The sequence below is a fragment of the Acinetobacter sp. GG23 genome (genome assembly GCF_057766365.1).
In genome coordinates, this window is sequence record NZ_JBYMDJ010000012.1 from 1 (window position 1) to 91,017 (window position 91,017).

At 41.8% G+C, this 91,017-nt stretch carries 80 protein-coding genes, 3 tRNA genes, 2 pseudogenes and 1 riboswitch; of the genes and pseudogenes, 46 read left to right on the top strand and 39 right to left on the bottom strand.

Translation table 11 applies throughout. The features are described 5' to 3' along the window. Positions 1-212: 212 nt before the first annotated feature. From AC3CAU_RS15625 to AC3CAU_RS15635, 3 genes and pseudogenes are all read left to right on the top strand, one after another. Positions 213-425: pseudogene (locus tag AC3CAU_RS15625) on the top strand (MFS transporter); the annotation flags it as partial. A gap of 812 nt (positions 426-1,237) precedes the next feature. Then, positions 1,238-3,658 (top strand): YgiQ family radical SAM protein, encoded by a 2,421-nt coding sequence (locus AC3CAU_RS15630; protein WP_131216110.1) that lies wholly within the window; start codon positions 1,238-1,240, stop codon positions 3,656-3,658. Between the two features lie 344 nt (positions 3,659-4,002). After that, on the top strand, positions 4,003-4,548 hold the full coding sequence (locus AC3CAU_RS15635) for a DUF2726 domain-containing protein (RefSeq protein ID WP_131216109.1): 546 nt from the start codon (positions 4,003-4,005) through the stop codon (positions 4,546-4,548). Positions 4,549-4,597: 49 nt separating this feature from the next. On the opposite strand, the gene AC3CAU_RS15640 is transcribed toward AC3CAU_RS15635, so the two are convergent. From AC3CAU_RS15640 to mdtD, 5 genes and pseudogenes are all read right to left on the bottom strand, one after another. After that, positions 4,598-4,957 (bottom strand): RidA family protein, encoded by a 360-nt coding sequence (locus tag AC3CAU_RS15640; protein WP_131216108.1) that lies wholly within the window; start codon positions 4,955-4,957, stop codon positions 4,598-4,600. Positions 4,958-5,389: 432 nt separating this feature from the next. Further along, positions 5,390-6,445: a DNA polymerase IV gene (gene dinB / locus AC3CAU_RS15645; RefSeq protein ID WP_131216107.1), complete on the bottom strand. Its 1,056-nt coding sequence runs from the start codon at positions 6,443-6,445 to the stop codon at positions 5,390-5,392. A gap of 60 nt (positions 6,446-6,505) precedes the next feature. After that, positions 6,506-7,513 (bottom strand): annotated as a pseudogene (locus AC3CAU_RS15650) (MBL fold metallo-hydrolase). 54 nt (positions 7,514-7,567) lie between these two features. Continuing rightward, positions 7,568-8,362 (bottom strand): glycoside hydrolase family 25 protein, encoded by a 795-nt coding sequence (locus AC3CAU_RS15655; RefSeq protein WP_131216106.1) that lies wholly within the window; start codon positions 8,360-8,362, stop codon positions 7,568-7,570. A 77-nt stretch (positions 8,363-8,439) separates the two neighbouring features. Continuing rightward, positions 8,440-9,831: a multidrug transporter subunit MdtD gene (gene mdtD, locus AC3CAU_RS15660; protein WP_447053895.1), complete on the bottom strand. Its 1,392-nt coding sequence runs from the start codon at positions 9,829-9,831 to the stop codon at positions 8,440-8,442. Between the two features lie 177 nt (positions 9,832-10,008). Here mdtD and AC3CAU_RS15665 point away from each other — a divergent pair, with 177 nt between their 5' ends. After that, complete coding sequence (locus tag AC3CAU_RS15665) at positions 10,009-11,910, top strand: choice-of-anchor I family protein (protein ID WP_131216104.1); 1,902 nt, start codon at positions 10,009-10,011, stop codon at positions 11,908-11,910. A 162-nt stretch (positions 11,911-12,072) separates the two neighbouring features. Continuing rightward, complete coding sequence (locus tag AC3CAU_RS15670) at positions 12,073-13,041, top strand: hypothetical protein (protein ID WP_131216103.1); 969 nt, start codon at positions 12,073-12,075, stop codon at positions 13,039-13,041. Between the two features lie 61 nt (positions 13,042-13,102). Here AC3CAU_RS15670 and AC3CAU_RS15675 read toward each other — a convergent pair whose 3' ends face one another. After that, the gene (locus AC3CAU_RS15675) at positions 13,103-13,723 is read right to left on the bottom strand and encodes an LOG family protein (RefSeq protein WP_131216115.1); all 621 of its coding nucleotides are present in this window, start codon (positions 13,721-13,723) and stop codon (positions 13,103-13,105) included. 339 nt (positions 13,724-14,062) lie between these two features. On the opposite strand from AC3CAU_RS15675, the gene AC3CAU_RS15680 reads away from it, so the two are divergent. From AC3CAU_RS15680 to niaP, 4 genes are all read left to right on the top strand, one after another. After that, on the top strand, positions 14,063-15,640 hold the full coding sequence (locus tag AC3CAU_RS15680) for a TerC family protein (RefSeq protein WP_447053896.1): 1,578 nt from the start codon (positions 14,063-14,065) through the stop codon (positions 15,638-15,640). 85 nt (positions 15,641-15,725) lie between these two features. Beyond that, positions 15,726-16,193 carry a YchJ family protein gene (locus AC3CAU_RS15685; protein ID WP_447053897.1) on the top strand — a complete coding sequence of 156 codons (468 nt, stop codon included), beginning with the start codon at positions 15,726-15,728 and terminating at the stop codon, positions 16,191-16,193. A gap of 60 nt (positions 16,194-16,253) precedes the next feature. After that, positions 16,254-16,898 carry a trimeric intracellular cation channel family protein gene (locus tag AC3CAU_RS15690; protein WP_131216100.1) on the top strand — a complete coding sequence of 215 codons (645 nt, stop codon included), beginning with the start codon at positions 16,254-16,256 and terminating at the stop codon, positions 16,896-16,898. Positions 16,899-17,033: 135 nt separating this feature from the next. Next, positions 17,034-18,353, top strand: a complete 1,320-nt coding sequence (gene niaP, locus AC3CAU_RS15695) for a niacin transporter NiaP (RefSeq protein WP_131216099.1) — start codon at positions 17,034-17,036, stop codon at positions 18,351-18,353. 43 nt (positions 18,354-18,396) lie between these two features. Here the strand turns inward: niaP and AC3CAU_RS15700 are convergent, their stop codons facing one another. Continuing rightward, on the bottom strand, positions 18,397-20,136 hold the full coding sequence (locus tag AC3CAU_RS15700) for a hypothetical protein (protein WP_424622039.1): 1,740 nt from the start codon (positions 20,134-20,136) through the stop codon (positions 18,397-18,399). A gap of 302 nt (positions 20,137-20,438) precedes the next feature. On the opposite strand from AC3CAU_RS15700, the gene parC reads away from it, so the two are divergent. Both parC and AC3CAU_RS15710 read left to right on the top strand, forming a co-directional pair. Then, complete coding sequence (parC, locus tag AC3CAU_RS15705) at positions 20,439-22,658, top strand: DNA topoisomerase IV subunit A (RefSeq protein ID WP_447053898.1); 2,220 nt, start codon at positions 20,439-20,441, stop codon at positions 22,656-22,658. A 146-nt stretch (positions 22,659-22,804) separates the two neighbouring features. After that, positions 22,805-24,481: an AMP-binding protein gene (locus AC3CAU_RS15710; protein WP_131216096.1), complete on the top strand. Its 1,677-nt coding sequence runs from the start codon at positions 22,805-22,807 to the stop codon at positions 24,479-24,481. A gap of 42 nt (positions 24,482-24,523) precedes the next feature. Here AC3CAU_RS15710 and AC3CAU_RS15715 read toward each other — a convergent pair whose 3' ends face one another. Further along, positions 24,524-24,904, bottom strand: a complete 381-nt coding sequence (locus tag AC3CAU_RS15715) for a hypothetical protein (protein WP_131216095.1) — start codon at positions 24,902-24,904, stop codon at positions 24,524-24,526. A gap of 106 nt (positions 24,905-25,010) precedes the next feature. Here AC3CAU_RS15715 and AC3CAU_RS15720 point away from each other — a divergent pair, with 106 nt between their 5' ends. Next, positions 25,011-25,409 (top strand): MAPEG family protein, encoded by a 399-nt coding sequence (locus AC3CAU_RS15720; protein WP_131216094.1) that lies wholly within the window; start codon positions 25,011-25,013, stop codon positions 25,407-25,409. A 129-nt stretch (positions 25,410-25,538) separates the two neighbouring features. Next, positions 25,539-26,075, top strand: a complete 537-nt coding sequence (gene ppa / locus AC3CAU_RS15725; protein WP_131216093.1) for an inorganic diphosphatase — start codon at positions 25,539-25,541, stop codon at positions 26,073-26,075. A gap of 97 nt (positions 26,076-26,172) precedes the next feature. Here the strand turns inward: ppa and AC3CAU_RS15730 are convergent, their stop codons facing one another. Then, entirely contained in the window at positions 26,173-27,498 is a 1,326-nt protein-coding gene (locus AC3CAU_RS15730) for an OprD family outer membrane porin (protein WP_131216092.1), read from the bottom strand. Between the two features lie 579 nt (positions 27,499-28,077). On the opposite strand from AC3CAU_RS15730, the gene AC3CAU_RS15735 reads away from it, so the two are divergent. Then, positions 28,078-28,854, top strand: a complete 777-nt coding sequence (locus AC3CAU_RS15735; protein ID WP_131216091.1) for a TorF family putative porin — start codon at positions 28,078-28,080, stop codon at positions 28,852-28,854. Between the two features lie 379 nt (positions 28,855-29,233). After that, positions 29,234-29,992 (top strand): TorF family putative porin, encoded by a 759-nt coding sequence (locus AC3CAU_RS15740; protein ID WP_131216090.1) that lies wholly within the window; start codon positions 29,234-29,236, stop codon positions 29,990-29,992. A 245-nt stretch (positions 29,993-30,237) separates the two neighbouring features. On the opposite strand, the gene AC3CAU_RS15745 is transcribed toward AC3CAU_RS15740, so the two are convergent. The 3 genes from AC3CAU_RS15745 to AC3CAU_RS15755 all read right to left on the bottom strand — a co-directional run bounded on the left by AC3CAU_RS15745 (position 30,238) and on the right by AC3CAU_RS15755 (position 32,408). After that, a complete protein-coding gene (locus AC3CAU_RS15745; protein ID WP_131216114.1) occupies positions 30,238-30,387 on the bottom strand; it encodes a GNAT family N-acetyltransferase in 150 nt (49 codons plus the stop codon). 238 nt (positions 30,388-30,625) lie between these two features. After that, entirely contained in the window at positions 30,626-32,113 is a 1,488-nt protein-coding gene (locus AC3CAU_RS15750; protein ID WP_447053899.1) for a YifB family Mg chelatase-like AAA ATPase, read from the bottom strand. 67 nt (positions 32,114-32,180) lie between these two features. Continuing rightward, complete coding sequence (locus AC3CAU_RS15755) at positions 32,181-32,408, bottom strand: accessory factor UbiK family protein (RefSeq protein ID WP_131216088.1); 228 nt, start codon at positions 32,406-32,408, stop codon at positions 32,181-32,183. A gap of 278 nt (positions 32,409-32,686) precedes the next feature. Here AC3CAU_RS15755 and glnK point away from each other — a divergent pair, with 278 nt between their 5' ends. The 7 genes from glnK to AC3CAU_RS15790 all read left to right on the top strand — a co-directional run bounded on the left by glnK (position 32,687) and on the right by AC3CAU_RS15790 (position 38,835). Continuing rightward, complete coding sequence (gene glnK, locus AC3CAU_RS15760) at positions 32,687-33,025, top strand: P-II family nitrogen regulator (protein WP_005094485.1); 339 nt, start codon at positions 32,687-32,689, stop codon at positions 33,023-33,025. 60 nt (positions 33,026-33,085) lie between these two features. Then, complete coding sequence (locus AC3CAU_RS15765; protein ID WP_131216087.1) at positions 33,086-34,489, top strand: ammonium transporter; 1,404 nt, start codon at positions 33,086-33,088, stop codon at positions 34,487-34,489. A 138-nt stretch (positions 34,490-34,627) separates the two neighbouring features. Beyond that, entirely contained in the window at positions 34,628-35,086 is a 459-nt protein-coding gene (gene nrdR / locus AC3CAU_RS15770; protein WP_067722460.1) for a transcriptional regulator NrdR, read from the top strand. 12 nt (positions 35,087-35,098) lie between these two features. Beyond that, positions 35,099-36,202 (top strand): bifunctional diaminohydroxyphosphoribosylaminopyrimidine deaminase/5-amino-6-(5-phosphoribosylamino)uracil reductase RibD, encoded by a 1,104-nt coding sequence (gene ribD, locus AC3CAU_RS15775; RefSeq protein ID WP_447053900.1) that lies wholly within the window; start codon positions 35,099-35,101, stop codon positions 36,200-36,202. Then, the gene (locus AC3CAU_RS15780; protein WP_447053901.1) at positions 36,199-37,491 is read left to right on the top strand and encodes a DNA adenine methylase; all 1,293 of its coding nucleotides are present in this window, start codon (positions 36,199-36,201) and stop codon (positions 37,489-37,491) included. Before ribD ends, AC3CAU_RS15780 begins: the two co-directional genes overlap by 4 nt. Positions 37,492-37,518: 27 nt before the next feature. Next, the gene (locus AC3CAU_RS15785) at positions 37,519-38,178 is read left to right on the top strand and encodes a riboflavin synthase (RefSeq protein WP_447053902.1); all 660 of its coding nucleotides are present in this window, start codon (positions 37,519-37,521) and stop codon (positions 38,176-38,178) included. A 111-nt stretch (positions 38,179-38,289) separates the two neighbouring features. Beyond that, positions 38,290-38,835, top strand: a complete 546-nt coding sequence (locus tag AC3CAU_RS15790; RefSeq protein ID WP_447053903.1) for a VTT domain-containing protein — start codon at positions 38,290-38,292, stop codon at positions 38,833-38,835. A gap of 110 nt (positions 38,836-38,945) precedes the next feature. Here AC3CAU_RS15790 and AC3CAU_RS15795 read toward each other — a convergent pair whose 3' ends face one another. From AC3CAU_RS15795 to AC3CAU_RS15810, 4 genes are all read right to left on the bottom strand, one after another. After that, positions 38,946-39,197 (bottom strand): hypothetical protein, encoded by a 252-nt coding sequence (locus AC3CAU_RS15795; protein WP_447053904.1) that lies wholly within the window; start codon positions 39,195-39,197, stop codon positions 38,946-38,948. 107 nt (positions 39,198-39,304) lie between these two features. Next, complete coding sequence (gene blhA / locus AC3CAU_RS15800; RefSeq protein WP_131216081.1) at positions 39,305-39,937, bottom strand: cell division protein BlhA; 633 nt, start codon at positions 39,935-39,937, stop codon at positions 39,305-39,307. A 28-nt stretch (positions 39,938-39,965) separates the two neighbouring features. Beyond that, the gene (locus AC3CAU_RS15805; protein ID WP_131216080.1) at positions 39,966-40,373 is read right to left on the bottom strand and encodes a DNA polymerase III subunit chi; all 408 of its coding nucleotides are present in this window, start codon (positions 40,371-40,373) and stop codon (positions 39,966-39,968) included. Then, on the bottom strand, positions 40,366-41,814 hold the full coding sequence (locus tag AC3CAU_RS15810; protein ID WP_447053905.1) for a leucyl aminopeptidase: 1,449 nt from the start codon (positions 41,812-41,814) through the stop codon (positions 40,366-40,368). The genes AC3CAU_RS15805 and AC3CAU_RS15810 overlap by 8 nt, the downstream gene beginning before the upstream one ends. 159 nt (positions 41,815-41,973) lie before the next feature. On the opposite strand from AC3CAU_RS15810, the gene lptF reads away from it, so the two are divergent. The 4 genes from lptF (at position 41,974) to AC3CAU_RS15830 (ending at position 47,020) form a co-directional block, all read left to right on the top strand. Further along, entirely contained in the window at positions 41,974-43,074 is a 1,101-nt protein-coding gene (lptF, locus tag AC3CAU_RS15815) for an LPS export ABC transporter permease LptF (RefSeq protein ID WP_131216078.1), read from the top strand. Positions 43,075-43,076: 2 nt separating this feature from the next. Further along, a complete protein-coding gene (gene lptG / locus AC3CAU_RS15820) occupies positions 43,077-44,147 on the top strand; it encodes an LPS export ABC transporter permease LptG (protein WP_131216077.1) in 1,071 nt (356 codons plus the stop codon). 123 nt (positions 44,148-44,270) lie between these two features. After that, positions 44,271-45,818, top strand: a complete 1,548-nt coding sequence (gene gpmI / locus AC3CAU_RS15825) for a 2,3-bisphosphoglycerate-independent phosphoglycerate mutase (protein ID WP_131216076.1) — start codon at positions 44,271-44,273, stop codon at positions 45,816-45,818. A gap of 26 nt (positions 45,819-45,844) precedes the next feature. After that, complete coding sequence (locus tag AC3CAU_RS15830) at positions 45,845-47,020, top strand: S41 family peptidase (protein ID WP_447053906.1); 1,176 nt, start codon at positions 45,845-45,847, stop codon at positions 47,018-47,020. Positions 47,021-47,024: 4 nt separating this feature from the next. On the opposite strand, the gene AC3CAU_RS15835 is transcribed toward AC3CAU_RS15830, so the two are convergent. Genes AC3CAU_RS15835 through gacA form a run of 3 tightly spaced genes read right to left on the bottom strand, consistent with a single transcriptional unit; the run spans position 47,025 to position 50,690 of the window. Further along, positions 47,025-48,440 carry a sigma-54-dependent transcriptional regulator gene (locus tag AC3CAU_RS15835; protein WP_447054357.1) on the bottom strand — a complete coding sequence of 472 codons (1,416 nt, stop codon included), beginning with the start codon at positions 48,438-48,440 and terminating at the stop codon, positions 47,025-47,027. 15 nt (positions 48,441-48,455) lie between these two features. Then, complete coding sequence (locus AC3CAU_RS15840) at positions 48,456-50,024, bottom strand: sensor histidine kinase (RefSeq protein WP_447053907.1); 1,569 nt, start codon at positions 50,022-50,024, stop codon at positions 48,456-48,458. A gap of 30 nt (positions 50,025-50,054) precedes the next feature. Continuing rightward, positions 50,055-50,690, bottom strand: coding sequence for a response regulator transcription factor GacA (gacA, locus tag AC3CAU_RS15845; RefSeq protein WP_067722434.1), 636 nt, complete (start codon positions 50,688-50,690; stop codon positions 50,055-50,057). A gap of 220 nt (positions 50,691-50,910) precedes the next feature. Here gacA and pbpG point away from each other — a divergent pair, with 220 nt between their 5' ends. Beyond that, the gene (pbpG, locus tag AC3CAU_RS15850; protein WP_131216072.1) at positions 50,911-51,963 is read left to right on the top strand and encodes a D-alanyl-D-alanine endopeptidase PBP7/8; all 1,053 of its coding nucleotides are present in this window, start codon (positions 50,911-50,913) and stop codon (positions 51,961-51,963) included. A 98-nt stretch (positions 51,964-52,061) separates the two neighbouring features. Here pbpG and thrC read toward each other — a convergent pair whose 3' ends face one another. The 4 genes from thrC to xerD all read right to left on the bottom strand — a co-directional run bounded on the left by thrC (position 52,062) and on the right by xerD (position 56,528). Beyond that, positions 52,062-53,201 (bottom strand): threonine synthase, encoded by a 1,140-nt coding sequence (thrC, locus tag AC3CAU_RS15855; protein ID WP_447053908.1) that lies wholly within the window; start codon positions 53,199-53,201, stop codon positions 52,062-52,064. Positions 53,202-53,258: 57 nt separating this feature from the next. Next, positions 53,259-54,563: a homoserine dehydrogenase gene (locus AC3CAU_RS15860; RefSeq protein ID WP_131216070.1), complete on the bottom strand. Its 1,305-nt coding sequence runs from the start codon at positions 54,561-54,563 to the stop codon at positions 53,259-53,261. Positions 54,564-54,686: 123 nt separating this feature from the next. Beyond that, the gene (locus AC3CAU_RS15865) at positions 54,687-55,502 is read right to left on the bottom strand and encodes a DsbC family protein (RefSeq protein ID WP_131216069.1); all 816 of its coding nucleotides are present in this window, start codon (positions 55,500-55,502) and stop codon (positions 54,687-54,689) included. A 108-nt stretch (positions 55,503-55,610) separates the two neighbouring features. Further along, complete coding sequence (xerD, locus tag AC3CAU_RS15870) at positions 55,611-56,528, bottom strand: site-specific tyrosine recombinase XerD (protein WP_447053909.1); 918 nt, start codon at positions 56,526-56,528, stop codon at positions 55,611-55,613. Between the two features lie 171 nt (positions 56,529-56,699). Between xerD and AC3CAU_RS15875 the strand changes: the two genes are divergently transcribed. The 5 genes from AC3CAU_RS15875 (at position 56,700) to ftsW (ending at position 61,839) form a co-directional block, all read left to right on the top strand. Beyond that, positions 56,700-56,963, top strand: coding sequence for a FeoA family protein (locus AC3CAU_RS15875; protein ID WP_131216113.1), 264 nt, complete (start codon positions 56,700-56,702; stop codon positions 56,961-56,963). Then, positions 56,960-58,816 (top strand): ferrous iron transporter B, encoded by a 1,857-nt coding sequence (gene feoB, locus AC3CAU_RS15880; protein ID WP_447053910.1) that lies wholly within the window; start codon positions 56,960-56,962, stop codon positions 58,814-58,816. Before AC3CAU_RS15875 ends, feoB begins: the two co-directional genes overlap by 4 nt. A gap of 48 nt (positions 58,817-58,864) precedes the next feature. Beyond that, positions 58,865-59,113: a DUF6587 family protein gene (locus AC3CAU_RS15885; RefSeq protein WP_131216066.1), complete on the top strand. Its 249-nt coding sequence runs from the start codon at positions 58,865-58,867 to the stop codon at positions 59,111-59,113. Positions 59,114-59,274: 161 nt separating this feature from the next. After that, positions 59,275-60,621 (top strand): UDP-N-acetylmuramoyl-L-alanine--D-glutamate ligase, encoded by a 1,347-nt coding sequence (gene murD, locus AC3CAU_RS15890; protein WP_447053911.1) that lies wholly within the window; start codon positions 59,275-59,277, stop codon positions 60,619-60,621. 21 nt (positions 60,622-60,642) lie between these two features. Continuing rightward, complete coding sequence (gene ftsW, locus AC3CAU_RS15895) at positions 60,643-61,839, top strand: putative lipid II flippase FtsW (protein WP_131216064.1); 1,197 nt, start codon at positions 60,643-60,645, stop codon at positions 61,837-61,839. A 14-nt stretch (positions 61,840-61,853) separates the two neighbouring features. On the opposite strand, the gene AC3CAU_RS15900 is transcribed toward ftsW, so the two are convergent. From AC3CAU_RS15900 to AC3CAU_RS15930, 7 genes are all read right to left on the bottom strand, one after another. Beyond that, positions 61,854-62,087 carry a zinc-ribbon domain-containing protein gene (locus AC3CAU_RS15900; RefSeq protein ID WP_131216063.1) on the bottom strand — a complete coding sequence of 78 codons (234 nt, stop codon included), beginning with the start codon at positions 62,085-62,087 and terminating at the stop codon, positions 61,854-61,856. Between the two features lie 50 nt (positions 62,088-62,137). Further along, complete coding sequence (gene gluQRS, locus AC3CAU_RS15905; RefSeq protein ID WP_447053912.1) at positions 62,138-63,070, bottom strand: tRNA glutamyl-Q(34) synthetase GluQRS; 933 nt, start codon at positions 63,068-63,070, stop codon at positions 62,138-62,140. A 2-nt stretch (positions 63,071-63,072) separates the two neighbouring features. After that, positions 63,073-63,600, bottom strand: coding sequence for an RNA polymerase-binding protein DksA (gene dksA / locus AC3CAU_RS15910; protein WP_067722416.1), 528 nt, complete (start codon positions 63,598-63,600; stop codon positions 63,073-63,075). Positions 63,601-63,809: 209 nt separating this feature from the next. After that, positions 63,810-64,619: a 3',5'-cyclic-AMP phosphodiesterase gene (gene cpdA / locus AC3CAU_RS15915; protein ID WP_447053913.1), complete on the bottom strand. Its 810-nt coding sequence runs from the start codon at positions 64,617-64,619 to the stop codon at positions 63,810-63,812. A 10-nt stretch (positions 64,620-64,629) separates the two neighbouring features. After that, positions 64,630-65,250, bottom strand: coding sequence for an NUDIX domain-containing protein (locus AC3CAU_RS15920; protein WP_447053914.1), 621 nt, complete (start codon positions 65,248-65,250; stop codon positions 64,630-64,632). 77 nt (positions 65,251-65,327) lie between these two features. Beyond that, a complete protein-coding gene (thiC, locus tag AC3CAU_RS15925; protein ID WP_131216059.1) occupies positions 65,328-67,223 on the bottom strand; it encodes a phosphomethylpyrimidine synthase ThiC in 1,896 nt (631 codons plus the stop codon). Positions 67,224-67,333: 110 nt separating this feature from the next. After that, a riboswitch (TPP riboswitch) is annotated at positions 67,334-67,462 on the bottom strand. Between the two features lie 90 nt (positions 67,463-67,552). Next, positions 67,553-68,560: a hypothetical protein gene (locus AC3CAU_RS15930; protein ID WP_424622070.1), complete on the bottom strand. Its 1,008-nt coding sequence runs from the start codon at positions 68,558-68,560 to the stop codon at positions 67,553-67,555. A gap of 335 nt (positions 68,561-68,895) precedes the next feature. On the opposite strand from AC3CAU_RS15930, the gene abuO reads away from it, so the two are divergent. Next, positions 68,896-70,248 (top strand): multidrug efflux outer membrane protein AbuO, encoded by a 1,353-nt coding sequence (gene abuO / locus AC3CAU_RS15935; protein ID WP_447053915.1) that lies wholly within the window; start codon positions 68,896-68,898, stop codon positions 70,246-70,248. A gap of 96 nt (positions 70,249-70,344) precedes the next feature. After that, on the top strand, positions 70,345-71,064 hold the full coding sequence (gene phoU, locus AC3CAU_RS15940) for a phosphate signaling complex protein PhoU (RefSeq protein ID WP_131216112.1): 720 nt from the start codon (positions 70,345-70,347) through the stop codon (positions 71,062-71,064). Between the two features lie 106 nt (positions 71,065-71,170). Here the strand turns inward: phoU and AC3CAU_RS15945 are convergent, their stop codons facing one another. Further along, on the bottom strand, positions 71,171-72,973 hold the full coding sequence (locus tag AC3CAU_RS15945) for an ABC transporter ATP-binding protein (protein WP_447053916.1): 1,803 nt from the start codon (positions 72,971-72,973) through the stop codon (positions 71,171-71,173). 147 nt (positions 72,974-73,120) lie between these two features. Between AC3CAU_RS15945 and AC3CAU_RS15950 the strand changes: the two genes are divergently transcribed. Next, positions 73,121-73,738: an alpha-ketoglutarate-dependent dioxygenase AlkB family protein gene (locus AC3CAU_RS15950; protein ID WP_447053917.1), complete on the top strand. Its 618-nt coding sequence runs from the start codon at positions 73,121-73,123 to the stop codon at positions 73,736-73,738. A 218-nt stretch (positions 73,739-73,956) separates the two neighbouring features. Here the strand turns inward: AC3CAU_RS15950 and AC3CAU_RS15955 are convergent, their stop codons facing one another. Continuing rightward, a complete protein-coding gene (locus tag AC3CAU_RS15955) occupies positions 73,957-74,730 on the bottom strand; it encodes an IclR family transcriptional regulator (RefSeq protein WP_131216054.1) in 774 nt (257 codons plus the stop codon). 480 nt (positions 74,731-75,210) lie between these two features. Here AC3CAU_RS15955 and AC3CAU_RS15960 point away from each other — a divergent pair, with 480 nt between their 5' ends. From AC3CAU_RS15960 to AC3CAU_RS15970, 3 genes are read left to right on the top strand one after another with little or no spacing between them, the layout of a single operon-like run. Further along, complete coding sequence (locus tag AC3CAU_RS15960) at positions 75,211-77,298, top strand: FUSC family protein (protein ID WP_447053918.1); 2,088 nt, start codon at positions 75,211-75,213, stop codon at positions 77,296-77,298. 2 nt (positions 77,299-77,300) lie between these two features. After that, positions 77,301-77,507: a DUF1656 domain-containing protein gene (locus AC3CAU_RS15965; RefSeq protein ID WP_131216052.1), complete on the top strand. Its 207-nt coding sequence runs from the start codon at positions 77,301-77,303 to the stop codon at positions 77,505-77,507. Positions 77,508-77,553: 46 nt separating this feature from the next. Then, positions 77,554-78,561, top strand: a complete 1,008-nt coding sequence (locus AC3CAU_RS15970; protein ID WP_447053919.1) for an HlyD family secretion protein — start codon at positions 77,554-77,556, stop codon at positions 78,559-78,561. A gap of 363 nt (positions 78,562-78,924) precedes the next feature. On the opposite strand, the gene ruvX is transcribed toward AC3CAU_RS15970, so the two are convergent. From ruvX to recN, 3 genes are all read right to left on the bottom strand, one after another. Next, the gene (gene ruvX, locus AC3CAU_RS15975) at positions 78,925-79,368 is read right to left on the bottom strand and encodes a Holliday junction resolvase RuvX (protein WP_131216050.1); all 444 of its coding nucleotides are present in this window, start codon (positions 79,366-79,368) and stop codon (positions 78,925-78,927) included. Beyond that, on the bottom strand, positions 79,361-79,915 hold the full coding sequence (locus AC3CAU_RS15980; protein ID WP_131216049.1) for a YqgE/AlgH family protein: 555 nt from the start codon (positions 79,913-79,915) through the stop codon (positions 79,361-79,363). The genes ruvX and AC3CAU_RS15980 overlap by 8 nt, the downstream gene beginning before the upstream one ends. Positions 79,916-80,032: 117 nt before the next feature. Further along, entirely contained in the window at positions 80,033-81,694 is a 1,662-nt protein-coding gene (recN, locus tag AC3CAU_RS15985) for a DNA repair protein RecN (protein WP_447053920.1), read from the bottom strand. Between the two features lie 748 nt (positions 81,695-82,442). Between recN and ppnP the strand changes: the two genes are divergently transcribed. The 3 genes from ppnP to AC3CAU_RS16000 all read left to right on the top strand — a co-directional run bounded on the left by ppnP (position 82,443) and on the right by AC3CAU_RS16000 (position 84,595). Beyond that, positions 82,443-82,766 (top strand): pyrimidine/purine nucleoside phosphorylase, encoded by a 324-nt coding sequence (gene ppnP / locus AC3CAU_RS15990; protein WP_067866108.1) that lies wholly within the window; start codon positions 82,443-82,445, stop codon positions 82,764-82,766. Between the two features lie 130 nt (positions 82,767-82,896). Further along, the gene (rlmB, locus tag AC3CAU_RS15995; RefSeq protein ID WP_131216047.1) at positions 82,897-83,646 is read left to right on the top strand and encodes a 23S rRNA (guanosine(2251)-2'-O)-methyltransferase RlmB; all 750 of its coding nucleotides are present in this window, start codon (positions 82,897-82,899) and stop codon (positions 83,644-83,646) included. A gap of 31 nt (positions 83,647-83,677) precedes the next feature. After that, positions 83,678-84,595 (top strand): DMT family transporter, encoded by a 918-nt coding sequence (locus AC3CAU_RS16000; RefSeq protein WP_424622088.1) that lies wholly within the window; start codon positions 83,678-83,680, stop codon positions 84,593-84,595. On the opposite strand, the gene coaE is transcribed toward AC3CAU_RS16000, so the two are convergent. Genes coaE through pilB form a run of 4 tightly spaced genes read right to left on the bottom strand, consistent with a single transcriptional unit; the run spans position 84,592 to position 89,050 of the window. Next, a complete protein-coding gene (gene coaE, locus AC3CAU_RS16005; protein WP_131216045.1) occupies positions 84,592-85,206 on the bottom strand; it encodes a dephospho-CoA kinase in 615 nt (204 codons plus the stop codon). The genes AC3CAU_RS16000 and coaE overlap by 4 nt on opposite strands. Positions 85,207-85,221: 15 nt before the next feature. Continuing rightward, complete coding sequence (locus AC3CAU_RS16010; protein ID WP_131216044.1) at positions 85,222-86,082, bottom strand: prepilin peptidase; 861 nt, start codon at positions 86,080-86,082, stop codon at positions 85,222-85,224. Beyond that, entirely contained in the window at positions 86,082-87,308 is a 1,227-nt protein-coding gene (locus AC3CAU_RS16015) for a type II secretion system F family protein (RefSeq protein WP_131216043.1), read from the bottom strand. The genes AC3CAU_RS16010 and AC3CAU_RS16015 overlap by 1 nt, the downstream gene beginning before the upstream one ends. A 29-nt stretch (positions 87,309-87,337) precedes the next feature. Further along, entirely contained in the window at positions 87,338-89,050 is a 1,713-nt protein-coding gene (gene pilB, locus AC3CAU_RS16020; protein ID WP_131216042.1) for a type IV-A pilus assembly ATPase PilB, read from the bottom strand. A gap of 280 nt (positions 89,051-89,330) precedes the next feature. Here pilB and tpiA point away from each other — a divergent pair, with 280 nt between their 5' ends. The 5 genes from tpiA to AC3CAU_RS16045 all read left to right on the top strand — a co-directional run bounded on the left by tpiA (position 89,331) and on the right by AC3CAU_RS16045 (position 90,875). Beyond that, positions 89,331-90,122, top strand: a complete 792-nt coding sequence (gene tpiA / locus AC3CAU_RS16025) for a triose-phosphate isomerase (RefSeq protein WP_131216041.1) — start codon at positions 89,331-89,333, stop codon at positions 90,120-90,122. Between the two features lie 13 nt (positions 90,123-90,135). Then, positions 90,136-90,465, top strand: a complete 330-nt coding sequence (gene secG, locus AC3CAU_RS16030) for a preprotein translocase subunit SecG (protein WP_131216040.1) — start codon at positions 90,136-90,138, stop codon at positions 90,463-90,465. 53 nt (positions 90,466-90,518) lie between these two features. After that, positions 90,519-90,603, top strand: a tRNA-Leu gene (locus AC3CAU_RS16035). Between the two features lie 47 nt (positions 90,604-90,650). Beyond that, positions 90,651-90,727: transfer RNA gene (locus AC3CAU_RS16040), tRNA-Met, on the top strand. A 71-nt stretch (positions 90,728-90,798) separates the two neighbouring features. Beyond that, a tRNA-Met gene (locus AC3CAU_RS16045) sits at positions 90,799-90,875 on the top strand. Positions 90,876-91,017: the final 142 nt, after the last annotated feature.

A 91,017-nucleotide genomic window follows, 5' to 3' on the forward strand; every position in this document is an offset into this window, starting at 1 on the left:
GGGTTACCCATGTGAGAGTAAGTCATCGCCAGCTCATTATTCCAAAAGCCCCGCTCAATAGCGGGGCTTTTTTTATGCTTAAAATAAATACTACAAGCATTGTTTTATTTCAGCTATAGACATTGAACATAGAAATATGCCCATTCGGCATACAGAGTTCTTATATTTGATTCAAATTTTGAGCTCACTTGTATTGAATATGATTCCAAGCCATTTCTCTCTCATTATTTTCAGCAGCATTTTACTCTTTTTCATTGTTGGATTTTATGCAACCGATGATGCCGATATTTGCAAAATTCTTTGCTGTCTCTCCGACACATAACAGTTTCTCTTTATCCTTTTCTACTGTGACCCTTGCAATAGGATTATTGTTTAAAGGCTTAATTTCAGATCGATTTGGTTATAAACCAATGATGGTTTGGGCACTGTTTTGGATGCAAGCCTATTGATTCGCAGCTGCTTACTTCTTGTTATAGGTTGCCATGCCATTATATTTTAGGTGTTGCTCTTGGCAGTATTGATGGTCGTGTTATTGCTAGGATTTTAGTAGATTTTATTTTTTGGCAAACGGTAATTTTGATTATTGGCTTACTTGATTTAATTATTACTGTTACTTTTAGTTGTCACAGTATTTAACTATATGAGTTATCCCGTATTGCAGAGGCTCTTTGAACTAGAAAAAAATAAGTTTATTTTATTTCAATTGCTTACATTAATAAATTTTATGGTTCATCTCTTGCAGCAGGTTGGTGCATGAAGTTTGGGCAAAATAAAGTATTTTCTGTAATGTTAATGACTAAGCTGCTCAGTTTATGGCTGATGCTGATCCTTTCGATTGGACTGACTTTATTTACCTTCTCCTTTTTTGCTGCATATTCCACCTCAAGTTGGATCTCCACGCAATCCTTACAAATATCGTGCAGCGGTTTCTTCGCTTTATCTGTTTAGTTACTCTATGGGATTTAGTGCTTTGGGGCATATTAGTGGGGCTGATGTGAAGAAACTAGGGCGGCAACGGTTTAATGTGGTTTATTGTTGTGTGCTGATGTCAGGTTTATTTTTCGGTCTGGCTTCATCGTCGACCATTTTTATAAACGGCAAATTATTAAAAATTTAAACTACTGTTTTTGTATATTTTTTAATCAGGAATGTGAGCGGAATTCATGGTAAAATGATCGGCTTTCATCTTTGATCTCATTTTAAGATCTTTCATCTGCCAGCCGAGAATTTGCTAGCCATGTCTACAGCTTATACCGCACAGACAGCGCCGACCGCGTTGTTTGATTACGACAAATATTGGGCGTCTTGTTTTGAACCCGCACCATTTTTGCCGATGTCACGCGAGGAAATGGATCTACTCGGCTGGGATGCCTGTGACTTTATTTTAGTTTGTGGCGATGCCTATATTGACCACCCATCTTTCTGTTCAGGCATTATTGGACGTACTCTTGAAGCACAAGGCTTTCGTGTGGGAATTATTGCTCAGCCCGATTGGACTGATCCTGAGGCATTTCGTGTATTAGGTAAACCGACCATTGCTTGGGGCGTGACCGCAGGCAATATGGATTCCATGATCAACCGTTATACGGCGGACCGTAAAATCCGTTCCGATGATGCTTATTCACCAGACAATCAGCCAAACAAACGCCCAGACCGTGCAGCAACTGTGTATTGTCAGCGTTGCCGTGAAGCATTTCCTGACGTACCCGTACTCTTGGGGGGGATTGAAGCATCCTTACGTCGTATTGCCCATTATGATTACTGGTCAGATAAAGTCCGTCGCTCGGTATTGATGGATTCAAAAGCCGATTTATTGATGTACGGTAATGGCGAACGCTCGATTACTGAAGTTATGCACCGTTTGGCCAAAGGTGAAAAAATTCACGAAATTACCGATGTTCGTGGTACAGCATTTATTGTCAACAAACATAATCGTGCCTCTAAAGCCAAGTTTGTCGAAATTGCATCTAATGATGTGGATAGCATTGGACGTGTCGATCCGATCATCAATCCGTATGTGATGACTGAAGATTTAGACGGCTGTGAAATAGAAAAAGATAAAGGTAATTCTTTAACTCAATATCAAAATTTCCAAAAAGAACTGGTTGCCAATCCAATTATCCGCGAAGGGGATAATCTGGATGCCGATACGCAAATTGTTCAGCTTCAAGCGGCACCATCAAAAGCCATTAAACATAAATTACCGCCACGTGAACTGGCTGTGATTCGTTTGCCTGCATTTGAAGAAGTCGCCAGTGATCCGGTTCTGTATGCACATGCCAACCGTATTTTGCATTTGGAAACCAATCCCGGTAATGCCCGTGCCATGGTACAAAAGCATGGTGAGCGTGATGTTTGGTTAAATGCGCCCCCAATTCCATTAACCACCGAAGAAATGGATTATGTGTTTGACTTGCCGTATGCACGTTTGCCTCATCCAGTTTATGGTGAGGCACGTTTCCCCGCATTTGACATGATCAAGTTCTCTGTGAACATTATGCGTGGCTGTTTTGGCGGGTGTACTTTCTGTTCAATTACTGAACATGAAGGTCGTATTATCCAAAACCGTTCTGAAGAATCGATTCTGCGTGAAGTTGAAAAAATTCGTGATACAGCACCTGGCTTTACTGGAATTATCTCTGATTTAGGTGGGCCGACTGCGAATATGTATCGTTTGCAGTGTAAAGATCCTGAAATTGAGAAAAACTGTCGTAAACCATCGTGTGTATTTCCGGGTGTTTGTCAAAACTTACATACCGATCATGCACCGTTGACGCAGTTATATCGTAAGGCACGTGAACTAAAAGGCATTAAAAAGATTCTGATTAGTTCAGGTTTGCGTTATGACCTGGCTGTATTGAACCCTGAATATGTGAAAGAACTGGTTCAGCATCATGTCGGTGGTTATCTGAAAATTGCACCGGAACATACTGAAAAAGGTCCATTGTCGAAGATGATGAAACCAGGTATAGGTACTTATGATCGCTTCAAGCAAATGTTTGACCGTTTCAGCAAGGAAGCAGGTAAAGAACAATACTTAATTCCTTATTTCATCGCGGCACATCCGGGTACTACCGATTATGACATGATGAACTTAGCGATTTGGTTGAAGAAAAACGGTTTCCGTGCCGATCAGGTACAGAATTTCTATCCTTCACCAATGGCAACAGCAACCACAATGTACCACACGGGTAAAAACCCGTTGGCGAAAGTGGCGCGTTATACTGAAAATGTGGACATTGTGAAAGGGGATAAGCGTCGTCGTTTGCATAAAGCATTCTTGCGTTACCATGATTCGAATAACTGGCCCTTGCTGCGTGAAGCATTAAAAGAAATGGGTCGTTCTGACCTGATTGGTAACTCGAAACAGCATTTGATTCCGACCTATCAGCCTGTAGGCACTGAAGGTCAGTATCAATCGGCACGTAAGAAAAATTCGACTGTTGCCGGTGATTCGCAAAAACGTAGCGGTGATAATGCTGCTCGTAATCATTCAGCAGCGAATCCATCACGTCCGTCAAACACCAAAAAACGTCCTGAAAAAGGTCAGATTTTGACTCAGCATACCGGTTTGCCTCCACGAGAAACAGGTGATGCTAAAAAACCGTTTGGTGGGCCTAAAGTAAAAGGTAAGTCTAAGCCGAAATCGAAAGCTTGATTTAAAAAATAAAAAAGAACGCTTAAGCGTTCTTTTTTATAATCCATTAAAAAATAACAGTAATTAAGTTGCTCGTCGGAATTGTAGGACAATAGCTAAAAGTATAGTTGCATCTGTGATAAACCTTGATATACCCTATTTCAGTGTCTAATGAAGGATTTATTTAGGCAGTTACGAGGCAAATAAAAGAACTGCAATTTTTTGTCAGTTTTTATAATGATTTTGTCATCATTAAATGAAGTTTGTTTGCTTAGAATATTTATAAAAATACTAGCTGTATACTAACTTTCATAACAATCGGTGTGACACCGGAAAGATTATAAAAAATTTAAAGGACTAAGAGGATGATGGTTTATATTTTGATTGGGAGTTTACTCCTATTGTGTGTGCTGATAATGGCTTGGAAAAGTCTGGAAAGCGGCACCAAACAGCAAGATAGTGCTTTAAAGCAAAGGGCTATTTTTAATATTAATGAACAACTCACCTATACCCGACTCAAGGGGATATTGCCACAGAGTACGGTGTTGGCCCATGTTTCATTTGATGCGTTATTGACCACCAAATACTCTCGTACCCGTCATAAATATCGTAATATGGTGGCAGATTTTGTTGTGCTTGATGAACATCATCAAGTGACTGCCATTATTGCACTAGATGATCCCATGATATTAAAACGTCAGCAGAATTCCCAATATCAGGATGCGTTATTGGCTATGGCGGGATATCGTGTGATTCGTTATGAAGATGTACCTGAATATTATCAGTTGAGACAAGATTTCCTGCTTGAAAAATCCACTCATAATTTATTAGATATACAGGCTGAAATTACCCCAAAAAAGTATAGTTTTTATCCTGAGTTGGAACGGAAAAAAATTCGCATCTTGGGTTAATAACAACAAGCATGAATGCCTATACTTTCATGCTTGTTTATTTTTTGCTTTAATTCGCCGCACGAACAGCAGTGACAGTCAGCTCAACCAGAACACGTGGATCATACAACTTCGCTTCAACGCAGGTGCGGGGGAGAGCTTCAATATCGGCAACCCACATATCCCAGATCTCATTAAAAGCAGCATAATCTTTTTCAATATCTTTCAAATAAATGGTGACTGACAGAATCTGGCTTTTGTCCGTACCGGCATCTTCAAGAAATTGATCAATAATATCCAGAGTCTGTTGAGTTTGTCCCTTAATATCTAAATTAAAGTCCGAAGCTAGTTGACCTGCAAGATGCACCAGATTGCCTGAAATCGCAATTTCAGAGAAGCGTTTAGAAACATGTAAACGTTGAACAGTCATGAGATTAATCCTAGATTTTTGGTGTAAAAGGACGATAAACAACATACTTGTATTGCAATCAATACGGGGATAAATGGTTTTTAAAAATGAGTAGAGTAAAAATGCCAGACAGTAAAAATTTTACCCCATCAATAACAGTACCAATGAAATTATTTAGAGTGGCTTAACCGAGTTATTATACTTGAAGATTTACTGGAATATTCGCATAAGACATGCAGGAGAGGATTCCATGGTTTACAAGAGTTGCCCTGTAATATTCGGATTTGATCGTCACGCCAATCACAGGACAGCATGCTAAAAGTAAAGGTGATTTCTAGCATCTCAGCGGCTACATGGATAAATGCATCGCGCCAATAGAGTACCGCAAAAATACAATTCGTGTGTAATCAATTGACCTAATTTTATTCTTTTGATTAAAAAGCACTCAAATACTTACCAGAGTGAAAGCTGAGGCTGATCCAGTTGGTCGGAAAGCTGGTAAACCCCCACGCCAATTAAGCGGAATTGAAAATGTTCAGGAATCTGCATTTCGTTGAGCAATTGCTGAAGTACATCTTCAAGTTGCTCTTGATTTTCCAAGGGTTGTTTAAAGCTTTTGCTGTGTTGTAGAACCTGAAAATTTTTAAGTTTGAGTTTGGCAGAAACACCACGTGCACAGAGTTGTTTTTTCTCTAAATTCATCCAAACTTGCTTCATCAGTTCGAACCAATAATTCTGGCATTGGGTTAAAGTCAGATCATTATCAAAGGTAGTTTCTTTAGAGATTTGCTGGCGTTCCCGTTCAGCTTGCACCGGTCGCTCATCAATCCCTTGGGCATACAGGAAAAGTTGTCTACCGTATTTTCCAAAATGCTGAATTAGCACCCCTTCTTCAATGTGCTGTAAATCGCCCAAGGTTTCCAATTGCAGATTTTTGAGTTTTTCTTGGGTGACTTTACCGACACCGGGAATTTTTTTCAGCGGCAAATGTTGAATAAAGGTTTGCACCTGTGAGGGTTTAATCACACAGATGCCATTCGGTTTATGCCAGTCCGAAGCAATTTTAGCTAAAAACTTATTTGGAGCGACACCAGCCGATGCTGTTAAACCAGTGACTTGAAAAATATCTTCTCTTATCCGCATGGCAACTTCTGTGGCACTAGGAATGTTCTGTAAATTATCGGTAACATCCAAATAGGCTTCATCTAAAGACAGCGGTTCAATAAGCGATGTATAACGCTGAAAAATCTGATGAATCTGATTTGAAATCGCACGATATTTTTCAAAATTCGGCTCAATGACGATCACTTGAGGACAGTGTTTTTTGGCTTGTGACATCGGCATGGCAGAGCGGAGGCCAAACTCACGTGCAGGATAGGAGGCAGCATAAACCACAGCGCGTGGATGGTGTGAGGAAACCACCACAGGTAAGTGCTTTAGATCGGGTCGTTCTTTGAGTTCCACGGATGCATAAAAGGCATCCATGTCGATGTGAATGATTTTTCTCATGCAGCCTTAAACTCTGCCTCTAATGCCCATGCTCTCAGTATCTCATCTTCTTTGAGGAGATTATAGCGTGTGATCAAGCGGATACGACACAGGCTGACTGAGTAAAATGATTTGTGTTTTTTGCTGTTCAGCCGCCTGAATTAGAATCTTTAAGCTTTGCTCGGTGTTATCGGCCAGATAAGGCAAAAACTCCAGAGGCTGATTCCCGGCTTGGAAAAAGTTGTCCCAATGAATTGGTATCACCACTTTAGGTTTTAAGGTTCTGAGGGTTTGATCGAGATAGTTTTGCTGAAATTCTTTCGATTGGCGTGATAACTGGGCAATGCCTAGAAATAAAGTATCGACCTTTAAATTTTTCAGTTGATCGGGAACAGCCCCGGTACTGGCTTTGACTAAAATTTTATGACCTTGATGTTCAATTAAATAATCAAAGCTATGTCCTTCCTTAAATTGAGAAAAACGCGCAGGAAGTTGCAGCGGTTGAGAAATCTCCTCACCTAAGTCATTGTTCACGGCAGTGGGCGAGGTATGTTGTGAAGCAATTGCAGTAGCTTTGAATTCACCAAAGCTTAGGGCATGCAAGGGTTGAACCTGAATGAGTTGCTGTTCTGTAACATGTCCGCCACGGGCAATATTAAGACTGCTGTTTGAACCAATAATTTTAGTATGCGGAAGCTGTCTTGCAAGTTCGCCAATATCCAGCGCATGATCATAATGTGAATGAGTGACGAAAATGGCTTGAGTCCGCTGTAAATGCTGTTGCTGAATCATCTGCCGGATGAGTTCAGGCTGACTTTGAATTTTCTGAAACAGGACTTGAGACAGGGAAGGACGGCTAAAGAATCCATCAATCAAAATCTGAGTTTTGCCATCATCAAAAAGCAGCGTCGAAACACCAAAGAATTTAACCTTAAGCGTTGAAGATGCAGAAGACTTTTCAGGTGGCTGATATTGTTATTTTTGAAAATTAGACATTTGACCGGAAGGTTGCAATAAAAAAACGATGCCAGCCACCAAACACAGAATGACCAGTCCCAATGAAACCCACAGTCTTTTTTTAATCGATATAATTTTCCTGGTTGGTAGTGGGTTATTATTTTTATTCTGATGAATGATGTGGAATTATTTTGTTATTTTTTTCGGTAAGTTTTCAACATTTTTTAATGGGTTGATGCCATTGCGTTGTAAAAAGTTGATCCAGTCTGACTCATTACCATTAAACACATTTAAGTCGACAACTCTGGGAATGCCCTTAATGGTGCCCTGATTGGTATGCTGCCAGAACAGCCATTTGGGGTTGCCTTTTAAATCCGGTTTGCCCTGATATTCACGTACCCACAACGGCGTTTTAGAAAATTCCCCCGCCAAAATAATATTGTAAAACGACTTGGAAATATAGAAAATAGGTTGCTTGCCATAATGCTGATACAAGCGATCATGCATGACCTGAATTTCTTTCAGTAATTGTTCTTTGGTGTAGGTGTTGATGCAGTTACTGTCATATTCCAGATCAATCACCGGTGGTAAGGCATCAATTTTATTGGGCACGGTTTCAATAAAATTTTGCGCCTGAACTTCCCCATCCCGGCATAAACGATAAAAATGATAGGCACCGACCCTCAAACCATGTTCACGTGCTTGCAGCCAATAGTCCTGAAATTTCCGATCTTTAAAATCTCCCCCTTCAGTGGCTTTTAGATAGACAAATTGATAGCTTTTCGGGGAAATCTGTTTCCATTGAATATCGCCTTGATGATGTGACACATCAAAACCTTTGACCGGATATTCTTGTGCCGAAGCAGGATTATGATGCAACACAAAAATATACAGTACGATTGCGAGACAAATCAGCACTAAACCTGCGCAAGAAGCGTAAAGTTTTTTATGGCTGTTTGGAGCTACTGGTTTTTTAGGCATACATAATTTAGGGATGACTGATCGAGCACATGATAACGCGATCTAAAGCTTCAGATCACGTTGTTTCTTCAATTCATTTAAACAGGCGTGTTACGCGGAATTCGTGAGAAAATACAGGCAGTAATGATATTAATACAGCCCAGTAAAATTAAGGTGCTATGGAATGCGGTAGTGATATGGTCGGTGCCATAATAGGCTGTGAAAACATTAACCAAGGTTCCTGCCAAAGCCACGCCAATACTCATCGATACCATCATGATCATCGACAAGAAGCTATTGCCACTACTGGCATCCTGTTGCGGTAAATCTTTCAAAGTCAGGGTATTCATGGATACAAATTGCAGAGAATTTAGCATGCCAAAGATAAAAAAGTGCAAAGTGCGCAACCAGAGAGGTGTGTCCGCCGTAGTGAGGGCAAAGCTGGCAATACACGCGCCGACCAATACGGTATTGACCAGCAACACTTTACGGTAGCCGAAGCGCTGAATGATTTGACGGATAATTGGCTTGGAGGCCAGAGAACCCAGCACGGTCGGAATCATTAACAGACCCGTTATAAATGGCTCAAAACCAAATGCGACTTGCAACATCAAGGGGATTAAAAAAGGCATGGCATTGCCACCTAAGCGGGCAAAGAAATTACCCACAATCCCAATGGCATAAATTTGATTACTAAACAATTTACTGCGGAATAGTGCATTTTGATGACTATGGGCATGATAAGCGTAAATGGCCGCTGCCATTAAACCCGCAGTGATTAATCCACCACTCCACCATAAAGACAGGTGTGGACTGGCAAAGTTTTCAATCCCCATTGAAACACCGACCATGGCGATCACCAACAATATAAACCCGGAAAAATCGAATGATTTAACAGTCGGTTCTGTTACATTTGGCATGGCTTTAACTGTGATCAAACAACCTAAAAGACCCATTGGGATATTAATTAAAAAGATCCAGTGCCAGGTAGCCACTTCTACCATCCATCCACCCAGTGTTGGGCCGATGAGTGGACCCATTAGTCCGGCAAGGCTCATTAAGCTCATGGCCGATAAAAATTGGGTGCGCGGAATGACCTTGAGCATGGCCAAACGACCGACAGGTAGCAATAATGCCCCGCCAATCCCTTGAATAACCCGATATGCCAGCAGTTCATTTAAGCTGTTGGCCAGTCCACACCCTAATGATGCCAAGGTAAAGATAATAATTGCGCTAAAGTAGGTATTGCGTACACCAAATCGGTCTGCAAGCCAGCCACTGAGTGGAATACAGGCAGCCACGGAAAGTACATAAGCCACCACGACACTATGCATCTGGAGGGGATCTTCACCTAAACTTACCGCCATTGCGGGAAGAGCAGTATTGACGATGGTGGTGTCCAAACCTTGCATAAAAAAACCAATAGACACTAAAAAGACCAACAGTCTAAACTCAGGTTGTAAGGCTTGATGCGATGGCGTGGCGTTCATAATTTTTGTAAGGCTGAGATTTTTATACAGTTTAAAGGAATAATTCAATGCTGATGTAGTAAAAGCTTTTCACAATTAGGAAGGGTGGGATTGCAATCAAACTGCAATCAAAGATTCATGCCACTGCAACAGCATGTTTATAAATTGGTCACATTCTTATAAATGATGAAGTAAAACATGAAAATACAGTTTTCAGCATTGGTGTTGGCCATGCTTTCAGTGGGGTTGGTGGCGTGTAACGATAGTCAGGACGAAACGCAGGTGACTATACCGCCAGGAGTGGAAGAAACTACACCCGAAAGTATTGAATTAGTCAAAATTGGTCGTTATGAATCAGGCATCTTTGGGGCAAGTGCGGCAGAAATTCCAGCTTTTGATGCTGCGAGCAAACGTCTATTTGTAGTGAATGCCAAAAAGGGTATGGTTGATGTGCTAGATATGACACAGCCTGAAAACCCTGTATATCTTGGGGAATTATCTGCACGCGCATATTTGGCAGAATCAGAAGTGAATAGCGTTGCAGTGCATCAGGGCATTGTCGCTTTAGCCGTTCAAGCCAAGAATAAAACGGACAATGGTATCGTCGCTTTCTTTAATGCCAAAGATTTAACTTTTATTAGCCAGGTTGAGGTTGGGGCATTGCCGGATATGTTGGTGTTTACACCAGACAGCAAGAAGGTTTTGGTGGCAAATGAAGGTGAACCGAATGAAGGCTATGCAGTAGATCCTGAAGGTTCTGTGAGTATTATTAATATCAAAGACATCATCAAGCCAACAGTAAAATCAGCCAATTTCCAAGCGTGGAATACCCGGAAACAAAGTCTGCTTGATGCAGGCGTAAGGATTTTTGGTCCTGCAACCGAGCATTATGCAGAAGTCGCAAGCAAAGGTCTGCAAACCACAAGCGTAGCACAGGACTTAGAGCCAGAATATATTGCGGTGAGTCAAGACGGCAAAACAGCATGGGTTAGCTTGCAGGAAAATAATGCCATTGCGGTTTTAGATTTGGTCAAAGATAAATTTGTTAATATTTTTCCAATGGGTAGTAAAGATTATGGCTTGCCTGAAAATGCTTTAGATGGCAGCGACCGGGACTGCGTAGTGGGTGTAACAGATAGCCAAGGGCAATTAATAGCGAGCTGTGCCAAAGATGCCGGTATGATCAACATCAAATCATGGCCTGGGTTGTATGGCATGTATATGCCAGATGCGATTGCGCATTATCAGGTGAAGGGTAAAAGCTATTTGGTGACCGCCAATGAAGGCGATGCCCGTGAATGGCTCAAAGATGAATCTCTTTACTTCACTGGCGATGATTTAACCCAAGGGTATGCCGAAGAAATTCGCGTGAAGCATTTATTCAAAAAGGCGGGTTTTGATTTAAAAGGTGATTATGCAGCGCATTTACGCCATTTGGGACCAGGGGTGAGCGGTGCGAAATTAGATCCAACGGTATTTAAGCCGTGTGTCACTGACAATGCGACCGAGGTCTGTGCGGATAACTTAATTAAAGACTCGCAGATTGGGCGCTTGACCATTAGCTGGACACAAGGCTTTAAACGTGATGCTTCTGGACAACCCGTACTTGAAGACGGCAAGTTGGTTTATGACAAACTGTATACCTATGGTGGTCGTTCATTCAGCATTGTCGATCCTGAAAGTCGTCAAATTATCTGGGATTCTGGCAGTGAATTTGAACGTAAAATTGCGGAATTGTTTCCGAACCAATTTAACAGCAATCACGAAGCCTTTAAATTTGATGATCGTAGCGACAATAAAGGACTAGAGCCTGAAGGCATTACAATCGGTCAAATTGGCAAAAAGACTTTTGCATTTATTGGACTGGAGCGTGCCAGCGGTATTATGGTGTATGACATTAGCCAACCGCAGCAAGCCAAATTTGTACAGTATTTTAATGACCGGGATGTTAGTCAAACGGATATGACCAAACAAGGAGATTTAGGTCCTGAAGGTCTAATTTTCATTGCCGCAAAAGACTCGCCGAATGGTCAGCCTTTGTTGGTTGTGGGTAATGAAGTGAGTGGTTCGACTGCAATTTATCAAGTTCATTTAAAATAAAAAATATAATTTGAAAAGAGCACACAGTTGCTCTTTTTTGTGGCATGTAACAAAATCTTGTCACCGTGATGTCATTAAAATGACATAAAAATGTCATAATCTAGCTGCACTTCCAGCTGCGCTGGATATCTACTTCTTATTGGTGATAAAGGTTTTGTTGTTATGACAATCGAAATTTTGATGATTGTTGGCTTCTGTCTGGCCGCGTATTCAATTGTCGGAAATGATGTGCCACAGACTTTAGGTACCTTTATTTCATCCAATGCTCATCGTCCGTGGTGGATATTGTGGCTCTATACCAGCAGTATTTTAAGCGTAGTCTTGCTTTATGGCTGGTGGGCTTCAGGGGTAGGTGATGCCTCTTATGGTCGTCTGGAAACCATTCCTTTTCCTGAGGGTGGAATTACTTGGTTGTATATTGTTCCACCTATATTGCTGATTTTTTTGACCAAATACGGAATTCCGGTCAGTACTACATTTTTAGTCCTGACCATTTTTTCACCGAGCAGTTTGGGATCAATGCTGACTAAATCGATGATGGGTTATGCCGTTGCGTTTGTAGTGGCGATCATTGTCTATCGTTTTGTGATTAAAGGCATTTCGGTTTATTTCAGTAAAACCCGAGATCATAAAGTCTCCCATATCTGGATTGGTTTACAGTGGGTATCCACCGCATTCCTGTGGAGCCAATGGCTGATTCAGGATCTGGCCAATATTTTCGTCTATGTACCACGTCAGGTTCCGCTGGAATTTTTGATTTTCGCAATTTTGGTTTTTGTCATTCTATTGGGCATGATTTTCTACCAACGTGGCGGTGCGATCCAAAAAATTATCGATACCAAAACCGGGGTTGCCGATATTCGTTCCGCGACCATCATTGATTTTATTTACGCCATTATTTTGCTGGTCTTCAAAGAGTGGAGCAATATTCCAATGAGTACCACCTGGGTGTTCCTAGGTCTGCTGGCGGGTCGTGAATTTGCGATGTCGATGCATCTGGCTGAAGTGAATAAATATCGGACTTCACGCAATGTCAGTAAAGATGCGATGAAGCTGATGGTCGGTTTAATCATGAGTGTTGTTTTAGCGACAACACTGCCGTGGTTCTATAACTTTATTTCAAATTTATAATGTAGACAGGGCAATCAAAAAGCGAGCTCTGGGCTCGCTTTTTTATGTTTAGGCTTTGGCTTTAAATGGCAAAATGTTTTGGAGCACCCAGATTTTTAATGGCATTCAAAATCTGGTCTGAATGATTACAAATTATCAGTTTCGCCCGATGCTGTGGCGGTAAAAAGCCTTCACTGACCGCATGATCAAGTTGGGCAATTAAAGCATCATAAAAGCCATTCACGTTATACAGCATCATTGGTTTTTGATGCTGATTCAATTGTCCCCAGGTGGCAATTTCCAGAATTTCTTCAAAGGTGCCCAAGCCACCAGGCAGGGCAACAAAAGCACTGGCACGTTCTGCCATCATGGCTTTGCGTTCATGCATGCTTTCTACAATATGTAATTCAGTCAGCTGGTTGTGCGCAATTTCATAATCCAGCATAAATTCAGGAATCACCCCGACCGTTTGACCGCCCCGTTGTCTGACCGCGTCAGCGACTTGTCCCATCAGGCCAATACTGGCCCCGCCATAGACCAGTCCAAAATCTAGGTCTGCTAGCGCTTGAGCCAGTGCAATGGCTTTTTCTTGATAAATCGGCTTGTTGCCTGAACGCGAACCGCAGTACAGCGCAATAAGTGGTTGAGTGGTTTTAGGAGATGGATTTTTATGTTTTGGAGTCATTTTTAATACACTGTTCATCATTATATTTTTTACCATAGCATTTTATTTTTTCTTGCTCTAGCTTAAGTCGGAAATATGACAAAGCCGCTAAGGTCATGCACAGACTTTGCAAAGATTTGTTAAAACCTGTTGGGTGAAGGTAGACGGAGCGCTGAAAAAAAGATGAATTTCTAGTTCATCTTGTTATACTAAAAATCTGTTTTCCAATAAATGAATCAACATGAGTAGTGGTTGTCCTCGCTCTGAACATCTCAATTCGGCCGCAAAAATTATACAGAATGTGGTTCATGGCATATTCACCGATTTTAATATGCTGCTTCTAAAATCAGTCCTTCATCCCTTGCAGGAGAACATCCAATGATCTTTGAATGGATGTCAGATCCATCTGCATGGATTGGGTTGGCCACTTTAGTGGTTTTAGAAATCGTACTGGGTATCGATAATCTGGTCTTTATTGCAATTTTGGCAGAAAAACTTCCGCCGGAACAGCGTAATACCGGTCGTATTGTCGGGTTGCTGCTTGCCTTGGGGATGCGCTTAATTTTACTCGCATCCATTGCTTGGGTGGTGACCTTAACCCAGCCACTGTTTCATATTCTGGAGCATCCTTTCTCGGGCCGCGATTTGATTCTATTGTTTGGTGGTGTATTCCTTTTATTTAAAGGCACCATGGAACTGCATGAGCGTATTGAAGGAGTTCAACTACAGAAAGAAGAAAATCCGGTGCATGCCGCTTTCTGGATGGTAATTGTTCAAATTGTGGTGCTGGATGCAGTTTTCTCTCTAGACAGTGTGATTACAGCAGTCGGAATGGTAAAAGACCTTTCTGTGATGATGATCGCGGTGGTGATTGCAGTCGGTATTATGCTTTGGGCCTCGAAACCGCTGATGGATTTCGTCAATAAGCATCCAACCGTGGTAATTCTCTGTTTGGGCTTCTTGATGATGATTGGTTTCTCACTCATTGTTGAAGGTTTTGGTTACCATATTCCAAAAGGCTATTTATACGCTGCAATTGGTTTCTCGGTGGTAGTTGAGTTTGTGAACCAAACTATGCGCCGTAATCAGGAAAAAATGGTGACGACGACGGACTTGCGTTACCGTACTGCTTCTGCAGTGATGCGTATGCTCGGTGGTAAGTCGGAATCGCAAAATAATGATAGCGAGGACGTACTGGCAACCCGTGCATTTGCCGATGAAGTCTTTAATGAACAAAATGGGGCCTATCACAGTGTGATGGTGCAAGGCGTACTTGGACTGTCTGAACGACCGGTGAAATCGGTGATGACACCGCGCCCTGAACTGGAATGGATTGATTTAGACGAAGACGAAGCTGCGATTAAAGAACAGCTATTGAGCATGACCCATTCACGTTTAATTGTGGCGCATGGTGAGTTGGACAATATTGCCGGTGTGGTCCTGACCCATAAAGTGATGAATGAATACATCGAAACCGGTGTGCTGAATTTTAAAGGTCACTTACGTGAACCGGTAATTGTGCATGAAAATGCGCAAGTGCTGATGGTGATGGAACAGTTGCGTCAGGCACCGTTACAATTGGCGATTGTTTTGAATGAATACGGTTCAATTGAAGGGGTGGTGACGCCGATTGATGTACTTGAAGCGATTGCAGGTGAATTCCCGGATGAAGACGAATTTGAAACGGCTGCAGAAAGTCTGGAAGATGGCACTTTGATACTTGAAGGTTCCACCGATATTCGTCATGTGTCGCTACTTTTAGGTCGTGATTTGGTCGACGATTCTGAACAGTATTCCACCTTGTCGGGATATATTTTGCATCACTTGGGTCATTTACCGGAAAGTGGCGCAAAACTCGAAGCCGATGGTTATATTTTTGAAGTGGTGACGATGGACGGCCATAAGATTGACAAGGTCCATATTATTCCGCAAATTGAAAATAATGCCGATGATTAACTAAATTACGGTAGATGATCTTTGAACCAAGATAATTGATTAAAATAGCTCGCATTGTCGAGCTATTTTTTATTGGGAAAATTTGATGTCAGAAAATAATTGTCCATGTGGTCTTGGAATTTATGCCAGCTGTTGCCAACCGTTACATTTGGGGCAGGTGAAAGCGCAAACAGCAGAACAGTTAATGCGCTCACGTTATAGTGCATTTGCCAAACACGAGATTGACTATATTGTCAAAACCACAGCCATTGGACAGCAACAGGCCTTGGATGTGGCTGCCATTCGTGACTGGAGTCAGTCCAATCAATGGCTCAAGCTTGAAGTGGTACAAGCCAAAGAAAAAATAGACAAAAATCATGCACAGGTAGAATTTAAGGCGCATTATCACGATGGTAAGCAGGCACAGGTACATCATGAAATTTCACATTTTGTGCTACATGAGGGTGCATGGTATTTCCTCGATCCGACCACAGAGATGCAAACCAGCATGAAGCAACCCTGTATTTGTGGATCAGGGAAAAAATTTAAACAATGTTGTGCTCAATATCTGTAAATTTCATCTGAATTTGCCTTAGAATAACGCGCATCGATTACCCTCAGTGGAAGAAGGGCAATGTTGCTATTAGTGATTTATATTATTGCGATTACGGCCGAAGCCATGACCGGGGCTTTATCGGCTGGTCGGCGTAGTATGGATTGGTTTGGGGTAACGCTGATTGCTTGTGTGACTGCACTTGGTGGTGGTTCAGTTCGGGATGTACTGCTCGGACATTATCCACTGACTTGGGTCAAACATCCTGAATATCTCGTGCTGACCTGTGCTGCCGCTTTTGTCACGATTCTGATTGCCAAATGGATGCGCCATTTGCGCTCAATCTTCCTGATTCTGGATGCCATGGGGCTTATTGGCTTCACCGTAATTGGTTGCCAGATTGCGCTTGAGATGGGGCATGGTTTTGTGGTTTCGGCTGTCGCTGGGGTTTTGACCGGTGTGTCAGGTGGTATTCTGCGTGATATCCTCTGTAACGATGTACCCTTGGTGTTTCGCCGTGAACTGTATGCCAGTATTTCCTTTGTTTCGGTCATTTGTTATTGGGTCTGCCAAGAGATCGGTTTCTCTTTAGAAGTCACCGTGATTTCGACCCTGATTTTTGGTTTTTCTTTACGCTGTATCGCTATCTACTTTGGTCTGGAAATGCCGAAATTCATTTATAAAGATGATGATGAGCAATCGGCATCTTCCAAAGATGCTTCATAAGAATGTGCACAAAAACGATAGATGACTAACGAAGTGAGCGGTCATCATCTTCAAATTAGCGTATAAAAATTAGCACAATTATAAATCCTGTTGGGAAAGCAGTATGCATCCTGTCACCAAATCAGAGCTCTTGTTATGGATTTAGTCTCGCGTGTACAACGCTTACCCATCGGTAAGTTCCACTATACTTTGCTATGGGTAATCGGACTCGGCTGGATGTTCGATGCAATGGATACCGGTCTGATTGCTTTTATTTTGACCACCATGGCCGAAGAATGGAACATGACCCCGACCGAAAAAGGCTGGGTGGTGTCGATTGGTTTTGTCGGGATGGCGATTGGCGCAGTTTTCTCCGGGGGATTGGCCGACCGAATCGGGCGTCGTAGCGTATTTGCGATTACTTTGGTGACTTATAGTATTGCTACCGCTTTATGTGCCTTTGCGCCCAATTTAACTTGGTTATTGGTATTTCGTTTCATTGTCGGTTTGGGACTAGGCGGACAGCTTCCCGTTGCAGTGACTTTGGTCAGTGAATATATTCCTGCGCATGTACGCGGACGTTTTATTGTTTTACTGGAAAGTTTCTGGGGCTTGGGCTGGCTGGTCGCAGCTCTGGTTTCCTACTTTGTGATTCCGAATTATGGCTGGCATATTGCATTTTTAATTGGTGGTTTGCCTGCCATTTATGTGTTTATGATTCTTAAAAAAGTGCCGGAATCCGTTCCTTACCTGATTAACCGGGGACGAATTGAAGAGGCGCATGCTCTGGTTCAAAAACTGGAACGTCAATGTGGCGTAGAAGTGATTCAGCATATTGAAGTGAAGCCGGTTGCAGAAAAGCAGAATATTTCTTTTAAACAGCTTTGGACAGGGCCGTTTGCCCGTCGTACCTTAATGCTGTGGCTGATTTGGTTCGGTATTGTCTATTCGTATTATGGCATTTTCACCTGGTTGCCAAGTTTATTGGTTAAACAGGGCTATACCATTGTGCAGTCGTTTGAATATGTGCTGATCATGATTCTTGCGCAGCTTCCGGGTTATGTCGCGGCAGCATGGCTGGTGGAAAAACTGGGGCGTAAAGCGACACTGGCGGGCTTTATTGGCATGTGCGCCGTTTCGGCTTATTTTTTTGGTCAGGCCGATACCGTGAACATGATTATGTTTTGGGGCTGCCTGATGTCATTCTTTAACTTAGGTGCATGGGGTGTACTGTATACCTATACGCCTGAACAGTATCCGACCAATATTCGTGCCTTTGGTTCGGGTTGGGCCTCTGCGGTGGGACGTATGGGCGGTATTGTGGCGCCAATGGTGGTCACCCATATGATGGTGATGAACAATGGTTTCAGCCACGTCTTCATTATGTTTACCGTAGTATTGCTGGCTGTGGCTTTGGTGATTTTAGTCCTGGGTGAAGAAACCAAAGGCAAGACTTTAGAGTCGATGGGGCTATAACTCTATACCTCAAATCAAAGTACTGAACGTTAAACATTGGCAACTAGTCGATGACCCAATGTTTGGCAGAATGCACCACATCTTGATTTAAAACCAAGGCTATGCTTTGCAAGTTAAAGTTGTCTCGGTTCTCGGGTAATTGCAATAAAAGGGGCAATCGTGTTATGCCATTTTCACCATCTGCAAAGGCATAATGGCGTACTTTGGGATCATCCGCAGAGATTAAGTTTTTCGACTCTAAATAAAGACTGTGCTGAGAGAAGTGTTTTTGAATACGAATGATCTCTGAATAACAGCGATGATGAACTTCAATAAGTGATGTTTTTAATTCATTTATTTTATTAGAATTATTTTGTGATTTACTCATTAGGCGTTTGAGAAAGGTCGTATTTTCCGATTGTTTGGCATCGCGTTCCAACTGGCGCAACTGCTGTTGCAGGAAACGACATTGTTCAATGGCACCATTCACCTGATCTCGCAGCTGTTGCAAGGGAGTCGTCACTAAATTGAGATGGTGCTGATAGTGATCTTGATCTTCAAACTGAACAAAAATATAAGCACGACGCTGCTTTAATAAATTTAGATAAGCAATCAGCCGGTACTTGAACTGACGTGCACGGGGATTAAATTGAATAGCAGGTTCCTGAGAGAATATTTCAAAGCTGTGCAACAATTCGCTCATTAAGCGTCGAATATTTAAAAAGCAAAATTCTAACTCGTCAGGTTGTTGAATACTGTTTTTGAGACCGTTTTGAAAGGGTTCAAGAATGTATACACATAAGTCTTTTTCAATTTCCTTTAAGTGCTCATTGATCAGGTGATCGACTGAAAAACCCGTGATTTCCAGCATTTGCATGATTTTTTGCCGAAGATGATGTTGATTGTAATAGTGTAATGACTCCATCAGATCGACAATATGAGGGTTCATTTGGCGTTGTAAGCCAATCATTTTTCCCATCTGTTGTTTAAAGTTTTCAAAGTAGTCGGCAACCTCGATCTGTTTAGGATCAAGAACCAGGCCACTTATATAAAACTTATTTACCACGCCGAAATTTTCTTCGGTTAAAAAACGTCGAATAGAATAAGAAGATACCCGGCTGTCCCAAGAACTGCCAATGATAAAGTAATAAGCGGAAGTTCGAATAATTTCAAAGTCACGTACATGCTGCTCATGACTAAAATAGTCTTGAAAAATAGGCAGTTCCTGCTGCGCATATTCACTGGGTAAAATATGGGCAAACCAGCTTCCCAAAATTTCACTTTTTATAAAAATTTCAAAGATAAAACAGCGCACTTGATCAGCTGTCAAGCCACGGAAGTTGGGGGTGACTGAAAAATTTATCTGCTTGATACTCAGCGCAGCATCATATAAAAATGCGTTTTTTAATAGCTGTTGAGCCTGAATATTTTTTTGATCTTGTAACTCCAGACTGTTAATTTCATAAGTAATGGTTTCTAAATAATCAGCAATTTGAACATCAGTTTGATATTTTTTTAAATGCTGAAAGGTGGTACGAATTTTTTGGGCGAGCTGTAACAGACCTGAATGTTGAATATAACTATGAAGCTCATGCAGACCAATATGACCTCTAAACTCAAAAATTTGTGATAAATAGTTCCAATGAATATTCTTGGGCTTTAAATATTCATCTTCTATCTTGGGATGCAGATGTTCAGGTGTGGAGGCCAGCAGGAGACTAAGATCTTGTTGCCACTGAGGATCTAAAATAGGATCAATCTGTTGTAATTTTACTCGAAGCTGATAAGGAATATACATTTGCATAGAATGAGCCACACGCTTCCAAAGAATGTTACAGAGTTAAATGAAAATGCATATTAATGTGATATATATCGCACTATTATCTAGTATAGCCAATTAAAATCATATTTATACTTAAGTTTAATAGAATTTTACTTTTATGCGGTTAAGGGTTTTAAGTTGCTTTGTAAATATAAAATGAATATTTTTATCTCATAAGACACAATTTGTCGTGCAGTATCATTGACTGCTCTTGTGTAGTCGGCAATCGCGACTTAGCATAGCCGCATAGATAAAAAACGAATTATTTAGGATTCCACGCTTTTATGACCAGCCTTGTGCATCATGCGACAGAAAATCGTTCCGTAGCAGAATTTACTGAACAAGCTTACCTTAACTATGCCATGTACGTGATTATGGATCGTGCATTGCCACATATCAGTGATGGTTTAAAACCCGTGCAGCGCCGTATTGTTTATGCAATGAGTGAGCTGGGTTTAAAGCATAGTGGCAAGCCGAAAAAATCTGCCCGTACAGTCGGTGATGTACTCGGTAAGTACCATCCGCATGGTGATTCTGCCTGTTATGAAGCGATGGTGCTGATGGCACAGCCGTTTAGTTATCGCTATCCATTTATTGAAGGTCAGGGCAACTGGGGTTCACCTGATGATCCGAAATCTTTCGCAGCAATGCGTTATACCGAAGCCAAACTTTCACTTTATAGTGAAGTGCTGTTGTCTGAGCTTGGTCAAGGCACCTGTGACTGGCAGGACAACTTTGATGGCTCGATGAAAGAACCGGTTAATCTGCCTGCACGCGTACCGAATATCTTGTTGAATGGTACCACCGGTATTGCCGTGGGTATGGCAACCGATATTCCGCCACACAACTTGCGTGAAGTGATTAAAGGCACCATCGCCCTGATTCGTAATCCGAACTTAACTGATGAGAAAGTTGCAGAATATATTCCTGCACCGGATTTGCCGACCAGAGCAGAAATTATTACCTCGGCTGATGATTTATTAAAAATTCAGACCACAGGTCGTGGCAGTTATCGCATGCGTGCGGTGTATAGCATTGAAAAAAATGAAATCGTGATTACCGAGCTGCCGTATCAGGTGTCGGGTTCAAAAATCATCACCCAAATTGCCGATCAAATGCAGGCGAAGAAACTGCCTTTGGTCAGCGATGTTCGAGATGAATCGGATCATAAAAATCCGACCCGTTTGGTGATTGTGCTACGCTCCAATCGTATTGATGCTGAAGCCGTGATGAGCCACTTGTTCGTAACAACTGACTTAGAGTCGAGCTATCGTGTCAATATGAACATGATTGGTGCTGATGGTCGTCCGCAGGTGAAATCGATTCGTCGTATTTTGCTGGAATGGATTGAAATTCGTAAGAGTACGGTCACCCGTCGCCTGCAATACCATTTAAATAAAATTGAAAAACGCCTGCATATTTTGGCTGGTCTTTTGATTGCATATCTGGATCTGGATACAGTCATTCGTATTATTCGCGAAGAAGATCATCCGAAAACTGAACTGATTGCACATTTCGGGATTGATGAAATTCAGGCCGAAGCCATTTTGGAGCTCAAGTTACGTCATTTGGCAAAACTTGAAGAAATGGAAATTCGCCGTGAACAGGAAGAATTGGAAGCACGTGCTGCCATTATTCGTGAACAATTAGCCAACCCAGAATCATTGAAAAATCTGATCATTACCGAACTGAAAGATGACGCCAAAAAATTTGGTGATGACCGACGTTCGCCAATCGTACAGCGCGCAGAAGCCGCCGCAATTAGTGAACAAGACCTGATGCCCGCTGACCCAGTGACTGTGGTATTGTCAGAAGCAGGTTGGGTTCGCTGTGCCAAAGGTCATGAAGTGGATGCAGAAAACCTGAATTTCCGGGCAGGGGATCAATATTTAAGTCATGCAACCGGTAAATCAAATCAGCGCACTTACGTACTGGATGAAACTGGACGTAGTTATGCGTTAGCGATTAACAGTTTGCCATCGGCACGTGGTTTAGGTGAGCCGTTAAGCTCCAAACTTGCTCCTGCAAACGGAATTGGCTTTATTCAAGTGCTGATTGCGGAAGATGAACAGGAAATTATTGCAGTAAGCTCTAAAGGCTATGGCTTTAAATCCAATGCAAAACAGCTTGATACCAATGCCAAAGCCGGTAAAGCATTCCTGACGGTATCTGAGGATGCCAAAGCATTGCCATTACAAATGGTAGAGGCCCATACGCATTTAGCTATTCTAAGTACCGCTGGTCGGTTATTGGTGATTGAATTGTCAGAATTACCAATGCTGAACAAAGGTAAAGGAAACAAGTTGATACAACTTGAAGCGAAAGAACAAATTTTGTCCATGACATTGCTTGGTTTAAATGAAATAATTCAAGTGGTTGCAGGGCAGCAACAATTAAAACTAAAAGGTGATGATCTTCAGAAGTATATTGGTAAAAGAGCGACGAAAGGTCAACTGTTGCCACGGGGATATCAAAAAGCAAATAAACTGTTCATTCAAAGATAAAACTAGCATCCATTGATCAAAATACGTTATATATGATTCGTATTCGTGTAAATGGATGTCATGTTATGCATAAACAAGTTAAATAATCAGCATAACATTGAAAAACAGTTGAAAACTAAGGATTATAGATTGGAGAGAAGGGCGTTATGGAAAAAATTTGGTTCGCTGAATACCAGAAAACAGGAATTCCGGAAACAGTAGAATTACCACCAGAAAATACCTCACTTAATGATGTTTTTGAACGTAATTTTCAAAAATTTGGTTCGCGTGATGCCTTTATCTTTATGGATAAAGTCTTAACATTTAATGAACTAGAAGAAGCAAGCCGTAAATTTGCAACCTATTTACAAAGCTTAGGTTTGGCAAAAGGTTCTCGCGTTGCAGTAATGATGCCAAACGTGCTGCAATATCCAGTGGTGGCACTGGGTGTATTCCGTGCAGGTTTGGTACTTGTGAATGTGAATCCACTCTATACCTCGCGTGAACTTGAACACCAACTGAATGATTCGGGTGCGGAAGCATTGGTGATCATTGAAAACTTTGCAACAGTTTATCAAGCAATTATTGGTAAAACACCTGTGAAGCATGTGGTCGTGGCTTCTGTTGGCGATATGTTAGGTGCATTAAAAGGCACATTAGTGAATTTTGTATTGCGTTCAGTACGCAAGCAAATTCCAGCTTGGGATATTCCAGGACATATCAAATTTAATGCTGCAATGTCTAAAGTCAGCGCAAGCAACTATAAACGTCCAAGTTTGACTTTAAGTGATACTGCTGTACTGCAATACACTGGTGGTACGACTGGTGTTTCTAAAGGTGCAGAGCTGACACATCGTAATCTTGTTGCAAACATGTTGCAGTGTGACGGTATTTTCCAAAGTAAATTTGGTGCACAAGATGGCGCGAAAGATGACCGTATTTTCTGTGCATTACCGCTTTATCATATTTTTGCATTCATGGTGTGTGCCATGTACGGCATGTATAAAGGTCAAGCCAATATTCTGATTCCAAACCCGCGTGACTTGCCCGCGGTAATGAAAGAATTGCGCAAATACCGTCCGTCATTCTTCCCGGCAGTAAACACTTTGTTTAATGCATTGGTGAACAATGAAGAGTTTAAGCAACTTGACCATAGCAACCTTAAAATGGCGATGGGTGGGGGTATGGCTGTTCTGGCTTCTACAGCTGAAGCATGGAAAAAAATTACCGGTACCAACATCATTGAAGGTTATGGTTTATCAGAAACTTCGCCGGTTGCGACTGCAAACCCGCCTTCATCAATGGAATTTAGCGGCACGATTGGTATTCCGTTGCCACTAACTGAAGTTGCGATTCTGGATGATGATGGCAATGAAGTGGCACTGGGCGAGCAGGGTGAAATTTCGATTCGTGGTCCACAAGTCATGAAAGGCTATTGGAACCGTCCAGATGAAACTGAAAAAGTCATGACCAATGGTTTCTTCCGTACCGGTGATATCGGTATTATGGATGCTCGCGGTTATGTGAAGATTGTAGACCGTAAAAAAGACATGATTCTGGTTTCTGGTTTTAATGTTTATCCATCTGAAATTGAAGACGTGGTCTCTAAACATCCAAAAGTATTGGAAGTTGCAGCAATTGGTGTACCTGATGAAAAATCGGGTGAAGTACCTAAGTTGTTTGTGGTGAAAAAAGATCCGTCTTTAACCACTGAAGAAGTACTTGCTTTCGCTAAAGAAAACTTAACCGGTTATAAACGCCCGCGCTATGTTGAGTTTATGGATGAATTGCCAAAATCAAACGTAGGCAAAATCTTACGTAAAGATTTACGTAAAACAGCATAAACCATGCAATAAAAAAGCGCCGTTCTCGGCGCTTTTTTATTTTTAATCTTTCATCAACCAGCGATCAATATAAGGACGCCCTATACCCATAATCCAGATAAAGGTCGTGATGCTACCGAACTGATAAATATATCGCTTTAAATCAAATGAACCAAAGCTATATAAATTATCAAGCACACAATAGAGGGCAACGACTGTAGTCCATATCCACAGGGCTTGACGCTTAATTCCCACCATCCAAAGTGCGACGATTGATATAACAATGGTGAAAATCAGAGAAAGTCTATTGAAGTTGGCACACATGACTGCAAGTAAAAATCCCACAATCGGCAACACAATTTTGAGTACACGATCTACTTTAAGTTGATGCAAACGCTGTTTTTCAAGGACATCCAACATTATTTGCTGATCTGGGTTGACCATAAGAGATCCTTATTCCTCATTAATAAAAACATTATAATTTAACAAAAATTATTACTGAACCGTCATGCTATGATACTGGGCAGAAAATCTTAATGAGAAAAATCAGATGCAAAACATCAGCGGAATAATCTATCTCATCTTAATTGCATGTTTATTGCCTTACGTTTTTACAATGATTGCAAAAAAAACCTCTGGCTTTAAAGGACGAGATAATCAAAATCCGCGCGATTTTTTATCTAAAACCACTGGCTTGGCCGCACGTGCTAATGCAGCACAGCAAAATAGTTTTGAAAGTTTACCTTTATTTATTGCTGCTATTTTAATGGCGGAATATATGGTGGTTCCTCAAACCGTAATCATGACTTTTGGTATTGCCTATATCGTGCTGCGTATTATTTATGGCATTTGCTATTTGGCCAATTGGGCAACGTTGCGTAGCATTATTTGGATCTTGTCTTTACTATGTCCAATTTGCTTATTACTTCTGGTGATTAAATTAACTTAACAGTGACATCAGTCTGTGGAAATACATATTTTGGCTTGGCGGATGTATAATCACAAAGTTATTTAATTCTCAAAAACCGTTATAATCGTGCCGGTTTAAATAAGATTTAACTTGTTAAAGAGTGATGCTATGAGCTACAGCAATATCCCAGCGGGTAAAGATGCACCAAACGACATCTATGTCATTATTGAAATTCCTGCAAATGCAGCACCAATCAAATATGAAATCGACAAAGATTCAGATGCTTTATTCGTAGACCGTTTCATGGGTACAGCAATGTTCTACCCAGCAAACTACGGTTATGTACCAAATACCTTGTCTCTAGATGGCGACCCATTAGACGTATTGGTTGTAACACCATATCCAGTTGAACCAGGTTCAGTGATTCGTTGCCGCCCTGTCGGTAAATTAAACATGGAAGATGACGGTGGTATTGATGCGAAGCTGGTTGCTGTACCGCACGAAAAACTAACACCAATCTACAAAGATGTTCAGGAGTACACTGATCTTCCTCCGTTATTGATCAGTCAAATTGAACACTTCTTCCAGCACTACAAGGACTTAGAACCAGGAAAATGGGTTAAGTTAAGTGGTTGGGAAGGTGCTGATGTTGCGAAACAAGAAGTGCTTAGCTCAATTGAAGCATATAAAGCTGCGAATAAATAATTCCGTTTGCTATGAAGTTGAACTTTTTAGTTAAACTTGAGCAAATAAAAAACCTGCACAATGTGCAGGTTTTTTTAGCTCTTAAACTTACTGTAAATTAAAATAATTTCACAGGAATATCTAGGAAAACACGCCATTCATTGGTATCACCAATGTAGGCATTTTCGTAGACATTATTAGCGCGGTAGATTGAGTTACGTACACGCAGGCTGGCATCCTTGGCAAAACCACTTTGAACCGTATATTTCACCTGGTTAAAGAACTCGTTTTCTTTACCTTCGTTTGTTTGACCTGCAACATTGATGTCCCAACCATAGACATAAGCAGTGGTCCAGTTCAAGCCAGCTAAGCCTTGGTTTTTGAAGTTATAGCTGTATTGAACTTGTGCAGATTTTTCATGGTTGCCGACGAAGTCAGACAAGTAAGAATTTGGCAAGTAAACGCTTTGAAAGCCATCAGCATTTTGACCATAGTCATAACCGACATTGCCAGTATTTTGCTGGTAAGCAAGCATAAGATTATGTGCACCAGTATTATAAGTACCTGAAATAGCCCAAATATTATTGGTCTTTTCTACACCAGCAACACCTGTTGTTGCATAGTCGGGAGCAACTTCACCAGTCGAAGAATATGTAGTCGCGTTTTTATCAAATTTAGTATGATAACCGCTGAAGTCATAAGTTAATGAACTGTCGTTGGCTAAAGCTTGCTTATAGTTGGCGTTGACATAATGACGGTCTAATTTATTTTTGCTGTCTAAGCCAAAGTAAGATGCATTTAAGGCATCACTGAATTTGTATTTAGCTCCCCAAACTACCGCCTGGTCTAAACGGTTACCGTCAGTATTGATCTGTTCAGACATTTGGTTCTTGGTGAATTTACCGGCTGTCAGTTCTAGACCGTTAATTTCGCGGCTGGTGGCAAGTACGCCTTCAAAGTATTCAGGAACCATGCGCCCAGTGTTGCTGGCAAGAACAGGCAAGTCTAAAACTTGAGTACCGTAACGTACTTCGGTGTTAGAAATACGTGCTTTTACATTTGCGCCGCCGCGTGCCCAGTGATCATAGGTATCACCAGCTTGTTTTTTGCCATTTAATGTTTCACGTGGAATCATTTGGTTACCGGCATGCTTGTTGTCACCCAACTTGAAGGATGCATCACCGACAATACCTACACCGAACCCAACAACACCTTTAGTGTATCCAGACTCTAAATCAAAAATTGCAGATTGTGCTGAAGAGCGAGTATCTGTACCTGCTGGAACATTTTTCTTATCGCGGTCAATAAAACCGGTACGGAATAAAACCGAACCTTCAGCATCTTCTATAAAGCCTTTAGCTTCGCTTTGCTCGCTCGCATAGGCCGTTGAGATTAATGCAGCTTGAATTAAAATCGCTAAAGTAAGTTTTTGTGTTTTTTGCATTGGGAGAAGGCCTTATACAAAATTGGACGAAGAAATTGAAGGAATTGTATACGTAATGTAGAGCAAAAAAATCTTTTTTTTATTGATTTTATTTCATTAAAGTTATGCATTCTTTGAATATAATGTTGCACCTTTGACTTAATAAAAATATTTAAATTTTGCTATTTGTTAAAATTATTTTACAAAACAATAATATATTTAAAGTATAACTGACTTGATAAGGAGTTTTGAACAGTTAAATACAGCTGAAATTTACTAATTAAGCTAAATTTTATGAAACTTTGCTGTTTTAGACTTTAGTCTAGTATGGATTAAAAGCCCGGATTTAGGAATGTTCATAAAAAGGCGAGTGAATAATCAGAAATTTTTAAAAAATTGTATCTCTCTGCAAATTTCATCTAAATTTTTAATCTAAAAATTTAATTTACTTCAATATTAAGCTGACTTATTGATTATTAGTTGAATGAAAGTAAGTTAGATTGATCTAAATAATTGACCAAGAAGGATAAAAAAGTTTTAAAATCCGCAGCCAAATTCATCGTTGAACAGAATCTTTAACTGATTCTACACGGGGTAAAAATGCTGCAAAATTCACACAAAGTTGCGTTATCTTTATTGCTTGCCATGAACACAATACCTGCATTTGCTGAAGAACAGTCAACTTTATCGGCAGCGGGAGCATTAACAGGCAGTTTTGCTGTGGTCAATAAATATATTTTCCGTGGTGGAGTTGAAAATGATGATGTCGCTCTGCAAGCTGGCATTGAGTATGCACATCAAAGTGGTGTTAGCGTAGGATATTGGGGTTCAACACTCGGTTATGACCCGTCTGATAATAGTAAAGATAAAGATCATGGTTTTGAACATGATTTTTATGTGGCGTATGCGCAAGACATTAACCCGGATTGGCGCTATAAAGTTCAAGGAACTGCTTATTACTACCAAGATGGCGGTACAGTTTATGCTGAAGATGGCGATGAACGTAAAACTACAGCATTTGATATATTAGGTGAATTGGCTTATAAAAACTTAACTTTGAGTACATCCCTAATGCTTACAGATGCTTCTTTCGCTAACGCAGGAGATGTGTATTTAAGTGCAGCGTACAGTTATGCTTTGCCGCAAAACTTTATGTTGAATACATCAATTGGCGCATCTGTTTATAACAGTAGTCGTGATGACAGCATGATTGAAACTAAAAATGAAGTTGCTTTTAATGAAGCGCGTATAGGTATGAGTAAAGAAATTGCCAATACGGGTGCGACAGCATCTTTTGATTATGTGGTCGGTGGTAAGGATCGCTTCGATACAGATTTTGATGATCAAGTTGTATTCGGTTTGAATTTTAATTTTTAAGCCTAAAAACTGTAAGTTTTTTAAAAGTGCATAAATTGTTTTAAATTTGTGCACTTTTTTTAGGCGTAATAAAATTGTGGGATTAAAAAATAGCTTCAAAAAGAGGCAGGATGTAAGTAAATATGACTCTTGCTTTAAAGCTGAAGTGAATTTCAATACTGAACACATTGGTTATAGTATCGAACAAGCTGTATTTTAATTAAATTTATTTTAATTAATTAAAGTTCAATATAAACAAAACTATATATGCATTTATTTTTTATTCTAGATGGCTTCTAAAGATCGTATTTCGTTTTTGGCATAGCAATTGCTATTACCTCATTGAGTTTATCGAAATAACCAAAAAAACCGTCGTAGTACGATGTGGGGGAATCAAACAATGAAATTAACTTTAAATGCATTATCTCTGGCTGTATTAGGCGCAGCATCTACGTTCACTTTTGCGGATGAAACATCTGCATCACCATTAGGCTTATCCGTAAGTGGAACTGCAGCATTAACCTCAGATTACCGTTTCCGTGGTATGACGCAAACATTCAATGATCCCGCTGTACAAGCCGGTTTTGTATTGTCACATGAGTCAGGTGCATATGCGGGTGTATGGGGTTCAAATGTTGATTTTGGTGGTACAGCCCACATTGAACTTGACCCTTACATCGGTTTTGCAACGACTTTGGATAACTTTGCAAATAAACCGTTATTAGATGTAGGTTTATGGTACTACGCTTATCCAAGTGAAAGTGACTTAAACTGGTTGGAATTATACGGTAAATTGACATTTAAAGATGTTTTTGTACAAGGTGCAAGTCTATTGACAGCAGTTAACTACAGTAATGATTTCTTGGGTTTAGACACTGATGCATGGTACCTAAATGCAACTTATTCTGTACCTTTTGGTGCAACTGGTTTTGGCGGTGTTGCTGCACTGGGTTATACACTGGCAGATGAAAATTATTTTGGGGGTGATGACAGCTATATTGATTGGAAAGCTGGTGTAACTTACTCATTTGCGTCTGTTAGTGGTCTAACTGCTGAATTGGCTGCGATAGGTACAGATATTGATACTGATGGTATGCCACATGTGGCAAGCCGTGGAGTAGAAACTGGGGCGGTATTTACCTTAACCAAAACATTCTAATTGCAAATAATTAAAAACCTTCAAAGTTTGGCTTTGGAGGTTTTTATGCAGGTGATTCATTGGCTACTGACACTTCCTTTCTTTGCGCTAGAAATAAAGAAAGGCTTTATTTTTGCTTATAGGGCAGAAAATACAGAATAATCGCTCACATGACTTTGATGTATATCGCCCGCCTAAAAGAAAGCTTGAAAATATTGAGTCGGTATAGGATCCAGGATTGGTTCCAGAACTGCTTTAAAACCAAATTAAGAATAGAAATTCGGATCGTCTAAAACTACGTAGTCTTTTGTACCCATCACTTTCAATTGATTCACGCTTGATCGAATCAGTGCTGAAGCTATACCTTGTCGTTGCCATTCAGGTAAAACAGCAATACGTGTCCCAAGCCAGCCCAGCCTTTAATACCAGAAGAAATTCTGACACGGCAGAGGAGATGGCTATATGTCCCACAATTTTCCGGTTTTGAACGGCAACTAAAGAAAAAATCAGCACATTTGCCCGTTTTAAGGCATCCACAATGAATTGTTCAGTATGACTTAAATATTGCTGATCTTAAAAAACCTATTCGATGATATCTGAAATAGCAGCCTAATCAGCAAGGCTTTCACTATGGATCAACATTTGCATTTTGGTCTAGCCTTGTTGTGCCCGATAAGACAACGCTTCAGTTAAATGCTGGCTTTGAATCTCGGAATGTTGGGATAAATCCGCAATACTTCGGGCGACACGTAATACCCGATGATAAGCACGCGCAGACAGGTTTAAGCGTTGCTGTGCCATTTCCATGATTTTTTGTGCTTGCGTATCCAAGGGAGCAAATTGCTCTAACTGTTTAGGGCTTAAAGCGTGATTCAGACATTGCTGTCGTTGTATTTGCAAATTATAAGCTTGAATCACACGCTCACGCACAGTCTGTGAATTTTCGACCGGTGCTGTATCTTGCAACTCATGCGCTTGTAATGGTGGGACATCCAGATGCAAATCAATACGATCGAGGAGTGGACCTGAAATACGGCTCTGATAACGCTTAATTGCATCTGCTGAACATTGGCAACGAATATCCTGATTAAAAGCATAGCCACAGGGGCAGGGATTCATTGCGGCAATCAGCTGAAAATTGGCTGGGAAAGTGATTTGTCTCGAAGCGCGAGAAATCACAATTTCTTTAGATTCCAGCGGCTGTCTTAAAACTTCCAATACTTTGCGGTCAAATTCAGGCAGCTCATCTAGAAATAAGACCCCTAAATGGGCCAAAGTGATTTCACCGGGTTTGGGATATGAACCGCCACCGACTAGAGCGATCGCTGAAGCAGTATGATGCGGTGCCCGAAAAGGGCGCTGTCCAAAGGGGTGCGAGGTATTGGAAACCGAATAGATGCTGGCAACTTCCAGATTTTCCTGGCTATCTAAAGGCGGTAAAATACTGGCAAGCCGTGATGCTAACAGGGTTTTACCTGTACCCGGCGGACCTTTGAACAATAAAGAATGCCCACCTGCTGCGGCAATTTCCAGAGCGCGTCGTGGACGCAGTTGACCTTTGACATCGGCTAAATCGAATCTGTACTGATCTGGCGCAGCCGTCTGACTGGCTTGATATTGCTGAAGAGGCTGCTGATTAGAAAGATGATCACAGACATCTTTTAGGTGCTGGGCTGCAAAAACTTCAAAATGAGGCAGTTGAGAGGCTTGCTGGGCATTTTGTTCTGGCAAGATCAGTTGATGTCCTAGCTGCTGGCAGGCAATCGCAATACTCAAAATCCCGGTAATGGGACGAAGTTGCCCATCCAAAGCCAGTTCACCAATAAACTCCAAATTGTCTGTAACATTTTCAGGGATTTGCCCGGATGCGATGAGGATGCCTAAAGCGATGGGTAAATCGAGACGTGAGCCATCTTTGGGCAAGTCTGCCGGAGCTAAATTGATGGTTAAACGCTTAGTTGGAAATTGAAAACCACTATTAATAATGGCTGAGCGTACCCGATCTTTACTTTCACGAACTGCCGCTTCAGGCAGCCCGACAATGGTTAAAGAAGGCAAACCCTGACTGACATGAACTTCGACCTCAATTAAAGGTGCATGAAGTCCAAGCAGACCTCGAGTATAAATTTTAGCAAAAGACATTATTATTGTTCCGTTATAGTGCGTTATTTTTAATCGTTTTGTGTCTTTTAGTGCACCAAAAAAGTGCTTATTTCTTGTTATTGATTTTAATCTCTAATGCTTCAACTTGTTTAAGCAGTTCATTTAAGCGTAAGTTGGCATTATTGAGCGCAGTACGTTGACGTTCAATTTCATCTTTTGAAACCAGATCCATCTTGGAAACAGCTTCATTGAGTAAGGCACGCAAATTGTGTTCAATATCTTTTTTTGGTTGATCTATTTGTTCGAGTATAGCTTGTAATAATGTTTCGATCATTGTTGATTCCCTAAGAGTGCAGAAGTAGCAGCAGTGTAGCATTGCTCAAACCTAGACCATAGCCCCCATCGATCAGATATAGTTTTGTTCGATGAGTAAAATCGTAAATTTTATAATAAAAATATCTGTTTTTTAAAGATCAGACTACGCTTAAAAGTATAAAATAGGTTATAAAGAAAACTCGTGTCGAAACTCTCTATTTTCCCCCAACCTTAGAAATTTTGGCACGAAATTTGAACATAAAACCTTACTGGTGAAAGAAGCCGAAGGAAACAAACATGAAGCTCGTAACTGCAATTGTAAAACCCTTTAAATTAGATGACGTGCGTGAAGCACTCTCTGAAATTGGTGTTCAAGGGATCACCGTAACTGAAGTCAAAGGCTTTGGTCGTCAAAAAGGTCATACTGAACTTTATCGTGGCGCTGAATATGTCGTTGATTTCTTACCTAAAGTGAAAATTGAAATTGCAATTAGCGATGATATGGTTGATTCAGTGATTGAATCGATTACGCGTGTTGCAAGTACAGGAAAAATTGGTGACGGTAAAATTTTCGTGACTAATTTGGAACAAGTCATCCGTATTCGTACCGGTGAAACAGGTGCAGATGCTGTCTAATTTGGCACGAAGTTTGCTGAGTACCTAATAACTCAAAAAATACTAGGTTGGGGGATACGAATGAAAAAGATGCTCATTGCGCTGAGTTTGTCTGGCGCACTCTTAGGTGGTTCTGTTGTATGGGCTGAAGAAGCTGTAACAGCATCCACTGCTTCTGAAGATGTCACAGTGGTTGAAACTGCTGATGCATCGTTAACAAATTCTGAATTGGCTGCAGCACCTGCTCCAGCTGAAGCAACAGCCGCACCTGTCGAAGAAGAAGTAAAATTAGATACAGGTGATACTGCATGGATTTTAGTGTCTACAGCACTGGTTTTGCTAATGACCATTCCAGGTTTGGCACTGTTCTACGGTGGTATGGTTCGCAAGAAAAATGTCCTCGGCACAATGGCACATAGCTTTGTTGCAGCGGCAATTGTGAGTATTACTTGGGTCGTGATTGGTTATAGCTTAGCCTTTGGCGAAGGAAATGCATTCATTGGTGGTCTGGATAAGATCATGTTATCCGGCATTACCACAGATGCCTTAACCGGAACAATTCCAGAAATTCTGTTTGTTATTTTTCAAATGACTTTTGCCATCATTACCGTAGCCATTATTACCGGTTCGATTGCAGAACGTATGAAATTCAGCGCTTTCGTTGCATTCATTACCATTTGGAGTATTGTGGTTTACGCGCCAATTACCCACTGGGTATGGGGTGGCGGCTGGTTAGGTAACGACGGCGCACTGGATTTTGCTGGTGGTACGGTCGTTCACATTAACTCGGGTGTCGCAGGTCTGGTTGCTGCATACATGCTTGGCAAACGTATGGGCTTGGGCCGTGAATCAATGGCGCCACATAACCTGGCTTTAACCGTGATTGGTGCCAGCCTGATCTGGGTGGGCTGGTTCGGTTTCAACGGTGGTTCTGCACTCGGTGCCAACGGTTCTGCAGGTTATGCATTGGTGGTTACTCAAGTTGCAGCGGCGGCCGCAGCAATTGCCTGGTTAATTACTGAAAAAGTGGTTCGTGGTAAAGCCTCGGTATTGGGCGGCGCATCTGGCGCGGTTGCGGGTCTGGTAGTGATTACCCCTGCAGCTGGTTTCGTGACTGTAGGCGGTGCAATGGCGATGGGCTTGATTGGCGGTGTCGTGTGCTTCTGGGGTATTACTGCGCTTAAACGTGCACTGAAAGCTGATGACTCTTTGGATGCTTTTGGTCTGCATGGTGTGGGTGGTATTGTCGGTGCAATCTTAACAGCAGTGTTCGCAAGTGAATTCATCATGGGCGATAAAGTTCCTGCAAATATGATGCATCAATTATGGGTGCAAATTGAAGGTGTACTTGCAACCATCGCTTACTCTGGTGTAGTGACTTTCATTATTCTTAAACTGATTGACCTGGTGATTGGCATTCGTGTTGAAGCGGATGATGAACGTATGGGTCTAGACTTAAGTCAACATGGCGAACGTGTAGAATAATAAAAAAGTCGATAATCAATATATTGTGTAAAATAGCCCGGAAGGGCTGTTTTTTTTCCATATCTTGCGTAAGTCTCTACAAAACGCAGAATTTTTGCTACACTCTAAATCCGATTTGATTTGTTCAATTAAACCGCTATGCATTGTCCATTTTGCAACGCCGCAGATAGTAAAGTTATCGATTCGCGTTTGGCTGCTGAAGGCTGTCAAATTCGTCGACGTCGTGAATGTATCAGCTGCGGAGAACGATTTACCACCTTTGAAACCTATGAAGTGGTGATGCCACGGGTGATTAAATCTGACGGCAAGAGCGAACCTTTTGATGAAGCGAAAATGCGCCGTTCATTGATGCATGCTTTACAAAAAAGACCGGTCACACAAGAGCAGATTGAAACTGTCCTCAGCGATATCCAATTACAAATTCGTCGCCTAGGTGAGCGTGATGTGAAATCACGCATGATTGGTGAAATTGTCATGCAATCCTTGTTTGCCCTTGATCATGTGGCTTATGTGCGTTTTGCCTCGGTATATCAAGATTTTCAGGATGTAGAAGCTTTTCGACGTCAAATTGAACAAATGCAACACCGTGAACATTAAAAGAGTTTGAAGATGTCTAAGTTAAGCCAAGATCCCATTCACCAAGATCAGCTGTGGATGCAACGTGCGATTGAATTAGCGCAACTTGGACAATACTCCACCAAACCCAATCCCAATGTCGGCTGTGTCATCGTTAAAGATGGTCAGTTAGTTGGCGAAGGCTTTCATCCTCAAGCTGGACAACCGCACGCGGAAGTCTTTGCCATGCGTCAGGCCGCAGATCTTGCTCAAGGCGCAACCGCTTATGTGACTTTGGAACCTTGTGCGCATTATGGTCGTACGCCGCCTTGTGCCAAAGGTTTGGTGGAAGCAGGGATTGCTAAAGTCATTGTCGCTTGTCCCGATCCAAACCCGTTGGTGGCAGGCAAGGGTGTACAAATTCTAAAAGATGCCGGCATTGAAGTTGAAGTTGGCATTTGTGAACAACAAGCAGAAAAACTTAATCTTGGCTTTCTTAAAGCCATGGCAACTGGCATGCCTTACGTGCGTTTAAAAATAGCCTCAAGCTTGGATGGTCGTACAGCCATGGCATCCGGGGAATCGAAATGGATTACCGGACCTGAAGCCCGTCAGGATGTGCAGCATTGGCGCGCGATTTCCGGTGTGGTGATTACCGGGATTGAAACGGTACTGGCAGACGACTGTCAGCTTAATGTACGTCAGCTCAATGGCATTGAAGATATCACCCGAATTGTTCAGCCGAAACGTCTGGTACTGGATCGTCAGGGACGTTTACCGCTTCATGCAAAAATACTGCAGCAGCCTGATACGGTGATGGTCATGGGACCTTTCCGTCAGGAATTGGCTGATTTAGGCGTGCTACAATTTGCAGTACAACCTTTAAAAGACTTGCTACACACCCTGTCTAAACAGCATCAAATTTACGATGTGCTGGTGGAAGCGGGGGCAACATTATCGACTGCCTTTTTACAACAACAGTTAGTCGATGAAATGATCAGCTATGTTGCACCGACATTTTTAGGTCAAGCAGCACGCGCAATGTTTAGTGCGGAATTTAGCCGTATGGCAGAGCAACTTCGATTTAAGCTCATGGAAGTCACCCAATTGGGGGATGATGTGCGCTTAAGGTTAATCCCTTCTCAAGAGACAGTATGAATTCAGAGTCTTCGGTTTATCATAAACGTCGTCATTCAGCACGTACCACAGACGAATATCTTTTCAATCAGCTTGTTCCGTATTTAGGTAATAAGCGTCGTTTACTTCATCTGATTTTGGAAGCACTTGAGAGCACGGGAACATTAAATAGCAAAAATGGTCGTGCCCCGATTTTCGCTGACTTTTTTGCAGGCTCCGGTGTAGTTTCACGTCTGGCGCGTCAAAATGGTTATCGCGTGATTGCCAATGACTGGGAACCGTATAGCCATGCTTTAAATAGTGCGATTTTATCCTGCACAGAAGCACCGGCATTTAAAGAGTTGGGTGGTTATCAAAAAGCTATTGATTACCTGAATCGTTTGCCGGAAGTCAAAGGTTGGGTGACGCATAACCTGTGTCCGCGTAATGACGAAATTTATGATCCAGCACGTGATCGTCTATTTTTCAAACGCCGTAATGGCATGCGTATCGACGCGATTCGTCAGCAAATTGCCGCTTGGCAGGCGCAAGGGGCAATTGATGATGTCGAGATGTCGGCATTGCTCGCACCGTTGCTTTATTCCGCAAGTTTTGTCAGCAATACCAGTGGCGTCTTCAAAAGTTTCCATCATGGCTGGGGCGGTAAAACCCAAACGGCTTTGGAACGGATTGAATCGTTACTCTGGCTGACCCCGAGTCGTTTCTGCGAGATTGGCGAACCGAAAAAACCGGCAGCCGAAATGTGGTGTGTCGATGCTCAGCATCTTGCCAATCAAATGAGCAGTTTTGAAGTGGATGTGGCTTATCTTGATCCACCGTATAACCAGCATGCCTATGGCAGTAACTATCATGTACTGAATGCTTTAACCTTGTGGGATCAGGCGGATTTACCAAGTCCAGATACCAAAGGCTATAAGAGCGGGATTGACCGTGCATGGCGTAAAGAGCGTCCAAGTCAGTACAACTCTTCCAAGCATGCCAAAGAAGCCTACGAGAAATTGGTTGCGACAATTAATGCACGTTATATTCTGACCAGTTATTCTACCGATGGTAATATTGAAGCCGGTGATTTGCTGCAAGCGAATTTAAAACGTGGTCGTGTGACTCTGTTAACACAAGATGTGCCACGCTATCGTGTTAGCAAGCAACGTCAGTCAGAACGTGCACGTGTATTAGAATTTATTGTGATTACCGATACCCATGCCAAATCTGGTCCACCGCTGCGCCAATTATTGGGTCAGTTGTATCATTTTGCTGAACTGGGTGGTGTTGATACCACGGGCGTGAGTACACAACTGGCCTTGTGGTAAAACAAATACAGAATTAGAGAATAAGTTATGTTTACAGGCATTATTGAAAGTCTAGGCAAAGTGGAAAGTTTACAAAGCGTGGGCGGTGATGTGCGTTTGCGTATTGGCACCAGTCTCGACATGTCAGATGTTCATTTGGGCGATTCAATTGCCACCAACGGGATTTGCCTCACCGTGATTGAATGGGGCGAAAACTGGTATGCGGCCGATGTGTCGCGTGAAAGTTTAAACCGCACCACCTTGGGCAGCTGGAAAGTGGGTCAGCGTGTGAACGTGGAAAAAGCCATGTTACCAACCACACGTTTTGGCGGTCATATCGTCAGCGGTCATGTCGATGCTGTGGGTGAAATTACCGTTGTGCGTGAAGATGCCCGCTCAATTTATTATGAAGTAACTGCACCTGCTGAGATTGCCAAATATCTTGCTGAAAAAGGTTCGGTGACTGTGGATGGTATTAGTCTGACCATTAACCATTTACGCGGTAATGTGATTAGCCTCAACCTTATTCCGCATACGGCTGAAAGAACCAATATTGGCACATGGAAAACCGGTGCCAAAGTGAATCTGGAAGTCGACGTTTTAGCACGTTATATCGAGCGTTTAATGCTTGGTGATAAGGCGGCTGAAGTGAAAGAGCAATCAAAATTAAGTATGGCATTTCTTGCAGAAAATGGCTTCTTGAAGTAAAAATCCATAGAATAGAAAACAGTCTGGTTGAAAAATCAGACTGTTTTTTTATTTCTATTTATGGTTTTTAGTAATTTATGCAAATAATAAAGTGCAAGTGGGTAGGTGCAAATGCTTGATTTTTTAATGCATATTGAACAATGGTTACCGAATTTGCTGGATCAGTATGGTTTATGGATTTACGCCATTTTATTTCTGATTATTTTGGCGGAAACCGGTTCTGTATTCATGTTCTTCTTGCCTGGGGACAGTCTGTTAATTGCTATTGGCGCACTGTGCTCAACCACCGATGTGATCCATTTAAACTATATGGGGCTATTACTTTTTAGTGCCTCTGTATTGGGCTATATCGTCAATTATTATACTGGTCAGGTGTTGGGATTTAAATTCTTTCATGAACATTCACGGTTTTTGAAACCTACATATATTGTTAAAACCAATCATTATTTTAGCAAGCATGGTGGAAAAACCATTCTGGTTGCACGCTTTGTGCCGTTTGTCCGTTCATTTGCACCTTTTGCTGCAGGGGCGGGGCACATGAATATTTTCAGTTTTATGCTTTATAATGTCGTAGGCGGGCTGATCTGGATTAGCTTGTTATTAGCTATGGGCTATGGTGTAGGCAATATGCTGGGACTTGCTGTAGATTTAATTTAGTTTTTAATGATTTAGGCCGGATTTGAATTTGCTTGAATTGAATAAAAAATTCAATCTATGTATTAAAATAACAATAGCCCACCGAAGTGGACTGTTTTGATTGATCTATTTCAGTGTTTGGTAATCGTGACTGCTGTACTTCCCACCCACGAGCTTAATGCGGCAGGAATAGAAACAGAAAATAGTCCTTTTTCAGCTTCTCGGGAAATATAAATTGAAACTGAGTGGAAGTCGGCATGGCTAATCCATAAATCTTGAGCAGATACACTCCATTTTTCACCCGAATCCAGTGCCGCAATTTGAGTGGAAATTTGGTTCAAGATATCCATTTTTTCTTCCTGAATAAGATGATGTTTAAGCATTTCAAAGTCATGTTTTTAAATAGATTTAAAAACATGACTATCTTGTGACATAAACATGTCATTTATATGACAGTGGAAAAATAGTCTGGATAAATTGCGATGAGAAATTAGTGCTTTGGTTTCTCTGTCGATAAATCAGAGTTTTTCAAAATGTAGTCAATTTCGTCTTGGCTGGCTTGATGTAACTTGGCACGAAATACCGTAACCGCCTGTTCAATCAAGGTTTCAGCTTCTAATTCGAGACGTAAACGCACGCTTTCCAGTTCGGATAGCATTGCAGTGTCAGGAATCGACCGCATGCCTTTAGAAAAATTCAGTGCTGAGCCTTCAGGATTTTTATGATAACGTGCTGTATAAACATGGGTTTCATGCTCTAAAGTTTGCCGGATAAAGGCCAAGGTTTGGGTTTGTTCGGCAAACTGTCGAGCTTCATCTAGCTGCAAGGCTTGAGCATAAGCAACTTGTTCAGCACGTTTATTTTCCAGAGATTTTTCTAGCGCAAGCTGCTTGCGAATGCGTGCTTCTTCAATCAGTTGTGCCTTACGTTCTACATATGCACGCTCAATTCTCTCAAAAGAGTGTTGTTGTGCTTCTTTATCCTTTTCCAACCACTTTTGGATATTGGTTTCAGGTTTCAGCACATTGCAGACACGGTGTAGGTCATCAATAAATACCTGACGAACAGCTTCAGGCACATCTAACCAGCGCTGTTTAAAATCTTGACCGACATTTAATGCCACCTCGTATCTCCTTATTTCAATTGACCGGCTAAAGCTTGAAAGTTCGCGGCTCAATACCTAGACGTCGATATTGTTTAAATTTTTCGCGACCCAGTTGTTTTGCCGATTCATTATTTTCGATGATTTCTATAATGTGACTAAATTTATCAATCTGTTCAAGCGCTTGATTGTTAAAATTAAACACAATCCAGTCAGATTGTTCCGGCAGTCGAGATGAAATACAAATAGGAGCATGTTCCTGATCAATCCCATGCGGAATAAAGCTGCTAGGATCAAAACTCCATAATTGTTCATCAAGCTGTTGCTGCAATTTTGTGTCGGAACAATATAACCAGATATGTTCCGATTGTTTCAGAATTTTGCGGCACAAACGGCAAGTGCTTTCCACTTGCCGCTCATTACTTTTTTCAAATAGATAAAAGCTAACTTTAGCCATTCGACTGCGCACGGTTTGCCAAGAATTGAACCAGTAATGGAACAGGGCGGCCAGTTGCACCCTTGGCTGTACCTGAGTTCCATGCTGTTCCGGCAATATCTAAATGTGCCCAGCGATATTCACGGGTGAAGCGTTGCAAGAAACATGCGGCAGTTACAGCACCGGCTTTAGGCCCACCAATGTTGGCAATGTCAGCAAATGGAGAATCCAGTTGTTCCTGATAATCTTCAATCACCGGCATGCGCCATACGCGGTCAAATGAGGTTTGACCTGCAGCGGTAATTTCAGCTGCAAGTTCATCATCCGATGTAAACATACCGGTTAGAACAGAACCTAAAGCAACCACACATGCACCAGTCAAGGTTGCGATATCAATCACCAGCGCAGGATTAAAACGTTTGATATAGGTCAGCGTATCGCATAACACCAAACGGCCTTCCGCATCGGTATTTAAAATTTCGACGGTTTGACCGCTCATGGTGGTCACGATATCACCCGGGCGTGTCGCATGACCCGACGGCATGTTTTCAGCAGCCGCAATTGTACCCACAACATGAATCGGAAGTTTTGATTCACACAGCGCACGCATCGTACCGAGTACAGAAGCAGCACCACACATATCGAATTTCATTTCATCCATGCCAACGCCTGGTTTGAGTGAAATACCGCCGGTATCAAAAGTTACCCCTTTACCCACCAGCACGATTGGTGCCTGTTCGGCATTGGTCTGGTATTCCATGGTAATGATGCGTCCTGGACGATCTGAACCTTTGCTGACTGCCAGGAACGCGCCCATGCCGAGATCGGCCATTTGCTGTTCATCAAGAACGGTTACTTTTAACAGATCCGGATATTCTGCCGCCAAGGCTTGCGCCTGTTCTGCCAGATATTCAGGGAAACAGATATTGCCCGGACGATTACCCAAATCACGAGCCAGGTTTTGGCCCGATTGCACCGCGTGAATCAGGCTGAGTTGTTGTGCATTTAAATTACTGTTGTTTGCGATAAGATAAATGTCTTCAAGGATGAATTCATTTTTCTTCGATTTATATTCATCAAAAGCATAGCTGGCTTGAGTTAAAGCCAAGGCAAATAAATAATGTTGTTCTGGCGCCAAGGCAGAAATATCAATGCTGATCTGTTTGAATTTTTTTTGTGACGCTTTGATAATAGTTTGTGCGATTTTTGCTAATTTGGCCGGTTGAATTTCAGCTGCCTTATCAATACCAATCAGGGCACTGTTGGTACATGCCGCCACTTTCCCAATCAGGGGCAGCGATTCAGTTAGGCTGGCTTTAAATTGGGCTGCTTCTACTAATGTATTTAAATCATTGATTTCATAAGTAGTCGCTGGCTTTTGAAGCTGTTCAGAATCGACTAATATCAACAAAAATGGACTAGATGCATTCTCTTGGAATGACGTATTAATTGTCAGTTTCATGTTCTGTATTCATGCCTTTAAAAGTTTGCAAACCATTAAACCATTGAAACATTTCTATGAATAGAGTTTCAATGCGCAACAACAGTATAGGTTTTATATTTTCAACATTCGGGTAAACTAGCGCTAGTTTTTATTAGCCTCTTTTTTGGAAGAATTAATTTGATTATTCGGCGTTATCTGGTCAAGCAAGTGGTGTCTACATCCTTGGTTGTGATTGCCTTGCTTACCTTGATCATGATGGGTGGTCGACTGATCAAGTACTTTGGCATTGCGGCACAAGGTCGTTTAGATGTCAGTATTTTGTTCAGTATTATTGGTTATCGGCTACCGGAATTTTTAACCCTGATTCTTCCACTGGGCTTTTTTATCGGTTTGATGCTGGTATTTGGCCGTTTGTATGTCGACCATGAAATGGCGGTAATGAACGGCAGTGGCGTCAGTCGCCATCAGTTGGGAAGGTTACTGATTCCGCTGACCGTGGTATTTCTGGCTGTTCAAACTGTCTTGATGGTCTGGATGTCTCCTTGGGGGCTGCGTCAGTTTGAAGAGTTGACCACCAATCAGGCGGTCAGAACCGGTTTCGATTTGGTGCGTCCCAAAGAGTTTATTTCCTCCGGTCCCTATACCATTTATGCTGGAGATTTGTCAGAAGACCGGCGTAATCTTAAAGATGTGTTTTTCTATCAACGCGCGGAAAAACCAGGTAAACCGGATGTCATGATTCTGGCAAAAGAAGCCACTCGTGTAGAAGTGGCCAATGAAACGGCCAGTATTGTCGATTTATCTGAAGGCCGCCGTTACGAAATTTTTCCGGGAAAACCAAAATATACCCAAGCAGAGTTTCAGTCCTATCGTTTACGTTTAGAAAGTGATGCTGAAGCCAAATTTGAAAGTGCAGAAGTGGAAGCATTGCCGATTGGCAAGCTCTGGAACAACCGTACCGATCCGGTTGTGGCGAGTGAATTGGGCTGGCGGATCTTCGTGCCATTTTCAGTACTTGTGGCTTTGATCCTGGCGATCGCACTTTCAGAAGTGACTCCCCGTCAAGGACGTTATTTAAAACTATTCCCCGCCTTGCTGATTTTCGCCAGTTTGATTGTGGCACTCATGGCATTGAAAACACGTGTCAGTAAAGATGAGTTAGGAATCTGGGCATATCCTTTGGTCTTGGTCGTGTATGGCATTGCTGGAGCATTGTTCTCCAGAAAACAAAAGCTCGCCCCTAAAATCAAGAAACGAATTCAGCAGGCGAGGTCTTAAAAATGTTAGCACGTCGAATAATTGCCAAACATGTGACCAAAACCACGGCATTGGCCATGCTGGGGGCCACAGCAGTGCTTTCTGTTTTACAAGTGCTGTTTACCTATTTGGGTGAATTGGGTTCACTGAATGAAAACTATGGTGCCTGGCAGGCATTTCTCTATGTGTTATGGGGTGCACCCCGCTATTTATATGAAATTTTACCTATTTCTGCCTTAATTGGTGCTGTTCTCGGTTTAGGGGCTTTAGCGTCTAATAGCGAACTGGTGGTGATGCGTTCGGTGGGAGTGAGTCTATGGCGTATTGTAGGCTGGGTGATTCGTTCGGCTCTAATTCTGGTGGTTTTATCCTTTGTCCTGAGTGAATGGGTAATTCCTTATACCAATGAGCAAGCCAAAAGCGTGAAAGATCACCGGAGTGTAAGTTCACTGGGTGAAGTCAGCGGTTATTGGACCCGCGAAGGTCAGCGTTTTATTTATATTGATTATGCCAATGCACAAGGGCAACTGAAACATGTTCAAGTCGTAGACTTTGATGACAGTTATCACTTGAAAGGGGTTCTAAATGCAGAACAAGGTCAGTTCGTTAAAGATGGTGATTGGAATCTAAAGACTGCTTCACAAATGGATATTTTGCCGCAAGGTAATTCAACCTTGGTCAAAACTGATCAGCTTCCTCTGGCTTTAGCCCTACAGCCAAAATACGTGCATATGGTCACTATTGACCCCGAAGATTTATCACCTAGCCAATTAATAAGTTTTATGAGCTACATGCATGAATACAGCCAGGTGCCGAAAACCTATAAGCTGGCATTTTGGCAAAAAGTCGGTTCGCCATTTGCTTTAATTGCCTTGGTACTGATTGCCTGTTCCTTTATTTTTGGTCCCTTACGTCAACAGTCGATGGGTTTCCGTTTGGTGATTGCCTTGTTTATTGGCTTAGGATTCTTCTATCTGCAAGACTTCTTGGGCTATGCAAGTTTGGTGTATTCACCTTCACCGGCATGGTTCGTATTTGTACCAATTGTGCTGATGATGCTGGTGGGCGGTTATTTACTGCGCCGTGCACGTTAACTGTTGAATAGAGAATGATAAAACAAGGTGCATGATCAGCTTTAGTCCTGATCTGCACATAGAGTCTTGACCGAAAATTCGGTAAGATATACTGATGAAATTGTAAACAAAAGAGTGTTCATTATGACGGATGCAACTGCTGGCAAAATCCCTCACGTATTGGTAATTATGGATGGTGTGGGTCATCGCGAAGCGGTCGAAGACAATGCTTTCCTGGCAGCAAAACGACCTAATTTAACTGCTATGCAACAAAAGCATCCCCATGGTTTGATTTCTGGTTCGGGCGAAGATGTCGGTCTGCCGGATGGTCAAATGGGCAACTCTGAAGTGGGTCATATGAACCTGGGTGCAGGTCGTGTGCTGTATCAGGATTTCACCCGCATTACCAAGGACATTCGTACTGGTGCTTTTTTTGAGCATGACGTTTTGATTGATGCGGTAGAGAAAGCCAAAGCTGCAAATGGCGCAGTACATATCTTGGGCTTGCTGTCACAAGGTGGCGTGCATGCGCATGAAGACCATATTGTTGCCATGTGTGAATTGGCATTGAAAGGTGGGGCGAAAGTGTATCTGCATGCTTTCCTGGATGGGCGTGATACGCCACCGAAAAGCGCGCAACCGTCTTTAGAAAAATTAGATGCGGTTTTTGCCCAGTATCCGGGTCAAGGTCGTATTGCGAGCATGATTGGTCGTTACTTTGCCATGGACCGTGACAATCGTTGGGATCGTGTTGAACAAGCCTACCGTCTATTGACTGAAGGGGAAGCCGCACGTACCGCAGCAACAGCAGTTGAAGGTCTGGAACAAGCCTATGCGGCAAATGAGTCGGATGAATTTGTGAAAGCTACGCGTATTGGCGAGCTGGCTAAAATCCAGGATGGCGACAGCGTTGTATTTATGAATTTCCGTGCCGATCGTGCACGTGAAATTACCAAAGCCTTTGTCGAAAAAGAGTTTACCGGTTTTGAACGTAAAGTGGTTCCAAACCTGTCTAAATTTGTGATGCTCACCCGTTATCAAGCGACCATTGATGCACCTGTGGCCTATATGCCGGAAGCGTTGAAAAACTCGATTGGCGAATACTTGTCGAATTTGGGTAAAACCCAACTGCGTATTGCGGAAACTGAAAAATATGCGCACGTGACTTTCTTCTTCAGTGGTGGCCGTGAAGATGAATATCCGGGTGAAAAACGTATCCTGATTCCATCACCAAATATTGCAACTTATGATCTTAAGCCTGAAATGAGTGCTTATGAAGTGACCGATGAACTGGTTGCTGCAATTAACTCGGGTGAATATGACTTGTTGGTGGTGAACTTTGCCAATGGTGATATGGTGGGCCATACCGGTGTCTTTGATGCCGCCGTGAAAGCGGTTGAAGCAGTGGATACCTGTTTAGGTCGGGTATATGAAGCAGTAATGGCACAAAAAGGCCATATGCTGATTACCGCTGACCATGGTAATGTCGAGCAAATGCAGGACTATCACAGTGGTCAGGTACATACTCAACATACCACTGAACTGGTTCCCTTCATTTATGTGGGACCCACTTCAGCGACTATTGCGGAAGGCGGTGTACTTGCAGATGTTGCACCAACCTTGTTGAGCCTCATGCAAATTCCTGTACCTGAAGAAATGAAAGGTCGTAATTTGATTACTTTAAAATCATAAAATTAACCCGATAAACAGGTGGAAGGATGGTTTTACAACGCTGGAAGATGGTTGTCGCTTTAACAACGTTATTCATCTGTGTGAGCCATTCTGCACTTGCTGCAGTGAAAGATCAGCCTGTTTTGGATTTTGATGAGGAAGTAGAACAGAATTATGCTGAAATTCCAGTGGAATCGATTCAGCAATTTGTTCAGATTTATAGCATTGTCAAAGAAAATTATGTTGATGCTAAAAATGATGATGCATTATTTCAGCAGGCGATTAAAGGCCTGGTTAGTGGCCTAGACCGTTATTCCCGCTACTTGAGTCCTGAAGATTATAAGCAGCTACTACAATATACCGAAGGCGATATTGCCTCTGTCGATTTTGAACTGATCTATGATCAGCAGTTACATCAATGGGTCATTCAAGGTTTAAAGGACAATGCCGATTCTACCAAGCAAGGTTTACGCAATGGCGTAACGGTATTTAAGATTGATGATCAAGAACTGAAAAAACTCAACCATGATCAGGTCAATAGTCTGCTGAATGGTTCGATTGGTTCGACCTTAACCTTGCAACTGGCACCGAATAGCGCTCCAATGAGTTTGGTGCGTAATAAGAAAATAGAAACCGATATCCAAGCCAATATCCTGCAAAATCAGGTTTTAGTGATCAAAGTCAAAGTTTTCCAACAAGATACTGCCAATGAAATTAAACGCTTGATTGAAGAGCACTCTTCCTCGCGTCTTAAAGCAGTGTTGCTTGATTTAAGAAATAATCCAGGCGGATTATTGTCTGCTGCGGTTGAATCTGCTGACTTGTTTTTGAATCAAGGGGTGATTGTTTCTACCAAAAGCCGTTCTGAAGGGGATCAGCAATTTCAAGCTTTACCGAGTTTGGAATTTCAAAATTTAAAGCTGGGCATTTTAATCAATAACCGTTCTGCCTCAGCCGCTGAAGTCTTTACTGCCGCAATGAAAGACCATGGCCGTGCCTGGGTCGTCGGTGAGAAGAGCTATGGCAAAGGCGTGGTACAAAAACTTTTTCCACTTTCCAACGGTGCCGCCTTACAGATGACGGTATCGCATTATTACACTCCGAAAGGGCAGATGATTGAAGGTGTCGGGATTCAGCCGAATCAACAATACCTGCTGCAACATGAGATGAAAGAAGAAAATTATCTTGAACATGTTGCAGAAATCATTCTAAACCGTAAATAACCCTTTACTCATCATCGGTATCCAGGCCAAATTTCTTTAAGCGGTAACGTAAAGAGCGGAAAGACATCCCCAGTTTTTTGGCTGCCAGTGTTCTGTTCCAATGGGTTAAGTTTAGCGCATTGAGTAAAATATCTTTCTCAATATTTTCCAGATAAAGTTCTAAACCTTCATCGGGTAACTTTTTAGCAGAGACTAAGATTTCACTACGAAAAGCAGGGCTAGCTTCTTGCTGATGATCTGAAGGTGCGGCTGTTGGATAACGTAGCGGTGCACTTTGTAAATGAGGTAAATCAATTTTATCCTCATCACTGAGGGTAATGGCGCGTTCCATAATATTACGCAGCTCTCGAACATTGCCCGGATAATACTGGCTCAGCAAAAAGTTTTTCGCGCGTTCAGTCAGTTGTTTTGCAGGAATACCCCATTCTTGGCTAATTTTTTGAATAAAATGATGCGCCAATAAAATAATATCATCACCTCGTTCACGTAGTGGCGGAAGCACCAGATCCATCACATGAATACGGAAGAATAAATCTTGTCGAAATCTGCCTTGTTGTACCAATGCTTCCAAATCCTGATGGCTGGCACTAATGACACGGAAATCCACATCAATTTCAGCATCTGAACCGACGGGACGAATCCGTTTTTCCTGTACTGCACGAAGCAGTTTGACCTGCATGGTTAAAGGTAATTCAGCAATTTCATCTAAAAATAGACTACCCCCATGTGCAGATTGAATCAGACCTTGTTTGTCTTGAGTTGCACCGGTAAAGCTGCCTTTCTTATGCCCAAACAGCTCACTTTCCATCAGTTCAGTTGGAATAGCACCACAGTTAATTGCAATAAAAGGGCCTTCATTGCGATTACTAAGTCGATGCACCAGATTGGCAATCACTTCTTTTCCGGTTCCAGATTCACCGGTAATAAATACAGGCGCTTGAGAACGTGCAATTTTATTTAAGGTAACGCGTAATTGCTGAATCGGCAGAGATTGGCCAATTAATAATTTTTGTTCTAACGTATCTTCTTTACCTTGAAAATTTTCGACCGGTTTGTTCAACGCTTTTTGTAAAAGTTGTTCTAGGTGTTTCTGATTAATCGGTTTGCTGACAAAATCAAAAGCACCGGCTTTTAATGCGGCAATTGCAATTTCCATATTGCCATAGGCAGTGAGCACAGCCACAGGAAGTGCTGGAAGATGCTGGCTAATCCATTCTACCAATTGGAGCCCATTACCATCCGGTAAATTCAAATCGGTTAGACAGGCATCATAACTATTGTCAGATAAGAGTTTTTTTGCCTGTTCAAGACGATATGCGATATGGGTCTTGATGCCCATACGTGATAAAGACATTTGCATTAAAGTACACAAATCTTCCTCATCATCTACTAATAAAACAATTGGTTGTCGTTCCAAAATCATACCCCAACACTATTAATTTAAAGCACCATCCAGGCATTCTATTCGAAAGCATGCCCCTTGTTTTTGTTCTACATAGTCTAGTTTTGCTTGGTTCGCCTCACAAAAACTATGTGATAAGTATAATCCTAAACCAGTTCCCGTGATTTCGGTACTAAAAAAAGGTTGAAATAGGTAGGTCAAATCTTGAGAAGCCACACCTGAGCCAAAATCTCGAACTTCAATTCGGACATTGGTTCCATGTGAATAAATATTTAATTCAATATGTGAATGCTCAGGTGAATTATGCCGAATTGCATTACGGATCAGGTTAATCAGAACTTGGCGAAATTGTGCTTCATCAAAAGTAATCGAAATTTTATTTGTTATAGTGCATCGAATCTGGTTGATGATATCAGATAAATCTTCCTGGATCATTTGGGGAATAAATTGATTCAGCTGAATCTGTACAGGATACGTTTCTCTATTTCGCACCATGTTCAAGGTGTCTTGCACAATACGGTCAATACGCTGTGCTTGTTTTGCAATCATCTGACTTAATAGGTTTTGTTGGTCTGGATCACTATCTGGCAACAATTCGTTGGCTTGAACAATAGCAGCTAAAGGGTTGCGAATTTCATGGGCTATACTGGCAGACAATTGTCCTAAAGCTGCCAGTTTTAATTGTTGTACCCTTTGATTAATTTTACCCGCATCTTGCAGCATCAATAGGGTAAGGGTCTGATGGGGAACCATTAATTTCTGCACTTCAATATGCATATGATAGCGGCTCAGCTGTGACTCGAATTGAAATCTTTCACCATCTTGCAGCTGGTCAAACTTAATGAGTTCAAATAAATCAGGTTGTATTTTGTATAAGGGATATTTGTCATAAGCATAGAGTGGAGGAATACCCAAAAGCAGACAAGCCGCAGGATTGCTCAGCACGATATGACAGTTTTCATCTAAAACTAGATAGCCGAGTTCAATCTGTTCCAGAATATAACGGTTCAAATTTTGCAGTCGATTGAGCTCCAAGGATTGCGAAAAATTTAAATTTTCCAGTAATTGGAAACGTCGTACCGCAATTTGAGCACTGCCATAAACCACAAAAAACAGAAAGGCCAACAAAGCGCTATTACTGATATTGTTGAGTGAAGAAAAATCAAAAATACTGCCTAAAAATATTTGATAAATCACACTAATTACGGCGAAAAGAGTTGTGATTAAGGCCTTTTTTGCATCGAGTAACAAAGAAGCTGCAAAGATGGTAATCACAAATAGCAGACTTAAATGAAGATTAGGACCGTCCATTGCTAAAGTAAGTAAGCTTAAAACAATGACATCGACCGCAAATAACAGCGTCAGTTGTTGGGGAATTCTGGCGCGTATTTTTTTTAGGCTCAGCAGTTGCATACAGCCTATCGCCACAAAGCAGATGAGAGCGTATAGATAGAGCTGTGGATAGCGGTATTCTGTATTTAAATACTGATTGGTGAGTGAAAAAATCAGGAGAAGACAAGTCGCAATAATCAGTCTATAAGCGCCATACCAGATGCCTAGATGATACTGGTTAAACTCAAAATTTGAGGTGCTCTGCGTCATGCATGTCTTCTAGAAGCTATATTAAAAGTATTAAGGTTTAATCAACCCATAACGAATGGCCAAATGAGTCAGTTTTACATCACTATCCAAATTCAATTTTTCAAAAATACGATAACGATAGGTATTCACAGTTTTGACACTGACAAAAAGTTTATCGGCAATTTCTTGGGCACTAATACAATTTACCACCATCATCGCGACCTGCATTTCACGTTCAGACAGCGCATCAAATGGCGATTGCTGGGTATCTGAAAGGTAGGAACTGGCCAGTTGCTCGGCAATATCTGCACTAAAATATTTGCCCCCTTGCATGACTTTATTTATGGCACGAACCATTTCGGTCACAGGTGCGCCCTTGGTGATATAACCTTTTGCGCCTGCTTTGAGCAACAGGGATGGATAAGGCTCTTCAGCCAGGCCGCTAACAGCAACGACTTTGGTTTCAGGTGCGGTTTGCAACAAACGACGAGTAGTTTCCACCCCACCAATGCCCGGCATATTGACATCGAGTAAAACCACATTAGGATGATGGTGACGGACTAAGGTAATCGCTTCTTCTCCAGATTCAGCCTGACCAATTACTTGCACATCCGCATGGTCTTCGAGCATTCGGCAAATCCCGGTGCGTACCAATTCATGATCATCTACTACTAAAACTGTGATCACCTATTTCTCCCCTCATATAAAAAAAGCATGTTTTTTGTTACATAAAGCAAAATAAGCTTGCAATGAAATGACAAAATTAGCAATCCTATTATTAATCTTTAAGTGAAATGTTATACACAATGTCGTGAGCTAAAAAAATGTTCACCTTTGTGTCTAAATGTAAGGCATATTTGAGGTAATACACAAATGTATCTTGCCTCCATGAGTTGAGTAAAACATCGTGAAAAATTCGAACAAGTCTTTAATGCATGTGCTAGGTATGTCTATCTTACTGAGCATGAGTTCAACCAGTTTTGCAGAACTGGTCATGAATGCTTCTGGAGGCACAGGTCAAGCTGCTTTAAATTGGTCTTCTGAAGATGCCAAACAATTACTCAATGGCGATGGTTCGGCATTGAGCGAGGAACCAACGCCACAAGGTTCAACTAAAATTACTACTTCGGTGCGTAGTTCTAATGGTGTAGTCAGTTATTCTGCGCCTAAAACTGTACAAATTTTAGATAATTCAGGTTATAGCAATCAACCTTCAGTCAATGCCCGTGCTGCTTTAGTCATGGACGGTCAGACTGGTGAGGTTTTATATAGTAAGAATAGTAATACTGCTTTTCCGATTGCATCGATTACCAAGCTGATGACAGCAGTAGTGATTGCCGATGCACGTTTAAATATGTCGGAAAAAATCACCTTAACTCAAGCGGACTTTTCATGTTCAGGCTGTAAGAGTTCAAGTTCAACTTTACGCGCTGGCGATACTATGAATCGTGCGGAAGCACTTTTATTTGCGTTGATGAAGTCTGAGAATCCTGCTGCTTCTGCATTGGCACGCACTTTCCCGGGTGGTCGTGCAACCTTTATCTCTGCAATGAATGCGAAAGCCAAAGCCTTGGGTATGAATTCAACTCATTATTTAGAGTCAACCGGTTTGCATCCAGGCAATGTGGCTTCTGCGCGTGATTTAGGGATTTTAGTCAATACAGCATCCCAATACGGTCTAATTCGTCAATTCTCAACCACCCCAAGTTATGATTTTAATTTGGGCTACCGAGTGTTGAAATCAAACAATACCAATGCTTTGGTACGTAACGGCGGCTGGAATATCAATATTTCAAAAACCGGTTATATCAATGAAGCAGGACGTTGTGTCGTCATGCATACCACCTTAAACAATCGTCCAGCAGTGGTGGTGCTCTTAGGCGCAGATACTTCTGCTGCACGAACCAATGATGCGACGCGCTTAATGAGCTGGGTCAGTCAGCTTCCAAAACGGATTTAATATTGATTCTGGGAAGTATTCAATTTTACTCAACGTTTGAATGCTTCTAAACTAAAAAAGCCCTGCGATTGCAGGGCTTTTTTAATGACAAGAACGAATTACATATTTGAAAGAATTGAATCTTTTACTTCATTCATGGTTGCATCGATAGATAGCATTACTGCATCAGAACATTGTTTGATGGCAGTATCCGGGTCTTTTAAGCCATTACCTGTAACAGTACAAACAATCACTGAACCTTCTTTAATTTTTCCGGCTTTAATGTCACGGATGGCACCACCGATAGATGCTGCAGAAGCAGGTTCTACGAACACGCCTTCGTACATTGAAAGTAGACGCTGGGCTTCAAGAATCTCGGTATCAGTCAGTTCATCAAACCAGCCATTTGAATCACGTACCACTGCTTTAGCATGATTCCAGCTTTGCGGGTTACCAATACGAATCGCAGTTGCTACAGTTTCAGGGTTAACCACAGGACCGCCACGTAAGAACGGGGCAGCGCCAGCCGCTTGATAACCGGCCATGATTGGAAGGCCAGCAGGTTTAGGGCCGGTGAAAGCATCTGTTTCAGTGTCGTAAATGACTTGCTCAAACTGATCGGCAGGCTGATTCGCAACCGCTTCGGTATAACCCATCCAGTGTGCAGTAATGTTACCCGCGTTACCTACTGGCAAGCAGTGATAATCAGGTGCACGACCTAAAGCTTCAACAATTTCATAAGCAATGGTTTTTTGACCCTGCAAACGGTAAGGGTTGATTGAGTTCACAATGGTAACTGGGGCTTGATCTGCTACTTCTTTCACCAGACGCATACCGTCATCGAAGTTTCCGCGAATTTGCATGGTGATTGCACCGTACATCATTGCCTGTGCCATTTTACCCATGGCAATTTTGCCTTCCGGGATTAAAACAAATGCTTTGATGCCTGCGCGTGCAGCATAAGCGGCAGCGGCAGCTGAGGTGTTACCGGTAGAGGCACAAATAATCGCTTTAGAGCCTTCTTCAACCGCTTTGGTCACCGCCATGGTCATACCACGGTCCTTAAATGAACCCGTCGGGTTTAAGCCTTCGTACTTCACATAGATTTCAACGTCTTTACCAATAATGCGTGGAATATTCTCAAGCTTAATCAGTGGGGTATTACCTTCACCTAAAGAAATTGCACGAGTGGTTGCAGATACTGGTAAACGGTCGCGATAACGGTCAACTAAACCAGTATAACGATTGGCATTCGACATGATGATGTTCCAATTGTGTGTAGAGCTTGGCAAGGGGTAATACTCCCCTCAACCCGATTAATTATCAAGCGATTCTAAACGAATTCGTACAATTTCGCCATGAATGAAAGGCAATGCTTGAATTCGTTGCAACGCTTCATCCATTTTTGATTCAACGATAGGATCGGTTAAAATCACGATCGGAATCAGGTCTTTTAAGCGTGGCTGCTGCATGATGGCATCAATACTGATTCCGGCACGACTTAAAATCGTCGTTACATCTGCAAGGACGCCCATTTGGTCTTCGGCATTGATACGAATGTAGTAACCCGTGGTCATTTGTTCACGCGTTAAAATTGGTAAATCCGTTAAAGCTTCAAAGGCCAATTGCGGAATGGTTCCGGCACCATCTTCGGTATAAATGATATCACGGACAATATCGACTACATCAGCAACGACCGCAGAAGCGGTTGGACCTGCACCTGCGCCAGCACCATAATAAAGGGTTGGACCGACTGCATTGGCTTGGACCAGAACAGCATTTTTCACGCCGTTAACATTGGCAATCAGTTGGTCATCTGGAATTAAAGTCGGATGTACACGTAACTCAATACCTGCATCGGTACGGCGTGCAATACCTAGGTGTTTAATACGGAAACCCAAATCTTCTGCATACTTCACATCTTGTGCCGTGACTTTGCCAATCCCTTCAGTAAAGACTTTATCAAACTGCAAGGGGATACCAAATGCACATGAAGCCAGAATGGTCAGTTTATGCGCAGCATCAATCCCTTCAACGTCAAAGGTAGGATCTGCTTCGGCATAACCCAGTTCCTGCGCTTCTTTCAGCACATCTTCAAAAGCACGGCCTTTCTCACGCATTTCACTTAAAATGAAGTTGCCTGTACCATTAATAATACCTGCCAACCAGTCAATTTTATTGGCTGCCAGACCTTCACGAATCACTTTTATAATTGGAATGCCGCCGGCAACTGCTGCTTCATAGGCAATCTGCACAGCATTGTCTTCGGCCGCTTTAAATAGCTCATTGCCGTGTTCAGCCAATAAGGCTTTGTTAGCAGTCACAATATGCTTGCCATGTTTCATGGCTTCCATAATGACTTCATAGGCAGGGTGGATACCGCCCATGACTTCAACCACGACATCGACATCAGGCTGACGCACGATATCGAGCAGATCAGCACTGTGTTTTACAGATTCTGGAAGATCCAAATCAGGACGCGGACGACGTGTACCGACATGGGTAATTTCAATTTCTCGCCCGGTGCGACGTCTAATCTCAGCAGCGTTTTCTTTTAAAAGTTTAAGGGCACCACCACCTACAGTACCAAGACCGAGGATTGCCAGACGAACTGGTTTCACGTCACACTCCAATATCTAATCAATTTTAAGCGAACCTAGATCATAGCTAAAAAAAGCATGAGACTCTAGGAAAGAAATAATTTTATCTTCAACTATAAAAAACAGTAATTTAACGAATAAAAATTAGTTATTTAAACGTTCTACCAATTCGCTAGGAGAAAGATATCCGCCTAAATAAACTCCATCTTCATTGTAAATTGCCGGCGTACCATTTACGCCCATATTCAGACCCAATTGGTATTGCGCCCGGACTGGGTTTTTACATGTTGCAGGAGCAAGAGGCGCACCGGCAATTGCTTGATTAAAGGCAGCCTGACGATCTTCACTGCACCACACGCTTTCCATGGCTGGCATGAACTGTTCGCCACGTGGCCATGCGATATAACGTACTTCAATGCCTTTGGCATTGATTTCGCTCATGTGTTCATGCAGTTTATGGCAATACGGGCAGCTGGCATCGGTAAACACATACACAATATGTTTAGTTTTACCTTGCGCCTTATAAACTAGAAGATCTTCAGTTTTTAAGCCAGCCAGAAGCTTTTTGTTGGCTGCGGATTGCAGGTTTTCACTGACATTGTGAATTTTGCTGTCGCCCAAACGAAGCACGTCGCCCTGAATAATGTATTTCCCATCTGCGGTTGCATAAACAGATGACATGCCTTCAAGGTTGACCCAATACAGATTCGGTACTTCAGTGGCTTTAATATCCAGCACTTTGGCATTGATATTGGCTTTTTTAAAGTGCTGTTGCAGGGTGTTAATCAAACGCTGCTGTGCATTGCGCTCGGAAATATTCGATGCCTGTCCGGTTGCGGGTGCACTCGCAGTTAAAGTACCTTGCTTTTTTTCATCGTTATTTGAGTTGGAACAAGCAGTGATTGCCAGACTGCTTGCCAAGGTGGATGCAATAAAAAATTTTGAGCGGGTAAATGACATAAATAACCCTTTCTTTTAGCTATAGATAAAAATTGGTGGTCTAGCATAACAAAAAAAAAGCCAGGCTCGTTAACACTTCTTGGTCTTAGATGATCAATGAAGATCAGGCTAAGCACGCGGGTGATGAGTAGCATGGAGTTGCTGCATTCGAACTTGGGCAACATGAGTGTAAATTTGCGTGGTAGATAAATCACTATGCCCCAATAACATCTGAACGACACGTAAGTCTGCGCCATGATTGAGTAAATGGGTGGCAAAGGCATGCCTTAAAGTATGCGGAGAAAGTTCGGCTTGTATGCCTGCTTGTAGCGCATAGCGTTTGATTGCATACCAAAAATTTTGTCGGCTCATAATGCCGCCGTGCTGGGTTAAAAAAACATAGTCGGTGGCAGATTTATATAAACTGGGACGTGCTTCATTCAGATATTTCTCAATCCATTCACAGGCCATTTGTCCTAAAGGCACCAAGCGTTCTTTATTGCCTTTGCCGACAATACGTAAATAGCCCTGTTTTAAATTAATCAGTTCAAGGCGCAAATTAAGTAATTCAGTTACCCGTAACCCACAAGCATAAAGCACTTCAAGCATGGCACGGTCACGTAAACCCAAAGCCGTTTCAATATCCGGAGCATGAATTAAGGCTTCCACTTCTTGTTCGGAAATATCTTTAGGGAGTGAACGGCCAATTTTAGGCGTTTTATGGGTTGCCACAGGATTGTCGGAGCGAAGTTTTTGTTCACGTAAAAACTTATAAAAAGAACGCAATGCAGAAAGTGATCGGGCAATCGAGCGCGGACTTTTGCCTTGTTTGGTTAACGCCAGTAGAACATCAGAAATGTCATCACTGTTCCAATCCGGCATTGAATTCGAATTGCATTCACTACATTGAACTAAATCAGACAGATAGGCATTGCGAGTATGCGGACTGACGGTTTGTGCAATTAAATAATCTCGGAAACCCTGTAAAAAACTTAAATGTTCAGGAATGCTCACCGGAGCAGGAATACGAGGTTTTTTATTAAGCATGACACTTCTACATTGAATGAAAAATCCAAGTTTTTCTTGGCTTCGGTCAATTTAGAACAATTCCTTGCCAATGTCGATCTGAGCAGACAGATGAGAATTGGAATCAAACCTTACTTGGTAATTATTCTCATTTGTTTGTATACTGTTCAAAATATTTTAGGATTAGATGCGGTGCGTTTATCTGATTTAAAAGTGCAACAAACGGCCATCATCAGCAAAGTCAACAGAACTTTAGATGGCAATATTTCTCAAAACGATTTGGTCGCAAGCCGTTTAGAAACTCTAGGTTTTGTTCCGGGCACAAAAGTACAGGTGATTACCAAAGGTATTTTTGGTGGTGATCCGATTTTGATTCAAGTTGGATTTACCCGATTCGCACTGCGTAAAGTTGAAGCTGAAAAAATTGAAATTAATCTTGAGGGAGCACCTGCATGAGTGATGCGCTGCGTATTGCCTTGGTAGGTAACCCGAACTGCGGTAAAACATCATTATTTAACCATTTGACCGGTACCCGGCAAAAGGTTGCCAATTATGCCGGTGTCACAGTTGAACGTAAGGTCGGGCAGTTTACTTTACCATCTGGTAAACCGGTTCGTGTTCTGGATTTACCTGGAACTTATAGCTTGGATGCGACTAGTCCGGATGAAGCAATTACCCGCGATGTGGTACAAGGAAAAATTGCCGAAGAAGGGCAGCAAGATGCATTCTTGTGTGTGGTTGATGCCACCAATCTGAAACTGCATTTAGGTTTAGTTTTGGAAATGATCGCGTTGGGTCGTCCGATTCTGCTTGTACTGAACATGATGGATGAAGCACGTCGCCGTGGCATGCAAATCAATACGCAAAAATTGGCGGAACGTTTAGGTATTCCGGTGGTGGAAACGGTTGCGGTGCGTAATTCAGGTATTGAAAACCTGATGAATGCGCTCGATCAAGGTAAATATTCGATCCCACATACTGAACTCAGTGGCTTAACTGGCGACAATCATCAGAAAATCAGCACGATTTTGCATGATGTGGTGCATTCAGTCGATCAGGAAGATAAACGCTCCGACTTCCTCGATAAAATATTTTTACATCCAGTCTTCGGTTTGGTCAGTCTTGCCCTGATGATGTTTGTGGTTTTCCAGGCGGTATTTGCTTGGGCTGCACCGTTTATGGACGGGATTGAAGCCTTCTTTGGCTGGTTCGGTGAATTCGTTGGACAGCATATTTCACATCCACTACTGAACAGTTTGGTGGTGGATGGTATTATCGCTGGTGCGGGTGGGGTGGTAGTGTTCCTGCCACAAATTTTGATTCTGTTCTTTTTCATTCTAGTCCTAGAAGAATCAGGTTATTTACCGCGTGCTGCGTTTTTGCTGGATAAATTGATGTTTAAAGCCGGCTTAAGTGGTCGTGCCTTTATTCCGCTGTTATCCAGTTTTGCCTGTGCAGTTCCGGGGATTATGGCGACCCGCAGTATTAGCGACCCACGCGATCGTTTAACTACGATCTTTGTTGCACCGCTAATGACCTGTTCCGCTCGTTTACCGGTATATGCGTTACTCATTGCCGCCTTTATTCCGGAATATATGGTTTGGGGTGTGTTCAACCTGCAAGGTCTGGTGTTGTTTGCTTTATACATGGCGGGGATTGTCAGCGCACTGATTGTTTCTTTCATATTAAAGTTTTTTCAAAAAGATAAATCACAACATATGTTGCTGATGGAATTGCCGAGCTATCGTTTTCCTGACGTTAAAAGTATTTGGATTGGTTTGCTGGACCGCGCCAAAATTTTCTTGAAACGTGTTGGTGGCATCATCTTTGCGTTATCTATTTTGCTTTGGTTCTTGTGTACTTTTCCGCAGCCTCCAGCAGGCGCGACTTTACCTGCAATTGATTATTCGCTCGCAGGTATGCTCGGACACGTGATGCAACCGATTTTTGCCCCGCTGGGCTTTAACTGGCAGATCTGTATTGCCTTAATTCCTGCCATGGCGGCACGTGAAGTGGTGGTGGCTGCATTGGGCACAGTTTATGCTTTGTCTGCAGCCAATGATGATGCAATATCGCAAGGTTTGGCATCTATTATTAGCAGTGATGGCAGCCTTGGCTGGTCGCTAGCAACCGGTTTATCGCTTTTGGTCTGGTTTATTTATGCACCGCATTGTCTGGCAACCTTGGCAACGGTGAAACGTGAAACAGGTTCATGGAAAACCGTGAGCTTTATGACCGCTTATTTATTTGGTCTGGCTTATTTGATGTCGTTCCTGACCTATCAAATTGCATCGTACTATTTGGGTTAAGTGAATCGGGCTAAGTTGACTTAAAAATAATCTGTACAGGAGATTGAGATGATTGAAGTTGTGATTGTTGCGGCATTGGTGATTTGGAGTGCAATTGTGGTCTTCAAGAAAGTGTTTCCTCAGACGGCAAACTCAGTCTTCATGAAGTTGTCCAGTTTTTGTGATAAGCAAGGGTGGTCCACTCTGGCCAAGTGGTTAAAACCTGCCATGCTTTTAGGTTGTAGCGGAGGCTGTGGATGTTCTGCAACGGAAGACACTCAGAAAAGACCGGAAGTCCAAGCGGTAAAATGGAAGTAATTTTTTAATTTTCGCCCAATTCAAAAAAACCGTCTTTTATGACGGTTTTTTTACGCGCGGACACAAAAAAAGACGCATAAAGTCAAAACAGAAAAAGCATTCAAAAGAGCAAAGTGCTAACATTTTGTCAGTTTTAAAACATACCAAGATATGGGGTAAAAATGTTAATTCAACGTGGTGGATTAAAAGTCGTTGCAGGGCTCGGAATTTCAGGTGTTGCAGCAGTAAATTTCTTACATGAAAATGGCTACCGCGTTGCAGTAACAGATTCTCGAAAGACGCCTCCGGGACACGATCAAATTCCAGGCGAGGTTCAAACCAGTTTTGGTCAGCTCGATCAGGAGCTGTTATTGCAAGCCGAAGAAATTGTGATTAGTCCGGGGCTTGATCCAAAAACCCCTGAAATTCAGGCAGCGGTTACCAAGGGTATTCCTGTGGTGAGTGAAATCCAGATTTTACGCCGTGCCACAGATAAGCCAATTATGGCAATCACCGGTTCAAACGCAAAAAGTACCGTTACAACATTGATTGGCTTACTGGCGAAAGATGCGGGAATCAAGGTGGCAGTCGGTGGCAACCTGGGACGTCCGGCACTGGATTTAACCAAAGATAATCCTGAACTGTATATCTTGGAACTTTCCAGTTTTCAGTTGGAAACCACATCTAATCTAGATGCAGAAGTCGCAGTCGTCCTTAATTTGAGTGAAGATCACTTAGACCGTCATGGTGACATGATGGGCTATCACACCGCAAAACATCGCATCTTTCAAGGAGTGAAAAAAGTAGTCTATAACCGCGATGACTCACTGACGCGTCCATTGGTTCCAGATGTAACTCCGATGCAAAGCTTTGGTTTAAATGCTCCAGACATGAATCAATATGGCATCTTAAAAGAAGATGACGGCACAATCTGGTTAGCACGTGGTCGCGAGCGTTTACTAAAAAGTTCCGATATGTACATTCAGGGTACTCACAATGTAGCCAATGCTCTGGCATGCTTGGCGTTGGGCGAGGCGATGGGTTTGCCGCTTGAGTCGATGCTGAACACCTTAAAAACCTTTAAAGGTCTGGAGCACCGCTGTGAATTTGTCAAAGAGCTGAATGGGGTGCGTTATTATAATGACTCCAAAGGCACCAATATTGGCGCGACCTTAGCTGCAATTGACGGTCTGGGCGCTGCCATTGAACCTAACCAAGGCAAAGTAGCGATTATTTTAGGCGGCCAAGGTAAAGGGCAGGATTTTACAGCCTTACGCGATGCCTTAACTAAATATGCAAAAGTTGCGGTACTGATTGGTGAAGATCGTGTAGTGATTGAAAAAGCGATTGCAGGAACAACGACATTGCTTCATGCAGAATCGTTAAAAGAAGCGGTGGAATTATGCCAACAAAATACACAAGCCAATGATGTGGTGCTATTGTCACCTGCATGTGCAAGTTTTGATATGTTTAAAGGTTATAGTGAACGTGGACACCAGTTTGTTGAATGTGTGAACACACTTGCTTAAAAGAATGATAAGGAACGTTGTATGGCTGGGTTAGCTCAGACGACCATAGGTAAAATTAATCAGGTCTATAATGAGTGGGGAGCCAAAATCCCCGCTGAAGTTACGTCACGTAATGTACTGATTTTTTGTGTGATTGCTTTACTTTGTATCGGCTCAATCATGGTGGCATCAGCATCGATGCCCTATGCCGACCGTTTACATGAAAATCCGTTTCATTTTGTGATCCGACACGGAATTTCAATTTTAGTGGCAGGCATTGCAGCATTTCTGACTTATAAAGTCTCGCTCAATATCTGGTTCAATAATACCTTTCCATTATGGATTATGACCATTCTATTGCTCGCTGTGGTTTTAGTGGTCGGCACCGAGGTCAATGGTTCAACCCGATGGATTCGTATTGCTGGCTTTACCTTGCAGGCATCCGAAGTCGCCAAGGTCATGATGGCTATCTTTACTGCAGACTATGTAGTACGCAGGGCAGAAGAAGTTCGTAATAATCTGTCCGGTCTGTTCCGCTTAGGTGGAGTCATGGTAATTACCGTCGGTTTAATCCTGGCGGAACCGGACTTGGGCGCAACTGCAGTGATTGTCTTGATGATTTTAGGGGTGTTCTTTTTAGCAGGTGCACCACCGATTCAGTTCATCGGTTTTATGCTGGCAATTATCCTGGGTTTAGGAGCTGCGATTATCTTTGAGCCCTACCGTTTACAACGGGCCTTGTCTTTTACCGATCCTTGGGCTGATCCCTTAGGTACTGGTTATCAGCTTTCCAATGCACTGATGGCCTTTGGCCGGGGTGAATGGGCTGGGGTTGGACTGGGACACAGTATCCAGAAAATGTCCTATCTTCCAGAAGCGCATACCGACTTTATGCTGGCGATTTTAGGTGAAGAGTTTGGTTTCCTTGGCATCAGTACCGTATTGATCTTATCCTTTACGATGCTGGTCTGTTGTATCAAAATCGGTCATCGTGCTTTGCAGCATCAGTATTTGCGTGCAGGCTATTTGGCCTACGGTATTAGTATTATTTTCTTGCTGCAAATTCTGGTCAATGCAGGGATGAATATGGGGATGCTGCCAACCAAAGGTTTGACCCTGCCGTTTATCAGTTATGGCGGTTCATCATTAATTATGTGTGCCGTGATGATCAGTTTAGTGCTGAAAATTGATGCCACTACCCAAAAAGCCAACCCGAGTAAAGAAGAATCCAGCTTCTAGCTTGAATCTGATGATCAATTCTGCTGGGTATGGGTTAATACTGTACTCGGCATCTCGGTGCCACAATTCAGACATTTAACGAATTCTCCTTTCGCCTTTGAAAGGGGAATCAGTGGGATAAAAAATAAAGAAAAATAATTACGCTGTTGTTTTAGTTCATAGGCACTTCTGCTTCTGCAGACCGGACAAACAAACTGACTTTTCTCGACGACTTTAGTTTTCGGACCCATTCCAAAAATAAAAAACATAGCCTGAACTCTTTTTAAGTTTTGTCTTTTAGCTTAGCGCATTTTTGATGTTATAAATAAGTGCCTTGCAGTTGCATTGTGTGGGGAATCTGTTGTATATCCCACTGGGCAATGGCTTGCTTGAGCATACGTTCTGGGGTGTCCAAATCAACTTCAGCTTGATGCAAGGCGCGAATCGCTTGTTGGAGTAATTCAGGTGCACGGTTGAGATCGAGTGGTTGCGCCATGTTCTGTTTAGAGAGCTTTTGTCCCTGATCGTTCATCGCCAAGGGCAGGTGCATATATTCAAGTTTGGGATAACCCAATACTGAACCAAGCCAGATTTGCCGTTCAGTGTTATCCAGCAGGTCTGCACCACGCACGACATGGGTCATGCCTTGCAGATAATCATCCACCACCACAGCCAGTTGATAGTTAATAATGCCATCACGACGCTTGAGCACAAAATCACCGAGCTCGTGTTGCAGATTAGAACAGTGCTTAGCTTGCAGGCGATCACTGAAGCAAATTTCTTGATCGGATACTTTGACACGAATCGCTTGCTGCTCAAAAGGTAGCTTTAAATCACGGCAAGTTCCTGCATAGATATGATTGGAACCCAACATTTTGCGGGTACATTGGCAGGCATAGACCAGATGCTTTTGATGCAGTTGATCAATTACAGCATCGTAGATGTCCAGGCGGTTTTTTTGGAAAATGATTTCTGCATCAGCTTCAAATTGAAAGGCTTCAATTGAACGCAGGATATGCGCTTCACTACCAGGATAAATACGCGGAATATCGGTATCTTCAATCCGAACCAGCCATTTGCCTTTATGCGCACGTGCATCGCAATAACTGGCCACAGCGGTGATGAGTGAACCAAAATGCAAAGGGCCGGTTGGCGATGGCGCAAACCGACCTGAGTAGCGAGACAGCGAAACATCGTTTCGCCGCTGCGCAAGAGCCGAGTTGTGCTCGGCTGAGGGATTCTCAACAGTCACAATTAACCGTTATTTTGCTTCTCTTTGATTTCTGCTAGAGTTTTGCAGTCAATACAAAGGGTTGCAGTTGGACGTGCTTCAAGACGACGCAGACCAATTTCAATACCACACGTTTCACAGAAACCATAGTCGTCGTTTTTAATCGCTTCAATTGATTGCTCAATTTTACGAATTAATTTACGCTCACGGTCACGTGTACGGAGTTCAATTGCAAACTCTTCTTCTTGTGTCGCACGGTCATTGACGTCAGGCAATGCAGTATTTTCATCCTGCATCGTGTTTAAAGTACGATCTACTTCAGACATTAGCTCTTCTTTCCATGCCAAAAGAATTTGGCGGAAATGTTCAAGCTGTCCTTCGGACATGTATTCTTCATTTTTTTTCGGCTGATAAGGTGCAATACCAAATAAGCTAGCAGTAGAACCACTTTCTGACGCTTTTGGCTTGGTTTTTCGCACACGTTTTGTAGATTTTTCGTCTACAACATCAGTTTGTTCGTCCAAGACTTGATTTTGGTTGTCATTCGCCATTTAGGACATTCCTCATCATATACGTATTATCTATACGCAAAAAATATGGTGATATGCAAGTGTTTTTATCCAACTCTCAGGAGATTCTCCTTCGAGGGCCGTCATCATATAGACTTTTTATGCTTTTTGATAGTCTTTGATGCCTGGATTCCATCTATCACGCTTTCTTTTGAAGCCATAAAATAATAGAAAAAAAGCAAAATGAAAAGTTAATAACCTGAAATTTCAACATTAATTTTTTGCTGCACCTTTTTGGTACGATGAATCTCAGTGTGTAACTCGCCATTTGCTTTCAAATGTAATACACGAAACCCCGGTGCCTCCTCATCTAGAGCAAAATCCTCACTTAAAGGTCTGAACTGGACACAGGTTGAAGGTGTCGAAAAAAACTGAATATTTTTCCATTCATTCAAGGAGTCTTGATGAACATGACCACTTACGACCGCTTTCACATTACTGTGTCTGGCTAAAATATCGGTTAAATTTTCAGTGTTTTTCAATTTATGTTGATCAATCCATTTTGATTTCATATCGAAAGGATGATGATGACATGCAACAAGCACAAATTGCTGTTGGAATTGAGATAAAATTTGATCAAGTTGGTGCAGTTGCGCTTCCTCAATCCAGCCATCAGTTTTGTCACGCACAGCGCTATTTAATAATACGATGCTCCACCTGCCAAAATGAATCGCATGAACCCGATTTTGATTATGGTAGAAAGGGAACAGGTCAATATTGTCATGATTCCCAGGGATTTGATAAAACGGGATTCCTAAACTCTGCATAAATTCCAAATAACGAGTATAGGTTTCTTTCACCGGCACTTGGGCCAAATCACCGGTATGAATAATGGCATCTGCATTTGGATATTGCTGCTGAATTTGTTTCATGACGGCATGAAAACTATGTTCAGGATTCATATGCACAAATTCTAAATCTTCCTGATTCATCAAATGTGTATCTGAAATTTGAATAATGGTCCAGTCTTGCTGGGGTTCATGGCTATTGGATACAGTCATGTCTGACTCCTTAGACATTCCTGGTAGCTTGAATATGCTGTTGCAACCATTGCAATGCCATAATAACCGGTGCATTTCTTAAACGACCATTGGTGAGGAGATTGGCAATTTCACTGTAGTCAATCAAATGCAATTGAATATTTTCGCCTTCATCTGGCATCCCAAATACACCGCCTTCTTGAGGAAGAGCGGCTTGTGCACTGTATAAATGGAAAATTTCTGAGCAGGCACCGGCAGATGGATAAAAGCTGAATAGATGATGTAATTCATCAATTTCACAGCCTGATTCTTCTAGACTCTCACGGCGGATACAGCTTTCAGGCGACTCATCACCATCTAGTACCCCGGCAATCACTTCCAGTTGCCAAGATGAATCAGAATCATCCATTGCGCCGACACGAAATTGTTCAATTAAGGCAAATTTTTGCTGGGCATCATCATAAATCAGCACACCAGCAGCTTCAGGTCGGTGAATGAGTTCACGTTGGATGATGGGGGTGTATTCAGTCTGATTAAATAAACGATGTCGGAGACTGACTTTTTCAACCTGAATGAAGCCGCGGAAAAGATATTCGCGTGACTGGATTTTGACTTCGTCGCTGTTATATGTTGCTTGCCTAATAATATTCATATAGCTCAGTCAGGATGAAAAGCAAGCACTCATCCTAACTGAGAATTTCATGAAAATAAAAGACTTTTTTTACCAAATTACAGCTTGTGGTACAATTTCTGACCATGTTTCTGATAAGTGGTTTTCATGGTTTCAAATCCTGCTGCTATCTCCGCATTTTGTTCTTGCCTATGTTCTGCATTACTTTGATTTTTCGCATAATCTCTCACATTTTGGGTGATTTTCATGGAGCAGAACTTTGGTCCGCACATTGAACAAAAGTGCGCTGATTTATGGGCTTCCTTGGGCATGGTTTCATCATGCATGCTGCGTGCGGTATCGGGGTCAAGACTTAAGTTAAACTGGTCTTCCCAGCGGAATTCAAAACGTGCTTTGGACAAGGCATTGTCACGCACCTGTGAACCCGGATGACCTTTGGCTAAGTCGGCAGCATGCGCGGCAATTTTATAAGTGATGATGCCATCTTTGACATCTTTCTTATTTGGTAAACCTAAATGTTCTTTTGGTGTGACATAACACAGCATCGCTGTGCCATACCAGCCAATCATCGCGGCACCAATCGCTGAAGTAATATGGTCATAACCCGGAGCAATATCCGTAGTTAAAGGCCCAAGGGTATAGAAAGGCGCTTCTTGGCAGACTTCAAGTTGCAGATCCATATTTTCCTTAATCATATGCATCGGCACATGTCCCGGGCCTTCAATCATGACTTGCACATCATGTTGCCATGCGCGATGGGTCAGTTCGCCCAAGGTACGCAGTTCACTAAACTGGGCTTCGTCATTGGCATCCTGAATACAGCCCGGACGTAAGCCATCGCCTAAACTGAACGATACGTCATAGGCTTTCATGATTTCGCAGATTTCATCGAAATGGGTATACAGGAAGTTTTCTTGATGATGGGCAAGGCACCACTGCGCCATGATGGATCCACCACGCGAGACAATTCCAGTTAAGCGGTTTGCCGTGAGCGGAACATAACGAAGCAGTACCCCGGCATGAATGGTAAAGTAATCTACACCTTGTTCAGCCTGTTCAATCAACGTGTCTTTAAAGATTTCCCAGGTTAAATCTTCGGCTACACCATCGACTTTTTCCAGTGCTTGATAGATCGGAACTGTACCAATCGGAACAGGCGAGTTACGGATAATCCATTCACGGGTTTCATGGATATTTTTGCCTGTCGACAAATCCATAATGGTGTCTGCGCCCCAACGGGTCGCCCAGGTCATTTTCGCCACTTCTTCATCGATGCTTGAACCCAGTGCCGAGTTGCCGATGTTGGCATTGATTTTCACCAGAAAATTACGTCCGATAATCATCGGTTCAATTTCAGGATGGTTAATATTGGCAGGAATAATTGCACGACCTTCCGCGACTTCCTGACGGACAAATTCAGGCGTAATTTCGGTTAGGTTTTTCGCCCCGAAGTTTTGACCAACATGTTGACGCGCATCTACACCCTCAAGCTGGCGTTGATTTTCACGGATGGCAATATATTCCATTTCAGGAGTAATAATACCTTGACGTGCATAATGCATTTGGGTGACATTTTTCCCCGATTTTGCACGACGCGGCTTTTGAATATGGGCAAAGCGAATCTGTGCCGTGCGAATATCTTTTAGACGTTCTTGTCCAAAGGCAGAGGTTAGCATCTCTAAACGTTCAGTGTCTTGACGTTCTTCAATCCAGGTTTCACGCACATTGGGTAAACCTTTATTCAGGTCAATTGCAATTTCAGGATCGGTATACACCCCTGAAGTGTCATAAACCAGAATATCTGGATTCTGTTCGCCGCCTAAGCCAGTCGGGGTATCGGTCAGTTCAATGGCACGCATCGGGACTTGAATATCCGCACGAGAGCCTTGGAGATAGACTTTTTTTGAAGCGGGTAAAATTCGGGTGAGATCTTTGGCATCTTGCTCATGTTGAGCAGAAATATCTGTTGCAGATAGATTCGTTAACTGGTTCATTGCAATGATCCTTATGAATGACATCAACGAATCAAGCACGACCAAAAACGTGGCAGATTTATCTGGTTTAATTCATTAGAAAATTAATCAACAGATAAATTGAAGGCTTCAGTTTTTAGATGCTTGATTCCTACGCAGGTTCTAACCTGATCAGGTTCAACGGTACTTGTGCTTAAGTTCTTTATAGAAAAGACTGACACAATCTCAGCGAGTAATTACTCGCGCTCCGTCAAGCGATGGACAAATATTAGCATGCCCAAGCACTAAAAAACATTCACATTAAATATCGCTTTTATGTCGTTCTATAAATTTTTAATTTAAAGCAAAAATTAAAGACATACTGAATCACTAAAACAGTCCCGTGTTTTAGACAGGCTTAAATTTTGTAAACCTAAATACTGGTCTAATTGTTTGAGCGTAAGCTGATTTTCAGACATTGACTGTTGTTGTTTTGAACTTAATTGAAGTGGAATTTCTTTTAAACGCTGCTGTTCAGATAATTGTAGAAATTGCAGAAATTTTGTAGCCTGAAGCGCTAAATACGAATTTTTGACCCGAGCTAATTTTTCAATTTCATCTAGCGAACTACTTTGAATTGAATATTGATCGGTATAAGTCTCAGAGACAGGCGAGTCGTTCATCCCTTTAAATAAAAACTGGGTATACATGTGCAACAAGTACTCTGCATCTTTGCGATAGCTACTTTTAGGATATTGATTTAAATATTCTTCCCAAAATAAGGCACGATTTGCAATCTCATGCGGCTCAATCATTAAGGTATTTTCAACAAACACTGGCATCATATTTTGTGTTGCCAAATTTTCGATAAAAACTTGTTCTGCTTGAGGCATATACGGGGCAAATATTTTGGCTAGGTATTCAGGACTACGACGATAATTGACTAAACCTTTACCTGCATCGAACAGCTCAATGTAGGCTTGTCCCTTGTGTTTCAATAAATATTGATCACGTAAATTCAGTTGTTCAAAATGGCTTTGTTGAATGGTAGGATGCTGGGCTAAATCAAAAGCATAGGTTTCAAAAGCCACTTGCTGTGACGGTGTTCTATCTACGGTTAAGAAGTTTTTATACATTTGATTGGATAATACTAGCAAATGCTTTTGTTCGGCAAATGTAGACAGCGGTAAGCATAATTTTAAATCTTGATTGATCTGTTCTAAGGCAAAAGTAGTTCGTTCTGCATTAATTGTGGACATATTATTTTCAATATTTTTACATAGCGAAGATAAATCTACCGTTTCATCTTGCTCAGATTGTTTTTGTACTTGTTCTGGAATAGGCTGTGGCTCAGGCTTTTGACATCCGAGCAAAAGCATCAAAATGACAAAAGGCAGGCATTTCTTTACAGAGAATTTTTTTTTGAGAGACACAGTCATTATATATCTGGATAAATGCGGCAAGGATTTTAACGGATTACAGGTATTCTATAGCTGAAAAGAATTTTGTCTGTGTAGTATTGTGCAGGAGTTTAGTTACCTGCTGTGATCAATGACCAACATTTTACAGATAAATGGATATAACATGGGCTGATTGTAAAAATTAATAAAAATCATACGGAAAAGTAGAAATATCATTCTAATATTGCAGAGTTTTCTTTGAACTATGCGTGTGTGCAGATGGTCTGGTACGGGGCAGGGATTTAGCATAAAAAATGAATATAAATATAGTCATCAGTGCATGTGTTTTGCTTGTAAGTCCGTGCAGTTATGCTTTGGATCTGGTGGAAGCTTATCAACGTGCACAAAGTACTGATCCAAATTGGCAAGCCAATCTTTTACAGTATGAGGCGGACCAATTAAATCTGGGAATTGCGAAAGGAAATTTGCTTCCAACGATTAGTGTTTCTGGAAATGTCACACGAAAAAGCCAAGATACCAATCAGACCAGTATTCCTGGTTTTCCTCAGGACGCATTTAGTACATCTTCTTCAACGACTAAACAAATTGCCATGACTGCACGGCAACCGATCTTTCGTTGGGATGCGTGGGAAGGTTTAAAGCAAGTTAAAACCTCGGTTAGTCTGAGTGAAGTCAATTTACAATTACAACGCCAGGAACATATTTTAAATGTCTCTGAATCTTATTTTAATGTGCTGCGTCAACAGAGTTTAACCACTGCAAATTTACAAGAAGAAAAGGCCTTGTTGGAACAGCTCAATCTCATGAATGCGAAATTGCGCGAAGGTCTGGTTGCAAAAAGTGATGTCAGTGAAGCCAATGCGCAATATCAAAGTGCAAGAGCGAATCGTATTTCTACTCACGTGCAATTGATTTTGGCACAAGAGCAACTGGCACAAATCATTGGACCTTATCGTGAAAATTTGGCAGTACTCAGAGATGACTTTCAGTTTCAAAAACCTTATCCGGCAGACTTGGAAGCATGGACAGCTTTGGCACTGAGTCAAAACCTTTCTATTAAACAAGCCCGGATTCAACAGCGTTATGCAGAGGATCAGAAACGGATAGAAAAAGCCGCTTTATATCCGCAAATTGAAGCGGTAGGCACTTATGGATATGCCAAACAGTCCCCACAAAATGTCATATCCAGTGACGGTCAGTTTGATCAGCTGGGTGTGGAAATGAACTGGAATGTGTATAACGGCGGACGCATGCAAAAATCCATTCAAAAAGCTGCAGTGAATGTGAAAAAAAGTGAAGCCCAGCTTGATGCTGCCATTCGTAAAGCCAGTACCGATGTAAAAAAATCCTATATGCAGGTGGAAACCGATCAGGCCAAACTACAAGCGCGTAAAGCTGCCATGGATTCGGCCACTATTGTTTCTGAAGCCTCTAAAGCCCAGTATCAGGAAGGTTTGAAAACTATGGTGGATGTGCTTTTGGCGCAACGAAATGCGTTTTCTGCCAAACAGGATTACTTAAATGCACAATATGATTATTTGATTAATGTGCTACGTTTGAAAGCTGCTGTTGGCAAATTAACAGAACAGGATGTTGAAGCAATGAATGCTTGGCTGATCGATAAAGCAGTCCAGCCAGCCAGCTAAACATTTAGAGGTTTGTCATCAAAGCTTCATATTAGATATGATTTAATATTGACCAAAATTTTTAATCCTAAAATTGCTGTTGTGGAGTACGCCCCCTTGCCAAATAATCCGGTGTTGAACCACCATATTTCTTCGCAATTTAATGAAGAGTTGCAGGATGTAAATACCAAATTTATGACCATGGGTGGCTTGGTTGAACAGCAAGTTGCCAACGGTATCCGTGCTTTATTAGACACCGATGCCAGTTTGGCGATTGATGTGCAATTTCAGGACAATATCGTCAATCGTTTAGAAACAGAAATTGATGAAGCCTTAACCCTGATTTTGGCGCGTCGTCATCCTGCGGCAATTGACTTGCGTATGGTAATAGCCATGTCTAAAGCCAATACCGATTTAGAGCGTATTGGTGATGAAGCGGCGAAAATTGCCCGTATCGCGCAGAATTTGTGTGAAGAAGGTAATTCACCTCGCGGCTACATGGAAACCCGTCATATTGGTAACCAGGTGCGGGTGATGATCCATGATGCCCTAGATGCTTTTGCGCGTTTAGATATCGATCAAGCTTTGCGTGTATTACTTGCCGATGCCGATATTGACCGTGAATATCAATCTGCAACACGTACCTTAATGACCTATATGATTGAAGATCCGCGTCATATTTCACGGGTGATTAATGTGTTGTGGGTACTGCGCTCTTTAGAACGAATTGGTGATCATGCGCGCAATATTTCTGAACAAGTCATTTATATAGTCAAAGGTTTAGACGTACGCCATACCAGTGTTGCGGAAATTGAAGAAAAAGTTCAAGAACGTTAATTTCTAAATCAATTCTCAAAAAGCCTCAACTTAGATTGAGGCTTTTTTTATCAGTATGATGTTGATTAAAAAAATTAAAGAACAGATATTCAAACAGATGTTGTGTCTAACTATGGGTTTCTTCCTCAGAATCCTCCTCAAAAGTTTTAGCAATTTTTTCAATGTTTAAACTTTTGGCCATAGCATCAAAAATTTCTTTATATACACCTTCTTGATGATAGAGCGCATCATGTTCGCCGTGTTCGACAATGCAACCTTCTTTCATCACATAAGTGTAATCGGCATCAATTATTTGCGACAAACTATGCGAAATCATAATCACGGTTCGTCCTTGTTTAATTTGATCCAGACTTTTTTTAATTTGCTCCGAGGCAATCGCGTCTAAACTGGCAGTCGGCTCATCCAGAAAAATAATCGGTGGGTTCTTTAAGAACATTCGGGCAAGTGCAATCCGTTGTTGTTGTCCGCCTGAAAGCATCAGGGCATCGGCGTCATAAGCATGCGGAAGCTGTAAAATTTGCTCATGAATCGAGGCTTTTTTGGCTGCAGTCATCACATCTTCTATACTGGCATCGGTTTGACCATAGCGAATATTCTCAAAAATAGTCCCTTGAAAAATATGATTTTTTTGCAGTACCAAACCAATATGATCACGTAAATAGTGAGTGTCGATGTCTTCCAAATTTATGCCATCGAGTTGAATCTCCCCAGACGCGGGCTGATAAAACTTATCCAATAAGCTGATTAAGGTCGATTTCCCCGCACCCGATAAACCGACCAAAGCGGTGATTTTATTCGGTTGAATCACCAGGTTGATGTTGTTTAATGCATGAAGGCCATTGGGATAATAAAATTCGACATTTTTAAGTTCAAACTTCCCTGTAATCACAGGTTTTTGTGCACCACTTGGTTCAATTTCATGATCGGCTTCTAAAATTTTAAAGAAGCTTTCTGAGTAAATCATCGCGTCATTCACTTCATCATAAATACGGTGCAAGGAACGAATCGGGGCGGAGACATTATTGAACAGCAGGACATGGTACATAATCATACCAATACTCATTTGCCCATCCAGCACAAAATAAGCGGTTAAAATGATGATCAGCACAATCCCAATCTGTTCGATAAAGGTTTTTAAACCGTCAAATAAAAAACTGGTTTGACGGGTCTGCATCTGATTGTTGGTCAGTTCTTTTTGGAGTTTGAGCTGTTTGTCAGATTCAATCGATTCGCGATTAAAAGATTTGATCACCGTAATCGAGTTGATAATGCTTAAGATGCCTTGGCTCTTTTTTTCACGTCCATCGCGTAGATTACGTCGCCATCCCCCCAGTTTTTGTGCCTGTTTATAGGTCAGCCAAAAATAAATCGGCACAATACTTAAAGCCACCAATCCAACATAGAAGTTGGCATAGAACATCAGCCCCAATGCCACAATCGCACTGGTAAATAACGGTAAAATATCAATAAAGAAGATTTGCACCAAGCGCGTTAGCGAACCAATACCACGGTCGATACGAGTTTGTAATTTACCGGCCTGGTTATTGTCTTCATTAAAAAAAGCCAGCCGATAGGTCAGAAATTTTTCAATGATACCTTGGGCTAAATCCTGCGAAACAAAAATTCGCAGTTTTTCGCCATAAAATTTTTGTCCAAATTGCACGAAGGCATTGATGACTTCTTTACCCAGTAAAATAGCAGAGATGGTGATAAGAATATGCCAGCCTTCTGAAAGTCCTGAACCTGCTTCAATCAGGCGATTAATACTATCAACGGCGTATCTTAAAGTCAGTGCATTGACCTGTGCGGTGAAGGATCCAATCAGGGTTAAAATGAGGGTTGCAATGACCAATAAGCGATAGGGGCGGACAAAAGGTCGAAGTTTTTGAAATAAGTGCCATAAATTCATATGCAGTTTTTTATTGTTCAGCTTGATTTCAGTCTAAGCCTGATTTTCTGATGTCACAAGCGCATACAATGTTTTGAATTGTGAGCAGGAATAATCCGCTAAAATAAAAGTGAATTTTACATTTATTTATGACTGTGTATTTTGACCATGAACTTTGAATTGTTTGCACCTGAAGCTCAAGACAATCTCTTGCCTTGTGACGGGATTGTAGAAGATTATGGCCTGATTTTAACCCCTGAGCAGAGTGAAAAATATTTGCAGTATTTTTTAAGCAATTTAGCCTGGCAACATGACCGGGTATTTTTATTTGGCCAACATCATATCACCAAACGCCAAGTGGCTTGGTATGGCGATGAAAACTATCAATATCACTATTCAGGCACCTTTAAGCAGGCACATCTGTGGAATCCTGCGTTATTTCGTTTAAAGCAGCATATTGAGAAATTGGTTGGACATTCGTTTAATTCCTGTTTGGCTAATCTGTATGAGGAGGGTACGCAGGGCCTAGGTTGGCATAGTGATGATGAAGCGACTTTAATCTCCGATAACGAACAAGAAACTGTAATTGCTTCTTTAAGTTTGGGTGCCACACGAAAATTCAGTTTTAAGCATAAAAATAAAGCTGCAAAAGTCGATATACTTTTACATAGCGGACAACTGATCGTGATGCGAGGCCAAACCCAGCAGTACTGGAAACATGCTTTAATGAAATCGACAAAAATAGTTGAACCACGGATTAATCTGACCTTCCGTTATTTTTTCTAAAGGTAAAGGAATGCATTTGACCGGCTAACAATAAGAAGGCAAAAAAAAGCTCATGCATAGGCACAAGCTTTTCTCTGAGGATGTTGCTCAAATTGTCATGGAATACAATTGGCTGCATGAAGAACAATAATCATATTATGAGAATAAATTAAATAATTCAATTATAAAATATGCTTTATTTTGCGTAAATTGATATTTGTTTGAATTTTAACATAATTTTAAAGCTCATCATCTCCAGATAATTCAGCAAATTTTTTCTCAATCAATGCAGCATTTTCCTGCAAAATTTCGATCAGTTTCTGGAAATTAATAAACTCAAAGCGATTTTTAGAGCCTAATAAGGTCAAAGCTAAAGGAGGTTCTTTGCTGGAAAATTTCACTGGAATAGAAAGGCTGGCCAAATTTGGATCAACTTCTCCATTTGAGAAATAATAGCCCTGCTTTTTAATCTGTTTCATCTGTAACAGGAATTCTTCTTCGCTATGGGCAAATCTGACTTCAGAAAATTCAGTTTTAAAGCGCTGGTAATAATCCAAAATGTGCTTTTTGGACAAATGCGCCAGAATGGCTTTGGCAGACGAACCTTTATAAATAGGGCGAGGGCAACCACGGCCATAAGTCAGTGTAGTCAGGTCTTTATACAGTTCATGATGAATGTCGATACATGAATCGTAATTCAAATGCGTGAGCAGACAGCCGAATTCAGTACGTTCCACAATTTGCTGCATAAACGGAATGCTAATTTGCACCAAAGGATCTGTAGTGCGGGAAATATAGTCCAGTACTGCAATTTTAGTACCTAGCGTGTAGTCACCTGAAGTACCACTTAAGCGTTGTAATAATTCTGAGGATACGAGCTCTTTCAAATATCGGTAACTGGTGGGTTTAGACAGTCCTAATTCTTCACTAATGATATCGACATTAATGATAGGGCGAGACACCGAAAACAGATCCAAAACGGTGAGAATCTTACCAAAACTAGAAATTGCCATAAGTACCTGCTTGGTCAAAGCATATAAAAAGAAAAAATAACACGTAGTACTTTATAACAAAAAATAGCAAGAGCAGAGCTTTTGTTCTGACAATATTGTATTTGTCAGTATTTAAAAAAATTTTATATTTTGTATGAGAAATTTAATGATTACTGCTTAAATATATTTTATTAATTTAATACATATTATCATAATAAGATATTATAATTGACTTATATTGGTTTTTTTGAAAAGATGTCTGATATAAATATCTAATGATGAATATTTAATCATATTTGGTTAAATATTTCTTCTGTTTTATGTCGCATAAAAAACGTAATGTGAAAACTTCTCTATTCATTTTGAATGACGACCATTTCTGATGGCATGTTTACTCATGTCTATTTTTTACCCGATGTATCTTCAATATATCTCGTGCACTTAAGTCGTCGTTCAAAAACCAGTGGAGTAAAGCGTTAAACCTGAATTAGAGATCCATCCATGCTGCTCATCAAACCATTACTCGCATTTCGTCCAAATAAAATGGATTGGATTTTTGCGACTAAAACTTTTGTGGCAGGCATGCTGGCCCTTTATGTCGCATTTTCTTTGAATCTGGCTTATCCGATTTGGGCCATTGGTACAGTGTTCGTGATCGCCAATCCGTACTCGGGCATGACCTCTTCAAAAAGTATTTATCGGATTTTGGGAACCTTGCTGGGTGCCATTGCCTCGGTTGTAGTCACTCCGCTTTTGATGAATACCCCATGGTTATTTACCTGTTTCTTGGCGGCCTGGGTGGGATTTTGCCTGTATATTTCGCTGCTGGATCGAACCCCGCGCAGTTATGTTTCTATGCTGGCGGGTTATACCGCAGTGATTATTTGCTACAACATTATTTATTATGCCGATACGGTGTCTATCTTTGATATGGCAATTGGCCGTTTTCTGGAAATTACAGTGGGAGTGGTCTGCAGTGCTATTGTCAGCACCACCATTTTTCCGCTGCACATCGGGCCGGCTGTGGAAACCCGTGTTTCAAAAACCATTCAGGATACCAACGCATTATTTGACCAGATCTTGCTGGATCAAAAGCAACTGCATCACTACAACCAGTTACTCGGCAATATTACCCGGGATATCTCCGATATCCATACGATGGCGGTACATTTATCGTATGAGAAATCCAGCCTTCAGGGCATGACCAAACCGTTACAGGAAATGCTGCATCAATTAACTGTATTGGTGGCAAATCTGGTGGCGATGTCTGAACGCATGAAACAGCTCGACCAAATTGATTTGACCTATCGTACCAGTTTGAAAGCTATACATACTCATATTGCTGAATTTTTAAAAGATGACCATGAGATCAAACCACAGGAACTGAATCTTTTACCTAACCAGTTTGAATCTGATTTTGATGCTTTAGTGGCATCGGCACGACCTGAACAAGTGATTATTTTAAACGGCTTGAAAATGGATATCCGGCATTTTATTCAGAATGTCCGTGCAGTAAAACTGATTTGGCAGCGCATTCAACAAGGCGATGATTCCTTGCCTGAAAGTATGAGTCCTTTAACTACCACCTATCCGAGTTTGCATCGGGATCATGGGGTAGCGGTGCGTGGGGGCATTTCGGCATTTATTATTATTATGATTTCCACAGCATTCTGGATTCTAAGTGGCTGGAAAGCAGGCTTCATGTTGGCGGAAATGGCGGCAATCAGTGCCTGTATTTTAACTGCCATGGATAATCCGGTACCAGCGTTAAAAATCTTTATCCGTGCCAATATTTATGCGGCTGTAATGGTTTTTATTTATGCTTATGGGGTTTTCCCGCATGTCACTACCTTTTGGGAACTGGTCTTGGTTCTGGCGCCCTTCATTATATGCTGTCTAATGTTATTTCCTCATCCCCCTTTAACCGGATTGGGGCTACCCCTACTGATGGGAACGATAATGGGGTTAAATTTACATAATAATTATTCGCTAGATCAGATTGCGTTTTTTGATGCCTCGATTGGCTCACTGATTGGTCTGATAATTTCGGTTTACGTAATTCACATTGTTCGGGCGATGTCTCCGGATATAACCGTACAACGCATTTTGGCTATGCATTATAAAGCGGTCAGAAAGGCCTTGTATCTGCCTTATGGGACCGAGTTTAAACAGCATTTGCGTAGCATGCTGGATCGGATTGGAGTGCTGAATGGTAAAGCTGCTGTTCAGTCGCAAAGGTTAAACAAAGAAATTCATCTGGCACTGATTGAAACCAGTGCAGTAATTGACCTGACGCGACTGCAGGAGCTGATCGAAAAACTACCCGAGCAAGCATCTATTGTTTCTTCGATTGAAAATTTGCAACAGTCGCTAGATGACTATTTTCGTGCCAAAGAAATGCAGCGACCCCATACCGACATTTTACAGAATTTATTGCATAGCCTTGCCGTGGTTCAATCTGCAACTGATGAAGTCGAGAATCCCGATATTGCACAGCGTCTAAAAATTTCACTCAATAATATCTGCAGCAGTCTGTGTCATCAAAATACGGTCAATGGAGCTAAACAGAAAACTTTGGCAGTGAGCTAAGCATGGGTGAACTTAATCTTTATGGGGTCTACGTCCCGATCCTTCTAATTCAGAGCATTCTTGCGTATGTGCTGCTTAAAATCGTCAGGAGGGCAACAGATCGACTGATTGATCAGGGCTGGATTGCAGGGCCCGGCATATTCAATTTGTGCCTGTATATTGTGCTGCTTTTTCTGGTGCACTGGCTCTTTATCCTGTGTGCCATCTAATGGACATCCGTGCTGTCCAAATTGAAATGAATGAGGTAAACCTGAAATGACATCTTTTGATCTACGCAAAATAATTCGTCCGATTATTTTGCTGGTGGTAGGGCTGATCGCGATTTTTGCCATCATCCATATCTGGAATTATTATAATTCCGAACCGTGGACGCGTGATGGGCGTGTACGTGGTGATGTGATTCAGGTGTCTTCTGATGTTTCGGGGCTGGTAACTGAGGTCTTGGTACAAGATAACCAGAGCGTTAAAAAAGGACAGGTGTTGTTTAAAATTGATGTCGCCCGCCAGGCCATTGATGTCGAACAAGCCAAATCTGATTTGGCCAAGGCCAGCGCGGGTTTAACTGCAGCTCAGGCCGAGCTGGCCCAAGCTCAAGCCAATGTGGTGAAGTCGCAAGCAAATATTAACTGGGCAGATAAAAATGCCAATCGCTATTCCAGCTTGATGGATGGTGCAATTTCAAAACAAGAACAAGAGCATATGTTTGCAATGCGTGATCAGTCCCATGCAGAACATGAACAAATGGTTGCAGCCATTGCACAGGCTAAAGCCAACATCGTGCAGCAAAAAGCGCTCATTGAAGTGGCAACCAGTAATCTGCATCTGAGAGAACTGAATTTGCATCGCTCTGAAGTGGTTGCACCTGCCGATGGCACCTTGTCCAATTTTGAACTGCAGCAAGGCAGTTATGTCAAAGTGGGGCAAGCGGTTGCAGCACTGTTAAACCGCCAGCATTTATATATTGTGGGTTATTTTGAAGAAACCAAACTGAATAAAATTTATGTCGGAGCACCCGCAACCATTCAAATGATGGGTGATTCTGAAAAGTTAACAGGCCACGTTCAAGGGATTGCATCGGGTATTGAAGACCGCGAACGTACTTCGACCTCCGGACTTTTAGCCAATGTGAATCCAACCTTTAGCTGGGTTCGTTTGGCACAGCGCGTGCCGGTAAAAATTATTCTGGATGAAATGCCGAAAAATGAATTGGCTTTTATTGCAGGACGCACCGCAACCATTCATATCGAAAAACCAGTCAAATAATGAATGCCAATCAGTTAACCAACCGAGGAATATTTTAAATTCCTCATGTTGTTTGATAAGAAAATACCTTATTCACAACTTGAACGGGAACAAAGCATTACTTTGTTTCTGTTCAAGATAAAACTAAAGTTAAAAATACAGTATTGCCAATTTTTTTCATCAGAGATACTGTATCTTAAGCACCCAACGAGCAGTACATATTGGATTTAAAAATAAGACTGCGGTGAGTGACTCATAAGATAAGGGGAATGGTGCAACCGCTTAATTGATCAGCATTAGCCAGGTAATCGTATTTGTTTGTTCATTTTAATAAAAAGCCATTCAGTTTTGAATGGCTTTTTTACATTAATGATATTTAGAAAATTAAGGTGTAAGCCCTTCAGGGTTGCGATACCAGCTTTCAATAAAAAGTGCAGCAGCCACACTATCCGCAGACAGTTTTTTAGCGCGACCTTGAGCTTGATAATGACCCAGTTCATCTCGCGCTTCACGAGTGGTTAAACGCTCATCTACCATCAAGGTTTCAATATTGGTTTGATGGCGTAAACGGCGTGCAAACTTGCGTGAGCGTGCCGAAAGTTCAGATTCGCTATCATCCATATTCAACGGCAATCCCACTAAAAATAAAGTCGGTTGATACTGTTTCACAATTTTCAGTAATTCATCCCAGTTGGGAATCCCATCTTTCATTGGAAACAGGCCAAGCGGATTGGCACTTTCAATCAAGGATTGACCGACCGCCATGCCCATTTTCTGTGTACCAAAATCGAATGCCATAATCAGCTGGGGTGGTGATAAATCAGGCATGTCCAATCTCTGATGAAAGCCAATTGCGGTCTACGCCCATTTTTTTATAGGCAGCATCCCAACGATCGTCGTAAGGCAAGTTAAAAATTAAATCCATATCTGAATCACAGATGAGCCAGTCGCCACGTGCCAGTTCTTTTTCAAGCTGGTTTTTGCCCCAACTCGCATAACCCAAGGCAATTTGATAACGTCCAACACCTTCGTTATGTGCAATGGCATCTAAAATATCTTTAGATGTGGTGATGCAGACATTTTCACCCACCGCAATGGATGAATGCCAGGTCGGCTGACCGGTATGCAGCACAAAGCCTGCTTCCGGACGTAACGGCCCACCCTGTAATACATCATGGGGATTGACATTATCCGCTTCAATTTCCAAGTCATTCAATAACTCTTTGATTGAAAGACCGGAAGGGCGGTTAATGATAATGCCTTGAGCACCATCTTCATCATGTCGTGCCAAATAAATAACCGTATTGGCAAAAAAATCATCGGCTGAATCAGGAGGTGCAATCAGACAGCGATGTGTCAGATATTGTTTAGTCATCTAAGCTATCCCCCTTAAAATCAAAAAATCTGATTAAATTAATAATAATGCTTTTATAAGCAACTTACTAAACTAATTGAATTTCGCCAATCATTTTTTGTGATTTAGCCTACAAACTTATACCTGATGAAACTTAAGTTGACGTAATTGCTTGGCATGTTGCAGGGTTGTGTCATTAATTTCGACACCGCCGGTCATACGCGCCAACTCATCAATACGTTGTTCTTCGCTCAGGTCGATAATGGTGCTGCTTGCAGGATCCGTTTGGCGTTTCTTCACCAACAGATGTTGATCGGATTGTGCTGCCACTTGAGCTTGATGGGTAATACATAAAATCTGTACATGTTGGGCTAAATCTGCCAATAAGCGTCCAACCATTTCTGCCGTACCGCCACTGATTCCGACATCAATTTCATCGAACACCAACACTTCAGATTCGGTTTTTTCAGCATTCATCACTTGCATGACCAGAGCAATACGTGACAGTTCACCACCAGAAGCTACACGTGCCAAGGGTTGTGCAGGAATGCCTTTATTTGCGGTAAACAGCAATTGAATAAAGCTGAGGCCTTCTGATGATGCTTGTTCCAAAGGTTCAAACTTGAATTCAAAATGGGCTTCAGGCAATGCCAGTTGTTTCACTTGTTCTGTGAGTTTTTTAGCTAACGGACTCGCGGCTTCACGACGAATATCATCTAGGTGCTGAGCTTTGGCTAAAAAGTCTTGATGTGACAATTCTACTTGTTCAGCTAAAGTCTCAGGATCTTCCAGTTGATGGAGCTGTTCAAGTTCCGCCTGCCACGCCTCATATTCTTCTTTTAGCGTTTCAGGTTGAGTACGATATTTACGCGCTAAACGATGGAAGATTTCCAGTTGCAAGTTGAGCTCTTCCATGCGTTCAGGATCAAAACTTTGGCGGTCAATAAATTGATGTAAATTCGCCGTCGCATCAGCAAGTTCACTTTGTGCATTTACTAATGAATTATAAATTTCTGCGAGTAGCTCACTGCGACCGGCATGCGATTCCAAACGACGAATAATCGAAGAAACCTCTTGGGTGATATTTTGTTCAGCTTCATCCAGCGCATTTAAGCTATAGCTACAATCCAGCATGATATGTTCATGATGACTTAAACGGTCGAACTCTTGCTCAATCTCTTTATAGTCAATGTGAGTGATTTCTTCGAGTTCTTCAAGCTGTAATTCTAAAGTCTCAATCCGTTGTTTACGCGTCACTTGTGCATCTAATGCCGCTTGATGCTGACGAATATCTTTTTGCCAGGTGCTATAGGCATCGCGGACATCTTGTGCAGGCTGATAAAAGTTGTTGTAACGATCTAACCAATGCTTGGGATAAGGATGTTCCAACAATTGTTGCTGACTGTGCTGACTATACAGTTGCACCAGTAAACGACCAATTTCTTTCAGTTCAGCCAAGCTGCTTGGGCGACCATTAATCCATGCTTTGCTGCGACCTGTCGCAAAAACCACCCGTCTTAAATGAATCTCGCCAGATTCATCATCCAACTCATGTGCTTTAAGCCATTCAGCTTCGGGACTTTGTTCTTTATAACTGAAAACAGCGGTAACATCGGCTTTGTCTGAACCAAAACGGACGTAATTGGTATCGGTGCGCTCACCCAAACAGGCAGAGAGGGCATCCAACAGTAAAGATTTACCCGCCCCTGTCTCCCCAGTCAGGACATTGAAACCTGGTTCAATATCAATGGCTAAATGATCGGCTAAAGCGAAATTGATCAGAGTTAAGTGTGTCAGCATAAACGCATCCGAGCTGCGAAAAGTTTTAATCTAAGATAGTGAAATTTTGTTTTGGTCACAAGCCAGCTCTTATTTTAAGATGACGTAAAACATTATTATTTTACCTGATATTTATAATGAAAATACTTTTTACTGAAGATACCTTATAAAAACAATATCTGCTTCCATTGAATTCAATATTACTACGCTATAAGTTTGCAGCTAGCCAAGCCTGCGAGAAGAGAATCTAACCCAGATAAACCTCTATCAGTCATGCTCCAATAATCTGGGGAATTTTTATCTAAATAGATATTTGATTTTATAGATTTTTTAAGGAGTTTCACCTTCATACTGTTAAAAAATGCTCCGCACACTAGGCAAATATCTATCCATACAAATCATGGATCAGTATTCCTTGATAAGTATCTTGGGTCGAAGTTTAAATACTAAATTGACTCATCCCGCTAAGCTTCAGACCTATAACAAATTGCCTGACAGATGGTGATTGTTTTACTGCAACATCTACTCTATGGAAAAGCAGATAGACCTTTAGTCGATGAAGTACAAAAACTTATTTGTGCTTATGCTAAGGTTGATTTAGACTCTCACAAAATCGTGGTAAATCTTAGTCTTATTGATGTAGAAAAATAACTGCAACAATTTGTAAAATATTGATTTAGCCGTATGAAACACCGATTGATTAGTTGAATGCAGGCCTTTAAACTACATCAATCAAAAATTATAAATGCGCATTATCTGGAGAATACGCATGTCAAATCAGTTTGATCATGTTTCTGTTATCAAAAAATCGAATGTTTATTTCGGCGGTTCATGTATTAGTCATACCGTGCAATTCGAAGATGGCACAAAAAAGACACTAGGGGTAATTTTACCGACTGAACAAGCACTGACTTTCGAAACTCATGTACCTGAACGTATGGAAATTATTTCAGGGGAGTGCCGTGTACAAATCGCGGATAAAATCGAGAGTGAATTGTTCCGTGCAGGACAGTCTTTTTATGTCCCAGGTAATAGCCGTTTTAAAATTGAGACCGATGAAGTTTTAGATTATGTTTGCCATTTAGAAGGCTAAACATAAGTCGGACTAAGGCAAAGAAATTTTAGCCTGAATCAGTTAAACTAGATTTAAGCATCAATCCTGTAAAGTCAGCTTTGCAGGATTTTTCTTTTTACATTGTATAAATACATTTTAGAGGCCGTTCATGGCAAAAACCGAATATTTTTATGGCGTTCACTCAGTGGAGTCATTACTTGAGCTTGAGCCAGAGCGTGTACTTACTTTATTTACGCTAAAAGGTCGTGATGATCAGCGTTTGAAAAACGTTTTGGCTTTGGCAGATCCTTTTGGAATCAGTGTACAACAGGCCAGTCGTGACAAACTGGAAAAATTGGCGGGTCAGCCTTTTCATCAAGGGGTGGTTGCTGCAGTTCGTCCACATCCAACATTGAATGAACAGGATTTGGATGATTTGCTGAAACAAAATCCTCAAGCACTGTTGTTGGCTTTAGACCAAGTCACTGATCCACATAATCTGGGTGCTTGTATTCGTACAGCAGCGGCTATGGGTGTTGAAGCGGTGATTGTCTCGCGTGATCGTTCTGCAAGCTTAACCCCGACAGCACGTAAAATTGCTGCAGGTGGTGCAGAGAAAGTGAAGTTTATTCAAGTAACCAATCTTGCACGTACCTTGGGTAATATCAAAGATGAATTCAATGTACGTGTTGTCGGTACCATGCTAGATGAAAAAGCATTACCAGTGCAGCAGTTTGATTTTACCGGAACAGGTATCTGTGTGGTGATGGGCGCGGAAGATACCGGCTTGCGTCCAATTACCCAGTCACAGTGCGATCAAACGGTTTATATTCCTATGGCAGGAAACTTGCAAAGTTTGAATGTGAGTGTGGCAACAGGTATGGCTTTATATGAAGCTTGCCGCCAGCGTAATGTGTAATTTTATCATCTCAATTTAATAGTTGTTTGCTATGTCTCCCCGGTCTCAAGGTTATCTCTATGTCGCCATTACCATGTGCATCTGGGGGGGATTTACCATTACGTCCCGCTTAAATGCACAGTGGGGAATCAGCGCTTGGGATATCACGGCTTTACGTTTTGCTCTGGCATTTTGTATTTTAATGCCGATTCTGATCTATAAAAAAGACCTCGCCTTTTTATGGAAAAAAGAACCGTTTCTTTTGGCGATGATTGGCGGGGTAGGATATTGCCTGACCTCATACAGCGCATTTCACTATGTCCCTGCAGCCCATGCGGCGATTTTTCTGAATGGCTGTATTCCTTTGTGTACCGCAGTGGCCGCATTTTTGCTGTTTAAACAGCCTTTTGATCAGCATACCTGGATTAGTCTGGGCATTATGTTGACTGCAATTGCTGCCATGAGTTTTTTAATGTATCAGGAAACCGGTATCGCTTTTGGTTTTGGCGACATGCTGTTCTTGTTGAGTGCAATCTGGTGGGGTGTTTTTACCGTGCTATTACGGCAATGGAAACTTTCTGCATGGCATTCTATGGCCGGTGTTGCCATCTGGTCAGCGATCGTTTATGTGCCGATTTATCTGTTGTTCTTGCCGAAAAATTTAACTGAACCTGAGCCGCTCCATTTACTGATGCAGGTGATTTTTCACGGCATTTTTGTGGTGATTGTGGCGACACTGACTTATGTCGAAGCCATCAAACGACTGGGTGCATTTAAGACCGGCAGTATCGTGACTTTGGCCCCGTTTATGGCAGCAATTCTAGCTGTGCCGCTTTTAGGTGAACCCTTAAGTCTGGCGATTATGTGTGGCTTGATTGGCATGGCGATTGGTGCTTTGCAGCCGTGGCGCTGGATCATGCATAAAGACAGTTTACAGCAGCAACTGGATCAACAAAAAAAGCAGTCTTAATCGGCTGCTTTTTTTTGCTTGCTACGTTGCAAATAAGTATTATGCAGCGGTTTTAAATGGCTATATAAATGATCAAGATGTCCGTCATTCAGCACGATATCATCTGCCAGGCTTAGTTTCTGCTGACGTGGCATTTGTGCCTGAATGATTTTCTGAATCTGTTCAGTGGATTGCCCATCACGTTGGCTAGCACGTTGAATTTGTAATTCTTCAGTCGCATCAATAAGTAACGTATGATCGGTTAATTCATGTTGATTGGTTTCAAACAGCAGGGGAGAAACCAGAATCGCATAGGGACTGGTTGCGGCATGCAGTTGTTGAATAATTGATTGACGAATAGCAGGGTGGGTGATGCTTTCCAACACTTTACGTGCATTTGGATCCTTAAAAATATGTTCACGTAAAGCCCGGCGATTCAGTTCTCCATTGTCTAACAGAACCCAATCCCCAAAAGCCGCGTGAATTTGTTGTAACGCGGGTTGTCCTTTTTCTACAATCTGACGTGCCACCATGTCGGCATCCACAACGGTGATTCCTTGGGCTTCAAACCATGTACTTGCGGCCGATTTCCCGCTGCCAATACCGCCTGTTAAACCCAAGATAAATGTCATGTATTCATCCAAAAATTATTGTCCTAAATAAACTTTCATAATCTGCTCACCCCAAATAAACGCAATCCAACCTGCAATAGCAATATAAGGACCGAAAGCAAAAGGCTGGTTTTCTTTACGTATTTTCAGCAGAATAATGCCAATGATTGCTCCGACCATGGATGAAAGCAGCACAATTAAAGGTAGCATTAAAGGTCCCATCCAGGCACCTAAAGCAGCCAGTAACTTAAAGTCTCCATAGCCCATACCTTCTTTACCGGTAATGACTTTAAACAGGTAGTACACAATCCAAAGGCACAAGAAGCCAATAATATAGCCCCAGATTGCAGACATAGGAGAGGTATAAATAGCATAACTATTAATGCCTAAACCGAGTGCTGCTAAAGTTAAGGTATAACGATCCGGTAGGAGCTGAGTATCAAAATCAATAAAGGTCAGTGCGATGAGTATCCAAGTCAAAAGCAACCCAAAGAGCATTTGTAGGGTTGGCCCGAAGACCGCAACTATCACCAATGAACATAGGGCAGTGAGTAGCTCAATTAAAGGGTAACGAATGCTGATTGGATTTTTGCAAGAACCGCATTTGCCCCCTAAAACTAGCCAACTAATTACAGGAATATTTTGATACCAACGAATTTCTGTATGGCACTTAGGACAGGTGGATGCAGGTTTGCTCAGGCTAAGTTTAGATTCATCAATAATCGGTTGTTCAGGATGAAGTAGCATTTGACAATCTTGTCGCCATTCTTGCTCCATTATCTTGGGTGTTCTATAAATAACGACATTCAGAAAACTACCAATACAGAGACTGAAAAGCCCAACTGCAAAATAAAGCGCAGTTGGGTTATTGATAAAATAAGAGATAAATTCTTGCATTACACCACAGAACCCATTTGGAAAATTGGCAGGTACATGGCAATAACTAGACCACCAACGAGGACGCCAAGTACAGCCATAATTAATGGCTCCATCATTGAAGTTAAGCCATCAACAGCATTATCGACTTCATTTTCAAAATGAGTCGCCACCTTGTCCAGCATACTGTCCAATGCACCTGACTCCTCACCGATTGCGACCATTTGCACGGCCATGGAGGGGAATTTGTTGGTGACACGCATGGCAAATTGCAATTGTTGACCTGTGGCAACATCATCGCGAATTTTCATCACCGCTTCTTCATAGACACAATTGTTTGTTGCACCAGCGGTTGACTCTAAAGCATCAATTAAAGGTACACCGGCAGCAAATGTGGTTGCTAAAGTACGACTGTAACGCGCGATAATGGCTTTATACACCAGGTCTCCAAAAATAGGGGCTTTGAGCGCTGCTTTATCGAGGAAATCACGAAATTTTTTGCTGCGTTTTTTTGCTTCCATAAAACCGGCTATAATGGCGCCAATGACAATAATTAAAACAAACCAGTATTTTTGCATCCATTCCGACATACCGACAACCATTTTAGTAAATGCCGGTAAATCTGCACCAAATGAACTAAATAAATCCTGAAAGACAGGGACGACTTTCACCATCAAAATAATGGTCACAACAAGTGCAACGACAATAACAGCCATAGGATATTTCATGGCCTTTTTAATTTTTTGCTTTAAAAGTTCACTTTTTTCTTTATAAATAGCAACCCGGTCAAGCATGGTTTCCAAGGCACCGGACTGTTCACCAGATTCAACGAGTGAGCAAAATAAGTTATCAAAATATTGAGGGTATTTTTTGAGTGCGCCGGCAAAGGTATTTCCGCCTTCGACTTCACCTTTAATGCCTAACACCACTTCGCGCATAGAGGGATTTTCAAGACCTTCAGCAACAATTTCAAAGCTTTGTACCAAAGGTACACCTGCTTTCATCATGGTCGCCAGCTGGCGTGTAAAAATGGTGATATCAAGTGTAGATACCTTTTTTTTCATTAAGCCTTCGAGAATATTTTTTCTTTTTTCCCGAATCGTCTTGATGGTAATTCCCTGTTTGCGTAAAGTCACTTTTGCAAGTGCCATGTTACGTGCAGGTAATTCTCCTTTAAGCTTTTCCCCTTTACGATCAACCCCTTCATAACTGAAGGTGGGCATCATCTGTGCTTTTTTGACAGCCATGAATTTATCCTTATTTTTAAATACTTTCTCTATTCACTGGTCACACGATTGACTTCTTGAAGAGAAGTCACCCCCTGCATGACCTTTATTAACCCTGAACGCCGTAAATTATTAAACCCCGATCTTGTAGAGGCTGCTGCAATTTCAAGTGCATTGCCATCTTCCATAATAATTTTCGAAATTTCAGGTGTCACTTTCATGACTTCATAAATACCGACACGACCCTTATAACCTTCCCGACATTCTGAACAGCCGACAGGTTGATATACTTGAAAATCCGGGTGTTTAAGATCTTCTTCTCGAAATCCCATTTCCAGTAAACTTGGTTCTGGAACATCAGCAGGAATTTTACATTGTGGACATAAACGTCGAGCTAAACGTTGCGCAATTACCAAGTTTACAGAGGTAGCAATGTTAAAGGAAGGGACGCCCATATTCCTTAAGCGCGTTAAGGTTTCAGGTGCACTGTTGGTGTGGAGCGTTGACATGACCATATGACCCGTCTGAGCCGCTTTAACAGCAATTTCTGCCGTTTCTAAATCTCGGATCTCACCGACCATCACAATATCAGGGTCCTGACGCAGGAATGACTTGAGGGCAGCAGAGAAGGTTAAGCCGACTTTGGCATTGACATTGACCTGATTGATCCCTTCCAGGTTAATTTCCACAGGATCCTCGGCCGTCGAAATATTGGTATCTTCACGATTGAGAATATTCAAGCCGGTATATAAAGAAACGGTTTTACCGGAACCCGTTGGGCCTGTGATCAACAGCATACCTTGAGGTTTGTCCAGAGCTTGCATAAATAATTCTTTTTGCTCGGGTTCATAGCCCAATGCATCAATACCCAGCATCGCACTGGATGGATCCAGGATACGCAGTACCAGTTTTTCTCCAAATAGGGTAGGAAGTGAGTTAACACGAAAATCAATGGCTTTGGATTTTGAGAGTTTAAGTTTAATACGGCCATCTTGCGGTAAGCGCTTTTCAGAAATATCCATTTGAGACATCACTTTTAAGCGCGAGGCTAAACGTGTCGCGAGTTGTAATGGCGGGTTAGCAATTTGACGTAGAACACCATCGACACGATAGCGAACACGATAACTTTTTTCATAGGGTTCAAAATGTAAATCTGAAGCACCCATCCGAATCGCATCAATCAATAATTTATTAATATATTTAACAATCGGTGCTTCATCTTCTTTTTGATCATGTTCTTCATCGTCTTTTTGACTAAGATCTTCTTGTTCAAGATTTAGATCGATATCATCATCAGAAAATTCGAAGCTATCTGCTTCGGCAAAGTTTTGTTCAATCAGTTTGATTAATTTTGGATGTTCAACAATCACGGCTTCAATATTCATTTTACTACTGAAGCGGATGGCATCCATGGCATCCATATTGGTGGGATTACTGGTGGCAACATAAAGTAAGTTGCCACGTTTAAAAATAGGTAAAACCCGATGTTTGGTAATTAGCTTTTCATCAATTCCTTCGCGGATAATTTGTGCAGAATCATATACGCTGAGGTCAAAAAGTGGTTCCCCAAATTCTTGAGAAATTTTCTCGGCAATATCCAAGGGAGAAAGTTTTAATTGATCAATCAAAAAAGGAACAATATCTTGATTGGCTTTTTTTGCACTTAATACGGCATTCTGCATGTTTTCAGCAGAAACTAAGCCATCTTCAACCAAACGGCGAATAAAACCAGTGAATCTTGGTGAACCTTGTAATGCTGTCATGCTTTAATATGCCCGCTCAATCAATTTGTTTATAATTGGTATTTTTAAATTATACTTTTGTTATATAAAAATACCATATCTGAAAATGTTGTCATCTAGTTAATATTAGACAAAAGCTTGAACCAGTCGTAATTACATGGAGAAAGTTTTTATAGAGAATTCAAGAATAACGTGTAAAAAATAATAATGACATAAAAAGCCAGGTGAAAATTTTCTAAAAAATATTGAATTCCGTGTAGAATACGCGCGGTTAAATGAATTGTTTTTAATAGGTTACTGTATGTCGGGTTCGGCTATTACTCCTTGGGTTGTTGGCAATTGGAAAATGAACCCAATGCAGGCAGACACCAAAGAGCTGATCAAAAGTTTTAAAAAATTATTGCAAGACAATGAAATTAAAGAAGAAAAATGTCGTATCGGTGTTGCCCCTAACATGCTTGCCTTGGCCAGTGTTCAAGCGGAATTGGCAAGTTCAGTACGCCCTATTGATACCGTTGCTCAGAATATTTCTTGTATGGCAGGTACAGGTGCCTATACCGGAGAAGTGAGCGCCGAACTTCTGAAAGATCATCAAATTGAGTTTGTACTGATTGGTCATTCGGAGCGTCGCGAGATCTTTGGCGAAACTGCGCAAATACTGAATGAAAAAGTTAAAAATGCTTTAAATGCAGGATTAACCATTATTTACTGCGTAGGTGAAAGCCTGGAGCAACGTGAAAATGGCCAAGCAGAGCAGGTGGTATTGCAACAAATCTGTGATATTGCCGCAGTGGTTCAAGCTGAACAGTGGCAAAAGATTGTGATTGCCTATGAACCAATCTGGGCAATTGGTACCGGTAAAACGGCTTCCCCGGAAGATGCACAAGCCATGCATGCCAAAATTCGTGAAGGCTTAACTCAAATTACATCGTTCGGTCCAGGCATTGCCCTTCTGTATGGCGGTAGTGTTAAAGCTGAAAATGCAGTAGAGTTGGCTGCCTGTCCAGATATTAATGGTGCGCTGGTTGGTGGTGCATCTTTAAATGCAGAGTCTTTCTATAAAATTGCTCAGGCTTTTGCAAATACAAAATAATTAGGAGTTCAGCATGCAAACTTTTGTGCTGGTGGTACATATTATCTTAGCCATTTTAATGATTGTATTGATTCTGGTACAACATGGTAAAGGTGCAGATGCAGGCGCATCATTTGGTGGCGGCGGTGCTGCGACTGTATTTGGTGCTTCAGGTTCAGCGAATTTCATGACTCGCTTAACGGGTATTTTGACAGCTTTATTTTTTGTCACCAGTTTAACTTTAGCAGTGTTTGCCAAAAAACAAACCACAGATGCTTATAGCTTGAAATCGGTGCAAACTACCACGACTGCTCCGGTGAATTCGAATGAAACTTCGCCAGTCGCACCGAAAACAGGCCAATAACGCGATTTAGTTCTTTCTTTTTGGGTTTGATCCGACTAGAATGCGACACAGCTGCGGTGGTGGTGGAATTGGTAGACACGCTACCTTGAGGTGGTAGTGCCTTCGGGCGTGGGGGTTCAAGTCCCCCCTTCCGCACCAACTTGTAATCCAGAACATAAGTTGGTGTTGTGCAGCAAATCTGTTGATGCGGGATGGAGCAGTCTGGTAGCTCGTCGGGCTCATAACCCGAAGGTCGTTGGTTCAAATCCAGCTCCCGCTACCAATACTATTTAGAAGCAAACTAAATAGGCGATTTAAATAATATTTAAATGGTGATTGATTTTTGCATGTTGTTGCGGGATGGAGCAGTCTGGTAGCTCGTCGGGCTCATAACCCGAAGGTCGTTGGTTCAAATCCAGCTCCCGCTACCACTTTTTGATTAGGGTGCAACTTAATCAAGCAACCATTGAACAGTTTTTGATTGAAAATGCTCAATGAATTGTATATAATTTTTGCACGTTGTTGCGGGATGGAGCAGTCTGGTAGCTCGTCGGGCTCATAACCCGAAGGTCG

Bases quoted from the DNA above. Each gene is read 5' to 3' on its own strand.
- AC3CAU_RS15630 (WP_131216110.1), top strand. From the start codon at position 1,238: ATGTCTACAGCTTATACCGCACAGACAGCGCCGACCGCGTTGTTTGAT.
- AC3CAU_RS15635 (WP_131216109.1), top strand. From the start codon at position 4,003: ATGATGGTTTATATTTTGATTGGGAGTTTACTCCTATTGTGTGTGCTG.
- AC3CAU_RS15640 (WP_131216108.1), bottom strand. From the start codon at position 4,957: ATGACTGTTCAACGTTTACATGTTTCTAAACGCTTCTCTGAAATTGCG.
- dinB (WP_131216107.1), bottom strand. From the start codon at position 6,445: ATGAGAAAAATCATTCACATCGACATGGATGCCTTTTATGCATCCGTG.
- AC3CAU_RS15655 (WP_131216106.1), bottom strand. From the start codon at position 8,362: ATGCCTAAAAAACCAGTAGCTCCAAACAGCCATAAAAAACTTTACGCT.
- mdtD (WP_447053895.1), bottom strand. From the start codon at position 9,831: ATGAACGCCACGCCATCGCATCAAGCCTTACAACCTGAGTTTAGACTG.
- AC3CAU_RS15665 (WP_131216104.1), top strand. From the start codon at position 10,009: ATGAAAATACAGTTTTCAGCATTGGTGTTGGCCATGCTTTCAGTGGGG.
- AC3CAU_RS15670 (WP_131216103.1), top strand. From the start codon at position 12,073: ATGACAATCGAAATTTTGATGATTGTTGGCTTCTGTCTGGCCGCGTAT.
- AC3CAU_RS15675 (WP_131216115.1), bottom strand. From the start codon at position 13,723: ATGAACAGTGTATTAAAAATGACTCCAAAACATAAAAATCCATCTCCT.
- AC3CAU_RS15680 (WP_447053896.1), top strand. From the start codon at position 14,063: ATGATCTTTGAATGGATGTCAGATCCATCTGCATGGATTGGGTTGGCC.
- AC3CAU_RS15685 (WP_447053897.1), top strand. From the start codon at position 15,726: ATGTCAGAAAATAATTGTCCATGTGGTCTTGGAATTTATGCCAGCTGT.
- AC3CAU_RS15690 (WP_131216100.1), top strand. From the start codon at position 16,254: ATGTTGCTATTAGTGATTTATATTATTGCGATTACGGCCGAAGCCATG.
- niaP (WP_131216099.1), top strand. From the start codon at position 17,034: ATGGATTTAGTCTCGCGTGTACAACGCTTACCCATCGGTAAGTTCCAC.
- AC3CAU_RS15700 (WP_424622039.1), bottom strand. From the start codon at position 20,136: ATGCAAATGTATATTCCTTATCAGCTTCGAGTAAAATTACAACAGATT.
- parC (WP_447053898.1), top strand. From the start codon at position 20,439: ATGACCAGCCTTGTGCATCATGCGACAGAAAATCGTTCCGTAGCAGAA.
- AC3CAU_RS15710 (WP_131216096.1), top strand. From the start codon at position 22,805: ATGGAAAAAATTTGGTTCGCTGAATACCAGAAAACAGGAATTCCGGAA.
- AC3CAU_RS15715 (WP_131216095.1), bottom strand. From the start codon at position 24,904: ATGGTCAACCCAGATCAGCAAATAATGTTGGATGTCCTTGAAAAACAG.
- AC3CAU_RS15720 (WP_131216094.1), top strand. From the start codon at position 25,011: ATGCAAAACATCAGCGGAATAATCTATCTCATCTTAATTGCATGTTTA.
- ppa (WP_131216093.1), top strand. From the start codon at position 25,539: ATGAGCTACAGCAATATCCCAGCGGGTAAAGATGCACCAAACGACATC.
- AC3CAU_RS15730 (WP_131216092.1), bottom strand. From the start codon at position 27,498: ATGCAAAAAACACAAAAACTTACTTTAGCGATTTTAATTCAAGCTGCA.
- AC3CAU_RS15735 (WP_131216091.1), top strand. From the start codon at position 28,078: ATGCTGCAAAATTCACACAAAGTTGCGTTATCTTTATTGCTTGCCATG.
- AC3CAU_RS15740 (WP_131216090.1), top strand. From the start codon at position 29,234: ATGAAATTAACTTTAAATGCATTATCTCTGGCTGTATTAGGCGCAGCA.
- AC3CAU_RS15750 (WP_447053899.1), bottom strand. From the start codon at position 32,113: ATGTCTTTTGCTAAAATTTATACTCGAGGTCTGCTTGGACTTCATGCA.
- AC3CAU_RS15755 (WP_131216088.1), bottom strand. From the start codon at position 32,408: ATGATCGAAACATTATTACAAGCTATACTCGAACAAATAGATCAACCA.
- glnK (WP_005094485.1), top strand. From the start codon at position 32,687: ATGAAGCTCGTAACTGCAATTGTAAAACCCTTTAAATTAGATGACGTG.
- AC3CAU_RS15765 (WP_131216087.1), top strand. From the start codon at position 33,086: ATGAAAAAGATGCTCATTGCGCTGAGTTTGTCTGGCGCACTCTTAGGT.
- nrdR (WP_067722460.1), top strand. From the start codon at position 34,628: ATGCATTGTCCATTTTGCAACGCCGCAGATAGTAAAGTTATCGATTCG.
- ribD (WP_447053900.1), top strand. From the start codon at position 35,099: ATGTCTAAGTTAAGCCAAGATCCCATTCACCAAGATCAGCTGTGGATG.
- AC3CAU_RS15780 (WP_447053901.1), top strand. From the start codon at position 36,199: ATGAATTCAGAGTCTTCGGTTTATCATAAACGTCGTCATTCAGCACGT.
- AC3CAU_RS15785 (WP_447053902.1), top strand. From the start codon at position 37,519: ATGTTTACAGGCATTATTGAAAGTCTAGGCAAAGTGGAAAGTTTACAA.
- AC3CAU_RS15790 (WP_447053903.1), top strand. From the start codon at position 38,290: ATGCTTGATTTTTTAATGCATATTGAACAATGGTTACCGAATTTGCTG.
- AC3CAU_RS15795 (WP_447053904.1), bottom strand. From the start codon at position 39,197: ATGCTTAAACATCATCTTATTCAGGAAGAAAAAATGGATATCTTGAAC.
- AC3CAU_RS15805 (WP_131216080.1), bottom strand. From the start codon at position 40,373: ATGGCTAAAGTTAGCTTTTATCTATTTGAAAAAAGTAATGAGCGGCAA.
- AC3CAU_RS15810 (WP_447053905.1), bottom strand. From the start codon at position 41,814: ATGAAACTGACAATTAATACGTCATTCCAAGAGAATGCATCTAGTCCA.
- lptG (WP_131216077.1), top strand. From the start codon at position 43,077: ATGTTAGCACGTCGAATAATTGCCAAACATGTGACCAAAACCACGGCA.
- gpmI (WP_131216076.1), top strand. From the start codon at position 44,271: ATGACGGATGCAACTGCTGGCAAAATCCCTCACGTATTGGTAATTATG.
- AC3CAU_RS15830 (WP_447053906.1), top strand. From the start codon at position 45,845: ATGGTTTTACAACGCTGGAAGATGGTTGTCGCTTTAACAACGTTATTC.
- AC3CAU_RS15840 (WP_447053907.1), bottom strand. From the start codon at position 50,024: ATGACGCAGAGCACCTCAAATTTTGAGTTTAACCAGTATCATCTAGGC.
- thrC (WP_447053908.1), bottom strand. From the start codon at position 53,201: ATGTCGAATGCCAATCGTTATACTGGTTTAGTTGACCGTTATCGCGAC.
- AC3CAU_RS15865 (WP_131216069.1), bottom strand. From the start codon at position 55,502: ATGTCATTTACCCGCTCAAAATTTTTTATTGCATCCACCTTGGCAAGC.
- xerD (WP_447053909.1), bottom strand. From the start codon at position 56,528: ATGCTTAATAAAAAACCTCGTATTCCTGCTCCGGTGAGCATTCCTGAA.
- feoB (WP_447053910.1), top strand. From the start codon at position 56,960: ATGAGTGATGCGCTGCGTATTGCCTTGGTAGGTAACCCGAACTGCGGT.
- AC3CAU_RS15885 (WP_131216066.1), top strand. From the start codon at position 58,865: ATGATTGAAGTTGTGATTGTTGCGGCATTGGTGATTTGGAGTGCAATT.
- murD (WP_447053911.1), top strand. From the start codon at position 59,275: ATGTTAATTCAACGTGGTGGATTAAAAGTCGTTGCAGGGCTCGGAATT.
- ftsW (WP_131216064.1), top strand. From the start codon at position 60,643: ATGGCTGGGTTAGCTCAGACGACCATAGGTAAAATTAATCAGGTCTAT.
- AC3CAU_RS15900 (WP_131216063.1), bottom strand. From the start codon at position 62,087: ATGTTTTTTATTTTTGGAATGGGTCCGAAAACTAAAGTCGTCGAGAAA.
- dksA (WP_067722416.1), bottom strand. From the start codon at position 63,600: ATGGCGAATGACAACCAAAATCAAGTCTTGGACGAACAAACTGATGTT.
- cpdA (WP_447053913.1), bottom strand. From the start codon at position 64,619: ATGACTGTATCCAATAGCCATGAACCCCAGCAAGACTGGACCATTATT.
- AC3CAU_RS15920 (WP_447053914.1), bottom strand. From the start codon at position 65,250: ATGAATATTATTAGGCAAGCAACATATAACAGCGACGAAGTCAAAATC.
- thiC (WP_131216059.1), bottom strand. From the start codon at position 67,223: ATGAACCAGTTAACGAATCTATCTGCAACAGATATTTCTGCTCAACAT.
- AC3CAU_RS15930 (WP_424622070.1), bottom strand. From the start codon at position 68,560: ATGCTTTTGCTCGGATGTCAAAAGCCTGAGCCACAGCCTATTCCAGAA.
- abuO (WP_447053915.1), top strand. From the start codon at position 68,896: ATGAATATAAATATAGTCATCAGTGCATGTGTTTTGCTTGTAAGTCCG.
- AC3CAU_RS15945 (WP_447053916.1), bottom strand. From the start codon at position 72,973: ATGAATTTATGGCACTTATTTCAAAAACTTCGACCTTTTGTCCGCCCC.
- AC3CAU_RS15950 (WP_447053917.1), top strand. From the start codon at position 73,121: ATGAACTTTGAATTGTTTGCACCTGAAGCTCAAGACAATCTCTTGCCT.
- AC3CAU_RS15955 (WP_131216054.1), bottom strand. From the start codon at position 74,730: ATGGCAATTTCTAGTTTTGGTAAGATTCTCACCGTTTTGGATCTGTTT.
- AC3CAU_RS15960 (WP_447053918.1), top strand. From the start codon at position 75,211: ATGCTGCTCATCAAACCATTACTCGCATTTCGTCCAAATAAAATGGAT.
- AC3CAU_RS15965 (WP_131216052.1), top strand. From the start codon at position 77,301: ATGGGTGAACTTAATCTTTATGGGGTCTACGTCCCGATCCTTCTAATT.
- AC3CAU_RS15970 (WP_447053919.1), top strand. From the start codon at position 77,554: ATGACATCTTTTGATCTACGCAAAATAATTCGTCCGATTATTTTGCTG.
- ruvX (WP_131216050.1), bottom strand. From the start codon at position 79,368: ATGCCTGATTTATCACCACCCCAGCTGATTATGGCATTCGATTTTGGT.
- AC3CAU_RS15980 (WP_131216049.1), bottom strand. From the start codon at position 79,915: ATGACTAAACAATATCTGACACATCGCTGTCTGATTGCACCTCCTGAT.
- recN (WP_447053920.1), bottom strand. From the start codon at position 81,694: ATGCTGACACACTTAACTCTGATCAATTTCGCTTTAGCCGATCATTTA.
- ppnP (WP_067866108.1), top strand. From the start codon at position 82,443: ATGTCAAATCAGTTTGATCATGTTTCTGTTATCAAAAAATCGAATGTT.
- rlmB (WP_131216047.1), top strand. From the start codon at position 82,897: ATGGCAAAAACCGAATATTTTTATGGCGTTCACTCAGTGGAGTCATTA.
- AC3CAU_RS16000 (WP_424622088.1), top strand. From the start codon at position 83,678: ATGTCTCCCCGGTCTCAAGGTTATCTCTATGTCGCCATTACCATGTGC.
- coaE (WP_131216045.1), bottom strand. From the start codon at position 85,206: ATGACATTTATCTTGGGTTTAACAGGCGGTATTGGCAGCGGGAAATCG.
- AC3CAU_RS16010 (WP_131216044.1), bottom strand. From the start codon at position 86,082: ATGCAAGAATTTATCTCTTATTTTATCAATAACCCAACTGCGCTTTAT.
- AC3CAU_RS16015 (WP_131216043.1), bottom strand. From the start codon at position 87,308: ATGGCTGTCAAAAAAGCACAGATGATGCCCACCTTCAGTTATGAAGGG.
- pilB (WP_131216042.1), bottom strand. From the start codon at position 89,050: ATGACAGCATTACAAGGTTCACCAAGATTCACTGGTTTTATTCGCCGT.
- tpiA (WP_131216041.1), top strand. From the start codon at position 89,331: ATGTCGGGTTCGGCTATTACTCCTTGGGTTGTTGGCAATTGGAAAATG.
- secG (WP_131216040.1), top strand. From the start codon at position 90,136: ATGCAAACTTTTGTGCTGGTGGTACATATTATCTTAGCCATTTTAATG.